90 protein-coding genes, 1 other RNA gene, 1 pseudogene and 1 riboswitch (2 of these 93 cut by a window edge) are annotated in these 115343 nt (G+C 65.6%); of the genes and pseudogenes, 61 read left to right on the forward strand and 31 right to left on the reverse strand.

Annotated features, from left to right (window positions below; genetic code table 11):
• From J5837_RS08480 to J5837_RS08525, 10 genes are all read left to right on the forward strand, one after another.
• Nucleotides 1-700: the 3' portion of a type II secretion system minor pseudopilin gene (locus J5837_RS08480; RefSeq protein ID WP_210536988.1), read on the forward strand. 122 nt of this gene lie to the left of the window's left edge; 700 of the gene's 822 nt are visible here — the last part of the coding sequence; its start codon lies beyond the left edge, outside the window; it ends in the stop codon at nucleotides 698-700.
• Nucleotides 697-1836, forward strand: coding sequence for a PilN domain-containing protein (locus tag J5837_RS08485; protein WP_210536342.1), 1140 nt, complete (start codon nucleotides 697-699; stop codon nucleotides 1834-1836). Before J5837_RS08480 ends, J5837_RS08485 begins: the two co-directional genes overlap by 4 nt.
• Entirely contained in the window at nucleotides 1817-2446 is a 630-nt protein-coding gene (gene gspM / locus J5837_RS08490) for a type II secretion system protein GspM (protein ID WP_210536343.1), read from the forward strand. The genes J5837_RS08485 and gspM overlap by 20 nt, the downstream gene beginning before the upstream one ends.
• Nucleotides 2436-3206: a general secretion pathway protein GspN gene (locus J5837_RS08495; RefSeq protein ID WP_210536344.1), complete on the forward strand. Its 771-nt coding sequence runs from the start codon at nucleotides 2436-2438 to the stop codon at nucleotides 3204-3206. The genes gspM and J5837_RS08495 overlap by 11 nt, the downstream gene beginning before the upstream one ends.
• 14 nt (nucleotides 3207-3220) lie before the next feature.
• Nucleotides 3221-5425, forward strand: coding sequence for a type II secretion system secretin GspD (gspD, locus tag J5837_RS08500; protein ID WP_425504833.1), 2205 nt, complete (start codon nucleotides 3221-3223; stop codon nucleotides 5423-5425).
• A gap of 11 nt (nucleotides 5426-5436) precedes the next feature.
• Nucleotides 5437-6339: a glycosyltransferase family 2 protein gene (locus J5837_RS08505; protein ID WP_244755889.1), complete on the forward strand. Its 903-nt coding sequence runs from the start codon at nucleotides 5437-5439 to the stop codon at nucleotides 6337-6339.
• Between the two features lie 139 nt (nucleotides 6340-6478).
• The gene (locus tag J5837_RS08510) at nucleotides 6479-8197 is read left to right on the forward strand and encodes a DUF1800 domain-containing protein (protein WP_210536346.1); all 1719 of its coding nucleotides are present in this window, start codon (nucleotides 6479-6481) and stop codon (nucleotides 8195-8197) included.
• A 10-nt stretch (nucleotides 8198-8207) separates the two neighbouring features.
• Nucleotides 8208-9650: a DUF1501 domain-containing protein gene (locus tag J5837_RS08515; protein ID WP_210536347.1), complete on the forward strand. Its 1443-nt coding sequence runs from the start codon at nucleotides 8208-8210 to the stop codon at nucleotides 9648-9650.
• Between the two features lie 34 nt (nucleotides 9651-9684).
• Complete coding sequence (locus J5837_RS08520) at nucleotides 9685-10530, forward strand: glycosyltransferase family 2 protein (RefSeq protein WP_210536348.1); 846 nt, start codon at nucleotides 9685-9687, stop codon at nucleotides 10528-10530.
• 10 nt (nucleotides 10531-10540) lie between these two features.
• Entirely contained in the window at nucleotides 10541-11716 is a 1176-nt protein-coding gene (locus J5837_RS08525; RefSeq protein ID WP_210536349.1) for an erythromycin esterase family protein, read from the forward strand.
• Between the two features lie 34 nt (nucleotides 11717-11750).
• Here the strand turns inward: J5837_RS08525 and ettA are convergent, their stop codons facing one another.
• A complete protein-coding gene (ettA, locus tag J5837_RS08530; RefSeq protein ID WP_210536350.1) occupies nucleotides 11751-13412 on the reverse strand; it encodes an energy-dependent translational throttle protein EttA in 1662 nt (553 codons plus the stop codon).
• Nucleotides 13413-13522: 110 nt separating this feature from the next.
• Nucleotides 13523-14557 (reverse strand): YeiH family protein, encoded by a 1035-nt coding sequence (locus J5837_RS08535; protein WP_210536351.1) that lies wholly within the window; start codon nucleotides 14555-14557, stop codon nucleotides 13523-13525.
• A 72-nt stretch (nucleotides 14558-14629) separates the two neighbouring features.
• Between J5837_RS08535 and J5837_RS08540 the strand changes: the two genes are divergently transcribed.
• The 10 genes from J5837_RS08540 (at nucleotide 14630) to thiL (ending at nucleotide 23851) form a co-directional block, all read left to right on the forward strand.
• Nucleotides 14630-15505, forward strand: a complete 876-nt coding sequence (locus J5837_RS08540; protein ID WP_210536352.1) for a LysR substrate-binding domain-containing protein — start codon at nucleotides 14630-14632, stop codon at nucleotides 15503-15505.
• Between the two features lie 96 nt (nucleotides 15506-15601).
• Entirely contained in the window at nucleotides 15602-16870 is a 1269-nt protein-coding gene (gene glyA, locus J5837_RS08545) for a serine hydroxymethyltransferase (protein WP_210536353.1), read from the forward strand.
• A gap of 9 nt (nucleotides 16871-16879) precedes the next feature.
• Nucleotides 16880-17404, forward strand: a complete 525-nt coding sequence (gene nrdR / locus J5837_RS08550) for a transcriptional regulator NrdR (RefSeq protein ID WP_210536354.1) — start codon at nucleotides 16880-16882, stop codon at nucleotides 17402-17404.
• Nucleotides 17405-17590: 186 nt separating this feature from the next.
• Entirely contained in the window at nucleotides 17591-18691 is a 1101-nt protein-coding gene (ribD, locus tag J5837_RS08555) for a bifunctional diaminohydroxyphosphoribosylaminopyrimidine deaminase/5-amino-6-(5-phosphoribosylamino)uracil reductase RibD (protein ID WP_342345523.1), read from the forward strand.
• A 4-nt stretch (nucleotides 18692-18695) separates the two neighbouring features.
• The gene (locus J5837_RS08560; protein ID WP_210536355.1) at nucleotides 18696-19490 is read left to right on the forward strand and encodes a class I SAM-dependent methyltransferase; all 795 of its coding nucleotides are present in this window, start codon (nucleotides 18696-18698) and stop codon (nucleotides 19488-19490) included.
• Nucleotides 19491-19543: 53 nt separating this feature from the next.
• Nucleotides 19544-19699, forward strand: a riboswitch (FMN riboswitch).
• Between the two features lie 259 nt (nucleotides 19700-19958).
• On the forward strand, nucleotides 19959-20561 hold the full coding sequence (locus tag J5837_RS08565; protein ID WP_210536356.1) for a riboflavin synthase: 603 nt from the start codon (nucleotides 19959-19961) through the stop codon (nucleotides 20559-20561).
• A complete protein-coding gene (gene ribB / locus J5837_RS08570; protein WP_210536357.1) occupies nucleotides 20558-21667 on the forward strand; it encodes a 3,4-dihydroxy-2-butanone-4-phosphate synthase in 1110 nt (369 codons plus the stop codon). The genes J5837_RS08565 and ribB overlap by 4 nt, the downstream gene beginning before the upstream one ends.
• Nucleotides 21668-21835: 168 nt before the next feature.
• Complete coding sequence (ribH, locus tag J5837_RS08575; RefSeq protein WP_210536358.1) at nucleotides 21836-22303, forward strand: 6,7-dimethyl-8-ribityllumazine synthase; 468 nt, start codon at nucleotides 21836-21838, stop codon at nucleotides 22301-22303.
• On the forward strand, nucleotides 22300-22764 hold the full coding sequence (gene nusB, locus J5837_RS08580; protein ID WP_210536359.1) for a transcription antitermination factor NusB: 465 nt from the start codon (nucleotides 22300-22302) through the stop codon (nucleotides 22762-22764). Before ribH ends, nusB begins: the two co-directional genes overlap by 4 nt.
• 148 nt (nucleotides 22765-22912) lie before the next feature.
• Complete coding sequence (gene thiL, locus J5837_RS08585) at nucleotides 22913-23851, forward strand: thiamine-phosphate kinase (protein ID WP_210536990.1); 939 nt, start codon at nucleotides 22913-22915, stop codon at nucleotides 23849-23851.
• Between the two features lie 168 nt (nucleotides 23852-24019).
• Here thiL and J5837_RS08590 read toward each other — a convergent pair whose 3' ends face one another.
• The 4 genes and pseudogenes from J5837_RS08590 to J5837_RS08605 all read right to left on the reverse strand — a co-directional run.
• On the reverse strand, nucleotides 24020-24559 hold the full coding sequence (locus J5837_RS08590) for a metal-dependent hydrolase (RefSeq protein WP_210536360.1): 540 nt from the start codon (nucleotides 24557-24559) through the stop codon (nucleotides 24020-24022).
• Between the two features lie 3 nt (nucleotides 24560-24562).
• Nucleotides 24563-25384: a hypothetical protein gene (locus J5837_RS08595; protein WP_210536361.1), complete on the reverse strand. Its 822-nt coding sequence runs from the start codon at nucleotides 25382-25384 to the stop codon at nucleotides 24563-24565.
• A gap of 68 nt (nucleotides 25385-25452) precedes the next feature.
• A complete protein-coding gene (locus tag J5837_RS08600) occupies nucleotides 25453-25824 on the reverse strand; it encodes a YraN family protein (protein WP_342345524.1) in 372 nt (123 codons plus the stop codon).
• Nucleotides 25817-27070 (reverse strand): annotated as a pseudogene (locus J5837_RS08605) (penicillin-binding protein activator); the annotation flags it as partial. The pseudogene J5837_RS08605 and the gene J5837_RS08600, both read right to left, overlap by 8 nt.
• Before the next feature lie 184 nt (nucleotides 27071-27254).
• On the opposite strand from J5837_RS08605, the gene rsmI reads away from it, so the two are divergent.
• The 3 genes from rsmI to rnpB all read left to right on the forward strand — a co-directional run bounded on the left by rsmI (nucleotide 27255) and on the right by rnpB (nucleotide 29845).
• Entirely contained in the window at nucleotides 27255-28097 is an 843-nt protein-coding gene (rsmI, locus tag J5837_RS08610; RefSeq protein ID WP_210536364.1) for a 16S rRNA (cytidine(1402)-2'-O)-methyltransferase, read from the forward strand.
• 147 nt (nucleotides 28098-28244) lie between these two features.
• Nucleotides 28245-29456 carry a chromate efflux transporter gene (gene chrA / locus J5837_RS08615; RefSeq protein ID WP_210536365.1) on the forward strand — a complete coding sequence of 404 codons (1212 nt, stop codon included), beginning with the start codon at nucleotides 28245-28247 and terminating at the stop codon, nucleotides 29454-29456.
• A 40-nt stretch (nucleotides 29457-29496) separates the two neighbouring features.
• An RNA gene (rnpB, locus tag J5837_RS08620) (RNase P RNA component class A) lies at nucleotides 29497-29845 on the forward strand.
• Between the two features lie 200 nt (nucleotides 29846-30045).
• Here rnpB and J5837_RS08625 read toward each other — a convergent pair.
• Complete coding sequence (locus J5837_RS08625) at nucleotides 30046-30831, reverse strand: NRDE family protein (RefSeq protein ID WP_210536366.1); 786 nt, start codon at nucleotides 30829-30831, stop codon at nucleotides 30046-30048.
• A 328-nt stretch (nucleotides 30832-31159) separates the two neighbouring features.
• On the opposite strand from J5837_RS08625, the gene mraZ reads away from it, so the two are divergent.
• The 15 genes from mraZ to lpxC all read left to right on the forward strand — a co-directional run bounded on the left by mraZ (nucleotide 31160) and on the right by lpxC (nucleotide 47856).
• Complete coding sequence (mraZ, locus tag J5837_RS08630) at nucleotides 31160-31606, forward strand: division/cell wall cluster transcriptional repressor MraZ (RefSeq protein WP_210536367.1); 447 nt, start codon at nucleotides 31160-31162, stop codon at nucleotides 31604-31606.
• 14 nt (nucleotides 31607-31620) lie between these two features.
• The gene (gene rsmH / locus J5837_RS08635; protein ID WP_210536368.1) at nucleotides 31621-32574 is read left to right on the forward strand and encodes a 16S rRNA (cytosine(1402)-N(4))-methyltransferase RsmH; all 954 of its coding nucleotides are present in this window, start codon (nucleotides 31621-31623) and stop codon (nucleotides 32572-32574) included.
• Entirely contained in the window at nucleotides 32571-32834 is a 264-nt protein-coding gene (gene ftsL / locus J5837_RS08640; RefSeq protein WP_210536369.1) for a cell division protein FtsL, read from the forward strand. Before rsmH ends, ftsL begins: the two co-directional genes overlap by 4 nt.
• Nucleotides 32831-34687 carry a peptidoglycan D,D-transpeptidase FtsI family protein gene (locus tag J5837_RS08645; protein ID WP_210536370.1) on the forward strand — a complete coding sequence of 619 codons (1857 nt, stop codon included), beginning with the start codon at nucleotides 32831-32833 and terminating at the stop codon, nucleotides 34685-34687. The genes ftsL and J5837_RS08645 overlap by 4 nt, the downstream gene beginning before the upstream one ends.
• Entirely contained in the window at nucleotides 34684-36156 is a 1473-nt protein-coding gene (locus J5837_RS08650) for a UDP-N-acetylmuramoyl-L-alanyl-D-glutamate--2,6-diaminopimelate ligase (protein ID WP_210536371.1), read from the forward strand. Before J5837_RS08645 ends, J5837_RS08650 begins: the two co-directional genes overlap by 4 nt.
• Entirely contained in the window at nucleotides 36153-37523 is a 1371-nt protein-coding gene (locus J5837_RS08655) for a UDP-N-acetylmuramoyl-tripeptide--D-alanyl-D-alanine ligase (RefSeq protein WP_210536372.1), read from the forward strand. The genes J5837_RS08650 and J5837_RS08655 overlap by 4 nt, the downstream gene beginning before the upstream one ends.
• Nucleotides 37513-38598, forward strand: a complete 1086-nt coding sequence (mraY, locus tag J5837_RS08660) for a phospho-N-acetylmuramoyl-pentapeptide-transferase (protein ID WP_210536373.1) — start codon at nucleotides 37513-37515, stop codon at nucleotides 38596-38598. Before J5837_RS08655 ends, mraY begins: the two co-directional genes overlap by 11 nt.
• Complete coding sequence (ftsW, locus tag J5837_RS08665) at nucleotides 38598-39866, forward strand: putative lipid II flippase FtsW (RefSeq protein WP_210536374.1); 1269 nt, start codon at nucleotides 38598-38600, stop codon at nucleotides 39864-39866. The genes mraY and ftsW overlap by 1 nt, the downstream gene beginning before the upstream one ends.
• Nucleotides 39863-40945, forward strand: a complete 1083-nt coding sequence (gene murG, locus J5837_RS08670; RefSeq protein ID WP_244755849.1) for an undecaprenyldiphospho-muramoylpentapeptide beta-N-acetylglucosaminyltransferase — start codon at nucleotides 39863-39865, stop codon at nucleotides 40943-40945. Before ftsW ends, murG begins: the two co-directional genes overlap by 4 nt.
• Nucleotides 40942-42387 (forward strand): UDP-N-acetylmuramate--L-alanine ligase, encoded by a 1446-nt coding sequence (murC, locus tag J5837_RS08675; RefSeq protein WP_210536375.1) that lies wholly within the window; start codon nucleotides 40942-40944, stop codon nucleotides 42385-42387. Before murG ends, murC begins: the two co-directional genes overlap by 4 nt.
• A gap of 3 nt (nucleotides 42388-42390) precedes the next feature.
• Entirely contained in the window at nucleotides 42391-43362 is a 972-nt protein-coding gene (locus J5837_RS08680) for a D-alanine--D-alanine ligase (RefSeq protein ID WP_210536376.1), read from the forward strand.
• Nucleotides 43359-44093 carry a cell division protein FtsQ/DivIB gene (locus J5837_RS08685; RefSeq protein ID WP_210536377.1) on the forward strand — a complete coding sequence of 245 codons (735 nt, stop codon included), beginning with the start codon at nucleotides 43359-43361 and terminating at the stop codon, nucleotides 44091-44093. Before J5837_RS08680 ends, J5837_RS08685 begins: the two co-directional genes overlap by 4 nt.
• Entirely contained in the window at nucleotides 44090-45325 is a 1236-nt protein-coding gene (ftsA, locus tag J5837_RS08690; protein ID WP_210536378.1) for a cell division protein FtsA, read from the forward strand. The genes J5837_RS08685 and ftsA overlap by 4 nt, the downstream gene beginning before the upstream one ends.
• Before the next feature lie 115 nt (nucleotides 45326-45440).
• Nucleotides 45441-46667, forward strand: a complete 1227-nt coding sequence (gene ftsZ, locus J5837_RS08695) for a cell division protein FtsZ (protein ID WP_210536379.1) — start codon at nucleotides 45441-45443, stop codon at nucleotides 46665-46667.
• A gap of 271 nt (nucleotides 46668-46938) precedes the next feature.
• A complete protein-coding gene (lpxC, locus tag J5837_RS08700) occupies nucleotides 46939-47856 on the forward strand; it encodes a UDP-3-O-acyl-N-acetylglucosamine deacetylase (protein WP_210536380.1) in 918 nt (305 codons plus the stop codon).
• Between the two features lie 139 nt (nucleotides 47857-47995).
• Here the strand turns inward: lpxC and J5837_RS08705 are convergent, their stop codons facing one another.
• Nucleotides 47996-48478 (reverse strand): DciA family protein, encoded by a 483-nt coding sequence (locus J5837_RS08705; RefSeq protein WP_210536381.1) that lies wholly within the window; start codon nucleotides 48476-48478, stop codon nucleotides 47996-47998.
• An 8-nt stretch (nucleotides 48479-48486) separates the two neighbouring features.
• Here J5837_RS08705 and J5837_RS08710 point away from each other — a divergent pair, with 8 nt between their 5' ends.
• From J5837_RS08710 to J5837_RS08720, 3 genes are all read left to right on the forward strand, one after another.
• Nucleotides 48487-49437 carry a M23 family metallopeptidase gene (locus tag J5837_RS08710; RefSeq protein ID WP_210536382.1) on the forward strand — a complete coding sequence of 317 codons (951 nt, stop codon included), beginning with the start codon at nucleotides 48487-48489 and terminating at the stop codon, nucleotides 49435-49437.
• A gap of 138 nt (nucleotides 49438-49575) precedes the next feature.
• Nucleotides 49576-52296 (forward strand): preprotein translocase subunit SecA, encoded by a 2721-nt coding sequence (gene secA, locus J5837_RS08715; RefSeq protein ID WP_210536383.1) that lies wholly within the window; start codon nucleotides 49576-49578, stop codon nucleotides 52294-52296.
• Nucleotides 52297-52454: 158 nt separating this feature from the next.
• Nucleotides 52455-53411: a Nudix family hydrolase gene (locus J5837_RS08720; protein WP_210536384.1), complete on the forward strand. Its 957-nt coding sequence runs from the start codon at nucleotides 52455-52457 to the stop codon at nucleotides 53409-53411.
• 75 nt (nucleotides 53412-53486) lie between these two features.
• Here J5837_RS08720 and coaE read toward each other — a convergent pair whose 3' ends face one another.
• The 4 genes from coaE to pilB form a co-directional block, all read right to left on the reverse strand.
• Nucleotides 53487-54125, reverse strand: coding sequence for a dephospho-CoA kinase (gene coaE / locus J5837_RS08725; RefSeq protein WP_210536385.1), 639 nt, complete (start codon nucleotides 54123-54125; stop codon nucleotides 53487-53489).
• 135 nt (nucleotides 54126-54260) lie between these two features.
• The gene (locus J5837_RS08730; RefSeq protein WP_210536386.1) at nucleotides 54261-55124 is read right to left on the reverse strand and encodes a prepilin peptidase; all 864 of its coding nucleotides are present in this window, start codon (nucleotides 55122-55124) and stop codon (nucleotides 54261-54263) included.
• Nucleotides 55125-55287: 163 nt separating this feature from the next.
• A complete protein-coding gene (locus J5837_RS08735; RefSeq protein WP_210536387.1) occupies nucleotides 55288-56532 on the reverse strand; it encodes a type II secretion system F family protein in 1245 nt (414 codons plus the stop codon).
• A gap of 129 nt (nucleotides 56533-56661) precedes the next feature.
• Nucleotides 56662-58395, reverse strand: coding sequence for a type IV-A pilus assembly ATPase PilB (pilB, locus tag J5837_RS08740; RefSeq protein WP_210536388.1), 1734 nt, complete (start codon nucleotides 58393-58395; stop codon nucleotides 56662-56664).
• Between the two features lie 170 nt (nucleotides 58396-58565).
• Here pilB and J5837_RS08745 point away from each other — a divergent pair, with 170 nt between their 5' ends.
• Both J5837_RS08745 and J5837_RS08750 read left to right on the forward strand, forming a co-directional pair.
• A complete protein-coding gene (locus J5837_RS08745) occupies nucleotides 58566-59420 on the forward strand; it encodes a glycosyltransferase family 2 protein (RefSeq protein ID WP_244755850.1) in 855 nt (284 codons plus the stop codon).
• Nucleotides 59421-59479: 59 nt separating this feature from the next.
• A complete protein-coding gene (locus J5837_RS08750; protein ID WP_210536390.1) occupies nucleotides 59480-60571 on the forward strand; it encodes a glycosyltransferase family 4 protein in 1092 nt (363 codons plus the stop codon).
• A gap of 73 nt (nucleotides 60572-60644) precedes the next feature.
• Here the strand turns inward: J5837_RS08750 and J5837_RS08755 are convergent, their stop codons facing one another.
• Complete coding sequence (locus J5837_RS08755; protein ID WP_244755851.1) at nucleotides 60645-61721, reverse strand: glycosyltransferase family 4 protein; 1077 nt, start codon at nucleotides 61719-61721, stop codon at nucleotides 60645-60647.
• Nucleotides 61718-62938, reverse strand: coding sequence for a glycosyltransferase (locus J5837_RS08760; RefSeq protein ID WP_210536391.1), 1221 nt, complete (start codon nucleotides 62936-62938; stop codon nucleotides 61718-61720). Before J5837_RS08760 ends, J5837_RS08755 begins: the two co-directional genes overlap by 4 nt.
• Nucleotides 62939-63009: 71 nt before the next feature.
• Here J5837_RS08760 and J5837_RS08765 point away from each other — a divergent pair, with 71 nt between their 5' ends.
• Complete coding sequence (locus tag J5837_RS08765; protein ID WP_210536392.1) at nucleotides 63010-64089, forward strand: WbqC family protein; 1080 nt, start codon at nucleotides 63010-63012, stop codon at nucleotides 64087-64089.
• A gap of 14 nt (nucleotides 64090-64103) precedes the next feature.
• On the opposite strand, the gene J5837_RS08770 is transcribed toward J5837_RS08765, so the two are convergent.
• From J5837_RS08770 to J5837_RS08810, 9 genes are all read right to left on the reverse strand, one after another.
• Nucleotides 64104-65198: a DegT/DnrJ/EryC1/StrS family aminotransferase gene (locus J5837_RS08770; RefSeq protein ID WP_210536393.1), complete on the reverse strand. Its 1095-nt coding sequence runs from the start codon at nucleotides 65196-65198 to the stop codon at nucleotides 64104-64106.
• Between the two features lie 18 nt (nucleotides 65199-65216).
• Complete coding sequence (locus tag J5837_RS08775) at nucleotides 65217-66506, reverse strand: lipopolysaccharide biosynthesis protein (RefSeq protein ID WP_210536394.1); 1290 nt, start codon at nucleotides 66504-66506, stop codon at nucleotides 65217-65219.
• Between the two features lie 60 nt (nucleotides 66507-66566).
• The gene (locus J5837_RS08780) at nucleotides 66567-67496 is read right to left on the reverse strand and encodes a GDP-L-fucose synthase family protein (RefSeq protein ID WP_210536395.1); all 930 of its coding nucleotides are present in this window, start codon (nucleotides 67494-67496) and stop codon (nucleotides 66567-66569) included.
• 5 nt (nucleotides 67497-67501) lie between these two features.
• Nucleotides 67502-68614, reverse strand: a complete 1113-nt coding sequence (gene gmd, locus J5837_RS08785) for a GDP-mannose 4,6-dehydratase (RefSeq protein ID WP_210536396.1) — start codon at nucleotides 68612-68614, stop codon at nucleotides 67502-67504.
• Between the two features lie 13 nt (nucleotides 68615-68627).
• The gene (locus J5837_RS08790; RefSeq protein ID WP_210536397.1) at nucleotides 68628-70565 is read right to left on the reverse strand and encodes a hypothetical protein; all 1938 of its coding nucleotides are present in this window, start codon (nucleotides 70563-70565) and stop codon (nucleotides 68628-68630) included.
• Nucleotides 70562-72568, reverse strand: coding sequence for a tetratricopeptide repeat protein (locus J5837_RS08795; RefSeq protein ID WP_210536398.1), 2007 nt, complete (start codon nucleotides 72566-72568; stop codon nucleotides 70562-70564). Before J5837_RS08795 ends, J5837_RS08790 begins: the two co-directional genes overlap by 4 nt.
• Before the next feature lie 128 nt (nucleotides 72569-72696).
• A complete protein-coding gene (locus J5837_RS08800; RefSeq protein WP_210536399.1) occupies nucleotides 72697-73125 on the reverse strand; it encodes a pilin in 429 nt (142 codons plus the stop codon).
• Nucleotides 73126-73467: 342 nt separating this feature from the next.
• Complete coding sequence (locus tag J5837_RS08805) at nucleotides 73468-74889, reverse strand: sigma-54-dependent transcriptional regulator (protein WP_210536400.1); 1422 nt, start codon at nucleotides 74887-74889, stop codon at nucleotides 73468-73470.
• 135 nt (nucleotides 74890-75024) lie between these two features.
• Entirely contained in the window at nucleotides 75025-76626 is a 1602-nt protein-coding gene (locus J5837_RS08810) for a sensor histidine kinase (RefSeq protein ID WP_210536401.1), read from the reverse strand.
• Nucleotides 76627-76787: 161 nt separating this feature from the next.
• On the opposite strand from J5837_RS08810, the gene sucC reads away from it, so the two are divergent.
• The 5 genes from sucC to J5837_RS08835 all read left to right on the forward strand — a co-directional run bounded on the left by sucC (nucleotide 76788) and on the right by J5837_RS08835 (nucleotide 81215).
• Nucleotides 76788-77957, forward strand: a complete 1170-nt coding sequence (gene sucC / locus J5837_RS08815) for an ADP-forming succinate--CoA ligase subunit beta (RefSeq protein WP_210536402.1) — start codon at nucleotides 76788-76790, stop codon at nucleotides 77955-77957.
• Between the two features lie 22 nt (nucleotides 77958-77979).
• Nucleotides 77980-78852: a succinate--CoA ligase subunit alpha gene (sucD, locus tag J5837_RS08820; RefSeq protein ID WP_210536403.1), complete on the forward strand. Its 873-nt coding sequence runs from the start codon at nucleotides 77980-77982 to the stop codon at nucleotides 78850-78852.
• 143 nt (nucleotides 78853-78995) lie between these two features.
• Nucleotides 78996-79265, forward strand: coding sequence for a type II toxin-antitoxin system CcdA family antitoxin (locus tag J5837_RS08825; RefSeq protein WP_210536404.1), 270 nt, complete (start codon nucleotides 78996-78998; stop codon nucleotides 79263-79265).
• Nucleotides 79262-79576, forward strand: coding sequence for a CcdB family protein (locus tag J5837_RS08830; RefSeq protein WP_210536405.1), 315 nt, complete (start codon nucleotides 79262-79264; stop codon nucleotides 79574-79576). Before J5837_RS08825 ends, J5837_RS08830 begins: the two co-directional genes overlap by 4 nt.
• Before the next feature lies 1 nt (nucleotide 79577).
• Nucleotides 79578-81215: an NAD+ synthase gene (locus tag J5837_RS08835; protein ID WP_210536406.1), complete on the forward strand. Its 1638-nt coding sequence runs from the start codon at nucleotides 79578-79580 to the stop codon at nucleotides 81213-81215.
• 136 nt (nucleotides 81216-81351) lie between these two features.
• Here the strand turns inward: J5837_RS08835 and J5837_RS08840 are convergent, their stop codons facing one another.
• Nucleotides 81352-82233 (reverse strand): outer membrane protein assembly factor BamD, encoded by an 882-nt coding sequence (locus tag J5837_RS08840; protein ID WP_210536407.1) that lies wholly within the window; start codon nucleotides 82231-82233, stop codon nucleotides 81352-81354.
• Between the two features lie 91 nt (nucleotides 82234-82324).
• Between J5837_RS08840 and rluD the strand changes: the two genes are divergently transcribed.
• From rluD to J5837_RS08860, 4 genes are read left to right on the forward strand one after another with little or no spacing between them, the layout of a single operon-like run.
• A complete protein-coding gene (rluD, locus tag J5837_RS08845) occupies nucleotides 82325-83338 on the forward strand; it encodes a 23S rRNA pseudouridine(1911/1915/1917) synthase RluD (protein WP_210536408.1) in 1014 nt (337 codons plus the stop codon).
• Nucleotides 83335-84099 (forward strand): peptidoglycan editing factor PgeF, encoded by a 765-nt coding sequence (gene pgeF, locus J5837_RS08850; protein WP_210536409.1) that lies wholly within the window; start codon nucleotides 83335-83337, stop codon nucleotides 84097-84099. Before rluD ends, pgeF begins: the two co-directional genes overlap by 4 nt.
• Entirely contained in the window at nucleotides 84096-84623 is a 528-nt protein-coding gene (locus J5837_RS08855; protein ID WP_210536410.1) for a DUF4166 domain-containing protein, read from the forward strand. The genes pgeF and J5837_RS08855 overlap by 4 nt, the downstream gene beginning before the upstream one ends.
• Entirely contained in the window at nucleotides 84613-85032 is a 420-nt protein-coding gene (locus J5837_RS08860) for a thiol-disulfide oxidoreductase DCC family protein (RefSeq protein ID WP_210536411.1), read from the forward strand. Before J5837_RS08855 ends, J5837_RS08860 begins: the two co-directional genes overlap by 11 nt.
• Nucleotides 85033-85077: 45 nt before the next feature.
• Here J5837_RS08860 and J5837_RS08865 read toward each other — a convergent pair whose 3' ends face one another.
• Entirely contained in the window at nucleotides 85078-87498 is a 2421-nt protein-coding gene (locus J5837_RS08865; protein WP_210536412.1) for a TonB-dependent receptor plug domain-containing protein, read from the reverse strand.
• A gap of 217 nt (nucleotides 87499-87715) precedes the next feature.
• Here J5837_RS08865 and J5837_RS08870 point away from each other — a divergent pair, with 217 nt between their 5' ends.
• From J5837_RS08870 to J5837_RS08880, 3 genes are read left to right on the forward strand one after another with little or no spacing between them, the layout of a single operon-like run.
• Complete coding sequence (locus tag J5837_RS08870) at nucleotides 87716-88186, forward strand: DUF3574 domain-containing protein (RefSeq protein ID WP_210536413.1); 471 nt, start codon at nucleotides 87716-87718, stop codon at nucleotides 88184-88186.
• A 38-nt stretch (nucleotides 88187-88224) separates the two neighbouring features.
• Nucleotides 88225-88686: a GNAT family N-acetyltransferase gene (locus J5837_RS08875; protein ID WP_244755852.1), complete on the forward strand. Its 462-nt coding sequence runs from the start codon at nucleotides 88225-88227 to the stop codon at nucleotides 88684-88686.
• Between the two features lie 16 nt (nucleotides 88687-88702).
• A complete protein-coding gene (locus tag J5837_RS08880) occupies nucleotides 88703-90307 on the forward strand; it encodes a SulP family inorganic anion transporter (protein ID WP_210536415.1) in 1605 nt (534 codons plus the stop codon).
• 53 nt (nucleotides 90308-90360) lie between these two features.
• Here J5837_RS08880 and J5837_RS08885 read toward each other — a convergent pair whose 3' ends face one another.
• From J5837_RS08885 to otsB, 4 genes are all read right to left on the reverse strand, one after another.
• Complete coding sequence (locus tag J5837_RS08885) at nucleotides 90361-91107, reverse strand: YidB family protein (RefSeq protein WP_210536416.1); 747 nt, start codon at nucleotides 91105-91107, stop codon at nucleotides 90361-90363.
• 180 nt (nucleotides 91108-91287) lie between these two features.
• Nucleotides 91288-92679, reverse strand: coding sequence for an alpha,alpha-trehalose-phosphate synthase (UDP-forming) (gene otsA / locus J5837_RS08890; protein WP_210536417.1), 1392 nt, complete (start codon nucleotides 92677-92679; stop codon nucleotides 91288-91290).
• Nucleotides 92676-94472, reverse strand: coding sequence for a glycoside hydrolase family 15 protein (locus J5837_RS08895; protein ID WP_210536993.1), 1797 nt, complete (start codon nucleotides 94470-94472; stop codon nucleotides 92676-92678). The genes otsA and J5837_RS08895 overlap by 4 nt, the downstream gene beginning before the upstream one ends.
• Before the next feature lie 2 nt (nucleotides 94473-94474).
• Complete coding sequence (gene otsB / locus J5837_RS08900) at nucleotides 94475-95245, reverse strand: trehalose-phosphatase (protein WP_210536418.1); 771 nt, start codon at nucleotides 95243-95245, stop codon at nucleotides 94475-94477.
• A gap of 143 nt (nucleotides 95246-95388) precedes the next feature.
• On the opposite strand from otsB, the gene clpB reads away from it, so the two are divergent.
• Nucleotides 95389-97974: an ATP-dependent chaperone ClpB gene (clpB, locus tag J5837_RS08905; protein WP_210536419.1), complete on the forward strand. Its 2586-nt coding sequence runs from the start codon at nucleotides 95389-95391 to the stop codon at nucleotides 97972-97974.
• Between the two features lie 64 nt (nucleotides 97975-98038).
• Here the strand turns inward: clpB and J5837_RS08910 are convergent, their stop codons facing one another.
• Both J5837_RS08910 and ybaL read right to left on the reverse strand, forming a co-directional pair.
• Nucleotides 98039-98641, reverse strand: coding sequence for a hypothetical protein (locus tag J5837_RS08910; RefSeq protein WP_210536420.1), 603 nt, complete (start codon nucleotides 98639-98641; stop codon nucleotides 98039-98041).
• Between the two features lie 104 nt (nucleotides 98642-98745).
• Nucleotides 98746-100449 carry a YbaL family putative K(+) efflux transporter gene (gene ybaL / locus J5837_RS08915; protein ID WP_210536421.1) on the reverse strand — a complete coding sequence of 568 codons (1704 nt, stop codon included), beginning with the start codon at nucleotides 100447-100449 and terminating at the stop codon, nucleotides 98746-98748.
• 503 nt (nucleotides 100450-100952) lie between these two features.
• On the opposite strand from ybaL, the gene J5837_RS08920 reads away from it, so the two are divergent.
• The 4 genes from J5837_RS08920 to J5837_RS16515 form a co-directional block, all read left to right on the forward strand.
• Nucleotides 100953-103043: a type I secretion system permease/ATPase gene (locus J5837_RS08920; RefSeq protein ID WP_244755895.1), complete on the forward strand. Its 2091-nt coding sequence runs from the start codon at nucleotides 100953-100955 to the stop codon at nucleotides 103041-103043.
• 11 nt (nucleotides 103044-103054) lie between these two features.
• A complete protein-coding gene (locus J5837_RS08925; RefSeq protein ID WP_210536423.1) occupies nucleotides 103055-104452 on the forward strand; it encodes an HlyD family type I secretion periplasmic adaptor subunit in 1398 nt (465 codons plus the stop codon).
• A gap of 290 nt (nucleotides 104453-104742) precedes the next feature.
• Nucleotides 104743-105624, forward strand: coding sequence for a hypothetical protein (locus J5837_RS08930; protein ID WP_210536424.1), 882 nt, complete (start codon nucleotides 104743-104745; stop codon nucleotides 105622-105624).
• A 2-nt stretch (nucleotides 105625-105626) separates the two neighbouring features.
• Nucleotides 105627-115343: the 5' portion of a cadherin domain-containing protein gene (locus J5837_RS16515; RefSeq protein ID WP_280518221.1), read on the forward strand. It continues 3279 nt past the right edge of the window; 9717 of the gene's 12996 nt are visible here — the first part of the coding sequence; the start codon lies at nucleotides 105627-105629; its stop codon lies off the right edge, out of view.

The raw sequence follows: 115343 nt of genomic DNA on the forward strand, positions 1-115343 counted from the left end.
GCGCGCCGGATTGGAATACGCGCTGGGCCGCATCGACGAGCCCGACCTGCGCCTGCGCTGGCGGCCGGATGGCCGCACTTACCGCTGGCGCTTCGCCAATGCCGACGTGCAGGTGCGCATCGTCGACGAATCCGGCAAGGTCGACCTGAACCAGGCCGACGTCAACCTGCTGGGCGAGTTGCTGAAAGGCGCCGGCGCGACGCCGGACCAGGCTGCGGCGGTGGCCGGGGCGATCCTCGACTGGCGCGATCCCGACCAGTTGTCCCAGCCTAGCGGTGGCGCCGAGGACCCGGATTACGCGGCGGCCGGGCTGGCCTACGGCGCCAAGGACGCTCCGTTCGAAACCGTGGCCGAAGTGGAACAGGTGCTGGGCATGACCCCGGCGCTATACGCCCGGCTCGCCCCCAGCCTGACCGTGGTCGGCAACGCGGCGGTGCCGCGGCGCGAATTCGCCCCGCCCGAAGTGCTCGCGGCGATGGGACTGGACCCGCAGCAGGTGCGCGCGCAGCGCGAGGCCGCGGCTGCCGGCGGCCTGATCGGGGGAAGCGGCACGTATAGTATTGAGAGCCGCGCCACGCTCGGCAGCGGTCGAAGCGCGAACCTGCGTGCTGTCGTCCGCTCCGGCGGGCAGGGCGTCACGGGATCGACGGCATCGGCCTATACGGCCTTGCAGTGGCAGGAGGGATGGGCGGCACCATGAGCAACTGGCGCGACAGACTCGGCCGCATCGGCGGCGGGCGCGGCACGGGCGTCCGCGGCTTCCTGCGCTGGTGGAGCGGGGCCCTGGCGACTTGGCTGCCGGCGCGCTGGCGCACGCTGTTCGGGCTGGCCCACGACCGGCTGCTGTTGTCGGTGCAGAACGACGACGTGCGCCTGCTGCGCCAGACGCAGGACCAGGTGGCCGAACTGGCGACACTGCCGTTGCCGCTCGAGGCGGATGCTCTCGACCGGATCCTGCCCACCTCATTGGCCTCGCTGCCGCGCTGGCTGTTGCTGCCGGCCAGCCAGGTGCTGCGGCGTTCGCTGGTCTTTCCGGTCGCCGCGGGCGATCGCCTGCGCGAAGTGGTCGGCTTCGAAATCGACCGGCAAACCCCGTTCACCGCCGCGCAGGTGCATTACGACGTCCGCGCGCTGGGCCGTCGCGGCGACCAGCTGGACACCGAACTGGTCGCGATGCCGCGCACCGCACTGGATCGCGCGCTGGCGCAGCTCGGCGGCGCGGCCGGCGCGCTGGCCGGCGCCGATGTCGTCGACGCGCAGGGACAGGCCACCGGCGTCAACCTGTTGCCGGCCGCCTCGCGCAGCCGGCGCGAAGATCCGCTGCGCCGCTGGAACCTGGTGCTGGTCGCCGTCGCCGTGCTGGCTCTGGCCGCGGCCGGGTGGCAGTTGCTGCACAACCGCCGCGCCGCCGCCGATGCCTTCGCGCAGAAGATCGAGGCGCAGGCCGGCAACGCGCGGCGCGTCGCCGCGCAACGCCGGCAACTGGCCAGCTTGGTCGACGGCCAGGCCTTCCTCGACCGCAAGCGCGCCGAATTGCCGCCCGCCATCGCGGTGTTCGACGAAGTGACCCGTCGCTTGCCCGACGACAGCTACCTGGAAAAGCTGTCCATCGAAGGCAACCAGCTGGTGCTGATCGGACTCAGCGGCAACGCGCCTTCGCTGGTCGGACGCCTGGAAGGCGCTTCGATCTGGCGCAAGCCGGCCCTGAGCGGCGCCTTGCAGACCGACCCGACCACGCGTCGCGACCGCTTCAGCCTGACCGCCGAACTCGCCAGCGGCGCGCCCGCCTCTTCCAATCCCACCGCGAAGCCCGTCGATGACGCCCGCCTACCCTGAGCGCGAACGCTGGCTGGCGCTGGGCCTGCTGTTGCTGGCCCTGGCGGTGGCCTATGCCCTGCTGGTGCATCCGTGGTGGACCGTGCCGATGAGCGAGGCCAACCAGCGCGTCGAAGAATTGCGCGAACGCGAGCTGCGCATTCGCACCCAGTTGCAGCAGGCGCCGGAAGTACAGCGCCGCCTGGCCCTGGCGCAGGCCCAGGCCGCGCGCCAGCCGGGCTTCCTCGCCGAACGCAGCGCGGAACTGGCCACGGCCGGGCTGGTGCAACGGCTCGAGGCCGTGGTGGCCCAGGCCAGCCCGGGCAACCGCAGCTGCGCGATCCAGAACCGTTCGCCGCTGCCGCCAGCGGGGGGCCGCGAACCGTTCCAGCGCGTGACGGTGCAGGTGCGCCTGCGTTGCGGCACGCCGGAAACGGCCGCGGTGTTGCACGCGCTGGAAAGCGGCAGTCCGCGCCTGTTCGTCGACAACGTCAACCTGCTGGCGCAACGCTATTCGTTCCTCGGCGCGAACCGCGACAACAGCGGACTCGATGTCAGCTTCGACCTGTACGGCTACCTGCGCCCGAACGAAGGCGCGGTAGCGCCGAACGGAGGCGATGGTGCGCACTGACGCGATCGCGCCTCGTACCTGGGTGCTGGCCACGGTGGCCGGCTGGGCCGTGCTGGTGTGGCTGCTGGCGCTGTTCGGCCTGGGCGGGCGCATCGCGCCACGTGCGGCCGACCCGTCGCTGGCCGCGAACCTGCCGCAACCGCGCATGGCCGCGGCTTCGCGGGTCGGCCCGCTCGGCCAGTACGCGCAGATCGCCGCACGTCCTGCTTTCAATGCCGATCGGCGTCCGCGTCCGTTCTTCATCGAAGGGCAGGGCCAGGGCAATGCGGCGCAGGCCTTCGATTACGTATTGAGCGGCGTGCTGATCACCCCGCAGTTGCAGATGGCGATCCTGCAGCCGGGCAACGGCGAAGGACTGTCGTTGCGGGTGAAGCTCGGTGAATCGCCCGAAGGCAATGCCGGCTGGCGGTTGGCCGAACTGCATCCGCGCAGCGCGGTATTCGACAGTCCGGACGGTCGGCGCACGCTGGAATTGCAGACTTACACCGGCGGTGGCGAAGCGCCGACCGCGCAGGCCGGCGCGACGCCGCCGGTCGCCGTGCAAGACGATGCGGCCAACACGGCCAATGCCGCTGCGGCGGCGAACCAGGCGGCGCAAGCCGCCAGGCCGCCACCTGCCGGTCCGGCCACACAGCAGGTGCTGACGCCGGAACAGCAGATGCAACAGATTCGCGAGCGCATCGAAGCGCGACGCGCGCAGCTGCGCCAGCAGGCGCAACGGCAGAACGCGGCGAAACCTCCTTCTCCGCAAGAACGATGACGATGAGCGCGGCCATGAAATCACCCTTGCTTCCCTTGTTCGCACTGATCGGCTTGCTGGCCGGCTGCGCCAGCGTGCCCACGCCGGACGTGCACCGCGGTGCCGCCGGAACGCAGGGCGACACCGCATCCACGGGCGCGCAAACGTCGGCGCTGCAATCACCGGAGGAACCGCTGACCGGACCGAAGGCGCAGATCCGCCGCGGCAACGGCCAGATGATCAACCGCGCCGCCGCCAGCGCGCCGCCGCCGTCGTTCGCCGGCGCCAGCAGCGGCAGTGCCAGCTTCAATTTCGAAGGCACGCCGGTGCAGGCGGTGGTCAAGGGCATCCTCGGCGACCTGCTGGGACAGAACTACGTCATCGACCCGAAAGTCACCGGCACGATCACCCTGGGCACGCCCAAGCCGGTTTCGCCGGCGCAGGCGTTCACCCTGCTCGACCAGGCGCTGGCCCAGGTCAACGCGCGCATGGTCTACGCCGACGGCCGCTACAGCATCGTGCCCGCCGATGCGGCGCTCGCCGGCAACGTCGCCCCGCGCAGCGGTCCGGCCGGCAATGCGCGCGGCTACGAAGTGCGGGTGGTGCCGCTGCGCTTCATCTCCGCCAGCGAGATGGAAAAGATACTCAAGCCCTACGCGCGGCCCAACGCCATCGTCGGCATCGATTCGTCGCGCAACCTGATCACCGTCGCCGGCACCCGTGGCGAACTGGAGAATTACCTGCGCACGGTGGAAATCTTCGACGTCGACTGGCTGTCCGGCATGTCGGTCGGCGTGTTTCCCCTGCAGAACGGCCGCGCCAGCAAGGTCGTGCAGGACCTGGAGAAGGTGTTCGGCGAACAGAGCAAGACGCCCAGCGCCGGCATGTTCCGTTTCATGCCGCTGGAAGGCGCCAACGCGGTGCTGGTGATCACCCCGCAGGCCGCGTACCTGGACGACATCCAGGATTGGCTGGAGCGCATCGACAGCGCCGGCGATGGCGGGCGGCTGTATTCGTACGAACTGAAATACATCCAGGCCAAGGAACTGGCCGAGCGCCTGGCCGAAGTATTCGGCGGGGGAAGCGCGGGTGGCGCGGATTCGCCTGCGAATGGACAGACGTCGCTGATGCCCGGCACCGAGCCGGTGCAGATCAACGATGGCGGCATGGATGGCAACGCCAGTGTCGACTTCGGCAATTCCAACGGCACGACGGGCGGCGGCAACGGCAGCCTGGGCAACGGCGGCTTGCAGTTGGACCAGCGCAAGGGCGGCAACGCCTCCGTGACCCTGGACGTGGGTGGAGACAAGGTCGGCGTGGCGGCGGTCGAGGAAAACAATTCGATCCTGGTGCGCGCCAGTCCTTCCACCTGGAAGTCGATCAGGGAAGTGATCGACAAGCTCGACGTGATGCCGCTGCAAGTGCACATCGAAGCGCAGATCGCGCAGGTCTCGCTGGATGGCGAATTGAGTTATGGCGTGGAGTGGTATTTCGGCGCTGGCGCCCTGCAGCGTGGATTCCCGGTCGACGAGGCGGGCTTGCCGAGCCGCTTCCACTCATTGGGCGCCGTGGTTGGTGCGCCGGCTACTTCGACGCTTCCCGCGGTCCCGGGGGCTTCGTGGGCGCTGATCAAGAGCGGCGCGGCAGCGGTGATCAACGCGCTGGACAGCGTGACCAACGTGCGCATGCTGGCCACCCCGTCGATCTACGTGCGCAATAACGCCGTGGGCAACCTGCTGGTCGGCGAGCGCATCCCGGTCAATTCGGTGACCTTCAACCCCAATGGCAACAACAACACCGGCTACAGCCAGGTGCAGTACCTTGAAACCGGCAACATCCTCAAGGTACGCCCGCGGGTGGCCAAGGACGGCACGGTGTTCATGGAAATCGTGCAGGAAATCAGTGCTCCCCGGGGAGAGGCCGACATCAACGGCAACGTCGCCATCAGCACGCAGAAGGTCAAGACCGAGGCGGCGATACCGGAAGGCCAAACCATCATGCTGGCCGGTCTGATCAACGACAGCGTGACCAACCGGACTTCCGGGCTGCCGGGACTGAGCCGCATCCCCATCATCGGTGGCCTGTTCGGCAAGAAGGGCCAGTCCAGCAACCGCACCGAGACCATCATCCTGATCACCCCCACGATCGTGCGCAATCCGCAGGAAGCGCGCGACCTGACCGACGAGTACAGCCGCAAGTTCCGCGCGATGGAACCGCTGTACGCGCCGAAGAAGAAGTGAGCCAGGCCGCGATGCTGCCGGTCGTCCTGTTGCCGGTCGGCGCGGACGACGATGCCCTCGATGCCTGCCTCGGCGCGTTGGATGCCGGCACGCCCGCCGGCGTCCGCGTATGGCTGGCCGACGACGCGCAGGCCGGTCCGCGCGGCGGCGCGATCATCGAACGCTGGCTGCAACGCACGCGGCTGCAGGCCGACTACACACGGCGCCAGCAACCGATCGGCGAAGTCGCGCACGTCGACGAAATGCTGAAGGCTTGCGCAGGCCTCGACGTCGTCGTGCTGGCGCCCGATGCACAACCGCTGCCCGGCTGGCTGCAGCAACTGGCCGCCTGCTTCTCGCGCGATGCGGCCATCGCCACCGCCACGCCGTGGTGCAACGCCGGCGAAGCCGCGGCCTGGCCGCGCCTGGGGGAGATCAATGCGTTGCCCGCGGATTTTGAACACACCGCGCAAGCGTGCGCCGCCATGCCGCCCGTGCATGCGGAACTGCCGGCCGCGGTGGCGCATGCCGTGGCGATCCGCGGCAACGCGCGCCAGCGTGTCGGCGGACTCGACGCCAGCAGCTATGTGTCCTGGTATGCGGCGTTGATCGACCTGTCGCTGCGCCTCAGCGGCCTCGGCTGGCGCAACGTCCTGTGCGAGACCGCGTTCGTCGCGCGCGGCGGCGAAGGTGGTCCGGCCGATGGCGACATGGATGCGATCTACGCGCGCTGGCCGGCGTGGAATGCGCGACTGGCCGAATTCCTGATGCACGACCCGCTGCACGGCATGCGCGAACGCCTGGAAAGGCTGCATGCCGAAGTTGGTCCGCCCCGGCCGCAGCGCGATTTGTTCGATGCAGCGGCGATACCCGTGCAGGACACCTCGGAAGACACGGTCGCCGGACCGGAAGACCCGGCGCTGGACAGGCCCTGATCGCGGACAGCGCAGGGAATCGGCGCAATCGTGACGGGAATCGCATTCGGCGCGTTCCGATGCCGATATTCGTCGACCCGAGTTTCACATCCCCTTGCTAGCATCGAAAGTGCGGGGGGCGCTGAAGCACGGAGTGGTCATGGGGAGATCGATCGGTTTCGCCGGCGTGGCGTTGCTCACGCTGGTTCTGGCTGCCTGCGGAGGCGGAGGAGGTGGCGGTGGCTCGTCGTCGGGTTCGCCGGCTCCGCCACCGCCCGCGCCCGCGAATGACAAGCCTGCCACCGATGCCGAGGCCGCGCGCTTCCTGGCGCAGGCCACCTTCGGGCCGACCAGGGCGGACATCGCCCGCGTGCGTCAGATCGGTTATGGCGCATGGATCGACGAGCAACTGGATGCCGCGCGGACGCCGGCCACGCTGATCGAGCCGCACATCCTGTCGATTCCGGTTGCGACGCTCGACTATTCCGAACGCCGCAACTACTGGTTGTGGCAGGCCGTCAGCGCCAGGGACCAGTTGCGTCTGCGCATGGGCTTCGCGCTCAGCGAGATCTTCGTGGTGTCGGACCGCGATTACAACAGCGCGAATTTCGGCCGCATCAGCAATTACCAGGACATGCTGGACACCTTGGCGTTCGACAGCTATCGCACGGTCGTCGAGAAGGTCACCCTGCATCCGGCCATGGGGCTGTACCTGAGCCATCTGGCCAACCGCAAGGCGGTCAGCTACAGGAACGCGCAGGGCATCACCATCAACGTGGTGCCGGACGAAAACTACGCCCGCGAGCTGATGCAGCTGTTCTCGATCGGCCTGGTGCAACGCAACCCCGATTTCAGTCCCAAGCTCGACGCCGCTGGCAAGACCATCCCGACCTACGACCAGGCGGTGGTCGCCGGCATGGCCCGCGTGCTCACCGGCTGGACCTGGCATGGCAACACCAAGGACACCTTCTGGAAGTGGGGCGCCGACAACGAAGCGCGGCCGATGAGTTGCGTGCCCGAGATGCACGACGAACAGCCCAAGACCATCTTCAACGGAATCGTGATCAACGAAGGCAGCAATTGCGCGGCCAGTTTGGCGAAGATGCTCGATGCGCTGGCAACGCACCCCAACACCGCGCCCTTCATCAGCCGGCAGCTGATCCAGCGCTTCGTCACCAGCAACCCGAGCCCGGCCTATGTGTCCCGGGTGGTCTCCACATGGAACCAGAGCGGCGGCAACCTGGGCCGGGTGATCCGCGCCATCCTGCTGGACACGGAGGCGCGCACCGCGCCCGCTGCCGGCGACGCCGCTTACGGCAAGGCACGCGAGCCGCTGATCCAGTTGACCACGCTGTGGCGGGCGTTCGATGCGCAATACCTGCCGCGCAGCGACGGCCAATACCATTTCGCCTTCAATGCCTCGTGGGATTTCAGCACCACCCTGGGCCAGGACTCCCTGCATTCGCCATCGGTGTTCAATTTCTTCGAACCCGACGCCCAGCTGCTGGCCGCCGGCGGCGGGCAGGGCATCTATGCGCCGGAGCTGCAGTTGTACAACGACGCCACCTTCGTCAGCATCTTCAACCAGCTGTGCGATGCCGGTTGCGCGAACTTCAAGGCCGATGCGCCGACCGCCAACACCAATGCGCCGGTGCTGGACGTCAAGCCTCTGCTGGCGCTGGCCGACGCAGGTAACCATGCCGGCATGGTCGACGCGATCTCGCCGCTGCTGTTCGGCGGCGGCATGTCGGCCGAGACGCGCACGGTGTTGATCACGATGCTCGACAAGCTGAAGGCGGCCAACCGGTCCAGCCAGGAACGCGTGCAGTCGCTGGTGCAACTGGCGTTGGCCTCCCCCGAATTCGCGATCCAACGCTAGGAGCACGCGCATGTCCAAGATCCCTCGCCAGGACCGCCGCGATTTCCTGCGCAACCTGCAATATGTGCTGGCCGGCGGAGCGATTGCCGCCGTGGCCCCGCAGTTCGAGTTGGTGGGCCGAGCCCTGGCCCAAACCGCGCCCGTCGCCGATTACCGCGCATTGGTGTGCATCTTCCTGCTGGGTGGCAACGATTCGTTCAACCTGCTGGTGCCGCACGCGCAGGCCGAATACGACGTGTACGCGAAGAGTCGGGGCGGCGTGTACGACGCCGCAGGCAACAACCAGGGACTGGCCATCGCTCGCGACAGTTTGCTGCAGATCGGCGACACTGCTGGCAAGACCTGGGGCCTGAACCCCGCATGCCCCGCACTGAAGACCCTGTTCGACCAGGGCGAACTGGCGTTCATGGCCAATGTCGGCACGCTGGTGCAGCCGATCACCAAGACCGAATACGCGGCCAAGTCCAGGCGCGTGCCCGAGAACCTGTTCTCGCACAACGACCAGCAACGGCTGTGGATGCGCGGCGAATCCGAGAAGGCCAGTTCGAACGTAGGCTGGGGCGGCACGATGGGCGAGCGCCTGGCGGGCGCCAACAGCGCGGGTTTCGCCGCGCTGCCCCCGACCCTCTCGCTGGCCGGCAACAACCTGTTCCAGACCGGGACTTCCAGCGTTCCGTATTGCATGGCACCCAGCGGGCCGGTCGGGTTCCGCAATTTCGAGAACAGCTCCACGGCCGGCGGCATCCGCCGCGAAGCGCTGGCTGCGCTGCTCGCACGCAAATACATACCACTGATGCAGGACCAGCACGCTGTGATCGGCGAAAGCGCGATGTTGCTGGGCAGCAAGATGCGCGAAGTACTGGATCCAGCCAACGGTGGCGACATCGCCACCGTCTTCCCCGCCGGCAACGGTCTGGCTTCGCAGTTGCGGATGATCGCCCGCACCATCAAGGCCAGCCGCGGCAGCGCGATCAACCACCACCGACAGGTCTACTTCGCCAGCATGGGCGGCTTCGACACCCACGACAACCAGATGGCCGACCAGCCGCAACTGCTGGCCCGCCTGGGCGAGGCGCTAGGCGCGTTCCGTGCCGCGCTGGCCGAAATCGGTGCGTTGAACAACGTGGTGACCTTCACCATGAGCGATTTTGGCCGGACCCTCAACAGCAACGGCAACGGCACCGATCACGCATGGGGCGGGGTCCAGTTGATGATGGGCGGGTCGACGGCAGGCGGCGGGCCGCTGAAGGGACGTCAGGTATTCGGCGCCTATCCGCTGCTGGAACTGGACGGCGAACAGGCGGTGGATCGCGGGCGCATCATTCCGACGACTTCGACCAACCAGTTCGGCGCGACTTTCGCCCGATGGATGGGCGTGGCATCGGGCGATCTGCCGACGATCTTCCCCGGCCTGGGCAATTTCGCGACGCCCACGCTGGACTTCCTCGCTTGAGCATTGTGGCGGCGGTTCCGCGATAATCGCGACGATGCCCGTCGCCGAAGAAGCCCACATCGCCGCCATCGTGGTCAGCCACCAGAGTGCGGCGACCATCGACGATTGCCTCTCGCGCCTGCGTCGCGCGCACGGCGTGGCCGAGATCCGCGTGGTCGACAACGATTCGCAGGACGGCACGCTCGATATCATCCAGCGCCACGCCGCCGGCGACCCGCGCGTGCGCTTCATCGGGAATCCCGACAACCCGGGCTTCGCCGTGGGCTGCAACCAGGGCGCAGCCGCATCGACCGCGCCGTGGCTGGCCTTCGTCAATCCGGACCTGCTGATCGAAACCGATGCCCTGCCGCGATTGCTTGAACATGCGGTCGGTTTCGAAGCCGCCTTGCTCGGCGCCGACCTGGTCGACGAGTCCGGCGTGCGCGACGAAGCCGCGCGCCGCCGAGATCCGGATTTCGCGAGCATGCTCGGTTCGCCGCGCGCGGCCAGGCTGGGCGTGCCGATGGATTCCGCGCAGGCACTGCAACGCGTGGATGCGGTGTCCGGCGCGTTGATGCTGATGCCGCGCGCGTTGTTCGAGCGCATCGGCGGATTCGACGAAGGCTACCGCCTGCACGCGGAAGACCTGGACCTGTGCCGCCGCGCGCGCGAGGCGGGCGCCGTCGTGGCGGTCGCCAACGACGTGCGCGTGGTGCATATCCGCGGCGTATCCAGCCGCTCCCGGCCACTGTTCGTCGAATGGCACAAGCACCGCGGCCTTTGGCGTTATTTCCGCAAGTTCGAAGCGCGGCGGCGTAGTTGGGTTATCCGGTTTGCGGTCTTTGTGGCGATTTGGGCAAGGTTTCCGATTGCGGCTCTGGGCGCCGTGTTTCGCCGTTGAAGGAGACATCGTGCGTCGATACCTCGTGCTGGTCGCGGTCCTCGCGCTAACCATCGGCCATGTCGGGCCGGCCTATCCGAATTCGATGGTCCTCGCTGCTGGCAGCCCAGCCGAATTCGACCGGCTCGTCCACGATGTGTGCGATCGGGATGTCGTGCTGTTGGGTGAGGACAGTTACCACGGGAGTGGCCGCACTGTTGAGCTCAAGAGCTTGCTTGTGCAGCGCCTTGTGAATGAATGCGGGTTCAGCCAAGTGCTGTTCGAGAGCCAGTTCTACGAATTCCCCGTGCTGGAAAAAGCACTGGCCAACGGCCGGGTTGCACAGTCGCGGCTTGGCGATGCGATCGGGGGAATATGGTCGCGAACGGCACAGATGCAACCACTGCTGACATGGCTGGCCGCCGCCGCCGCCAACGGGAAAGTTCGGATAGGCGGCATAGACCCCCAGTTCGCCAGCGCCACGGGGCATTTCGCCCAGCGCGAACTGGGTGGCTTGCTCGCGGCAAGGTTGCCTCGCGAGTTTCGTGGAGAGTGCAGGCGGACATTTGATCGCCATCATGCGTGGTCATACGACGACGATCATCCGTACGATGATGCGGAGAAGGAGCGGCTCGGGGTTTGCATGCGACGGCTAGAGGGGTCGGTCGGACGAAGCGTGGGACGCAGCCAGGACGAAAAAATGGTCCGGGCCTATGCGCTTTACGCGCCCACGACTTTGAGGGAGGACGTCGTCGCGAGCAAGAATGCGCGTGACCTCGGAATGGCCGAATTGCTTGACTGGTATCGGGAGCGCGACCATCGCAAGACGATCGTATGGACGGCAACGGTGCACGCGGCAAAGCAGCTCGAAGGCGACAGGGTGCCGATGGGGCATTACCTGCATCAGGAGCTTGGTGATCGCATGGCGACCATCGGGTTCACTGCCGTCTCGGGCAGCATCGGTGGCGCGGTGCAGAAGCAGGCGAAACCGTTGGCGGAACCGCAACCGGGTACGCTTGAGGCGCGGTTCCGGTCATTGCAGCCCCGAGGCCTGGTTTACCTGAGTCGCGCGGAGTTGGCGGACTTGGGGGCCGTGCCGGCGCGTGCCTTGAACTACGCCCAGGCGCAGGTTGCGAACTGGTCGGAACTGCTGGATGGAATGATCGTCATGGGCGAAGAGCAGCCGGCGATTCAACTGCCAAATTGAAAACGCCGGGTTTCCCCGGCGTTTGTTTTTCGGCTTACTTCAATGCCTTGAACCGCAACCGGTGCGGGCCGGCGTCGTCGCCCATGCGGCGCTTCTTGTCGGCTTCGTACTCGCGGTAGTTGCCCTGGAAGAACTCCACGTGCGAGTCGCCTTCGAAGGCGAGGATGTGCGTGGCGATGCGGTCGAGGAACCAGCGGTCGTGCGAGATGACGAAGGTGTTTCCGGGGAATTCCAGCAACGCATCTTCCAGCGCGCGCAGGGTTTCGATGTCCAGGTCGTTCGACGGTTCGTCGAGCAGCAGCACGTTGCCGCCCTGCAGCAGGGTCTTGGCCATGTGCAGGCGGCCGCGTTCGCCGCCGGACAGCGAGCCGACCAGCTTCTGCTGGTCCTGGCCCTTGAAGTTGAAGCGGCCGATGTAGGCGCGCGACTGGATCTCGACGCCATTGATGTTGAGGATGTCGAGACCGCCGGACACTTCCTGGAACACGTTGTGGTTTCCGGCCAGCGCATCGCGGCTCTGGTCGACGTAGGACAGCTTCACCGTCGGGCCGATGATGATTTCGCCGGAATCCGGCTTCTCCTGCCCGGTGATCATCTTGAACAGCGTCGACTTGCCAGCGCCGTTCGGGCCGATGATGCCGACGATGGCGCCGGCCGGCACGATCATCGACAGGTCGTCGATCAGCAGGCGGTCGCCGAACTTCTTGCTGACGTTGCGGAACTCGATGACGTTGTTGCCTAGGCGTTCGCCCGGCGGGATGAAGATCTCGTTGGTCTCGTTGCGTTTCTGGTAGTCGACCGACTGCAGCTCGTCCAGGCGGGCCAGGCGCGCCTTGCCCTTGGAACGGCCGCCCTTGGCGTTCTGCCGCGCCCATTCCAGTTCTTTCTGGATGGCCTTCTGGCGCGCCTTTTCCTGGTTCTCTTCCTGCTTCAGGCGCTCGTCCTTCTGCACCAGCCACTCGGTGTAGTTGCCCTTCCACGGGATGCCGCGGCCGCGGTCGAGTTCGAGGATCCACTCGGCCGCGTTGTCGAGGAAGTAGCGGTCGTGGGTGACCGCGACCACGGTGCCGGTGTAGCGGGCGAGGAACTGTTCCAGCCATTCGACGGATTCGGCGTCGAGGTGGTTGGTCGGTTCGTCGAGCAGCAGCATGTCCGGCTTCTGCAGCAGCAGGCGGCACAGCGCGACGCGGCGCTTCTCGCCGCCGGAGAGATTACCGATCTTCGCGTCCCACGGCGGCAGGCGCAGCGCGTCGGCGGCGACTTCCAGCTGGTTCTCCAGCGTGTGCGCGTCGCCGGCGGCGAGGATCGCCTCGAGGCGTTCCTGTTCCTTGGCCAGCGCATCGAAGTCGGCGCCTTCCTCGGCATAGGCGTCGTAGATCTTGTCCAGCGCGGCCTGCGCCTGCAGCACTTCGCCGACGCCTTCCTCGACCGCTTCGCGCACGGTCTTTTCCGGATCCAGCTGCGGTTCCTGCGGCAGGTAGCCGACCTTGATGCCCGGCTGCGGACGCGCTTCGCCTTCGAAATCCTGGTCCACGCCGGCCATGATCTTCAGCACGGTGGACTTGCCCGCGCCGTTCAGGCCGAGCAGGCCGATCTTCGCGCCGGGGAAGAACGACAGCGAAATGTCCTTGATGATCTGGCGCTTCGGCGGCACGGTCTTGCTGACGCCGTTCATGGTGTAGATGTATTGCGACATGGGGTTTCCTGCAGGAAGCCGCGGCGCCTGCGCAAGGCAGGTCCGCGGACGGAATTCGGGAAACCGCAATTATAGCCGCTGGGATAGCGCGGCCCATTACCCGACGCGGTTCAGATCTGGCCGGTACCCAACTGCACCAGCAGGCTGGCCGCCGCCACCGCCGCCCAAACGCCCAGGCCGAGCAGGATCGGACGCGGGCCGGTCGCGGCCATGCGCCGCAGGTTCGCCGACAGACCGATTGCGGTCATCGCCGCGACGATCATGAATTCCGCCAGCCCGTGCAGCGCCGGCAACGCCGCTGCCGGCACCGCGCCTGCGCTGCGCAGCCCCGAGGCGACCAGGAACCACAGAATGAACCACGGGAACGCCTGCACCAGGCGGAAACCGCCGCCGCCTTCGCGCTGGTGGCGCCAGGCCTGCCAGCCGACCAGCGCCAGGCAGATCGGCACGATCAGCGTGGCGCGGGTCAGCTTGACGATGGTCGCGTAGTCGCCGGCCTCGCGGCTGTACTGGTAGCCGGCGGCGACCACCGACGAGGTGTCGTTGATCGCGGTGCCTGCCCACAAGCCGAAGCCGGCATCGGACAGACCCAGCAGGTGGCCCAGCGGCGGGAACAGCAGCACCGCGACCACGTTGAACAGGAAGATGGTCGAAATCGCGTAGGCGGTTTCGTGTTCGTCCGGCTTCACGATCGGCGTCACCGCTGCGATCGCCGAACCGCCGCAGATCGCCGTGCCCACGCCGACCAGCAGGGCCAACTTGCCCGGCACCTTCAGCCAGCGGCCCAGCGCCCAGGCGCCGAGGAAGGCGACCGCCAGGGTGACCAGGGTCACTGCCAGCGAATGCAGGCCGGTGTGCACCACCTGCCTCAGGTTGAGGCCGAAGCCGAGCAGGATGATCGAGGCCTGCAATACCTGCTTGCCGGCGAAGCCGATGCCCGGCGCGAAACGCGGTGCAGGCGGGAACAGGCTGCCCACCGCCATGCCCAGCACGATGCCCATCACCGCACCGCCAACCAGCGGCAGCGCATGGCCCAGCGCCAGGGCGACCAGGGCCAGCGCGCCGGTCAGCAACAGGCCCGGCCATCGGCCGGCGGGCTGCGGGGGCGAGGAGTGGGCGATCCGGGGGGCGGCGACGGCATGCATCGGCGCGCAGTGTTGCAGTTGCAACAAATCAATAAAACTTTGACTTTCTTATATTCGTATTAAGATTCACTGATGATCAACGTCAGCCCGCGCCAGTTGCAGGTGTTCGTGCAGGTCGTGGCCAGCGGCAGCCTGCGCGGCGCGGCCGAGGCGCTGCACCTGACCCAGCCGGCCGCCAGCATGGCTTTGTCCGACATGGAGCGCCTGCTCGGGGTGCCGCTGTTCGACCGCGAACGCGGCCGCCTGCGCCTGAACGCGCACGGCCGCGAGCTGCTGCCGCTGGCGCAGGAGCTGCTGGAGCGCTACGCCGAGCTGGGCCGGGTCGCGGCCAGCGCCGGCGACGCGCTGGGCGGCGAGCTGCGCATCGGCACCAGCAATACCGTCGGCAATTACCGTGTCGGCGAGTTGCTGGGCGATTTCGTCCGCGAATTCCCCCAGGTGTCGCTGCGCCTGCGCGTCGGCAACACCGGCGACATCGCCCAGGCGATGCTCGAGCACAGCCTCGACGTCGGCTGCGTCGAAGGCCCGGTGCTGCACGCCGAACTGGAAACGCGTCCATGGCGCGACGACGCCCTGGTCGTCTGCGTCGCGCCGGAGCACCGGTTGGCCGGGCGAAAGACCGTGCGCGCACGCGATTTCGCCGATGAACGCTGGATCCTGCGCGAACCCGGTTCGGCCACCCGCACCCTCAGCGAGCAGGCGCTGGCCAAGCTGCCCCCGCCGCACAGCGTGCTGGAGCTCAGCCAGACCGAGGCGATCAAGCAGGCCGTCGTCGCCGGGCTGGGCATCGCCTGCCTGCCCGAAGTGGCGATCCGCGACGCCGTCGCCACCGGTCGCCTGGTGGCGCTGGACACGCCCTTCCTCGACCTGCGCCGTAAGCTGTCGCTGCTGGTGCATCGCCGCCGCTACCGCGGCGCGGTGCTGGACGCCTTCCTGCGCACGGTCTGAACGCACGGCCCAAGGCGGCTGCAGGGGCTACAATCGACGGGTCGAAGGCCGGTTTTCCGGCCGTTCCCATCTTTACCCCCATCCTCTGGAGAACCGATGTTCCCGCGCGACGCCCGCATTGAAGGTTACGACCCCGAACTGGCCCAGGCCATCGCCGACGAAGCCAAGCGCCAGGAAGACCACGTCGAGCTGATCGCCAGCGAGAACTACGCCAGCCCGCGCGTGCTGGAAGCGCAGGGCAGCGCGCTGACCAACAAGTACGCCGAAGGCTATCCGGGCAAGCGCTATTACGGCGGCTGCGAATACGTCGACATCGCCGAGCAACTGGCCATCGACCGGGTGAAGCAGCTGTTTGGCGCCGACTACGGCAACGTGCAGCCGCACAGCGGTTCGCAGGCCAACCAGGCGGTCTACTTCGCCCTGCTGCAACCCGGCGACACCATCCTCGGCATGTCGCTGGCCCATGGCGGCCACCTGACCCACGGCGCCAAGGTCAATGCCTCCGGCAAGCTGTTCAACGCCGTGCAGTACGGCGTCAACGACGACGGTTTGATCGACTACGACGAAGTCGAGAAGCTCGCGCTGGAACACAAGCCGAAGATGGTCGTGGCCGGCTTCAGCGCGTATTCGCAGCAGATCGACTGGGCGCGCTTCCGCGCCATCGCCGACAAGATCGGCGCGTACCTGTTCGTCGACATGGCCCACGTCGCCGGCCTGGTCGCCGCCGGCGCCTATCCGAACCCGCTGCCGCACGCGCATGTGGTCACCAGCACCACGCACAAGACCCTGCGTGGCCCGCGCGGCGGCATCATCGTCTCGAGCAAGCAGGGTGCGGGCGAGCAGTTCGACGACATCACCAAGAAGCTGCAGAGCATCGTGTTCCCCGGCATCCAGGGCGGTCCGCTGATGCACGTGATCGCGGCGAAGGCGGTGGCGTTCAAGGAAGCGCTGGAGCCGGAGTTCAAGGAATACCAGCAGCAGGTGGTGAAGAACGCCCAGGCGATGGCCAAGACGCTGATCGCGCGCGGCTACAAGATCGTTTCCGGCGGCACCCAGAACCACCTGATGCTGATCGACCTGATCGGCAAGTCGGTGACCGGCAAGGAGGCGGAAGCGGCGCTGGGCAAGGCCCACATCACCGTCAACAAGAACGCGGTGCCGAACGATCCGCAGAAGCCCTTCGTCACCTCGGGCCTGCGCATCGGCACGCCGGCGGTGACCACGCGCGGCTACAGGGAGCCCGATTGCGTCGCACTGGCAGAGTGGATCGCCGACGTGCTCGACAACCCGAACGACGAGAACGTCATCGCCGGGGTGCGCGAGAACGTGACCAAGCAGTGCCGGCAGTTCCCGGTCTACGGATAAGCCGGTTCGATGCACTGCCCGTTTTGCCAGCACACTGACACCAAGGTCATCGACTCGCGCGCGTCGGAAGACGGCGCGACGATCCGTCGCCGTCGCGAGTGCGAGGCTTGCGGCGAGCGCTTCAGCACGCTGGAGACCATCGAAATCAAGTTGCCGGCGATCATCAAGAGCGATGGCCGCCGCGACACCTTCGACGCGCGCAAGCTGCGCGCGGGTTTCGACAAGGCGCTGCAGAAGCGCCCGGTATCGGAAGAGCAGATCGAGGCGGCAGTGCGCGCGGTGGTGCACCAGATGCGCATGAGCGGCGAACGCGAGCTGCCGTCGCGGCGCATCGGAGAGTTCGTGATGGGCGAGCTGCGCAAGCTCGACCATGTCGGTTACGTGCGTTTCGCCTCGGTGTACCGCAGCTTCGAGGACGTGGCCGATTTCCGCGAGGAAATCGAGAAGCTGGAACGCGACCTGCCCACGGCGAACGGCCAGCTGCCGCTGCTGGGTGCCGACGTGGTGCCGATCGATCGCAACAAGAAGCGCTGACGCGCGCTTTTCCTTCTCCCACCGGGAGAAGAGCCTGCCCCCGCCAAGGCGGGGGTGCCCGCAGGGCGGATGAGGGCGGAAGCCATCGTGCGCCAGAACCTTGCGTAAGCGCTTGAGAGTTTCTTCCCTCATCCGGCGCGACGCGCCACCTTCTCCCGGTGGGAGAAGGGAAACCGGAGTTGCTTCGTGTCGAATCCCGTATTCACCGCCACCGACCACCTGCTGATGGCGCGCGCGTTGCGCCTGGCCGAACGCGGCGCTTATACGACACGGCCGAACCCGATGGTCGGCTGCGTCATCGCCAGGGAAGGGCAGGTCGTCGGCGAGGGCTGGCACCAGCGCAAGGGCGGGCCGCACGCGGAAGTGTTCGCACTGCAGGCCGCGGGCGAACAGGCGCGCGGCGCCACTGCCTACGTCACCCTGGAGCCCTGCGCGCACACCGGCAGCACCGGGCCGTGCGCGGATGCGCTGATCGCGGCCGGCGTGACGAAGGTGGTGGCTGCGATGCGCGACCCGTTTCCGCAGGTCGACGGCGCCGGCTTCGACAAGCTGCGTGCCGCGGGTGTCGAAGTACAGTCCGGCCTGATGGAGGCGCAGGCACGGCAGCTCAACCGCGGTTTCCTGTCGCGGATCGAGCGCGGGCGGCCGTGGCTACGCGTCAAGCTGGGCACCAGCCTCGACGGGCGCACCGCGATGGCCAACGGCGAATCGAAATGGATCACCGGCGAGGCCTCGCGCCGCGACGTGCAGCGCTGGCGCGCGCGCAGCGGCGCGATCCTGACCGGCGCGAACACGGTGCTGGCCGACGATCCTTCGCTGACCGTGCGCCTGGAGGACGCCAGCGAATTCGTCCCGCCGCTGCGCGTGGTGCTGGACCCCGGCCTCGCCACCATCGCGCGCGGCCGCGTACGCGAAGGCGATGCGCCAACGCTTTACCTGCACGCGCCCGACGCCAAGCCGCCCCGCGAGCTCGCCGCCCAGCGCGCCGCAGTGGACGTGCGCGAAGGCCGCTTCGACCTGCTCGCGGTGCTGGCCCTGCTGGCCCGGCGGGAAATCAACGAGGTGCAGGTGGAAGCAGGCGCCACGCTGGCGGGCGCCTTCCTCGCCGCCGGCCTGGTCGACGAGCTGCTGCTGTACGTTGCGCCGACGCTGCTGGGCGATGGCGCGCGTCCGCTGTTCTCCGGACTGGGCATCGAGGCGATGGCGCAGCGCACGCGGTTGCAGGTCGTCGAATCGCGTAGCGTCGGCGAAGACCAGCGCTTGTTGCTGCGTCCCGTTGCGGGGTGACGGCATGGCGAGCTTCAAGGACCATTTCTCCCAAGTCGCCGGCGCCTATGCGCAATGGCGTCCGACCTATCCGGACGCATTGTTCGACGCGCTGGCGGCCGTGATACCGGCGAACGCACTGGTGTGGGAACCCGGCTGCGGCAGCGGGCAGGCGACGCGCGGACTCGCATCGCGGTTCGCGACGGTTTACGCCACCGATCCCAGCGCCGCACAGATCGAGCAGCACTGGGCGACGCAAGCACAGAGGGACAATGTGCGCGTGGCCGTCGAAGCTGGCGAGGCGACCGCGTTGCCGGATGCCAGCATCGACCTCGTCGCCGTCGCTCAGGCGTTGCACTGGTTCGACCGCACGCGTTTCTTCGCCGAGTGCGAACGTGTGCTCCGCCCCGGCGGCGTGCTGGCCGCCTGGACCTACCAGGACATCGTGTTCGGCGACGACCTGTACGAGGCCGCGGAGGCATTCCGCGCCGACATCGACCCGTACTGGCCACCCGAGCGCACCGACGTGGACCTGGGCTACGGCGACTACGCGTGGCCGTTCGACGCGCTGCCGACGCCGCGCCTGTGGCTGACCGCGCAATGGACCTTGCCGCAATTGCTGGGCTACCTCGGCAGCCTGTCGGCCACCGCGTCCCGCCGCAACGCCACCGGCCAGGACCCGGTTGCCGCGCACGCGGAGGCGTTCGCCGCGGCCTGGGGCGACCCCGGGCAGACCCGCGCCTTGCGCTGGCCGCTGGTCCTGCACCTGCGCCGCAAGCCCCTGAATGCCGCTGGCGGAACGATCCATCCGGCCGGCTGATCGGGCCGCGGGTGCTAGAATTCAGCCGCCGGTTTGCCGGCAAACCACCACAGCAGCGTCTTCAGGGCGGGGTGAGATTCCCCACCGGCGGTAGGCTCTTCGGAGCGAGCCCGCGAGCGCTTCCGATCGCATCGATGCATCGGGAGGTCAGCAGATCCGGTCGAATGCCGGAGCCGACGGTTGGGAGTTGCTGGTTGGGTTGGACGGTTTGCGACGACGAGGTCGCAAAGGCTGCGAGGCCAGGAAGAGCGAAGGAGCGTATGTCGATACGCGACTGAGCGATGACGCCGGATCGCAGCCTTTGTGGCCTTGGCCCGCAGGGTTGCGAAGCAACGCGAACCGTCCAACCCAACCAGCAAGTCCCTAAAGTCCGGATGAAAGAAGACAGCCTCGCGCGGCCCTCGGCCGTGCGCGCGCTTTCGTCCTGTCCGTTGCGTCAGCCATGCGTACACGCGAAGAGACAGGACCATGTTCACCGGAATCATCGAAGGCGTCGGCAAGCTGGCCGCGCGGGAAGACCGCGGCGGCGATGCGCGCTTCACGTTCGAAGTCGGCAGCCTGCCGTTCGACAACGTCCAGCTCGGCGAAAGTATCGCGGTCAACGGCGTGTGCCTGACCGTGGTCGAATTCGATGCGGCCGGTTTCCAGGCCGACGCGTCGAACGAGACCCTGTCGCTGACCACGCTCGGCGCATTGCCGATCGGCGCTGCGCTGAACCTGGAACGGGCGATGCGGCCGAGCGACCGTCTCGGCGGCCACCTGGTCAGCGGCCATGTCGACGGCATCGGTCGCGTGCTTTCGATACACGACGACGCGCGTGCGCAGCGCTGGCGCTTCGCCGCGCCGGCCGCGTTGCTGAAGTACATCGCGAAGAAGGGTTCGATCTGCGTCGATGGGGTCAGCCTGACCGTCAACGAGGTCGACGGCGAGGGCTTCGAAGTCGCGTTGATCCCGCACACGGTCGCGCACACGCGCTTCGCCGAAACGAACGTGAGCGACGCGGTGAACCTCGAGATCGACCTGGTCGCGCGCTATGTCGAGCGCCTGCTCGGCGAAAGGAGCGGCGCATGAGCTTCGCGACCATTCCCGAGCTGCTGGAAGAAATCCGCAACGGCCGCATGGTCGTCGTCGTCGACGACGAGGACCGCGAGAACGAAGGCGACCTGATCATGGCCGCCGAACTGGTCAAGCCGACCGACATCAATTTCATGGTCACCCACGCGCGCGGGCTGGTGTGCCTGGCGATCAATCGCGAGCGCGCCGGCCAGCTTGGGCTGGCACCGATGGTGCGCAACAACACCGCGCAGTTCCAGACCAACTTCACCGTCAGCATCGAAGCGGCCGAGGGTGTGACCACCGGCATTTCCGCCTACGATCGCGCGCACACCATCCGCACCGCGGTGAAGCCCGACGCGAAGCCATCGGACCTGTCGCAACCCGGCCACATCTTCCCGCTGATCGCCCAGCCGGGCGGCGTGCTGACCCGCGCCGGCCATACCGAAGCCGCGGCCGACCTGGCGATGCTCGCCGGTTTCGAACCCGCCGGCGTGCTGGTCGAAGTGCTGAACGCCGACGGCAGCATGGCGCGGCGGCCGCAATTGGAAGTGTTCGCGCGCGAGCACGGGCTGAAGATGGGTTCCATCGCCGACCTGATCGCCTACCGACTCGCCACCGAGCACACCGTCGAGCGCATCGACGAGCGTGCCATCGACACCGAATTCGGTCCGTTCCGGCTGATCACCTACCGCGACCGCATCGCCCACGACCTGCACTTCGCCCTCGTCCGCGGTACGCCAGACGCGACAACTCCGACCCTGGTGCGCGTGCAGGTCGAGAACCCGCTGGCCGACCTGCTGCACTGGCGCCGCGACGATTTCGGCGTGGCCGCGACCGACGCTCTGCGCGCCATTGCTGCCGAAGGCCAGGGCGTGTTCGTCGTCCTGTCCGAGCCGCGCGACAGCGAGTCGTTGCTGGCCCGGTTGCGCGCGGAGCCGGTCAAGGCTGCCAACGCCAAGGACGTCGGCCAGTGGCGGCGCAACGGCGCCGGCGCGCAGATCCTCGCCGACCTCGGCCTCGGCAAGCTGCGCGTGCTGGGTACGCCGCGCCGGCAGGTCGGCCTGGGCGGGTTCGGGCTGGACGTGGTCGAATACCTCGATCCGAAACACCTCTCCCTTTGACCAAGCGCCTCCCCCTTTGAAAAAGGGGGACTGAGGGGGATTTGCTTTTCGACCGCCGCCGCGCAAATCCCCCGTCGCCCGCACAGCGGGCGTCCGCCCCCTTTGCAAAGGGGGCAATGCCCGTCCCCGGCGGGTTAAACTCCCATCCCCTCAAGGATCCTGCCTGCCATGTCCCATTACGAAGGCGGCCTCAACGCCGCCGAAGGCGCGCGTTTCGCCATCATCGCCAGCCGCTGGAACGCCCGCATCGCCGACACGCTGGTCGCCGGCGCGCGTGCCAGCCTGGCCGGCAACGGCGTGGCCGACGACGCGGTGGACGTGGTACGCGTGCCCGGGGCATGGGAAATCCCGGTCGCCGCCGCCAAGCTGGCCGCGAGCGGTCGTTACGCGGCGATCGTCGCCCTGGGTTGCGTGATCCGCGGCGACACCCGCCATTACGAACACGTCGCCGACGGCTGTGCAGAAGGCCTGATGCGCGTGGCCCTGGATTTCGGCGTGCCCGTGCTCAACGGCGTGCTCGCGGTCGAAGACGTCGAGGACGCGGAGAAGCGCGCCGGCGGCAGCCACGGCAACAAGGGCGAGGAAGCCGCGCTCGCCGCCATCGAAATGGCCAGCCTGTTGGAGCAGTTGCCATGAACAAGCCGCACCGCAACCGCGACGGTATCGACCCGGTGCTGCGCGCCCGCGCGCGTCGCCGCGCCCTGCAGGCGGTGTACGCGTGGCAGGTGTCCGGCGGCAACGCGCAGCAGGTCATCGCCCAGTTCGCCCACGAGCAGGCGCACGAAGTCGCGGACCTCGAGTATTTCGAAGACCTGGTGCGCGGCGTGATGCAGCATCGCGCGCAGCTGGACGAGGCGTTGCAGCCGTACCTCGACCGCACGGTGGAGGAAATCGACCAGATCGAACGCGCCGTGCTGCGCATCGCCGCCTACGAGCTGCTGCACCGTATCGACGTGCCGTATCGCGTGGTGCTGAACGAGGCCATCGAGACTTCGAAGCGTTTCGGCGCCGAACACGGCCACACCTACGTCAACGGCGTGCTGGATCGCGCGGCGTTGGAGTGGCGTGCGGCGGAGACGGGCGCGGGCAAGCGCTGAATTTTCATCGTCATTCCCGCGAAGGCGGGAATCGCTCTCTGGTCGGATTGCGAGCGACCGTCCGAAGAGCGAAAAGCAGGAGCGATGACCCGACATTCGTCGGTTGAAGGCCCCCGCCTTCGCGGGAATGACGAGTAAACAGATGTCCATCGGCGAATTCGACCTGATCGACCGCATCCGCGCCCGCGCGACCACGCGCGACGACGTGGTGCTCGGCATCGGCGACGATGCGGCGATCCTGGAACCGCCGCCCGGCAAGCAACTGGTCGTCACCGCCGACACGCTCAATGCTGGCGTGCATTTCCCCGAGGCTACCCGTGCCGAAGACATCGGCTGGAAAACGCTGGCGGTCAACCTGTCCGATCTTGCTGCGATGGGCGCGCAACCGGCGTGGTGCACGCTGTCGCTGTCGCTGCCCGGATCCGACCCGAAGTGGCTGGATGGCTTTCTCGACGGCTTCCTCGAACTCGCCTCACGGCACGGTATCGCCATAGTCGGCGGCGACACCACGCGCGGCCCGCTATCGCTAGGCGTGACCGCGATGGGTTTCGTCGAACCCGGCCGTGCGCTACGCCGCGACGGCGCGCGGGTTGGCGACGATATCTGGGTCACCGGCGCGCTGGGCGATGCGGCGGCGGCATTGCAATCGCTGTTCGCTGGTGCCGCGCTGGATCGTACGTTGCGTGCGCGACTGGACCGGCCGACGCCACGCGTCGAAGCCGGCCGGCGCCTCGTTGGCCTGGCGAACGCCTGCATCGACGTGTCCGATGGATTGCTCGCGGATCTTGGCCACATCTGCGCGCGCAGCAATGTAGGCGCGGAGATCGGACTGGATGCCTTGCCCGCATCTCCTGCGCTGCAACGCTTCTCGCCGGCGATGCGCCAAGCCTGGCAAGCGGCGGGAGGCGACGATTACGAACTATGCTTCACCGCCCGGCAGGAATTGCGGGATGAAATCGCAGCGGCAATGGGCGGAGTCGCTGTGACACGCATCGGAAGCATCGTCACCGGGCAAGGCGTGCGGGCCCTGGATGCCGATGGCAACGAATGGCGTCCCCCCCGCACCGGATACACGCATTTCGAGTAAAACCCGGCGTGGGAGCGACGTCAGTCGCGAAAACCCGAAGCGAGACCGTTCAGGTATCCAAAAGCACCGGCAAAGGATGTCGTCGGAGAATGCTTCTTCGGAGGACTTCCAGTTGCACGAAGTTTCAAGGCTTCGAATTCGCGACTGACGTCGCTCCCACGTCGGGCATCAACGCGGAGGCGGATGTCCCGGCTTCCGGTTGATCAACTTCCACATCCCGGCGCCAACGAACAGCGGCAGCCACACCCAGCGCAATTCCGAAAGCAACGTCTCCATGCCGCGTGCGCTGAGGAAACCCACGCCGATCGGCGAAACCCGGATCGGGCGCCATGGCGCGAACCAGCGCGCATCGTTCCATGGCCAAGCCAGCGCAACGCCAAGCCCGCCGGATGTCATCGCGTCCAGCAGCGGATGCGAAGCCGTGCATACGAACAGCCACGTCATGGCTTGCAAGGGGCTGCTTCGCAGCGGCTTCGCGACGCCGGCACCCAAGCCCGCGATCAGCAGCGCGAACAGCAACGAATGGCTTGCGCCACGATGGCCGAAGGCATCGGCATAAGGAATGTGCATCGCGAACGCGACGACGTCTGCGTCCGGCAGCATCGCTGCGACAACGCCAGCTGCGAGCAACCGCGACGAGACGCGCCCGCTTTCGCTGGCCACATACATCGCCAGCGGAACTGCGGCGTGCGTCAGGATGGTCGGCATGGATCAGTTAGGGGCTCCAGGGTGCCCGGATGCTGCTTCCAGCAAGGGCGCCATGGTCGCGGCAGGCAGCACCTTGCGCTCGCCGGCAAAAGCGGGATCCGGCTCCATCGGCGAGGTTCCCTGCAACTGGCTGGCATCGGGCTTCAACGGAAAATCCAGGACTAGGTCGCGCGCGTGCGCGGGCTGTCCGGCGAGTTCGCGGTACAGGACAGCAGCCACGATCAACGATGCGGGCAATGTGGGATGCAGGGCGGCGTCGGTGAATAATGGCTGCCCGGGATGGGAGGACGCATAAGCCCGCAACGCGGTACCGGCGAATACGGGCTTGGCCTGCGTGCTCCTGGCCGCGATGCGTAGGCCGCGATCGAGATTGCCCTGCCAGGTCGCATCCGGACCCCAGGTCCCGAGCAGCAATACGCGAACGCCTTTCTTTCCCGCGAGTTCCGCGAACTGGCGGTGAGCACGCGAGCTTGCGAGGCATTCCGGTTCGCCACGATGCTGGCTGTCCGCAAGGCACGCGAGGATGCCACCGCGCTCTTGCAGCACCAGCATGTCCCAATGCCCTTGGTCGATGGCTTTCGCCACCGTTCCGTTCCGCCAATGCCATACCAGGTCCGCTCCCGGCAGCACATAAGTCGTGGTGGAAATGGCCGGGCCGTTTTCCTGTGCGCTGGCCAATGCGCGCAACAAGCCCGGCAGGTTGTTCGTGTAGGTCAGGCTGTTACCCACGACCAATACCCGGAGGACAGGGCGTTCCGCCGCACCGGCAGCCGAGGCGGTGCCGCTCGAGGCAACGGCGAACAGCCACAGGCCGAACGCCAGCAAGGCTCGTCGCGACGCAGGGAGGAGCAGCTTCATGCCGACAGTGTAGGTCCGCGAGAAGCGGCTTGCGATCAGACCTCGTCGGCGCGGAAAGCGTCCTTCAACCAGCGAAGGTCCGGCGCATCCGGATCCCCGCTGGCTTCGACCACATCGAAGCGACAAGCGGCCTGCGAATACGCCCGGTGCTCGGCGAGGAACATCTGCGCGGCCAGTACCAGTTTGCGACGTTTGCCGGAGTCGACCGAGGCGATGCCGCCGCCGAACGCGGACGAGCCGCGGTAACGCACTTCGACGAAGACGATGCAATCGCCGTCGCGCATGACCAGATCGAGCTCGCCGCCGCGGTAGTTCGCGTTGGCGGCGATTTCGCGCAGGCCCGCCCGCGTCAGATAAGCCCGGGCGACGCCTTCGGCGTGCTTGCCGCGCGCCCGGCGGTCAGCCACCGCCACGGATCGGGGTGGCGCGGCCGCCGTTGAAGGTGGACCACGCCGGCTTGCGCAGGACGTTGCCGAAGCCGTCGAGCTTCAACGTGCCGGTGGCGCCGTCGAGTTCGGTGTTGGGCCGTTCGATCAGCCGTTCCAGGTATGCGGTGAGCCGCCATGCGTCGTAGCCGAACGCGAACAGGCGTGCGGCCGGTCCGCGGGCGGAAGGCAGGTCGGTGTTCGCTGCGGCCGGCAGGCCCGACACGCCGCGCGAAGTCCACACGTCGGTCGGGAACACGATGCCGTCCAGCGCGCTGTCCTGTTCGACCTTGCCGGTTCCGGAAGCCAATTGCGAAGTGCCGACGCGCGACTTGCCGCCGAAGCCGGCCAGTGCCAGCTGCGGCGCCAATAGACGCGCCGTGCCGCCCTTGACCGCGAGGAATACCGAGTCGGCGCCGGCCGCCGCAGCTGCGCTCAGTTTCGCCGACAGGTCGCCCGGCGCATCGGTCACGCTCAGCGTGTCGACGACCTTGCCGCCGCGCGACTGGAACTGTTCGCGGAACGCGCGCGAAGCCCGCATGCCGTTGTCGTCGCTGCCGCCGATCACCAGCGCGGCCTTGCGTTCGTGCCCCAGCAGGTATTCGGCGGCGATCAGGCCGTCGTCCTCGGGCGCCAGCGAAAAACCGGCGTTGCCCGGCGGCGGCGCGGCATTGCCGCGGTTCAACGCCAGCACCGGCACCTGCAGTTCGCCGCGGGCGAACACCGCGCTGACTTCGTCGCGGCCCAGCGGGCCGATCACGAAATCGGCACCCGCGGCGACCGCGCGGCCATACGCATCGACCGCGCCGGCCGCGGTGCCGGCGGTGTCGTAGAAATCGATCTGCGGGCGACGCCGGCTTTCGCCGAAGTATCCGGCCAGCAGGCCGTCGCGCACCGGCGCGGCGGCGGTGGCGAGGTTGCCGGACAGCGGCAGCAGCACGGCCAGCTTCACCGGCGGACGATAGCCGTCGCCTTCGGCCGGCGGACGATTGTCGAAATTCCAGCGTGCGGCGCTGTCGAACGGGCGCGGCAGCGGCAGCCCGCGGTTGAGCAGGGCCTTGCCGGCGAATGCGTACAGCGGATCGCCGGCCGGCAGCTTGGCGCTTTCGCGCGACAGCGTGGCGTCGTCGACGCTGGCCAGCAGGCGTTCGATCTGCTTGATGTTCTCGGCCTTGGCCTGGCCGGACAAGCCGGCCTGGGCGCGGGCCAGTTCGGCGGCCTGGGCGAAGGCAGCGCGGTCCTGCGGCGTCGAGGCCGGGCCGCTGACCTGGGTGGTCGCGCAGCCGGCGAACAGCAGTGCCAGCAGGACCGGGGCCAGCAGGCGCAGGTGCTTCCTTCCGAATCTCATGTCCATTGCTACTCAGCAGGCGGGGCGGGCTACGATTCTACCCTTGCCGAAGGAAGCTCACTGAATGACCGCAGACGGTCCCGGAACCCCAGGAACCCTGTTCATCGTCGCCACGCCGATCGGCAACCTGGCCGACCTCTCGCCGCGCGCGCTCGAAACCCTGCGCACGGTCGATGCCATCTGCGCCGAGGACACCCGCCATACCCGGCAGCTGCTCGCGCATTTCGGTTTCGAGCGCCCGTTGCTGGCCCTGCACGAACACAACGAGGGCGAGATCGCCGAGCGCATCGTTGCGCGTTTGCTGAACGGCGACAGCCTCGCCCTGGTGTCCGACGCCGGCACGCCGCTGGTCAGCGATCCGGGTTTCCGCCTGGTCCGCGCCGCCCGCGCGGCCGGGGTGAAGGTCTCGCCGGTGCCCGGGCCGAGCGCGTTGATCGCCGCGTTGAGTGCGGTGGGCCTGCCCAGCGACCGCTTCGCCTTCGAAGGCTTCCTGCCGGCGAAGGCCTCGGCACGGCGCGAGCAACTGCAGCGATTGGCCGGCGAGCCGCGCACCCTGGTGTTCTACGAGTCCTCGCACCGCATCGGCGAAGCGTTGGCCGACATGCGCGCGGCCTTCGGCGACGAGCGTCCGGCGGCGATCGCGCGCGAGCTGACCAAGCTGTTCGAAACCGTGCTCGACGGCACGCTGGCGCAACTGCAGGCGAGGGTCGAAGCCGACGAGAACCAGCGCAAGGGCGAGTTCGTCGTCGTCGTGCAAGGCGCGGGCGAAGACGATGGCGCGAAGATCGCCGAAGGCCGGCGCGTGTATGCGTTGCTCAACGAGCACTTGCCGCCGTCTACGGCGGCGAAACTGGCAGCGGAGATTTCCGGTGCGCCGCGTAAAGCCTTGTACGGGCAGGGTGGGTGAAGTGTTTACGCGCCGGTCTTTTGTCTCGTCATTCCGGCGAAAGCCGGAATCCATTTTGCTGTTGCTCCTGTTTCCTGAAAAGCAACGGCAAAAACCAATGGATTCCAGCTTTCGCTGGAATGACGATGTGAAAGACTTCAGCTGACGATGGCGTCTCCATCCGCCGACACCGAGGCACGACAGGGCAAAGCTGGACACGTCTTCCTGGTATTCCTGCGCCTTGGCCTGACCTCGTTCGGCGGCCCCATCGCGCACCTCGGCTACTTCCGGAACGAGTTCGTCGCGCGTCGGCGCTGGCTGTCCGAAAGCGAATACGCTGGCCTGGTCGCCCTGTGCCAGTTCCTGCCGGGACCGGCGAGCAGCCAGGTCGGCATGGCCATTGGCCTGTCGCGCGCGGGACTGCGTGGCGCATTGGCGGCGTGGTGCGGATTCACGTTGCCGTCGGCGCTGGCGATGATCGCGTTCGCGTACGTCCTGTCGCATCGGGGTGCAGGGTTGCCGCCGGATGCGCTGCACGGCATGAAGCTGGTCGCAGTGGCGGTGGTCGCGCAGGCGGTGTGGGGCATGGCGCGGACGTTCTGCCGCGATGCCGGGCATGCCCTGATCGCGCTCGTCGCGACTGTTTGCGTGTTGTCATGGCCATCCGCGTGGATGCAGGTCGGCGTCATCGCGCTTGCCGGCATCATCGGACTCGCGTGGCGGAACGGCACCGATGTTGCCGTGTCGTCCGGATTGAAGGTGCCGGTATCGCGACGCTTGGCGGTGGCCTCGCTGGTTTCCTTTCTTTCCCTGCTGATCGGCTTGCCATTGCTGGCTGCCGCAACGGCGTCGACCGACCTGCGCATTGCCGATGCGTTCTATCGCACCGGCGCGTTGGTGTTCGGCGGCGGCCATGTCGTGTTGCCGTTGTTGCGCGCCGAGACCGTCTTACCCGGCTGGATAAGCGCAGGCGATTTCCTCGCCGGTTATGGCGCGGCGCAGGCCTTGCCGGGACCGTTGTTCACCTTCGCCGCTTTCCTCGGCACGGCGATGAAGATCGGGCCTGGCGGCTGGGGTGGCGGATTGTTGTGCCTGTTAGCGATCTTCCTGCCATCGCTGTTGCTGGTATTGGGCGTGCTGCCGTTCTGGGAAAACCTGCGCCAGCGACCGAAGATGCGCGCCGCGCTGGCTGGGGTGAACGCTGCGGTCGTCGGCCTGCTGCTGGCCGCGCTGTACGACCCGCTGTGGACCAGCGCAGTCGGCGATTGGCGCGACATCCTGCTCGTCATTGCCGGCGTCGCAGCGTTGATGTGGGCGAAATGGCCGCCGTGGGTCGTGGTCCTGGCGCTGGGAGCGGCGGGATTCTTCGTCGCGGCGTGAACGGACGGCACCACGGCATTCATGCGAAAATGCGCATGGCGGAGCCGGCCAGACAGTCGCGTCATCACTCGTGATGCCGAGGAAAGTCCGGGCTCCACAGGGCACGGTGCCAGGTAACGCCTGGGCGGCGCGAGCCGACGGAAAGTGCAACAGAAAGATACCGCCGATGGCTCTTCGGAGATCAGGCAAGGGTGAAATGGTGCGGTAAGAGCGCACCGCGAGTCCGGCAACGGACCGGCACGGCAAACCCCACCGGGAGCAAGACCAAATAGGGAGGCAATGCCGCGGCCCGCGGTGCCTCCGGGTAGGTTGCTTGAGCGTATCGGCGACGATGCGCCTAGAGGAATGACTGTCCACGACAGAACCCGGCTTATCGGCCGGCTCCGCCCCTTTCTGCTGTTCCGGCAACGGATCGCAATCGCCTCCCCATGTGGGAGCGACGTAAGTCGCGAACGTCGAAGCGGCATGTCTTGCGGTTGCGTAACGACTGGAGAAGCTGTCGAGCCAAGCAGTCCGACGAGTGCAAGAAGGGCTTTCTTCCCGGCGGCAACAAAGGCGCGATCGAATCCCTCGCTTCGACGTTCGCGGCTTACGTCGCTCCCACGTCGGGCATCGGCGCATCGTCGTTGCGCAGCCGCGTTTCTCCCAGGAAAACGCCCTCCGGGCCGAAGCGGCGTTCGTGGATCCAGCCTTTTCCTTCGTGGTCGACGGCAATGATCGTGCTCGCCCGCGTTCCGTAGGTCGGGCCGCGGATGAAGGCGGCGGAAAGCATGCGTTCCTTTTCCAGGCCGATGCCGGTGTCGGGCAGTTCCGCATCCGGTGCGATGCGCCCGTCGGCCAATGCGTTCCATAACGGATCGAAATCGCCGTGTCCGCTTTCGATCCACTTCTCCATGACCGAGCACAGCATTCGCGTCTTCGGCCACGCCACGTCGAAGCCGCCATTGGACATGCCGTGTACGCCGGGCGCGATCGCGCGCCGCTCCACGCGTGGATGATTGCCTAGGTAGACGCAGGCCCCGGCGTCGGCGACCAGCAGGTTGAACGGGGCGAACGCATTCGCTTCGGCGGCCAGCGCTTCGACATGGGCCGGTGCGCCGGCTGCGGTTTCCAGGAATCCGGTCGGCAAACCGCCGCGCGACGGACCGATGGTGGTGGCGAAAGGGTCGCGGACGTTGGTGACCACCGCGGCGCGGCCCCGGCCGTCCAGTCCCATCCAGGTGCCGCCGGATTGCAGGTCGCGGCCCGCGCGGATCCCCGAATCGGTCCAGCACGCCAGCGCGGCGGTCGGGCGGGCATGCCATTCATCGCGGTTGCCGGCCATCAGCAGGCGCCAGCGGGGATGGGTTTTCCAGGCGATGGCGACCAGGCACATGGAGGGATTGTGCGGCGGATTGCGCAGTTCAGGCGGGCGGACGAATTCTCACGAGCTGAAGAGACGATCCGTCTTCACCCCGCATGGACACGACTGAATTTTGGCGAAATCTCGAAATTTGAGACTAAACAATTACTTGTGGATAAAGTTTGAACAATTCTCTGAAGTTCGCCGCAAGCTATTGAAAGTCATCATGATTTTTTCACCTTTCAGTTGTTGACAAGCGATGGCGGACTGCTAAGGTGGGCATCAGAGGGAAATCCGGGGTTTTAGTGGGTTTCCGTGGTTCAATAGCCGCCCGAGAGCGGAAACCAAAGGTGCCGGGGACGTGTTCCAGGGTGAGACTGCCATCACAGTTGACGACAAGGGCCGGATGGCGGTGCCCACCGCCTACCGTGAACTGGTCGCGCGTGAGTGCGGCAACCGCCTGGTGCTGACCTACAACCCGTTCGAAGCCGGCAGCCTGTACCTGTATCCCGAAGCCGAGTGGCAGCGCGTGCGCGATGCCGTCAACGCCTTGCCCAGCACGCAGCGCGCGCATCGCAGCCTGCAGCTGAAGCTGGTGGGCGCGGCGACGCCGGTGGAGCTGGATGGCAACGGCCGCATCAGCATCCCGGCCAGCCATCGCAGCGCGGTGGGCATCGAGAAGAAAGCCGTGCTGCTCGGCATGGGCAGCAAGTTCGAATTGTGGAGCGAGCAGGCGCATCACGCGCAGATCCGTCAGACCTTGTCCGACGACGATCTGAGCGCGCACATGCTCGAACTGAAGCTGTGACGGGGGGTGCCCGGATGCGCCCCGATGCGCAGCCCGGACACCCCGCGGTGCTGCATCTGCCGGTGATGTTCGCGCAGGTCATGGAAGGACTGCGAGTGCTGGAAAACGGAACCTATCTGGATGGCACGTTCGGTCGCGGCGGCCATGCGCGCGGCGTGTTGCGAAACCTCGGCCCCGGAGGCCGGTTGTTGCTGATGGACAAGGACCCCGAAGCGATTGCCCACGCCGAACGCGAGTTCGCCGGCGATGCGCGCGTGGCGATCCGTCGCGGCAGCTTCGCCGAACTGGCGCAATGGGACGCGACCGGGGCGGGGCTCGACGGCGTGCTGTTCGACCTCGGCGTGTCGTCGCCGCAGCTCGACGTGGCCGAACGCGGTTTCAGTTTCGGCAAGGACGGCCCGCTGGACATGCGCATGGATCCGGATTCGGGCGAAAGCGCGTCGCAGTGGTTGGCGCGCGCCGGCGAGGCCGAGATCGCGGACGTGCTTTGGACCTACGGCGAAGAGCGCATGAGCCGGCGCATCGCCCGCGCGATCGTCGCGCGCCGGGCGCAGCAGCCGTTCCTGCGCACCGCCGACCTCGCCGAAACCATCGCCTCGGTGATGCCCCGCGACAAGTCGGGGATCCATCCGGCCACGCGCAGCTTCCAGGCGATCCGCATCCACGTGAACCGCGAACTGGCCGACCTCGAAGCGGGCCTCGATGGCGCGCTGGCGCGGCTCAACGCCGGCGGCCGGTTGGCGGTGATCAGCTTCCATTCGCTGGAAGACCGCATCGTCAAGCGTTTCATCGCCCGGCACGCGAAGGCGCCGCCGGCGAACCGACGCCTGCCGGAAACCACCGGCTTCGTCGCCTCGCTGAAGGAGATCGGCGGCGCGCAGCGTGCCGGTGCCGACGAACTGGCGACGAATCCACGCGCGCGCAGCGCCGTATTGCGCGTGGCCGAGAAGCTGGAAGGCGCGGCATGACCCGCTTCCTGCTCGCCGTGCTGGTGCTGGCCAACGTCGCCACCGCGATCGGCGTGGTCTACGCGCGGCATCGCCACCGCACCCTGTTCGTCGAACTGTCCAAGCTGGAGCGGCAGCGCGACGAACTGAATATCGAATTCGGCCGTCTGCAGCTGGAACAGGCGACGGTGGCGGAGAGCACCCGCATCGAGCAGGTCGCCACCACCCGGCTGGGCATGAAGTTCCCCGAAGCGGGCGACGTGGTGGTGGTGCGGCCATGAAGCTTCCGGACCTCAAGGCGCTGTTCAACCGGGAAAGCCGCGAGCGCAACGCGCCGCCGCGCAACCGCAACCGTGCTCGCTTCAATCTGCGCGGCCGCCTCGCCCTGGTCGGCGGCACGCTGGCGCTGTGCTCGATCAGCCTGATCGGTCGCGCCGCCTACGTGCAGCTGGTCAACGAGGACTTCTACCAGAAGGAAGGCGACGCGCGCTTCGTGCGCGAGCTGGAGATCCCGGTATCGCGCGGCATGATCACCGACCGCAACGGCGAGCCGGTGGCGGTGTCGTCGCCGGTCGAGTCGGTGTGGTGCGACCCGAAGGAGCTGATGGAGAAGGCGCCCGACCGCCTGCCGGAACTGGCGCGCGCGCTGTCCGTACCCGCCGAGGCGCTGACCCGCAAGGTCAGCCAGAAGGCCGACAAGGAATTCATGTACCTCAAGCGCCGGATCAATCCGGACGAGGCGCGGCGCATCGTCGCCCTGGGCATTCCCGGCGTGTATTCCAAACGCGAGTTCCGCCGCTTCTACCCGCAGGGCGAGGCGATGGCCCACGTGCTGGGCTTCACCAACATCGACGACCAGGGCCAGGAAGGGCTGGAACTGGCCTTCAACGACTGGCTGCGCGGGACGCCGGGCCTGAAGAAGGTGATCCGCGACCGTCACGGCCGCATCGTCGAGAACATCGACCTGCTCAAGCCGGCGCAACCGGGCAAGGACCTGACCCTCAGCATCGACCGCCGCATCCAGTACCTGACCTACAAGGAACTGAAGCAGCGCCTGTGGGAAACCGGCGCGAGCAGCGGCTCGGCGGTGGTGCTCGACATCGCCACCGGCGAAGTGCTGGCGATGGCCAACCTGCCGACCTTCAACCCCAACGCGCAGTCGCTGGGCAAGAACGACGCGCACCGCAACCGCGCGATCACCGACGTGTTCGAACCCGGTTCGACGATGAAGCCGATCACCGTCGCGGCCGGCCTGACCGCGGGCGTGATCACGCCGGCCACCAAGTTCGACCTGTCGCCGGGCCGGATGGCGCTGGACCGCCGCTACACGATCAGCGATACGCACAACTACGGCGTGCAGGACGTCACCGGCATCATCCGCAAGAGTTCGAACATCGGCGCGGCCAAGATCGCGGCGCGGATCCCGAACCAGACCTTCTACGACTTCGTGCACAGCTTCGGCTACGGCAAGAAGCCGGGCAGCGGCTTCCCCGGCGAATCGGCCGGCGCCGTGTTGCCGCCGCCGCGCTGGTACGGCACGACCAAGGCGACGATGGCCTACGGCTACGGCCTCAACGCCACCCCGCTGCAGATCGCCCGCGCCTACGCGGCGCTGGCCAACGGCGGGCGCCTGATCACCCCGACCTTCGTCAAGGGCCGCAGCAACGAAACCGAGCCGGCCGAGGCCGAACAGGTGCTCGATCCGGCTATCGCCCACGAAGTGATGAAGATGATGCAGACGGTGACCGAGACCGGTGGCACCGCGACGCAGGCGGCGATCCTCGGCTACCACGTCGCCGGCAAGACCGGCACCGCGCGCAAGGCCGGCGGCGGCGGCTACACGAGCAAGTACCTTTCGTTCTTCGCCGGCGTGGTGCCGGTCGACCATCCGCGTTTCTCTATGGTCGTGGTGATCAACGAACCCGACCCGAGCAAGGGTCATGGCTATTACGGCGGCCTCGTGGCCGCGCCGGTTTTCCACAATGTGATGGATGGCGCGCTGCGCCTGATGGACGTGCCGCCGGACGACATTGAGACCTGGCTGGCCGCGCAGGCGAAGACCGAAGCCAAGGGACGTGGCGCGGTAACGGCACAGGCGCCGGCCGAGCCGCTGGAACCGGAGGTCGTGCAATGAAGCGCACGATGCCGCTGTCCGAACTGTTGCCCGACGTGGCCTTGCCCCGCGATGTCGTGATCGGCGGGCTGGTGATGGACTCGCGCCGGATCGAGTCGGGCGACGCCTTCGTCGCTATCGCCGGTTTCGGTACGCATGGACTGGCGTTCGTCGAACAGGCGAAGGAAAAGCAGGCATCGGCGATCCTGTTCGACGCCTCCGCGCCGTCCGCGGAATACCCGGCGCCCGCCGATGCCATCGGCGTGCCGAACCTGCGCGCGCGCATGGGCGGCATGGCCGACCATTTCCATGGCGAACCGTCGGCGGCGATGACCACCATCGGGGTCACCGGCACCAGCGGCAAGACCTCGACCGTGCAACTGCTGGCACAGGCGCTGGAACTGCGCGGCGTGCGCAGCGGCACCATCGGCACGCTGGGCGCGGGACTGTACGGCGACGTGCAGCCGACCGGCTTCACCACCCCGCTGGTGCTGCAGACCCACGAATTGCTGGGCGAATTGCGCGACGCCGGTGCGCGGGCGGTGGCGATGGAAGTCAGCTCGCACGCGCTGGACCAGGGCCGGGTCGATGCGGTGCATTTCGCCATCGGCGTGTTCACCAATCTCACCCGCGACCATCTCGACTACCACGGCGACATGGAAACCTACGGCGCGGCGAAGGCGAAGCTGTTCGCCTGGCCGGGGCTGCGCGCCGCGGTGGTCAACCTCGACGACGACTACGGCCGCCGCCTGTACGCCTCGCTCTCGCCGGTGTTGCAACGCATCGGCGTCAGTGCGCGCGGCGCGGCCGAGGCCGGCATTCGCGCTTCCGACGTCGTCCTCGACGTGTCCGGCATGGCTTTCGACCTGCACATCGGCAACGATGTCCGCCGCGTGCGTTCGCCCTTGCTGGGCCGGTTCAACGTCGACAACCTGCTGGTCGTCGCCGGCGTGCTGCAGGCGATGGGCGAGGGCGTCGATGCCATCGTCGACGTACTGCAGAAGCTGCAGCCGATCCCCGGTCGCATGAACCGCCTCGGCGGCCACGACGGCCTGCCGCTGGTGGTGGTCGATTATTCGCACAAGCCCGATCCGCTGGAACAGGCGCTGCAGTCGCTGCGCGGGCATCTGCGCGGCCGCCTGACCTGCGTATTCGGTTGTGGCGGCGAACGCGACGCCGGCAAGCGCCCGCAGATGGCGGCGATCGCCGAACGCCTGGCCGACAAGGTGGTCGTCACCGACGACAATCCGCGCGGCGAGGACGGCGATGCCATCGTCGCCGACATCCTGCGCGGTTTCGAAAAGCCCGAAGCAGTGGTCGTCCAGCGCGATCGCGCCGCGGCCATCGCCCGCGCGGTGGGCGAGGCCGGTCCCGACGATATCGTGCTGATCGCCGGCAAGGGCCACGAAACCTACCAGGAAGTCGCCGGGGTCAAGCATCCGTTCGACGACAGCGTGCAGGCGCGCCAGGCCCTGGAGGCGCACGCATGAAGCGCACGCCCCTCTCGCTGCTGGCGCACTGGGCTTCCGGCGAACTGCACGGCGACGACGTCGCCATCGATGCGGTGTCGAACGACACGCGCACCCTGCAGCCGGGCAGCCTGTACGTCGCGCTGCGCGGCGAGCGTTTCGACGGACACGATTTCGTCGCCGATGCGTTGGCGCGCGGCGCCAGCGCCCTGCTGGTGGAACGCCCACTGCCGGGCGAGACGCCGCAGGTCGTGGTCGCCGACACGCAATTGGCCCTGGCCAGGATCGCCGCCGGCCTGCAGCAGGACCGCGGCGGCAAGGTCGTCGCGATCACCGGCAGCAACGGCAAGACCAGCGTGAAGACCCTGGTCGTGGCGATCCTGCAGCGTGCCGGCAATACTTATTTCAATCCCGGCAACCGCAACAACGAAATCGGCCTGCCGCTGTCGGTGATCGACGCACCGGACGATGCCGACTTCGCCGTGTACGAAATGGGCGCAGGCCAGCCCGGCGACATCGCCTACCTCACCGACATCGCGCGTCCGGACGTGGCGCTGGTCAACAACGTCGCCCCCGCGCACCTCGAGCGCATGGGCACGCTGCTCGGCGTGGCCGAAACCAAGGGTGCGATCTACGCCGCGCTGCCGATCGAAGGCGTCGCGGTGATCAATGCCGACGACGCCTTCGCCGAATACTTCGCCGCGCGGGCGCCGGGCCGCAAGGCGATCCGTTTCGGGCTCGACGCAAGCGCCGACGTGACCGCGCGCGACATCCGCCTCGGCGACGCCGGTTCGCAGTTCCGCCTGGTCATGCCTTCCGGCGAAGCCGAAGCGCGTATCGCGCTGCCCGGCCGCCACAACGTGTCGAACGCATTGGCGGCGGCTTCGCTGGCGCTGGGTTGCGGCGTGGCGCTGGCCACCATCGTCGAAGGCCTGGCCGCGGCGCAGCCGGTTGCCGGCCGCCAGATTGCCCACACGCTCCCCAACGGCGCGGTGCTGGTCGACGACAGCTACAACGCCAACCCGGGTTCGCTCGGCGCGGCCATCGACACGCTCGCCGCCGCGAGTGGCGAAGCGTGGCTGGTACTCGGCGACATGCGCGAACTCGGTCCGGAAGGCGAAGCGCTGCATGCCGACGCCGGCCGCCGCGCCAAGAGCGCGGGCATCCGCCGCCTGTACGCACTGGGGGCGCTCAGCGCCGCGGCGGCACGGGCATTCGGCGAAGGTGCGCGGGTATTCGCCACGCACGCCGAACTGGCGGATGCGTTGCGCACCGACCTGGCGAAGACGCCGGCGCGCGTGCTGGTCAAGGGCTCGCGCGGCAGCGCGATGGACAAGGTCGTGAACGCGCTGCTCGGGCGCGAAGGGGATGTTCCACATGCTGCTTGAACTCGCCCGCTGGCTGCAGCAACTCGAAGACCTGTTCCGGCTGTTCGGCTACCTGTCGTTCCGCGGCATCCTCGCGGCGCTGACCGCGCTGGCCCTGTCGCTGTGGCTGGGCCCGGCGGCGATCCGCCGGCTCGCCCAGCTGAAGGGCGGCCAGCCGATCCGCAAGGACGGCCCGCAGTCGCATTTCTCCAAGGCCGGCACGCCGACGATGGGCGGCGGCCTGATCCTGACCACGGTCACCCTGTCGGTGCTGCTGTGGGGCGACCTGCGCAACAAGTACGTGTGGGTGGTGTTGCTGGTGATGCTGTGCTTCGGCGCCATCGGCTGGTACGACGACTGGATCAAGATCGTCAAGCGCGACCCGAACGGACTGAAGTCGCGCTGGAAATACCTGCTGCAGTCGATCTTCGGCCTGGCCGCCGGCCTGTATCTGTACCTGTACGCCGACGTGCCGGCGGCGACCACGCTGTACATCCCGTTGTTCAAGTCGGTGGCGCTGCCGCTGGCCGGCATCGGCTTCGTCGCCATCGCCTATTTCTGGATCGTCGGTTTCTCCAACGCGGTCAACCTGACCGACGGCCTCGACGGCCTGGCGATCATGCCGACGGTGCTGGTCGCCTGCGCGCTGGGCGTGTTCGCCTACGCCGCCGGCAACGTCAAGTTCTCCGAATACCTGCAGATCGCCACAATCCCCGGCGCAGGCGAACTGGTGATCATCTGCGCGGCCATCGCCGGCGCGGGCCTGGGCTTCCTCTGGTTCAACACCTATCCGGCGATGGTGTTCATGGGCGACATCGGCGCGTTGGCGCTGGGCGCGGTGCTCGGCACCATCGCGGTGATCGTGCGCCAGGAACTGGTGCTGGTGGTGATGGGCGGCGTGTTCGTGGTGGAAACGCTGTCGGTGATGATCCAGGTCGCCAGCTTCAAGCTGACCGGCAAGCGCGTGTTCCGCATGGCGCCGATCCACCACCATTTCGAACTGAAGGGCTGGCCGGAGCCGCGCGTCATCGTGCGCTTCTGGATCATCTCGGTAGTGCTGGTCCTGATCGGCCTGGCCACGTTGAAGGTGCGCTGATGAACGACGCGACCTCCCGCCAGGCGACGCGACTGGAAGCGATCAGCGGCCGCTACGACGGCTGGTTGCTCGGCGCCGCGGTCGCGCTGGCCGCGCTCGGCGTGGTGATGGTCGCGTCCAGTTCCATCGCCCAGGCGTCGAGTCCGTTCTACTACCTGGTCCGCCACCTGCTGTTCCTGGGCCTGGGCCTCGGCCTGGCCCTCGTCGCGATGCGCACCGAGCTGAAGACGGTGGAGAAGTACAACCAGGTGTTGCTGCTGGCCTGCATCGTGCTGCTGTTGCTGGTATGGGTGCCCGGCCTGGGCGTTACCGTGAAAGGCGCGCGGCGCTGGATCAACCTGGGCATCTCGCGCTTCCAGGTGGTCGAGGCGGTGAAGGTGCTGTACATCGTCTGGCTGTCCAGCTACCTGGTGCGTTTCCGCGACGAAGTCAACGCGACCTGGCCGGCGATGCTGAAGCCGCTGGGCGTGGTGGCGCTGCTGATCGTGCTGATCCTGCTGCAGCGCGACTTCGGTTCTTCGACGCTGCTGCTGGCGATCACCGCCGGCATGCTGATGCTCGGCGGGGTGAACCTGCCCCGGATGTCGGCGCCGATCCTGGTCGCATTGCCCGCATTGGTCGCGCTGGTGGTGTTCGAACCGTACCGCATGCGCCGCGTCACCTCGTTCCTCGACCCGTGGAAGGACCAGCAGGGCGATGGCTACCAGTTGAGCAACGCGCTGATGGCGATCGGCCGCGGCGAGTGGGATGGCATCGGTCTCGGCGGTTCGGTGCTGAAACTGAACTACCTGCCCGAAGTGCATACCGACTTCATCTTCTCGGTGATCGCCGAGGAACTGGGCTTCGTGGGCGTATGCCTGGTCGTGGCCCTGTACATGCTGCTGGTCGGCCGCGCCTTCTGGATCGGCTATCGCTGCGTCGAGATGCGCCGCCACTTCGCTGGCTACATCGCCTTCGGCGTGGCGCTGTGGATCGGCATGCAGGCCTTCATTTCGATGGGCGTCAACCTCGGCATCCTGCCGACCAAGGGCCTGACCCTGCCGCTGATTTCCTCCGGCGGTTCCAGCGTGATGATGACCTGCGTGGCGATGGGTTTGCTGCTGCGCGTGTCCTACGAACTGAGCCGCGCCGAGAAGCAGGTCGCGCTGTTGCGCGGGGATGCGCCAGCGAAGGGCGCCGACGCCGAACCGGCGCCGCAACCGGCGCCCGTGCGCGGCACCAGTCGCCTGAATCCGCGCGTGGAGCCCACGTTCGAGAGGATCGCATGAGCGGAACGAGCGCCAATGCTCCGGTCATGATCCTCGCCGGCGGAACCGGCGGACACATCTTCCCCGGCCTCGCGGTCGCGCGCGTGCTGCGTGCACGCGGCGTGCCGGTGGTGTGGCTGGGTGCCGACGGCGCGATGGAAACGCGACTGGTGCCGCAGCACGGCATCGAGATCGACACCATCGCCATCAGCGGCCTGCGCGGCAAGGGCAAGGCGGCGCTGCTCGGTGCACCGTGGCGCGTGTTGAAAGCGGTGCGCGGCGCGGGTGCGGTGCTGCGCCGGCGTTCGCCGCGCGCGGTGGTCAGCTTCGGCGGCTTTGCCGCGGGCCCGGGTGGCCTGGCCGCGCGCCTGCAAGGCCGGCCGTTGCTGGTGCACGAATCCAATCGCGCGCCCGGCTTCACCAATCGCGTGCTGGCGAAATTCGCGCGCCGCGTGCTGGTCGGTTTCCCCGATAGCGGCTTGCCGCGCGAAGAAGTGGTCGGCAATCCGGTGCGCGACGAAATCGCCGCAATCGCCCCGCCGAGGCAGCGCCTGGGCGAGCGCAACGGGCCGATGCGCCTGCTGGTGCTGGGCGGCAGCCAGGGCGCGCGTGCGCTGAACCTGGCCGTGCCGCAGGCGCTGTCGAAACTCGGCGATGCCGGCTTCGAAGTGCGCCACCAGTGCGGCGAGAAGATGCTGGCCGAAGCGCAGCAGGCCTATGCGCAGGCCGGCGTCGCCGCCAGCGTCGAAAGCTTCATCGCCGACATGGCCGGCGCCTACGCCTGGGCCGACCTGGTCGTGTGCCGTGCGGGCGCGTCGACGCTGGCCGAGCTGTGCGCCGCCGGCGTCGGCAGCGTGCTGGTGCCGTTCGCCGCCGCGGTCGACGATCACCAGACCCGCAACGCCGAATACCTCGCCGAACGCGGCGCTGCGCTGCTGCTGAAGCAGGACGGCGCGCTGGCGGCGAACCTGCAGGCCGCGCTGCGCACGCTCGCCGCCGATCCCGCGCGCCGGCTGGCGATGGCCGAGTCCGCGCGTTCGCTGGCCAAACCCGATGCGGCCGAACGCATCGCCGACATCATCCTGGAGAACGCTGCATGATGGCCGCCGCGCGCGAGCGCCGACTGCAACACACCGGCAACCTGGCCGAGGAATTCCGCCGCGTGCATTTCGTCGGCATCGGCGGTTCCGGCATGAGCGGCATCGCCGAAGTGCTGTGCACGCTGGGCTACGAGGTGTCCGGTTCCGACAACGCCGACAACGCAGCGACGCGCCGGCTCGCCTCGCTCGGCGCGCGGGTCATGCGCGGGCACAACGCCGCCAACGTGCTCGGCACCGACTGCGTGGTCGTGTCCAGTGCGATCAAGGCCGACAACCCGGAACTGATGGAAGCGCGCAGCCAGCGCATTCCGATCGTGCCGCGTGCGGCGATGCTGGCGGAGCTGATGCGCTTCCGCCGCGGCATCGCCGTGGCCGGTACGCACGGCAAGACCACGACCACCAGCCTGACCGCCGCGGTGCTGAGCGAAGGCGGCCTCGATCCGACCTTCGTGATCGGCGGACAGCTGCTCGCCGCAGGCGCCAACGCCAAGCTCGGCGGCGGCCAATGGCTGGTCGCCGAAGCCGACGAAAGCGATGGCAGCTTCCTGCGCCTGAACCCGCTGATGGCGGTGATCACCAACATCGACGCGGACCACCTGGAGAACTACGGCAACGATTTCGCCCGGGTCAAGGCCGCGTTCGCCGAATTCCTGCAACGCCTGCCGTTCTACGGCCTGGCGGTGCTGTGCATCGACGACCCGGAAGTCGCCGCGCTGGCCGCGGAAACGCCGCGCCACGTGATGAGCTACGGCTTCGCCGACAACGCCGACGTGCGCGCCGAAGACGTGGTCCAGGACGGTTCGCGCATGCGCTTCACCCTGCGCCTGCCCGAGGACGTCAGCGTGCCTGTGACCCTGGCCCTGCCGGGCCGGCACAACGTGCTCAATGCGCTGGCCGCCGCCGCGATCGGCTGGCAGCTGGGCGTGTCGCCGCAGAACATCGCCGCCGCGCTGGAGAAGTTCGCCGGCGTCGGCCGCCGCTTCAACGACCTGGGCGAAGTGTCCACGCCGAGCGGTGCGAAAGTCCGCATCGTCGACGACTACGGCCACCACCCGAAGGAACTGGCCGCGGTGTTCGCCGCTGCGCGCGGCGGCTGGCCGGAGAGGCGCCTGGTCGTCGCGTTCCAGCCGCATCGCTACAGCCGCACCCGCGACCAGTTCGACGCGTTCGCCGCAGTGCTGGCCGACGTCGATGCGCTGGTCCTGTGCGAGGTCTACCCGGCCGGCGAAGCGCCGATCGCCGGTGCCGACGCCAAATCGCTGGCCCGCGCGATCCGCGCGCGCGGCCGCAACGAACCGGTCGTGGTCGGCAAGGTCGCCGACCTGCCGGCGGTATTGCCCGACGTGCTGCGCGACGGCGACCTGCTGTTGCTGATGGGCGCCGGCGACATCGGCCACATCGCGCCGCTGATCGCCGCGCAAGGTTTTGAAGGAAAGAACTGAAACATGAGCGAAACGGTTTTCCCGCCGCAGAAAGTCACCGATCCGGCCCGCTTCGGCCGGGTCGCCGTGTTGATGGGCGGCACTTCGAGCGAGCGCGAGGTGTCGCTGGATTCCGGCCGCAACGTGCTGGCCGCGTTGCGCGCGCGCGGCGTCGACGCGCAGGCGGTCGACGGCGTGACGACCCTGGTGCACGAACTGCAAGCCAGGCATTTCGACCGCGTGTTCAACATCCTGCACGGCGGCGAAGGCGAGAACGGCGTGCTGCAGGGTTTGCTGGAAGGCCTGGGCGTGCCGTACACCGGCTCCGGCGTGCTCGGTTCGGCGCTGGCGATGGACAAGATCCGCACCAAGCAGGTGTGGCTGTCGCTGGGCCTGCCGACGCCGCGCTACGCGCGCCTGCCCAAGGGCGCGGACGTGCACGCGGCGGCGCGCGAGATCGGCCTGCCGTTGATCGTGAAGCCGTCCTGCGAAGGTTCCAGCGTCGGCGTGTCGCGCGTGTTCGACGAGGCCGGCCTGGATTCGGCCATCGAACTGGCCGCCCGCTATCCGGGCGAGCTGCTGATGGAGCAGATGGTCGTCGGCGACGAGCTGACCGTCGGTATCCTCGGCGATGGCACGACGCACCATGCACTGCCGTCGATCCGCATCGTGCCGAAGGGCGAGTGGTACGACTACAACGCGAAATACATCGCCGAGGATACCCAGTACCTGTGCCCCGGCCTGGACGGCGAGGCCGAAGCGGAAATCCGGCGCATCGCGCTGGCCGCGTTCCTCGCCGCCGGCTGCAGCGGATGGGGCCGCGTCGATGTGATGCGCGACCGCGCCAGCGGCGCGTTCTACCTGCTCGAGGCGAACACCGCGCCGGGCATGACCGGCCATTCGCTGGTGCCGAAGGCCGCCGCGCAGCTCGGCATCGGTTTCGAGGAGCTGTGCTGGCGCATCCTGGAACAGACGCTGGAGGTGGCGGCGCGATGAACGCGGCCTTGCGCATCGTTGCCTGGTTGCTCGCGCTGGCGCTGGTCGCGCTGCCGGTGGTGGCCGTGGTCAACGGCTGGATCGGCGCCGAACGCTGGCCGCTGACCAAGCTGCGCGTGCAGGGCGACATGCAGCGCATCGATCCGGCGCAACTGCGCAAGACCGTGCTGCCGTACGCGAAGCGCGGCTTCTTCGCCGTGCGCCTGCAGGATGCGCAGGACGCGGTGGAGAAACTGCCGTGGGTCGAGCGCGCCGAAGTGCGCAAGCGCTGGCCCGACGTGATGGAAATCAGCATCGTCGAACACCGTCCGTTCGCGCGCTGGGGCAGCGACCGCCTGCTGTCCGAGCACGGCCGCCTGTTCCCGGTGCCGCCGGGCCTGGCGGTGGAGAAGCTGCCGCAGCTCGATGGTCCCGATTCGCAGGCGCAGGAAGTGGTCGCGCTGTACAACGAGTCGCGCCAGCTGTTCGCGCCGATGGGCCTCGACGTGCAGCGCCTCGCCATGGATCGCCGCGGCAGCTGGTCGCTGACCCTCGGCAGCGGCACCGAGGTGGTAGTCGGCCGCGCCGACGCGCGTCCGCGGCTGGGCCGCTTCGCCCGGCTGCTGCCGCAACTGCTCGCGCGCAACGTGCTGCCGCTGCAGCGCGCCGACCTTCGATACACCAACGGCTTCGCGCTCAGCTGGGGCGCCCCCGCGTCCGCCGCGCAGCCGCAACCACAGGCAAGTACATGAACCGCAAAGGCGAAAAATCGCTGATCGTCGGCCTCGACATCGGCACTTCCAAGGTCACCGCGCTGGTCGGCGAATACTCGCCGGGCAACCCGATCGAGGTGATCGGCATCGGCACGCACGAATCGCGCGGGCTCAAGCGCGGCGTGGTCGTGGACATCGAATCGACCGTGCAATCGATCCAGCGCGCGGTGGAGGAAGCCGAGCTGATGGCCGGTTGCGAGATCCGCAGCGTCTACGCGTCGATCTCCGGCAACCACGTGCAGTGCAAGAACTCGCCCGGCATCGTGCCGATCCGCGACGGCGAAGTGACCTGGGGCGACCTGGACCGCGTGCTGGAAGCGGCCAAGGCCGTGGCCATCCCTGCCGACCAGCGCATCCTGCACGCGATCCCGCGCGAATACGTGCTCGACGATTCGCAGGAAGGCATCCGCAACCCGGTCGGCATGACCGGCGTGCGCCTCGAAGTGCATGCGCACCTCGTGGTCTGCGCGCAATCGGCCGCGGCCAACATCAGCAAGTGCGTGCAGCGCTGCGGCCTGCAGATCGACGACCTGATCCTGTCGTCGCTGGCCTCCAGCGTCGCCGTGCTGACTTCGGACGAACGCGAACTGGGCGTGGTCCTGGTCGACATGGGCGCCGGCACCACCGACCTGGCCGTGTTCGTGCAGGGCGCGATCTGCCACACCGCCTCGCTGCCGATCGCCGGCGACCACGTCACCAACGACATCGCGCACATGCTGCGCACGCCGACGCCCGAAGCCGAGCAGATCAAGGTCCGCTACGCCTGCGCGCTGGCGCAACTGGCGACGGCCGAGGAAAGCATCCAGGTACCCAGCGTCGGCGACCGTCCGCCGCGGCGCCTGCCGCGCCATTCGCTGGCCCAGGCGGTGCAGGGCCGCTACGAGGAAATCTTCGAGATGGTGCAGGCGGAACTGCGCCGTTCGGGCTTCGAGGAACTGGTCCGCGCCGGCATGGTGTTGACCGGCGGCGCTTCGAAGATGGAAGGCGTGATCGAACTGGCCGAGGAAATGCTGCAGATGCCGGTGCGCGTGGGCATTCCGCAGCACGTGACCGGGCTGGGCGAAGTGGTCGGCAATCCGGTGCACGCCACCGGCGTCGGCCTGCTGCTGATGGGCAGCCAGATCGAGCATCCGCGCAGGCCGTCCCTGCCGGTCGGCAAGGCCGGCAGCTTGTTCAACAAATTGAAGAACTGGTACCGCGGCGAGTTCTGACGCGGCGCGGGTTCAACGTCGTCGCGAGGGCGCGGCGGCGTGCAGGCGGAGGAGGAAGGGTTTGAGCAACACCCGAGGCGACACACACATAACTAAATAGATGAGGACTACGGACATGGCACATTTCGAACTGGTTGAAAAAATGGCTCCCAACGCGGTGATCAAGGTCGTCGGCGTGGGCGGCGGCGGCGGCAACGCCGTGGCGCACATGGTCAACAGCAGCGTCGACGGCGTGGAGTTCATCACCGCCAATACCGACTCGCAGGCGATCAAGAACTGCGGCTCGAAGCTGCAGCTGCAGCTGGGCGGCAACGTGACCAAGGGCCTGGGCGCGGGTGCGAATCCGGAAGTCGGCCGCCAGGCCGCGCTGGAAGACCGCGAGCGCATCATCGAGGCGCTGGACGGCGCCGACATGGTGTTCATCACCGCCGGCATGGGCGGCGGCACCGGCACCGGCGCCGCGCCGGTCGTGGCGCAGCTGGCCAAGGAAATGGGCATCCTGACCGTGGCCGTGGTGACCAAGCCGTTCCCGTTCGAAGGCCGTCGCCGCATGCAGGTCGCGCTGAAGGGCATCGAGGAACTGAGCCACCACTGCGACTCGCTGATCACTATCCCGAACGAAAAGCTGATCACCGTGCTGGGCCGCAACGCGACGATGATCCAGGCGTTCCGCGCCGCCAACGACGTGCTGCTCGGCGCGGTGCAGGGCATCGCCGACCTGATCGTGCGCCCGGGCCTGATCAACGTCGACTTCGCCGACGTGCGCACCGTCATGTCCGAAATGGGCCTGGCGATGATGGGCACCGGCCACGCCCGCGGCGACGACCGCGCGCAGGCCGCGGCGGAATCGGCGATCCAGAACCCGCTGCTCGACGACGTCAACCTGTCCGGCGCCAACGGCATCCTGGTCAACATCACCGCCGGCCCGGACTTCACCATGGCCGAGTTCGACGAAGTGGGCCGCACCATCGAAGGCTTCGCTTCGGAAGACGCGACCGTGGTGGTCGGCACCGTGCTCGACCCGGACATGCAGGACGAAGTGCGCGTGACCGTGGTCGCCACCGGCCTGAACCGCAGCGTGGCCCGCCAGCCGGTGCGCGGCACCGATCGCGCCGACCTGGGCGGCTTCCGCGCCGAGCCGGTGCGTGCGCCGATCAAGCTGGTGCGCGACGCGACCACCGGCCTGCCGGTCAACGACTTCGTCCAGGCGGACCCGGTCGCCACCGCCGTCGGCGGCCTCGGCCTCCGTCGCGGCAGCGCCGACCCGGCGCCGGCGACGGCCGATCTGCCGGCGGCGGATTACCTGGACATCCCGGCGTTCCTGCGTCGCCAGGCCGACTGATCGCCAGAGGTAGTAGTCGAGTCAAACCTTCCTCCGTTCGCGGAGGAGGGCGCAAGCCGAAGTCCATGTCCCTTTGCTGCCGGGCCGCCACGGCCCGGCAGGTTTTCGGGTCGCGGGCCTTCGCGTTTCCGGATCCGTGATAGCGAGCCTGAATCCGGCCCCTGCGGACGTTGTTCCAGCACCGGAACGGAGTGATTATTCCGTTAAGATTCATGCGGCTGCGTGCTATTCTCGCTGCCCGTTTCGACCCCCGATTCCCCCTTCGAACCCGATGACCCAGCAGCGCACGCTCAAGTCCGTGATCCGCGCCACCGGCGTGGGGCTGCATAGCGGGGACAAGGTTTACATGACGCTGCGCCCGGCGCCGGTCGATACCGGCATCGTGTTCCGCCGCGTCGATCTCGACCCGGTCGTCGAAGTTCCCGCGCGTGCCGCGCTGGTCACCGAAACCACGTTGTGCACCGGCCTGAGCGAGCAGGGCGCCAAGGTGCTGACCGTCGAGCACCTGATGTCGGCCCTGGCCGGCCTCGGCGTCGATAACGCCTATGTCGAACTGTCCTCGGCCGAGCTGCCGATCATGGACGGTTCCGCCGGTCCGTTCGTGTTCCTGCTGCAGTCGGCGGGCATCGTCGAACAGGCCGCGCCGAAGCGTTTCATCCGCATCAAGCGCGCGGTGGAAGTGCGCGACGGCGACAAGATCGCGCGTTTCGAGCCGCACGATGGCTTCCGCCTGGGCTTCACCGTGGTGTTCGACCACCCGGCCATCCCGGCTTCGCAGTCGCGCGCCGAAGTGGAATTCTCCACCGAGAACTACATCCGCGAAGTCAGCCGCGCGCGCACCTTCGGCTTCATGCGCGACCTGGAGTACATGCGCGAGCGCAACCTCGGCCTCGGCGGCTCGATGGACAACGCGATCGTGCTGGACGAATTCCGCGTGCTGAACGACGACGGCCTGCGTTACGCCGACGAATTCGTCCGCCACAAGATCCTCGACGCGATCGGCGACCTGTACCTGGCCGGCCGCCCGATCCTCGGCGCCTACGAGGGCTACAAGTCGGGCCACGCCTTGAACAACAAGCTGGTCCGGGCCCTGCTGGCCGAAACCTCGGCCTGGGAAGAGGTCAGCTTCGAGGATGCCGCCGGCGCCACGCCGGCCATCGCCTACGGCTCGCCCGCGCTGGCTGGCTGACTGCCGGCTGGCTGAAAACGGTTACGCACGGAAACTGTGACCTGCGTCAGTTTCTGTCGCAACAGTTAACCGGTTTTTAACATTCGTCTAACGCTCTGGCTGGCTTGCCTAAGTACCATGCCGGCTTCCGCGTGCGCAGCTAAGGTTTGGTCCGCCCGCGGGAACCCCGTCCGGAAGCAGTAGGCGTCCCCGCGGAGCCGGGGGGATCCAATGAGGCCAGGGCGGCCTGCAGCGCTTCGCGCGAGGCCGTCGACATCGGCAGCGGCTTGCGCGGCGAATCGGATACGGCGGGGCTGGCAAGTTGTGCAACCACCTTGGCGGTGACTTCGGTGATCGCCAGCCCGACGGATTGGGCCCGTTCGACCAGCTCGGGAGCGGCCAGGCGCAGCTTGGCTCGCCATACCGGCGAATCGACGACAAAAACGAGCCGGCCGTCGGCGACGTTGGCCAGCCTGCAATGGCTGGCGAGCGCGGGCGGCAGGAGGGGGCGGAACTGCTGTTCCAGGGTGTCGAGCCACAGGGCCCGGCGCACCGGGTTGGCGGTGGCATCCGACAGGGCGGCCTGCAGGGCAGGCAGCGGGGATGCGACGGCGCGGCGCGGCTGGGACTTCGAATTCGACATTGGGCACCATGACTTTCAAGACCATCGTAAACAATTCGCGCGCCTGGCTGGCCCACAAATCCGCCGCCGCTTCGTGGAAAACCCGCAATTTCCTGTATTCCCGTCCGCTGGCCAGCGCCGGCGTGCTGCTGGCCGTGGGCCTAGTGGCCGGCATCGGCGCGCGCAGCGCGATGGGCATGGGCCAGGTGGCGTGGATGCAGTCCAAGACCGAGCGCCAGCAGGCCGAACTGGACAAGGTGCGCCGCGGCGCGCAGCAGGAAATCAACGCCATGGCCGCGCGCCTGGGCGAGCTGCAGGCGCAGGCGAACCGGTTGAATGCGCTCGGCGAACGCCTGACCCGCATGGGCCAGCTCGAAGACGGCGAGTTCGACTTCGACAAGCCGGTCGGCGTCGGTGGCGGCGACGACGTGTCCTACGACATGCGCCCGGCCGAGCTGAACCAGGGCCTGAACCAGCTGCAGCAACAGTTCGACGCCTCCGGCCGCCAGTTGTCGGTGCTGGAGTCGCTGCTGTTCAACCGCCAGCTGGACAAGAACGCGGTGCCGTCCGGCGCGCCGATCAACAGCTACATCACCTCGGGCTTCGGCGGCCGCGCCGACCCGATCAACGGCGGCGGCCAGTTCCACAAGGGCATCGACTTCGAAGCCAACGTCGGCGACCCGGTGCGGGTCGTGGCCGACGGCGTGGTCAGCTTCGCCGGGGTCAAGAGCGGCTACGGCAACGTGGTCGACGTCGATCACGGCAACGGCTACGTGACCCGCTATGCGCACAACTCGCGCCTGGTGGTGAAGGTCGGCGACCTGGTCCGCGTGGGCCAGGAAATCGCCAAGGCCGGCTCGACCGGCCGTTCGACCGGCGCACACGTGCATTTCGAAGTCTGGGAAGGCGGCCGCGTGGTCAATCCGCGCAAGTTCCTCGGCAAGGGCCCGACCCCCGTGGGCGTGGTCAAGCGCGGCTGAGCCTGGGCGGCGAGGGGTTGATATCCCGACCCGCGTCACCAGCTACAATGAGCAGTTGCCAGACAGGGCGCCATGCGCCCTGTCTTCGTTTGGGGCCGCCGTCGCGCCGCCCGTTCCCGTAACCTGAATCGGCCTCACATGATCAACAGCCTGCTTACCCGTGTCTTCGGCAGCCGCAACGAACGCCTGCTGAAACAGCTCCAGCGCATCGTCGCCAAGATCAACGCATTGGAGCCGGAGCTGGAGAAGCTGTCCGACGACGAGCTGAAGGCCAAGACCCCCGAATTCCAGAAGCGCATCGCCGACGGCGAGACGCTGGACAAGATCCTGCCGGAAGCCTTCGCGGTGTGCCGCGAGGCCGGCAAGCGCGTGCTGGGCATGCGCCATTACGACGTGCAGTTGATCGGCGGCATGGTGCTGCACCTGGGCAAGATCGCCGAGATGCGCACCGGCGAAGGCAAGACCCTGGTCGCGACCCTGCCGGTGTACCTCAACGCGCTGGAAGGCAAGGGCGTGCACGTGGTCACCGTCAACGACTACCTGGCCCGCCGCGACTCCGCGTGGATGGGCCGGCTGTACAACTGGCTGGGCCTGTCGGTGGGCGTGGTCTACCCCGGCATGCCGCATTCGGACAAGCACGCGGCCTACGCCGCCGACATCACCTACGGCACCAACAACGAATTCGGCTTCGACTACCTGCGCGACAACATGGCGATGTCGAAGGAAGACCGCTACCAGCGCAGCCTGCACTACGCCATCGTCGACGAAGTCGACTCGATCCTGATCGACGAAGCGCGCACGCCCCTGATCATCTCGGGCCCGGCCGACGAGTCGCCGGAGCTGTACGTGCGGGTCAACCGCATCGTGCCGCAGCTGACCAAGCAGGCGACCGAGGAAGGCGAGGGCGATTACTGGGTCGACGAGAAGGGCAAGCAGGTGCACCTGTCCGAGGCCGGCCAGGAACACGCCGAGGACCTGCTGCGCCAGGCCGGCATCCTGCAAGACGAAGACAGCCTTTACGCGCCGCAGAACCTCAGCGTGGTCCACCACCTCAACGCCGCGCTGCGTGCGCACGCGATCTATCAGCGCGACGTCGACTACCTGGTCCGCGACGGCGAGGTGGTGATCGTCGACGAGTTCACCGGCCGCACCCTGCCGGGCCGGCGCTGGTCCGACGGCCTGCACCAGGCCGTGGAAGCGAAGGAAGGCGTGCCGGTGCAGCGCGAGAACCAGACGCTGGCCAGCATCACCTTCCAGAACCTGTTCCGCATGTACAAGAAGCTGTCCGGCATGACCGGTACGGCCGATACCGAAGCCTACGAATTCCAGAGCATCTACGGCCTGGAAGTGGTGGTGATCCCGCCGAACCGGCCGACCATCCGCAAGGATTCGCCGGACCAGGTGTTCCTCAACCGCAAGGGCAAGTTCAACGCGGTGCTGGCCGACATCCAGGACTGCTACAAGCGCGGCCAGCCGGCGCTGGTCGGCACCACCTCGGTGGAAACCTCCGAGATGCTGTCCGACTTCCTGCGCAACGCCGGGGTTCCGCACGAAGTGCTCAACGCCAAGCAGCACGAGCGCGAAGCGCACATCGTCGCCAACGCCGGCCGTCCCGGCGCGGTGACCATCGCCACCAACATGGCCGGCCGCGGTACCGACATCGTGCTGGGCGGCTCGCTGGAAGCCGAACTGGCCGAGCTGGGCGAGGACGCCAGCGAAGCCGACAAGGCCCGGGTCCGGGCCGAGTGGCAGCAGCGCCACGACCAGGTCAAGGCCGCCGGCGGCCTGCACATCGTCGGCACCGAGCGCCATGAAAGCCGCCGCATCGACAACCAGCTGCGCGGCCGTTCCGGCCGCCAGGGCGACCCGGGTTCCAGCCGCTTCTACCTGTCGCTGGAAGACAACCTGATGCGCATCTTCGCCAGCGACTGGGTGCAGAAGGCGATGAAGCTGATCGGCATGAAGGAAGACGACGTCATCGAGGACCGCCTGGTCAGCCGCCAGATCGAGAAGGCGCAGCGCAAGGTAGAGGCGCACAACTTCGACATCCGCAAGAACCTGCTGGACTTCGACGACGTCAACAACGACCAGCGCAAGGTCATCTACGCGCAGCGCGACGAGCTGCTGGAATCGGAGTCGATCAAGGACTCGATCGATGGCATACGCGCCGACGTGGTCGCCGAGATGGTGCAGCGTTTCGTCCCGGCCAACTCGGTCGACGACCAGTGGGACCTGCCGGGCCTGCGCGCCGAGCTGGCCTCGGAAACCGGCCTCGACCTGCCGGTGACCGAATGGGTCAAGGAAGGCGGCGAGCTCGACGCCGACGGCATCGAGCAACGCGTGCAGGAAGCGATGCGCAGCCATTTCGACGCCAAGGAGGCGCAGGTCGGCCCCGAGACCATGCGCATGCTGGAAAAGCACGTGATGCTGACCGTGCTGGACAAGAGCTGGAAGGAGCACCTGGCGCGCATGGATTACCTGCGCCAGGGCATCCACCTGCGCGGCTATGCGCAGAAGCAGCCGAAGCAGGAATACAAAAAGGAAGCCTTCGAGCTGTTCTCGGAGATGCTGGAAAACGTCAAGCGCGAGGTGGTGACCATCCTCGCCCGCGTGCGCATCCGCAGCGAGGAAGAGGTGGCCGCGGCCGAAGCCGAGGAACGCGCGCGCGCCGAGGCGATGGCGCGGCAGATGCAGTTCCAGCACGCCGACGCGGGCGGCTACAGCGCCGACGAGGAAGCCGAACAGGCGCAAGCCACCGCCGGCACGGTGACCCGCGATGGCCCCAAGGTCGGCCGCAACGATCCGTGCCCTTGCGGCAGCGGCAAGAAGTTCAAGCACTGCCACGGGCAGTTGAGCTGATCCGATTCGTCGTTCCCGCACGCGTCGGCCCGTGAACTGGCCTGTGGGAGCGACGTAAGTCGCGATGCTTTTCCGCGACCCGTTCGCGACTTACGTCGCTCCCACGCCCTACGACGGGGCGATTGCGCGGTGGCAGGACTTCCCGGCAAGCTAGCCGCATGCCATCCCCCCAGCGCTCGATCCACGTCATGGCCGCGGTCATCACCGACGCGCGCGGGCGCGTGTTGCTGGCGCGGCGCGACGGAACCAGCGACCTGGCCGGCCTGTGGGAATTCCCCGGCGGCAAGCTGGAGCCCGGCGAGACGCCCGAGCAGGCGCTGGTGCGCGAGTTGCAGGAAGAGCTCGACATCACCGTCGAGGTCGGGCCGCCGCTGATGCAGGTGCCGCAGCAATACCCTGACAAGCGCCTGCGCCTGGACGTGCGCCGGGTGACGGCTTGGCAAGGCAAGCCGCGCGGCCACGAGGGGCAGGCGCTGACCTGGGTCGCGCCAGAGAAGCTGGCGCGCTATTCGATGCCCCCGGCAGACCTGCCGGTGGTCGCCGCCCTGCAGCAGCCCGACCGCTACCTGGTCACGCCGGAACCAAGCGGGGACGACGACGCCTGGCTGGAGACACTGGAGCAGGCGGCCGCAACGGGCATCCGCCGCGTGCACCTGCGTGCTCCCGGCTTGGCCGAAACGGATCCCGAACGCTGGCGCCGATTGGTGCGCCGCGCCGTCGAACGGTTGCGCGGCGCCGAAACGGAGGTGCTGGTCGGGGCCGACATCGCGCTGGCGCGCGAACTCGGCGTCGGCGTGCATCTGCGCGCGATGCAGCTCGCCGGTCTGGCGACCCGACCGTTGCCGGAGGGCTCGCCGGTGGCCGCCTCATGCCATACGGCCGACGAGCTCCGTGCAGCGCAGGCGCTGGGCTGCGACTTCGCCGTGGTCGGCGCGATCCGCGCCACCGCGACGCATCCCGAGGCGCGGCCGCTGGGCTGGGCCGGGTTCGAAGCCTTGCGCGAAATCGCGGCGCTGCCGCTGTATGCGATAGGCGGCCTAGCGCCGGCCGACATCGACGAGGCGCGCACGCACGGTGCGCAGGGGATTGCCGCGATCCGCGCGCTGTGGATGTAGGAGCGCCCTTCCGGGGCGCGACCGAGTGTGCGGAGAAGGTCTTTCCGCCCCGCGGGGCAGAAAAAGCATCGCGACTTACGTCGCTCCCACAGTCGAGTGAGTGGTTGCACGGGATAGCGCGCGGTACTGCGTGTCCAGGTGCGCGGCGGCGGCCTGCAGGTGTTCCAGGTGGCCATCGTTGACCACGATGTCGTCGGCGATGGCCAACCGCTGCCCCCGCGTCGCCTGAGCCGCGATCATCTTCTCCGCCAGCGCCGCGTCGATGCCGTCGCGCTGCACCAGCCGCGCCGCCTGCATTTCCACCGGCGTATCGACGACCAGGATGCGGTCCAGCCACGGATAGTTCGCGCGTCCGCCGCCTTCGGCCAGCAACGGGATGGTGGCGATGGCGTATGGGCCCGGGGCCGCACGGCAACGCTCGTGCAATTCGCGGCGAATGCGCGGGTGCAGGATCCTTTCCAGGGCGGCCTTGTCGGCGGGGTGGTCGAAGATGCGCCGGCGCAGCGCGGCGCGGTCGAGGCGGCCATCCGCGCCCAGCACGGCTTCGCCGAAACGTGCGACCACTTCGGCCAGCGCCGGTTGCCCCGGTTCGACGATTTCGCGCGCGATCCGGTCCGCATCGGCGATGCCCACGCCCAGCTGGGCGAACGCGTATTCCAGCGCGCTCTTGCCCGAAGCCACGCCGCCGGTCAGGCCGATGATGTAATCGCTCATGCGGTGATTATGCCGGGATGGATTGTGGGAGCGGCTTCGTGGGAGCGGCCTTGGTCGCGAATGCTGTTGCTCTTTCGGTGAATAAAAGCATTCGCGGCCAAGGCCGCTCCCACAAGGGCCCCACAAGGGCCTGGGTCAGCGCAGTCCGGAGACGCGCATATAGGCGTCCAGCAGCTTGTCGCCCCAGAAGAACACGATCCATCCGGCGATGGCCAGGTAAGGGCCGAACGGGATCGGCGTGGCGCGGTCGCGACCTTTGGCGGCCAGCCAGATCGAGCCGATTACCGCGCCGACCAGCGAGGACAGCAGGATCGTCGGTAGTATTCCGTTGAGTCCCGCCCAGGCGCCGATCGCAGCCAGCAGCTTGAAGTCGCCGTGGCCCATGCCCTCCTTGCCGGTCAGCTGCTTGAACAGCCACCACACCGACCACAGCGACACGTAACCGGCGATGGCGCCCAGCACGGCCGGCTTCGGCGCGATGTACAGCTTCTCCATGCTGGCGATCAGGCCCAGCCACAGCAGCGGCAGGGTCAGCTGGTCGGGCAACAGCTGGGTGCGCAGGTCGATGCCCGACAGCGCGATCAGGAAACAGGTCAGCAGGATCGCGCCGAAACCCTGCCAGCCGAAGCCGAAACGCCACACGCAGACCACGGTCAGCAGGCAGGTCAGCAGTTCCACCAGCGGGTACTGGACCGAAATCGGCGCATGGCAGTGCCGGCACTTGCCGCGCAGCGCCAGCCAGCTGAACACCGGGATGTTCTCGTACCAGGACAGCCGCGCCTTGCAGTGCGGGCAATGCGAGGGCTCTACCACGATGCCCGGCGGGGGCGGCTCGTAGACGTCGGGCAGTTCCAGCACCTCGCGCGCGTCGCGGCGCCAGCGCCACTCCATCTTGCGCGGCAGGCGCAGGATGACCACGTTGAGGAAGCTGCCCAGCAGCAGCCCGAGTCCGGCCGCGGCGGGGAAGCCGATTGCCGGGTTTTGGTCCAGGAACGCCATTCAATCTCCCAGCGAGGTCATCGGCCTACGTCCACAACCGGCCGCAAGCGCGGGCTGTTGGCGCGCTGCGGGGCGCTTCGATAGCGCCGCCTGGCCAATGCTTTCGCGGCGCGATCGAGACAGGACATCCGCGCAGTCTAGCGGTTCGGGTCGCCGCCGCGGATCAAATCGCTGCGGCCAGCTTGAAGATCGGCAGGTACATGCCGATGACCATCGCGCCGACCACGATGCCGAGGAAGATCATGATCAGCGGCTCGATCAGGCTGGCCAGCGCGTCGACCGCGTTGTTGACCTCCTGCTCGTAATACTCGGCCACCTTAAACAGCATGGTATCCAGTGCACCGGCTTCCTCGCCGATCGCGGTCATCTGGATGACCATGTGCGGGAACAAGTTGACCTGTTTCATCGACATGTTCAGCGGATAGCCCACCGCCACGTCCTCGCGGATGCGATGCACCGCCTTTTCGTAGACCGTGTTGCCGGTCGCGCCGGCCACGGTCTCCAGCGATTCGACCAGCGGCACGCCGGAACGGAAGGTCGTCGCCAGGGTGCGGGTGAAACGGGCAATGGCCGCGTTGTGCATCACCTCGCCGATGATCGGCATCTTCAGGATCATCCGGTCGAGGAAATGCTGGAAGCCGGGCGAACGCTTCTTGAAGAAGATGAAGGAGACAATGCCACCGATCAGGACCGCCGCCGCCAGCCACCACCAGCTGACCATGAAGCGCGAGGCCGCGACGATCATCTTGGTGAACGCCGGCAGGTCTGCGCCGAAGCTCTTGAACACCGCCTCGAACTGCGGCACCACGAAGATCAGCAGGATCGCGCTGACCAGGATCGCCACCACGACCACCATGGCCGGGTAGAACAGCGCCTTCTTGATCTTGCCCTTCAGGGCCTCGGTGTTTTCCTTGTAGGTGGCGATAGTGTCCAGCACCGTCTCCAGCACGCCCGAACTTTCGCCGGCCCGCACCAGGTTGCGGTACAGCTCGTCGAACTGCACCGGGTGCTTGCTGATCGACTCGTACAGCGAATTGCCGCCTTCGATGTCGGCGCGGATTTCGCCGATCATCTTCTTCATCTTCTCGTTCTTCTGGCCGCCGCCGATTATTTCGAGAGCGGTCACGATAGGCACGCCGGATTTCATCATCGTCGCCATCTGGCGGCTGAAGAAGGCGATGTCCTTGGGTTTGATGGTCGCGCCGAAGCCGCCCAGAAATGGCTTGGGCTTGGTTTTGATCACGCCCGGGGTGATGCCCTGGCGGCGCAACTCGGCGCGCAGCAGGTTCGGGTTCTTGGCCTGCTGTTCGCCCTTCATCTTGACGCCGCGCTTGTCGACGCCTTCCCAGACGTACAGTTCGAGCGGGTTGATGGCGGCCTGTTTCGCGGCCGTGCGGGTGACGCCCATGGTCTGTCTCCTTCACCGGCTCCCCGGCCGGTTCGGCTGAGGCCGATGTTAGCCGGAAAATGGAATGGGAGAAGGTTTTCCGGTCACGGACGGTGTGAATCCGCCGGTTGCGTCACGAACCCACAGGGCCTATTCCTTGGTGACGCGGTTGATCTCGGCCAGGCTGGTGATGCCTTCGCGGACCTTCCGCAGGGCCGACTGGCGCAGGTCGGCGACCCCGGCGGCTTGTGCCGCCTCTTCCAGCTGCTGCACGCTGCCGCCTTCCAGCACGATGGACTGGATCCGCTCGGTCATCGGCATCACCTGGTAGATGCCGGTGCGGCCCTTGTAGCCCTCGGTGCATTCGTCGCAGCCGACCGGCTCGAACAGGGTCAGGCCGGCATCGACCTCGGCTTGGGTAAAGCCTTCGGCCAGCAGGGCGTGCGCGGGCAGGTCCATCGGCCGCTTGCAGCGGTTGCACAGGCAGCGGGCCAGGCGCTGGGCGATGACCAGGGTCACCGAACTGATGATGTTGTACGGGGCCACGCCCATGTTCATCAAACGGGCGATGGTCTGCGGCGCGTCGTTGGTGTGCAGGGTGGACAGCACCATGTGGCCGGTCTGCGCGGCCTTGATCGCGATTTCGGCGGTTTCCAGGTCGCGGATTTCGCCGACCATGATCACGTCCGGGTCCTGGCGCAGGAAGCTGCGCAGGGCGGCGGCGAAGGTCATGCCGCGCTTCACGTTCATCTGCACCTGGTTGATGCCCGGCATGCGGATTTCGACCGGGTCCTCGACCGTGGAGATGTTGCGGTGCTCGTCGTTGAGGATGCCCAGCGCGGTGTACAGCGACACGGTCTTGCCCGAGCCGGTCGGGCCGGTGACCAGGACCATGCCGTAGGGCTTCTCGATCGCCTTCAGGAACAGCGCCTTCTGCTCGTGCTCGTAGCCCAGCTTGTCGATGCCCAGGCGCGCCGCGCTGCCGTCGAGGATGCGGAGCACCACCTTTTCGCCGAACAGGGTCGGCAGGGTGCTGACGCGGAAGTCGATCTGCCGGGTCTTGGACAGGTTCAGCTTGATGCGGCCGTCCTGCGGGACGCGCTTCTCGGCGATGTCCAACTGGGCCATGACCTTCAGGCGCGCGGCGATGCGCGGGCTGAGCTTGTTCGGCACCTTGGCCACGGTCTTGAGCAGGCCGTCGATGCGCTGGCGCACCCGGTAGTCGGTTTCGTAGGGCTCGAAATGGATATCCGAAGCGCCGCGCTTGATCGCGTCCACCAGCACCTTGTTGACGAACTTGACCACCGGGGTGTCGTCGCCCTTGGCGTCGATGCCGGTATCGCCGGCCGCATTCAGGTCGTCGTCGCCGCCGCTTATGTCGAGCCCTTCGACGCCATCCTCGCCCAGCCCGCCCGATAGCATGTCGGAGTTGTGCTGCCATTGATCCAGGCTGCGCTGCAGCAATTCGGCATCGACCAGGATCGGTTCCACTGCCAGGTTGGTGTGGAACTGGATGTCGTCTAGCGCCTGGGTGTCGGTCGGGTCGGCCAGGCCGACGAAGACGCGGTTGCCGCGGCGGAACAACGGCAGGGCACGGTGCTTCTGCAGCAGCTCCTCGCTGACCAGCTTGATCGCCGACTGGGCCGGGTCGAAGGCGCTGATGTCGAACAGTGGGATGCCGAATTCGATGGAGTTGGCCGTAGCCAGCTGCAGCGACGTCACCCGCTTGTTCTGGGCCAGCCAAGTGCCCAGCGGCGTGCGCGCCTGGGTCGCGGCGGCCATCGCCTCGCGCGCGGCGGCTTCGTCCAGCGCGCCGTCCAGCACCAGGCGCCGGGCAATGCCGGTAATGCCGACCAGATTGGCGTTGGAGACGACTGCACTCATATGGATGTCCCGTGGATTTCCCCGAAACAGTCTTACGCAAGAATCGGGCCTGCGAGGACTTTAGCGCATGGCCGCCGCCGCGGAAACGGGCCGCAGGTCACGGACGGAGGCACGAAATGCGGCTTCCCGCTGATGTCGGCGTGGGCGATACTTCCGGTCAAGGGGGCGTCATGCGCATCAGTGTGGTCATTCCAGCCAAGAACGAAGCCGACGGCTTGCGTCAGACCTTGCCGCGGCTGCGCGCGGCGCAGCCCGGTGCCGAGTTGATCGTCGTCGACGACGGTTCCACCGACGACACCGCGACGGTCGCCGCCTCGCACGGCGCCACGGTGCTGTCCAGCCCCTACTCGATGGGCAACGGTGCGGCGATCAAGCGCGGCGCACGTGCCGCCGGGGGCGAAGTGCTGGTGTTCATGGACGCGGATGGCCAGCACGACCCGGCCGAAATCGCGCCACTGGTGGAACGGCTGAGACAGGGCTATGACATGGTGGTGGGCGCTCGCGACGGCGACGGCCAGGCTAGTGCGGGCCGCAGCCTCGCCAACCGCTTCTACAATCGCCTGGCCAGCTGGATGACCGGTCACCGCGTCGCGGACCTGACCTCAGGGTTCCGTGTCGCGCGCGCGGATCGCTTCCGCGAGTTCCTGCACCTGCTGCCCAATGGATTCAGCTATCCGACGACCAGCACCATGGCGTTCTTCCGCAGCGCATATCCCGTGGATTACGTGCCGATCCGGGTGGCGCGGCGGGTGGGCAACAACAGCCATATCCGCCCGATCAAGGACGGTGTGCGCTTCCTGCTGATCATCTTCAAGATTGCCACGCTGTACTCGCCCCTGAAGTTGTTTGCGCCCGCGGCGATGGTCTTCCTACTGCTGGGGATCGGCTGGTACGGATGGACGTTGGCTACCGAAGGCCGTTTCACCAACATGAGCGCCTTGTTGCTTAGCGCGGGCGTCATCGTGTTTCTTATTGGCCTGATCTCGGAGCAGATCACGGCACTGACGTATCGCCGGGACCCTTAGATCGGACACGCATGCGTACGTTGCACATCACGCGGAACTTCCCGCCATTGCGCGGCGGCATGGAACGATTGAACGCGAAGATGTTCGAAGCCTTGCTGACCCATGACGAGATGTCCGCGTTGATTGGGCCGGCTGGCAGCTCAGGCTTCGTGAAGCCTGGAACGAACGTCAAAGAACTTCCGAGCGGGGCAACGACGGCAACCATCCTGGCGAGCATCACCAAGGGAATAGCCATGGCGAGGCATGTACGCCCCGACGTGGTGTTGGCAGGCAGCGGATTGGCCGCACCAGCGGCGGTGTCGGCGGCGCGCGTCTGCGGAGCGATTCCTGCCGTCTATCTGCACGGGCTGGACATCATTGCGCCCAGTCGCTTGTATCGTGCCATATGGCTACCATGCATCCGTCGCTGCCAGCGTGTCCTCGTCAATAGTGCAAACACGCGACGACTCGCGATCGAGGCTGGGGTCCATGCGTCGCGAATCAACATCGTGCATCCGGGGGCCGACTTGCCGGACTCGGATCCCGAAGCACGCGGGCGTTTTCGGGCCCGATACGGCATCGATGAAGCCACGCCAGTCTTGCTTTCCGTGGGTCGAATGACCACGCGCAAGGGCTTGGCCGAATTCGTGGCCCGTGCATTTCCGGCAATCGTAGATGAGCGCCCAGAAACGCAACTCATCATCATTGGCGATGAGGCGATCGATGCCCTGCATCGAGGGACTGGTGCGGGATTTGGGCGGGTCAGGGCAGCTGCGTTAGAGGCTGGGATCTTGGATTCGGTGCGTTGGCTAGGCCCGTGTAGCGATCGGGAACTGTCGGATGCCTACCGGGGCGCAGATGTACATGTGTTTCCGATACGCGATATCCCAGGTGATGTCGAAGGCTTCGGCATGGTCGCGATCGAAGCAGCGGCACACGGACTTGCCACCGTTGCGTTCAATGTTGGTGGCGTATCTGACGCCATCATGGGAGGAGAAAGTGGACACCTTATTTCTGCGGGCGACTATTCGGCATTTGCGAATGCCGTGATTGAAGTGCTTTCGGAAGGCACGACAAAAATGGCCGCTGAGGCACGAGCCTTCGCCGCAGGTTTTTCGTGGGATCGCTTCGGGGGGGAAGTTGTCGCGGCGTTAGGGCGGCCGGGTGACTAGCCCGCTGCTTGGATGCCAAGAATGCGAGGGCCGCTCTGCCATCGAGCAATCGAAAGCAACTAAGATAGCGCAGCTATAGGCTGCTTGCGGATAGCAGCGCATCCAACTGCCGGGCGACGCCAGTCCAAGACGGTAATGCACCATAATCAATGCGCTCGGCAGGCAAATGCTCGAGGATGCGTCTTGACAAGTCCGTCGCGCTGCCGATTTTCGCGAGGAATTTTGGGTCGTCGTGCAGCATCCAACGCACCGGGGCCGTCGCCGTCGCGACCACTGGTATGCCGCATGCCATTGCTTCGCAGAGTTTTGCGGGGTAACTGTAGCGACCGAATGCGGTATCGGCCGTGATCGTGCAGGAGACGTCCAGCGCATTGAGTAGCACCGGCAGCAATGCGTCATCGAGGTAACCTAGCGCAATCACTCCGGGCGCGGCGCGGGCTTCCGCGGGCGGGTGTCCGCTCAGGACCAGGAGCGCATCGGGGCGGCTCTGCCGCACTTGAGCAAAGCATTCCAGCAAAATATGGGTACCGCGGCTCTCCGTCCAGCTTCCAGAGTAGCCGAGTAGCGGCGCGTCTTGTGGTAGACCGAGGCGCTCACGGCAGACGGTCCGCTCCATCGGCACGAAACCAGGATCAGCCGCCATTGGCAAGATTTCTACCGCATGGCCGCTGTGGCGATGCGATTGCAGACGTTGCGCGAGTTGAGGGCCCGCCGCCGTCACGAGATCCGCGGCACGGACCGATTGTCGCCACTTCCAGTGCAATGGCAGGTTCCAGCGCATGTAGGCTTCGTAGTTGTCGTAGGCGTCGATCGCGAGCCGCCCGCCGGCATGTTGCGCAAGTCGTTGCGCCAGCCATCCATACCAAGCGTCCGAGCAGCCAACTGTCCAGTCGGGACGGAACGCCTGCGCTTCCTGCGTCAACGTCGCCACCAACCGACGTGGCCCTAGCGCAAGTACGTCGTGGCTGGACCAGATCACGCCGTCGCGCTCAAGGGTAGTAGCTTGTATGCGACGATGGCTGCAAAGCAGTACGCGCACCTCGTGCCCTAGCGTGGCTAGCGCCACCGGGAGGTGGTGGAAACGGCCATATGGCCGTTCGATCAGATCGCGCTGCTGGGGATGACGCTTGGTGATGAAGAGGATTTTCAAGACATGCTCGGAATATGGGCGAGATAATCGCAGATGGCGCTACCCAATCGCGCAAGATTGCGATCGCCGTTGGCGAGCAATGCGTCGCGCGCCGGCTGGGGCTGTTGTGAAGAGAGTACTTTTGCGACCTTTCCCGCAAGGTCGGCGGCATCGCCCGTACGGAAAAAGACCACATCGCCCTGATCGATCTCGAGGTTGACTGGAATGTCGGAAACAACGCATGGGACGCCCAATCCGATCGCTTCGTACACGGAACCCCCGCCGGGGCCGCCTTCGAATCGGGTAGGTTGGATGAGTGCCAAACACCCACGGAGCAAGGCTAGCTGATCGCGTTTGGGAATTAGCCCGAGAAAGTGCGAATATCGCGCGATACCAAGCGATTCGGAGAGGGTTATGAGCTCGCCATAGTGGCGCGGATCGCGGTGATCGATGGGGTCTCCGGTAAGTAAGAGCTGCAAATCCAGGTCGGGGCGCAGCTTCCGCAGCATCGCGAATGCTCGTAGCGCCGTTGCGTGATCCTTGTGCTTCCAGAAGTGGTTGCATACCGCCAGATAATGCGGGCCAATCCCGTGGCGTCTGCGCGCGTCGAGGGGGTCGGATTCGAACCACCATTCCCGTGCATATGGCGTGTAAGGTATCGTCAGAATTCGGTTGTCCGGGATACCAAGAAAGATTGAAGCATCGTTGGCGGCGGCCCTTGAATTGACGATTACCGCATTCGAATCTTTGGCTATCCTCTCGAATCGGAGATCACGGTTCCTGCGGATTCGCGCTGAAAATAGATCCGGCATGTGTCGATGCTGAAAGTCGAACAGATAACCGACTCGCGGGATGGGCGACTGGCCGAGAGGAAGCATGGTCGGAAACACTATGTCGGCGCCGACTTTGGATGCGGTCTCGACAATGCCGCGCCCATTGGCGGTACATGCGATCACTCGGTGACCACTTGCGATATCGAGTGCGGCTCGTCGCAAAGCGGCTGGACTGCCTGCATCCGTGGCCCCGCGACCACCAGCTTGCCTAAGCCGCCACTGACGCAATCCCGCGTGGATAGTCCGCCGGACAAGCGAGGGTTGCGGGCACGCAAAGCAGACGTCGAAATTCCGGACTACGCTAGGGTGCAGGATCGCCGTTGCCAGCACCCGAGCAAGGTCGACGCCGCCGTTCCAGTCGACAAACCCGTGTAGCGGGAAAAGAAGTGACTTGATCTTGCTCAATGCCTGGATTCGCTCGATCCTGTGTGACCTTCTATGCTATAGCAATTGGGCCGTCATTCCGGGGGACGGGCATGCTGACCGAAGACGAGATTGCCTCCACGCTGGCGCCTCTCAATGGGGGCCACTTCCGAATCGACGACGTACGTGCTTATGCCCGTAAGCTGCTTGCCCGCGGGAAGGTGGTTTGCGCGCGTGATGGAGACGAGCTGGTTTCGTATGTGCTTTTCTATGACGATGGCCCAGAGGCGTTCATATCCATGGTGTGGACGAATCCACGGATGCTCCGTCAGGGATTCGCGACGGCAATTCTTGAAGGGCTGATCCGCAAAATAGCGAAGCCAATTGCACTGGAGGTCGACGCCGAGAACGCCGTTGCGCATCGTCTTTACAAGAAGCTCGGGTTCCAGCGTGAATCACGAAACGGTACGCGTGAGCGTTGGCTGCTCAAGCGCCGTGTCGCGATAATGCAGCCATATTTCTATCCCTATGTGGGATATCTGCAGTTGGTTGACGCGGCCGATTTCTTCGTGTTCTATGATGATGTCCATTTCATTAAGCGTGGACGCATCCATAGGAACAACATTCTCGTCAACGGTCAGGAACACGGGTTCACCGTGCCGATCGCAGGTGCGAGCCAGAATAAGCTGATTCTGGAGACTAACCTCCACGACATGGATCGCTGGCGCACTCAATTCCTTAGGCAGCTGACGCATGCCTACAGCAAAGCTCCATTCTTTGGAGATGCTATGGGTGTAATCGAAGCTGCGCTCCAATCATCGCCTCGTAGCATTGCTGATCTGGCGATTGCTTCTGTGGTAGGGATACACACATACCTGGAGAAGCCGCTTAATTGGGTGCGTTCGTCGGAATTTTCACCTGAAACGCATGGAATGGAAAAATCTCAGCGCTTGATCGAAATTACGAAAAAATCGAATGGCTCGCGGTATGTCAATACGCCGGGAGGCAAGAAACTGTACGACAGGCTGCATTTTCTCGAGCATGGAGTAGCGCTGTCTTTCTTGCGGCCCGAAATAATGGAGTACCGCCAGTATGGGGATTTGTTCGTCCCTGGTTTGTCCGTCATCGACCTGATGATGTTCAATACGCCGGAGCGCATTCGCGACATGATCGCCAACTACAATATTGAGTAGATCTTCTCTCTCGTCTACGTGGAAGCCTTCACTATTGTGGCGATTTCTTCAACGGCTTCGTCACCCAGAGCGTGCCAACTAGGGAGATTCATGCCTCGTCGTGAGATATCTTCCGCGATAGGAAGCTGTAGAGAGATATCCTGGTACATTGGCATATGATGCACAAGTGGAAACGTGGGGCGCGTTTCGATGCCCGCATTTGCGAGTCGTTCACGTATCAAATCACGACTACTGGCATTTGGCGCCAGCATCGTAATCATCCAGTGCGAAGATGATTCGCCCGGACTCGCATGTTGAAAAACCATAGGGGTACCCGTCATCGCGCGGCGGTAGGACGTGGCCAGCCGAGTCTTCCGCTTGAGAATTGTGTCGATCCGTTCGAGCTGGGCGAATCCGATTGCAGCGCAGATGTTGGTCATGCGGTAGTTGTAGCCGATGATGTCGTGCCAGTACTCGCGGTTCGCGGCCAGTCCCTGGCCACGCAGGCGGCGCAGCATCGAATCCAGTGCAGAGTCATTGCATACGACCATGCCGCCCTCGCCTGTGGTGATGGTCTTGTTGCCGAAGAAACTAAAAGTCGCAACATCGCCAAAAGTCCCTACATGACGGCCATTCAAGCGGGTTCCGATCGCTTCGGCACAGTCTTCCACCAGCTTAAGTCCATATCTCGCGCACAATGCTGCGAGCCGCGACATTTCGCAGGCACCGCCATAGAGGTGCACCGCCATGATCGCGCGAGTGCGCGGCGTAATGCGTTGTTCGACGTCGGCTGGATCCATTTGCCATGTGTTGGGTAGCGAATCGCAGAAGACAGGAGTCGCGCCCACGTAGCGTATCGCGTTGACCGACGCGATATAGGTCAGCGAGGGAACGATGACCTCATCGCCGGGTCCGATACCCAGTGCGAGGAGAGCCAGATGCAATGCCACAGTACCGTTACAAACGCTTATCGCGTGCGGCATACCCGTGAAGCGCGCGAAACCCGCCTCGAACTCCTGGATGAAATGTCCCTTGGAGGATATCCAGCTGCTATCTAGGCACTCTAGTACGTACTCGCGTTCATTGCCTGAAAGGTCTGGCTGGTAAATTGGGATGCGGATTCGGGGCATGTGGGCTCCGTGCTGGGGCTAGTAGTCCTTGGCGAGTGCGATTGCGACCAAACGAGGGCCAAGTATGATGGTGGGAAGAAGGCTCGTAACAACGTAAGTGGCAATAGTGACCCACGGCACTGCCGTCACGCCGAATCGGTAAATGGCCCAGGTTTTTAGGGCCAAGCAGGTCAATGCAAAAAAACTGGCTACGATCACTTGGTAACGCATGATGCTGGCGGCATTGAAGAAGGTGGCAAGTGCAGTGCCGATCGCATCGATCACAGACCAGACGGCGAACCCGGCGAGAAGAGTGCCGCCGACGATCAGCGGGCGGTGCACCCAAAGCGAGACGATGCGATCGAAACCGAAACCGAACACCAGCGCCGCGCAAACAGAGACAATTGCTGCAAGCAGCAATGACTTGCGCAGCGTTCGTATTACCCAGTCGTGGTTACCAGAAGCCAACGCTTGGCGGTAAATTGGCCATAGCGGCGCCCAGATCAATCCGAGGCTCAGTGGTACGATTGAAAACAAGCGCTGCACGATCGCATATGTGCCGGCGTCAGTCGGGCCGCATAGAGTGGAGATCAGCGGGAGGTCTGCCGAGAATGCCAGAGCGGCTGAAAGCTGTAGTACGAAGAACAGTAGTCCTTCGTGACGGATTCGGCGGGCGAGGTCGGGGCGGTGCCCGGAAGGCGAATACGCAAGCGTCCGGTCGCGCGTAAGCGAAAGGGTGTTCGCGACGGAGGCAAATAGTGGTGTGGCCACCGCTGCAGCGGTGAGGACTACGAATGAGGCTTTTGCCCACGCCAACCCGATCACCAGCGCAAGCGTCGTTAGTTGGCCCAGCGCTTGCCAACGGAAAGCACGGTCACCGCGGCCTAGACCAAGCTGGATCCGAGTGGCAAGGTTGAGCGGAACCGCGAGAACGACGGTGAACAGGACTACTGCGACTGCTGCGCGACAAGTTCCGGCCGCGTCGACCGGCAGGCCCAACAGGCGATGCCAAGGTATTAGCGGCAACGCCACAACCATGGCTGCCGCCAATGCCACCGCGATCATTACCAATGTCCGGCGCCCTTCTCGAATTACCGCCGCTACTTCAATGGTGGCGCCGCGGCCATGCGCGGCAGCGACGAGATTCATCGTACCGTTGCCGAAGCCGAAATCAAGGAACCCGGCGAAGACCACCAGTGATACCAACGTAGCCCATGCGCCGAATTGTGCTGGTCCCAACGCGTGGAGGACGAAAGGTACACTGAGAAACAGATTTGCGGCTGCAGCCAGCTTGGCCGCCAGCGACCAGCTTCCGGTCTGCACGATCATTCGGCCGCGCGGCCCGAGCCAGTCACGCAGCGACGAGGGGGGCGAGGATCGAGGCATCACTTATGGCCGATGCGCGGCATACGCCTCGTAGGTTTCGCGCAATCCCATTTCCAAGGTGGTCTGAGATCGCCAACCAAGCGCTTCCAATCGCGAAGTATCGAGCCGTTTACGGGGCGTTCCATCTGGTTTGGACGGGTCGAATCGCAGTGTGCCTCGATAGCCCACGATTTCCGCAATCAGGCTTGCCAGGTCGGCAATGCTAATTTCCTGCCCTGACCCGATATTGATCATGGCTGGATCGCTATAGTGATGCATCAGTAGCCGTAATGCATCAGCAAGATCATCAACGTGCATGAGCTCCCGCAACGGGCGGCCGGTCCCCCAGATCACCACCTCGGGAGCGCCAGCGAGCTTGGCTTCGTGAAAACGCCGGATCAGTGCCGGTACCACGTGCGAGTTCTCTGGATGGTAGCTGTCTCCAGGGCCGTAGAGATTGGTGGGCATCGCCACGATGGCATCGAAACCGTATTGGCGACGATAGGCCTGGCACATCTTTAGTCCTGCGATTTTCGCAATCGCATACGCTTCATTGGTTTGTTCCAGTGGTCCGGTCAACAATGCGTCTTCGCGGAGAGGTTGCGGCGCGAGTTTCGGATAGATGCACGAAGAACCAAGAAACAACAGTTTCTTCGTGCCATGTTTCCACGCCGAATGGATGACATTGGTCTGAATCGCGAGGTTATCCCGGATGAACTCACCGGGATAGGCGTCGTTGGCATGGATACCCCCCACGTGTGCGGCACACAAGAAAACGTAATCGGGGTGCTGCGATGAGAAGAATGCATCGACTGCAGCCTGATTGGTGAGGTCGAGTTCGTCGTGGCCGCGAAAGAGAAGGTTGTCGGCGCCATCGGCGGCAAGCCCACGAACGAGGGCACTTCCCACTAATCCTCGGTGGCCCGCGACGTAGATCCTGTCATGCAGATCCATGGTTGTCACTCTTGAGGAGAATTCGCCCGATAACCTGCGCCGACAACAAGTGCGTCTCTTTTGGCGAGTTCAAGGTCCGACTGGATCATCTCTCGTACTAATTCGGAGAACTGAGTTCGGGGGGTCCAGCCCAGACGCTCGCGCGCCTTGGAGGCATCGCCAAGGAGCGTTTCGACTTCCGCCGGTCGATGGTATCGGGGATCAATGGCCACGATGCACTGCCCAGGCTTCGCGCCAGCCCCCGGCAGGGCGGACGCCACGATGCCGCGCTCTTCGGCACCGCTTCCATGCCATGTGATTCGTATGCCAAGGCAATCCGCAGCCTGCTCTACGAATTCACGGACGGAATGCTGTTCACCGGTGGCTATAACGTAATCTTCCGGTTGTACCTGTTGCAGCATCAGCCATTGCATTTCCACATAATCGCGAGCATGGCCCCAGTCGCGCCGGGCATCCAGGTTGCCGAGGTACAGGCAGTCCTGCAGACCCAGATGGATGCGGGCCAAAGCACGGGTGATCTTGCGGGTAACGAAAGTCTCGCCTCGGATCGGCGATTCGTGGTTGAACAGGATACCGTTGCAAGCATACAAGCCGTAAGCCTCACGATAGTTGACCGTGATCCAGTACGCGTAGAGCTTGGCCACACCATAAGGCGAACGCGGATAGAACGGAGTGCTTTCTCGCTGCGGAGTTTCCTGGACCTTGCCGTAAAGTTCCGAAGTCGAAGCCTGGTAGAAACGAGTCTTCTGTTCCAGCCCGAGGATGCGGATCGCTTCAAGCAGGCGCAGGGTACCGAGGCCGTCGGCGTTGGCGGTGTATTCCGGAGTTTCGAACGATACCTGCACGTGGCTCTGCGCGCCGAGGTTGTAGACCTCGTCCGGCTGCACCTGCTGCAGGATGCGGATCAGATTGGTCGCGTCTGTCAGGTCGCCATAATGCAGAACCAGCCGCCGTCCCGGCTGGTGCGGATCCTCGTACAGATGATCGATGCGCTCGGTATTGAACGACGACGCCCGGCGCTTGATGCCGTGCACCTCGTAACCCTTGCCAAGCAGGAACTCGGCCAGGTAGGCGCCGTCCTGGCCGGTGATGCCGGTGATCAATGCACGTTTGCCCATGGGTACAGTCTAGCTAGCGTCGATCGAATTGTGGATGGGTGGCAGACTTCTGTTCGACGAGGCGTTCGAGCGCCCGTGCCGCCTCTTCATTTTGCCCCAGCCTGCCCAGGTGCCGCAGATGCTCAATGTGGGCCCGGGCCCGTTCGGGCTGTCCGCTGGCCGCGTAGAGCTTGGCCAAGGTGATCTGGTACTCGGCGACCCTTGGGGCCAAGCGCGCGGCTTCCTCCCACAATTGAGCCGCAAGCGTGGGATTGCCCAGGCCATTCAATGCGTAATTGCCCTGGATATTGAGTATTTCAGGGTCGCGGCCATGGCTCAGTGCAGCGGTGAAAACTGCATCCATTTCCTGGGTGGGCAAGGAGCAATGGCGTTGCAGGCCGCAATCGACTAGCGACCCCAGTGCGCCTCGTGGTTGGGGTCCCGGCGGATTGGTGTGCAGGCGTTCCCGCAAGTTGTTCCACCAGCGTACATCCACTGGTGAGCCGCTGCGATTGGCCAGGATGATAGCGGTCGTCGCAGGCAAAGGCGTGGCGCCATCGACCTGCATGGCCCGTTCGAGTGCCGCAAGCGCAGGCGCCAGATAAGGCGAATCGATTTGGTACCCGCTTAATACGGCTAAGTCTCTCGCAAGGCCGAAAGTCGCCCGCGGAGAGGTTGGATGCTTGGTGGCCTCGGCCATCGAAAAACGTAGCGGGTTGCTCCATTCGCGCGCACGCAACGCGGTGAAAGCGCCGTACAAGATCAATAGCAGGAGGGCCATCAGCCAGACTGCCCTACGCATACTGTCCTTGCCTGCGACGTGTCGCAGCACATCGCCAAGTACCAGGCACAGGCCGAACGAAGCGAAGTAATTGCGGTGTTCGTAGACCAGTTCCAGCGGAATCACCGTGGCGGTGAGCAGTTGTGCGCAGAAGAACCAGAGCATGCCCAGGGCTGCGAGCGGCCAACGACGGCGCGATCGCCAGGCGGCCAGAAGCAAGACCGTAATGGCTATCAACGAAACCGCGGTGGAAGGGGGCGACAACAATCCGCGCGATACCGGATAGTCGTCGTGGTATAGGCTGAGCTGGCCCATGTCCGGTAGCAAGGTCCAGTGAAGGTAGTCCATCACCACGCGGCTTTCGGTCATCAACCGCTCGACAAGGCCGAAGTCGCGTCCCGGGTAGTGCCCGCCGCGCAGCAGGCCCGGCAGCAGCCAGGCCATGCCGAGCAGGCCGGGAAGCACCAGCCCCGGCAAGTACATGATCCAGAGGCGCCAGTCGCGTCGACTGTCGAAGCCACGGAAACCAAACAGGATCCATTCGACGCACAGTGCATAAAGTGGCAGCAGTGCCGCCGATTCCTTGACTGTCAGACCCATAGCGGTGCAGCCGACCAGTCCCGTCAGCAGCCTGGTCCAGCCTTTGCCTTGCGCGATCAGGTGCTGGCGACCATCCATGTACAGGCACAGGCCTAGGAATACGAATGTGTGGCTCAGGCTTTCCATGCGCTGAACCACGAACAGGATTGCCATTAGATTGATCGGGTTCAGCGCCCAGATCGCGGCGACCCATAGTGCGATACGGTTGCACCGGACGGTATCTATGGCATAGATGACGGCGAACAAGCGGCGCGCAAGTGCATAGGCCAAGCAGGTATTGAGCAAATGGACAGCTACATTGGTCAACTTCATCCACCATGGATCAAGCCCAAATGTGGCGTGGTTGAAGGCAAAGCTGAGCATCGCCAGCGGCCGAACCAATTCCTGTGATGGAGACGAAAAGGCTGCTGCCAGCCACGCATGCCAGTCGCTATTCCAACCTACGTGCAGCGCTGCGTTATCTACGATGTTCGGGTAATCGTCGAACACGAAGCCACCAGCCAAGCCTCCTGCATATACGGCAGCGATGCACACCAGTAATCCCAGCAGGGCACACAATGTAATGCGATCCGGCGATGGGGGATGGCTCATGCTGGTTCCGCCAGCTGGGACGCACTCGCATCCGCTTCGAGCTTCTGGCGAAGTTGGATTAGTTCGTTTTCATAATAGCCATAGTGCTGCAACAGCCAGCGATGCAGGCTGGCCATGTCGCGGATGCGTGATGCAGATTGCTGTCGTTCAAGTCGGCGGAATTCGTTCAGATGCACGATTCCTAGCCGGGGCGATCCCGCGTTGCCAAGCGCTGCAGCTTGCACAAGTGCATAGTCGGCATCTGGTTCAAGTGCCAGAACTGCATTGAACCAGCGCAATGCCTGGTTCGGATCGTTGTGGGCCAGCGCGATCAGGCCGCGAACATGCCAGAAGCCACGCTTGCGCAAGGATGCCGCGCTTTGCGGGTTCGACTCCGCTGCCGCAACCAACTGTTCCAGTCCGGTAAGGCCCATGCCAATACAGTCGACCGCGGTTGGGTTGCGGCTGGCATCCTGGAACCACTGGTACAAGCCGTAATTCCATCGTCGTGCGCTGCTCAGCGTGCGTAACGCCCGTCGCATAGTGTCCGCGCCCAATCGGCCTGTCGTCTGACATTCCAGACCGACGGCACTGATCGCCACGTCAATATCTTCTGGCGCTGTAAGCTGGGCTTGGTGCAGTCGTCCCAAGCCGGCCCGGATCTGCCCTGTTCGAATTTCCTCGGCAGCAGCGCTAACTTGGGCACGTGCGGAATCTTGCTCGTAGTCGGCAGATACCATGCCTAGTAGTGCCGGGTTTCCCCAAGTAATGGCTCGAGCATGAGTCAGCAGGAGCAATGTGGCCAACAATAGGCTTGCGGCAGCGCCGCGATAGCGTGGATAAGGACCGGGGCGGAGCAGGAAATGTGCCACCGGCCAGCCGAATAATGCCATCGGCAAGTAATTGCGATGCTCGAAATAGAGCTCCAGCGGAATTGTCGTGCTTTCAAGCATGTGCGCGACGAGGAAGAACAGGACGGCTGAGCACAAGGCCGGGAAACGTCGCCGAAATACGATGGCCCAAATGGTGCAGGCCAGCAAGCCGAGCATTGCGGGTAGCGTGGTCCATGGCGCCAGCCAGCCTCGCGAAGGCGAGAAGCCTTCGACGTAGACACCGCCACCACCGGCGCGCGGCAGTAACCATTGGCCCAGATAGGACCACAGGGCGCGCGGCTCGCTGAGCAGGCGTTGCGGCAATGTCCAATCGCGACCGTACAGCTCCGAGAGCGGCCACAGCAGCCAAGCTGTGTATGCCAGATAGCTCAGGATCGCCAGGGTCGGCAGACCCAGGCACAGCCATGCTGCGAGGTCGGTCTGCCGTCGATCGCCTGTCGAATCCTGCGTTGGCCTGAGGCATAGCAGATAGACCAATCCTGCCAAGGTTGGTGCAAGGAAGCCGTTGGCCTTGGACAGTCCGGCCAGCAGGGTAGCAGTGCCCACGCCCATTATCACCCAGCACCAACCGTGAGTGGTGCGAGAGGCGTCGAACGCCAACACTGCGCGATCCCAGGCCAGCAGCGCTAGCAGGGCGAAGGTCATCGGCAGCATCGCTTCGCGCTGGACTACATAAAGCGTGGTGGAGACGAAGAACGGATGCGCGGCCCACAATGCGGCGGCTAGCAACGGGGTCCAGCGCGAGACTACAAATGTGGGGTCGCGGCGACACAGGCCGACCTGCAAGCGGGCGATCACCCAAGCCAGCAGGCCGCCGTTGAGGAGATGCAAGAGCAGGTTAGTGCGCTTGAATGCCCAGGCATTGGCTGGCCAGTCACGTGCGTCTAACAAGAAGCTGAGCAACGCGACAGGGCGACCGGTAGGGTCGGCATTGCCAGAAGTGAGGTAGTACAGGAAGGTCGGCCAGTCTCGTATGCGACCGTAGGCACCTAATACATCAAGGTTGCCGAAATCGTCGAACAGGAACGGTCCTGTCAGGCCCGGCCAGTAGGCCCAAGCAACCAGCAAGACCAGCGCAAGACCGGCAAATGGCAAACGCCAGCTCTGGGAGTGAGCGAACACGCCGCTCATGAAAGCGGACCGGTAATGGGCCGGGAATGGCTGTCCACTAGGGAATAGGCCGAGAGCATTACGTCAGCATAAAAAAGAAGGGCTGCTCACGCAGCCCTTCACCTTGCGCCAGCGCAATCAAGTCGAACTTAGTTACGGCACTCGGACGGCAGGTACTTGTCAGTGATGTTGGCGCCCTTCTTGCACTTCCACTTGACGGAACCAGCGGCCGTGGAAGCCGAAAGAAGCAGAGTGGCGTTGTTGGGAAGCTTCGGTTCAGCGCCACTATAGGTAATCGTGACAACACCATCGACGGTGGAGACGCTGGTCACGTACTTGCCGTTGATCGATGCAGCGGTCGGCAGACCGGCACTTGCGTTGCTCGGCGGATAGTGGCCGGTAGACGAATACGTCTCGGCCGTGGCCAGCTTAGCCGCGGCCGCCAAGTTGATACCTTCCGAAGCCTTGGTGCGGACCGCGTAGTCCTGGTAGGCCGGGATGGCGATGGCCATCAGGATGGCGATGATCGCAATGACGATCATCAATTCGATCAGGGTAAAGCCCTGCTGCTTCTTCATGGTGTATCCCCTAGGAGTGGATGGATGACGACGTACCCGGTTGCCGGCTGACCCGGTCCTTCGGCGCCGTGCAACTGGCACGTGCGGCTGTATCACGCAGGATGCATGCCAAAAGTCAGGGCGGTGAGGGGCGGGTTAGCTTTGTGACGGGCTTCAATGGAGCGTGGGGAAAACCGCCATCATTTGGCGGGTAAAGGCTTTTCGCCTCATTGGTAGCGGATCGGTCTGTGGCCAAAAGTGACGCGTAGAGTCAGTTCGGGGGGGGCTATTCGCGTTGATGGGCGTCGGCAGCGACGCGAAGAGGGCTCCGGCGTGAGGTCTCGGTCGCGGGCAGGCCCGCTCCTACTCGATGCCGAGCTTCTTCAGTTTGTAGCGCAGCGCGCGGAAAGTGATGCCCAACTGGACCGCGGCCTTGGTGCGGTTCCAGCGGTTTTCTTCCAGTGCCTTCATGATGGCCGCTCGCTCCAGCTCCTCGATGTAGCCGGGCAAGGCCGGCGACGCGTCGCCTCCGGATTCCTCCGTTTCGAGCGGAGCGGGCGCGGGCGCCGCCGCCGCCGGAGGCGGAGACGCAGGACGACCCGTAGCGGCTGGCGGCACGGGCAGGTTCAGGTCTTCGGCGCCAAGCGTTTGCGCGTCGGTGTCGGCCAAGGCCAGCGCGCGTTCCAGCAGGTTTTCCAGTTCGCGCACGTTGCCCGGGAACGGGTGCGCGGCCAGGGCGGCCAGCGCGTCGGCGCCCAGTTGCGGAGCGGGGCGCTTCTGCTCGCTGGCCAGCCGCGCCAGGATGGCCGCGGCCAGCGCTGGCAGATCTTCGGTGCGCTCGCGCAGGGGCGGCACGCGCAGTTCGATCACGTTGAGGCGGTAATACAGGTCATGGCGGAAGCGACCGTCGGCGACCTGCGTGGACAGGTCCTTGTGCGTGGCCGAGAGGATGCGCACGTCGACCGCGACCTCATTGGCGGCACCGACCGGACGCACGGTCTTCTCCTGGATCGCACGCAGCAGCTTTACCTGCATCGGCAGCGGCAGCTCCGCGATTTCGTCGAGGAACAGGGTGCCGCCGTGCGCGGCCTGGAACAAGCCCGGCTTGTCGGCATGGGCGCCAGTGAAACTGCCCTTCTTGTGGCCGAAGAATTCGCTTTCCATCAGCTCGGCCGGGATCGCACCGCAGTTGACCGGCACGAACGGCCCCGCCGCGCGCGCGCCCTGCTCGTGGATGGTCCGGGCGACCAGCTCCTTGCCCACCCCCGATTCGCCCAGGATGTACACCGGCGCCTGGCTGCGCGCGACCTTGGCGATGGTCGCGCGGAGGGCAACCAGGGCGGGCGAATCGCCGAGCAGGCGGCCGCTGCCCGGCGCGGGCGGCAACGTGGCCGCGGCGGCGGGCGTCGCCGGCGCCTCCAGCCGCAGCGCGTGGGTCACCAGGCCGCGCAGCACCGACAGCTCCACCGGCTTGCTGACGAAGTCGAAAGCGCCGGCCTTCAACGCTTCCACCGCGGCCTCGACGTTGCCGTGGGCGGTGATCATCGCCACCGGCGTGTGCGGGAAGCGGCGCACGATTTCGCCGATCAGTTCCAGTCCGGAACCGTCGGGCAGGCGCATGTCGGTCAGGCACAGGTCGTAGCGTTGCCGCGCGAGTTGTTCGCGCGCCTGGTCCAGGCTGGCCGCGGTGTCCACGCGCAGGCCCATGCGGCCCAGGGTCAGGGTCAGCAGTTCGCGGATGTCGCGTTCGTCGTCGACTACCAGTGCGTTGCGCGCGTCGCTCATGGCTACCTGCTGTCAGTTCGCGGCAGTTTACGCGGCGGGGGAGGGTTATGGGAGCGACCTCGGTCGCGAATGCCCTGCGGAGGGAACTGCCCGAAAGCATTCGCGACCGAGGTCGCTCCCACAAGAAAGCGCTCCTCAGCCCGGTAGCAGCGTATGGGTGCCCGGCAAGCGGATGCGGAAACAGCTGCCGCCGCCGGGTACCGCCACGTATTCGAGCGTGGCCTGGTTGGCCAGGCACAGCTCGCGGGACAGGTACAGGCCCAGGCCGGTGCCGTGCTCCGAGGTGGTGAAGAACGGGCGGAACAGCTGCGTAGCGGTAGCCTCGGGGATGCCGGGGCCGCGATCGATCACATCCAGGGTCGGCTGCCCGTCGAAGTGGGCGACCAGCGATACGCGCGCCGGTTCGCCGGGCAGGCGACCGTGGTTCAGCGCGTTCTGCACCAGCGTGGACAGCACCTGGTGCAGGTGCCGCGGGTCGACGACCGCGGTGACTGCGTCCTTGCCGGTCACGGCCTCGATCCGGTCCGTTTCCAGCGGCAGGCTGGCCGTGTATTCGCGGACGAAACGCTCGACGAACCGGCGCAGGTCCAGTTGCTCGGGCACGGCGCGTTCGCGCCGCGCCAGGCCCATCACCGTCTCGATGATGGTGTTGGTGCGCCGGCATTGCTGCACGATGATCTGCACCAGGCGCTGGTCGCCGGGGGGCAGCTTCGTCTCCTCGAGCAACTGCGCGGCATAGCTGATCGAGGCCAGCGGGTTGCGTACTTCGTGGGCCAGGCTAGCGGCGAAGCGGCCCAGGGTCGACAGGGTCAGGGTTTCGGCGCGGCGCGAAACCAGGCTGGCGTCGTCGAGGAACACCAGGGTCTGGCCGCTTTCCGGATGCGGTCGGACGAAGCGCGGCAGCACGTCCGGCTGGTTGGGGTCGATCTGCAGCGGGCTGTCGTTGCGTTCGCCGCTGCGCCGCCACTCGGCCAGGCGCACGCTCAAGGGGTGCGCGGCCTCGCGCAGGAGCAGGCCCTGCAGCGACGTGGCGCCGGCGCCGAGCGCGGCGAGCGCGGCTTCATTGGCCAGGCGGATGCGGCCATCCTCGTCGACCAGGAGCACGCCGGTGCGCATGCGCCGGATGATCAGCTCGTTGAGTTCGACCTGGCGGCTCAGCGCCGAGCCGCGGTGTTCGGCCAGGGCCATGCTGGCGCGCGCGCGCTGGCCCATCTGGTTCGCCAGCCATGCCACCGCCACATAGCTCGCGGTGAATGCCAGCGGCTGGCTGAGCGCCTCGGTGCCGGCGCGGCCGTGCAGCACCTCCCAGACCTCCACGCCGATCAGGGCCAGGCCGGCCAGCAGCGCCAGCGCCAGGCCCAGGGCCCGCGGCAGCAATAGCGCCGCGGTGGCCACGTTGAAGGTCAGCAGCAGGGCCGCGATGGTCGCTGCCGCCGGCAGCGCGTGGCAGACCAGGGCGACCACGGCGATGTCCACCATCACGCCCAGCACCGTCACGCCGGTGCGCCAGCCGTCCACCCGGCCCAGCAGCAACAGGAAGGTGGCCGCGACCAGATAGCCGACCGAAGCCAGCGCGGCCAGCTTGGGCGGGGCGGATCCGCCGATCAGCTCGCGCAGCGGGCTGAACAGCAGGGCGGCAAGCAGCGCCGCTTCCAGCAGCCGGTACAGGGCGAAGAAATACAGGTCCCGCTCGGGCGCCTGGCTGAGGTATCCGAAGGAGAGCGCGCGCTGGGACAAGCGGAAACCCCGGGGGATGAGCCAAAAGTATAGGACGGCCGCATTTTGCGCTGCAGCACCCGCTGCGCGACAATAGCGGACCCATCTGCCACGCCCCCGGCCGGGCCGCTGCCCGGCCGCCCGGCGCGCGATGCGATCGGATCCCCTGACTACGGTGACGCATGAATTTCCACGAATACCAGGCCAAACAACTGTTCGGCGACTACGGCATTGCCGTTCCCAAGGGCCAGGTGGCCCATTCCCCCGATGAGGCGGTGACCGCGGCCAAGGCTATCGGTGGCGACTTCTGGGTGGTGAAGGCGCAGATCCACGCCGGCGGCCGCGGCAAGGCCGGTGGCGTCAAGCTGGCCAAGACCCTGGATGAGGTGAAGCAGTACGCCAAGGCCATGCTGGGCACCCGGATGGCGACCTACCAGACCGCCGGCGTCGAGCTGCCGGTCGACAGCGTGCTGATCACCCAGGCGACCAACATCGCCAAGGAACTGTACCTGTCGGTGCTGGTCGACCGCGGCACCCAGACCGTCACCTTCATCGCTTCGGCCGAAGGCGGCATGGACATCGAGCAGGTCGCCCACGAGAAGCCCGAGGCGATCAAGACCCTCAACGTGAGCTTCGTCGAAGGCCTGCAGCCGTACCAGTGCCGCGACCTGGCCTTCGCCCTGGGCCTGAACGCCAAGCAGGCCGGCCAGCTGACCAAGATCATGCTGGGCCTGTTCAAGCTGTTCAACGACAAGGACCTGGCCCTGGTCGAGCTGAACCCGCTGGCGATCCTCGACACCGGCGACCTGGCCGTGCTCGACGGCAAGATCAACTCCGACGACAACGCCAGCTTCCGCCATCCGGAACTCGTCGCCATGCGCGACGTGCGCCAGGAAGACGAAACCGAAGTGCTGGCCAGCAAGTACGACCTGAACTACGTGACCATGGACGGCAACATCGGCTGCATGGTCAACGGCGCCGGCCTGGCCATGGCCACGATGGACGTGATCTCGCTCAACGGCGGCGCGCCGGCCAACTTCCTCGACGTCGGCGGCGGCGCCAACAAGGAGAAGGTGACCGAGGCGTTCAAGCTGATCCTGCGCTCGCCGTCGGTCAAGGCGATCTTCGTCAACATTTTCGGCGGCATCGTCCGCTGCGACATGATCGCCGAGGGCATCATCGCCGCGGTCAAGGAAGTGGGCGTCAAGGTGCCGGTGATCGTGCGCCTGGAAGGCACCAACGTGGATGCCGGCAAGGAGCTGCTGAAGAACTCCGGCCTGGCGATCATCCCGGCCGACGACATCAACGATGGCGCGAAGAAGGCGGTGGAAGCCGTCAAGCACGCCGCCTGATCCCACCTTCAAGGAAAGCGAAATGTCCGTTTTGATCAACAAGAACACGAAGGTGCTGGTGCAGGGCTTCACCGGCTCGCAGGGCACCTTCCATGCGCAACAGATGCTCGACTACGGCACCCAGGTCGTCGGCGGCGTGACCCCGGGCAAGGGCGGCACCCAGCACCTCGGCCTGCCGGTGTTCGACACCGTGCAGGAAGCCGTCGCCAAGACCGGCGCCGACGCCTCGGTCATCTACGTGCCGCCGCCGTTCGCGGCCGACGCGATCATGGAAGCCGCGGCCGCCGGCATCAAGGTGATCGTGTGCATCACCGAAGGCATCCCGGTGCTCGACATGCTGCGGGTCAAGAACGTGCTGAAGGGCTACCCCGGCGCGCGCCTGATCGGCCCGAACTGCCCCGGCGTGATCACGCCCGGCGAATGCAAGATCGGCATCATGCCCGGCCACATCCACATGCCGGGCAAGGTCGGCATCGTGTCGCGCTCCGGCACGCTGACCTATGAAGCGGTCAAGCAGACCACCGATGCCGGCCTCGGCCAGTCGACCTGCATCGGCATCGGCGGCGACCCGATCAACGGCACCAACTTCATCGACGCGCTGAAGCTGTTCCAGGAAGACCCGCAGACCGAAGGCGTCATCATGGTCGGCGAGATCGGCGGCAGCGCCGAGGAAGAAGCGGCCGAATACATCGCCAAGCACGTGACCAAGCCGGTGGTCGGCTTCATCGCCGGCGCCTCGGCCCCGAAGGGCAAGCGCATGGGCCATGCCGGCGCGATCGCGTCCGGCGGCTCGGGCACGGCCGAGGGCAAGTTCGCCGCGATGGAAAAGGCCGGCGTCACCACGGTGAAGTCGCCGGGCGACCTGGGCGCGGCGATCGCGGCGCGGCTGAAGTAAGCGACCTGCGTGGCAGGCGGCGCGCCGTGGCATGCTCGCGGTGCCTTCCATGGGAAAAGCCGCCTCAGGGCGGCTTTTTTCATGGCTTGACAGCTCCCAATCATGCGCATAGGTTATGCGCATGATTGGTGCGGAGCATGCCCATGCGCATCCGTGAAGAGAACGCCGGTTATGCCGCCAAGCGCGCGGCCAACCTCAGCGTCAACGCCGAGTTGCTGGACCAGGCCAAGGCGCTGGAAATCAATCTCTCCGCAACGCTGGAAAAGGCGCTGGAAGCGGAAGTGCGCGCGCGCCTGCGCGAACGGTGGCTGGAGGAAAACCGCGAAGCGATCGCCGCGTACAATGAGCGCATCAAGCGCGACGGGCTCGCCGGCGACCACGTGCGTGCCTTCAAGGCGTCGCTCAAGGAATGAGCCAGTTTTCCGTCTACGCCAATGCCGACGCGGCGTCGCGGCGGTCCATCCCGTGCTGGTTGAACGTGCAAAGCGATCTGATCGACAGCGCCGAGTCGCGCGTGGTCGTGCCCTTGATCGCGCCCGAACATGCGCGGATGTCGGTCAGCCGCCTGATGCCGTCGTTGATGGTTGCAGGTAAGCGGATGGTGATGGACACGGCGCAGATCACCAATGTGCCGATGCAGATGCTCGGCAGGCAGGTGGCGGATCTGTCCGCGGAACGCCTGTCCATCATCGACGCGCTGGACTTCCTGACTCATGGGATCTGAAATGCAAGGCAAGTTGCGCATCGCCCTGGCCCAGTTCGATTTCCCGGTCGGCAACATCGCCGGCAACGAAGCGCGCATCGCGCGGATGATCGCCGAGGCGCGCGACGTGCACGGCGCGGACGTGGTGCTGTTTCCGGAACTGGCGGTCAGCGGTTATCCGCCGGAAGACCTGCTACTGCGGCCGTCGTTCCTGGCCGATTGCGAGGCCGCGCTGCAGCGCATCGCCACGGCCGCGCACGGCATCGTCGCCGTGGTCGGCTGGCCGCAGAGCGCGGGTGCGATCGTCTACAACGCAGCCAGCGTGCTGCGCGATGGCGAGGTTGCCGCGACCTACCGAAAGCGCGAACTGCCCAACTACGCGGTGTTCGATGAACGGCGCTATTTCGACATCGATCCGGACGGTGGCGCCTGCGTGTTCGAAGTCAACGGTGTGCTGGTCGGCCTGGTGATCTGCGAGGACCTGTGGTTCGCCGAACCGCTGGCCGACGCCGCGCGTGCCGGCGCGCAACTGGTGCTGGTGCCCAACGCTTCGCCGTTCGACCTGGGCAAGCACGCGCAGCGCGATGCGCTGCTGGCGATGCGCGTAGCCGAGACCGGCGTGGCGCTGGCCTATGTCAACGTGGTCGGCGGGCAGGACGCACTGGTGTTCGATGGCGCATCGGTGCTGGCCGATGGCGACGGCTGCATCCATCCCGCTGCGCGCGCTTTCGAGGACCACTGGTGCGTCGCCGATTACGACGCGGCCACGCGCAAGTTCATTCCGGTGGCCTGGCCGGCCGATGGCGATGAAAGCCGGGATGCGCTCGCTTGGCGCGCCATCGTCCGCGGCACGCGCGACTATTGCGCGAAGAACGGGTTCTCGAAGGTCTGGCTGGGCCTGTCCGGCGGCATCGATTCCTCGCTGGTGCTGGCCGTCGCGGTGGACGCGCTGGGCGCGGAGAACGTCACTGCGGTGCGCCTGCCTTCGCGTTATACCGCGGGCCTGTCCAACGACCTGGCTGCCGAGCAATGCGCCGCGCTGGGGGTGAAGCTGGAGGCGATTTCGATCGAGGCGCCGTTCAAGGGCTTCCTCGAGGCGCTGGCGCCCTGGTTCGAAGGCCGGCCGGTCGACACGACCGAAGAAAACCTGCAATCGCGCAGCCGCGGCGTGCTGCTGATGGCGATGTCGAACAAGTTCGGCGGCCTGCTGCTGACCACCGGCAACAAGAGCGAATACGCGGTCGGTTACGCGACGATCTACGGCGACATGTGCGGCGGCTATGCGCCGATCAAGGACCTGTACAAGACCGAGGTATTCGCGCTCGCGCGCTGGCGCAATACCGTCGCTGGCGCGCCGGTGATTCCGCCGGCGGTGATCGACCGCCCGCCGACCGCGGAATTGCGCGAGAACCAGAAGGACCAGGATTCGCTGCCGCCGTACGACGTGCTCGACGGCATCCTGCTGCGCTACGTCGACCAGGAACAGTCGCGCGACGAGATCGTCGCGGCCGGTTTCGACCCGGCGACGGTGGACAAGGTGCTGCGGCTGGTGCGGATCAGCGAGTGGAAACGCCACCAGGCTGCGCCGGGGCCGAAAGTCTCGCGGCGCGCGTTCGGCCGCGAACGGCGCTACCCGATCACCAACAAATATTCCGGTTAATCAAGCCTTGATGTGGGGGCGGCTATAGCCGCGATAGGTACTCCCACGAGAAGCGATCACGGCTATAGCCGCTCCCACGGGTCGGTCATGCAAAAGCAAAGGGGCCTTGCGGCCCCTTCGTCATGACGTTGCGCGATTACTGCTTCCTGCGCTTGTCGTCGTTGTCCAGCGGCGACTTCTCGCCGGCGAACGGATTGAGGCGGCGGAACGCGGACGGATAGTCCGGCCAATCGCCGTGCAGCCACGGGTGCTGCGGGTCGTTCAATTCCAGCACGCGCTTGGCATCGGCGGCCAGGGTCTGGTTGCCGAGCTGGGTATAGGCCTCGGCCAACGTGGCGACCGCGTCGTTCTGGTAGGTGCTCTGCGGGTAGGTTTCCAGCAGGTACTTGGCGCGCGCGGCGGCCGACACCCAGGCCTTGCGGTGCAGGTAGTACAGCGCCGTATCCAGCTCGTGGCGGGCGAAGATGTTGCGCAGCGCGACCATGCGCTGGCGCGCGTCGGCGGCGTAGCGGCTGTTCGGGTAGCGCTCGGCTACCACGGAGAAATCGCTGTAGGCCTGGTTCGGCGAAGCCAGATCGCGGCGGCTGCTGTCCTGGCGCCACACGCGCTGCAGGAACACCGTGTCGCTGTTGGCGTTGGCCAGGCCGCGCAGGTAGTACATGTACGGGATGTTGCGGTGGTTCGGGTAGGTGCGGATGAACTTGTCGATGGTCGACACCGCGTCGTCGCGCTTGCCGGCCTTGTACTGGGCGTAGGCGGTCTCGACCAGGGCCTGCTCGGTGTACGGGCCGTAGGGGTACTGCGCGGTCAGCGCACGGAAGTCGATCTCGGCGCGGTCCCAGTTGTTCTTGCGCATCGACTGGTGCGCCTTCTGGTACATCTCCTCGACCGGCGCGCTGACATCCGCCTTCTTGTCCTTCTTGAACCACTTGCCGCAGCCGGTGCCGGTGACGGCGACGACCAGGATCAGGGCGACGATGCGCAATGCGTGGAGGCGGTGGGAGGCGCGCTGGGTCATGGGCTGGCGGAAGGGCCGCGGCAGGGAAACAAGGCAGCGATGATAGCCTAGGCGGCCTCCCGGCCATGAACGCCCGGCCAACAGTCCCCCGATGACCCCGCCTCCCGCCAGCCATTCCCCCGACCCCTCCGCTCCCGAATCGCCGGACGAGGACGCCCCGCGCAGCGCCGTGGTGCCTGACGCTGCGACCGGCCGCCGCTTCGACGCGGTGCTGGCCGAGCTGTTCCCCGAATTCTCCCGTTCGCGCCTGGCCGAATGGATCAAGTCCGGCGACGCCCGCCTCGACGGCGAAATCGCCCGCCCCCGCGACCCGGTGCGCGGCGGGCAGGTGGCCAGCCTCGACGCCGTGCTCGAAACCCAGACCCACGCGCTGCCCGAGGACATCCCGCTGGACGTGCTGTACGAGGACGACCAGGTCTTCGTGCTGGACAAGCCCGCCGGGCTGGTCGTGCACCCGGGCGCCGGCAACCCGAACGGCACCCTGGTCAATGCGTTGCTGTTCCGCGACCCGTCGCTGGCCGCGCTGCCGCGTGCCGGCATCGTGCATCGCCTCGACAAGGACACCAGCGGAGTGATGGTGGTCGCGCGCACGTTGCAGGCGCACGCAGCGTTGGTCGAACAACTGTCCGCGCGCGACGTGCATCGCCAATACCTGGCCATCGTGGTCGGTGCGATGGTCGCCGGCGGCACTGCCAATGCGGCGATCGACCGCCATCCGCGCGACCGGCTGAAGATGGCGGTGCGCGAGGACGGCCGCGATGCGGTGACCCATTACCGCCTGCGCGAACGCTTCCGCAACCACACTGCGCTGGAGTGCCGGCTGGAAACCGGCCGCACCCACCAGATCCGCGTGCACATGGCGCACATCAAATACCCGATCGTTGGCGATCCGCTGTACGGCGGTCCGCTGAAACTGCCCAAGGGCGCGTCGGAAGAACTGATCGCGGCGCTGCGCGGCTTCAAGCGACAGGCCCTGCACGCGGAAACGCTGGAGTTCTCCCATCCCTCGACCGGCGAACCGCTACGCGTGTCCGCGCCGGTGCCGGCCGACATGCAGGAACTGATGCGCCTGCTGCGCGAGGACGTGGCGGCGCACAAACCGTGAGCGCCATCCTGCCCGCCGATTGGCCTGCACCGCCTGGTGTCGTCGCCTTCACCACGCTGCGCTTCGGCGCGGGCGCGTCGGAGATCCCGTTCAACCGTTTCAATCTCGGCCTGCGCAGCGGCGACGACGTGCGCACCGTATCGGCCAACCGCAACGAACTGATCCAGCGCTGCGGCCTGCCGGATGCACCGCACTGGCTGCAGCAGGTGCATGGCGTGGCCGTGCAGCGTTTCGGCGCCGGCGACGTGGTGCCGCCCGATGGTGCGCCGGAGCCGATCGCCGACGCATCGGTCACTTCCGATGCGGGCGTCGTGCTGGCCATCCTTACCGCCGATTGCCTGCCGGTGGTGTTCGCGGCGAAGGACGGCGGTGAAGTCGGCGCGGCGCATGCAGGCTGGCGCGGACTGGTTGCCGGCGTGCTGGAGAACACCGTCGCCGCGATGCACGCGGCCCCCCGGGACCTGGTCGCCTGGCTGGGCCCCGCTGCCGGCCCGCAGGCCTACGAAATCGGCGAAGAAGTGTTCGACGGCTTCGTCTCGCGCGACGCGCGTGCCGAAACGGCATTCGCGCCGACCCGGCCCAGCCACTGGAAGGTCGACCTGTACGCACTGGCGCGACAGCGACTGGTCGATGCCGGCATGTCGCCTGCCGACATCCACGGCGGCGGCCTGTGCACGATCAGCGACGAGAAACGCTTCTTCTCGCATCGTCGCGACCAACGCACCGGGCGCATGGCTACGCTGGTGTGGAAACAGGCGTGAGCGCCGCGCTGTACGCCGGCCTGCTTGGCGGCGACTTCGCCGCGTTGCCGCCGAAAGTACGAGGCATCCACTCGAACCCGGGCCTGCACCGCTATCGCGGTGAAGTCGAAGTCGTGCGCGGGGCCGGCGTGCTGTCGAGGCTGTGCGCGTGGGCCACGCGGTTGCCGTCGCCGGGCAGCGGCCCGATCGAGGTCGAGATCGAAGCGGTGCCGACGCACGAACGCTGGACCCGCCACGTCGCCGGCCATGCGATGCGTTCGCGGCTGTGGGCGCGCGATGGCCTGTTGTGCGAGCGGCTCGGGTGGGTGCGTTTCGGTTTCCGGCTCGGCGTCGACGCGGGCGCGATCGTCTGGCGGGTTGCCAGCGTCCGCGCCTTCGGCTTGCTGCCCCTGCCGACGGGCTGGTTCGACGACGTGCGGGCGCACGAGTTCGAGCGCGACGGCCGCTACCACTTCGATGTCGCCGCCGCCTTGCCGCTGGCGGGCCTGCTGGTGCGCTACCGGGGATGGCTGCATGTCGAGTGAAAGGACGACTGGCGGCGACGGCCCGCTCATCGTCTTCGATGGCATCTGCGTGCTGTGCAACGGCTGGGTCCGCTTCCTGCTGCGCCACGACCGGCGCGCGCGCTATCGTTTCGCCGCGATGCAGACCGCGGCGGGCCGCCGCCTGCTCGCCGGGCACGGCTTGGACGCGGATGATCCCGCATCGTTCCTGCTGGTCGAGGACGGCCGCGCGTACATCGACACCGACGCCATCGTCCGCGTATTGGCGGGACTCGGCGGGCCATGGCGCATCGCCGGCATCATCCGCGGGATTCCGCGCGGCCTGCGCGACCCGGCGTATCGCTGGCTGGCGCGCAATCGCTATCGCTGGTTCGGCACGACGACCTGCCACGTGCCGACCACCGGGCAGCGCGCCCGGTTCGTCGAATAGTCCCGGCGAAAGCGCCGGGACCCGGGTTCGTCCGATCGGTGCGTATCAGAACGCGTAACGGACCCGCGTGTAGTAGTAGGCGCCGTTGCTGCCGACCGGCGACAGTACGTCGTAGGGCAGGTTGCCGAAATAGGCGATGTCCTCGCTGGAACGGTCGGCGTATTCGTCGGTCAGGTTCTGCCCGCCCAGCGCCACGCTCCACTTCGGCGTGATGCGGTACTCGACTTCCGCATCCAGCTGGTATTTCGCCGAATAGGTCTGGGTCGGCACGAAGCCGCCGCCGAAGTCGAACACGCGCGTCGCGCTGCCGTGGCGTTGCACCCGGGCCTGCAGCGCCCACTTGTCGTTGTTCCAGTTCGCCGCGAACTGCGCGCGGGTGCGCGGCGCTGCATCGGTCAGCGTGTTGCTTTCCTCGACCCCGAACAGCACGTAGTCCGGATCCAGCGCCAGCGATTGCGACGGCGTGGCGACGATGTGCTCCAGTTCGGTCTTGGCGTAGCTCCAGGTGCCGGTCAGCAGCAGTTCGCCGCCGCCCAACGCCTGGCGCCAGTTGGCGACCAGTTCCGCGCCGCGGGTGCGGGTATCGGCGGCGTTGACGAAGAAGCTGGCGCTCTGCACGCCGCGCACGCCGAAGTTCTGTTCGACGAAATCGGTCAGCGGCTGGCCGGTGATGTCCTCGGACAGGGCCACGCGGTCGTCGATGTTGATCTGGAAGAAATCCAGCGACAGGTCGAAGTGCTCGCCGATCCGGCTGGTGAAACCGAGGCTGAGGTTGACCGATTTCTCCGGCTGCAGCTCGGTCGCGCCCAGCGCGCGGGCGATGGGATTCTCGACCGACAGCAGGCGGCCCTGCAGCAACTGGCCGGAGGCGTCGTAACCGGTGGAGGTGGCTTCGTAGCCGATCTGGCTCAGCGACGGCGCGCGGAAGTTGTTCGACACCGCACCGCGCAGCGCGAATGCCGGCGCGAACTCGTAGCGCGCGGCGAGCTTGCCGGTGAACTGGCCGCCGAAGCCTTCGTAGTGTTCGTAGCGCGCCGCGATGTCGGTGCTCAGCTTGTCGCCGAACTGGCTGGACACGCTCGCGTAGACGCTGGACACGTCGCGCGACAGGTCGGCCACGTCCTGCGGGGTCAGGCCGCCACCGGCCTGCGAGCCGGTCGGGCGATCGGTGTACGGACCGGCCGCGTAGCTGGCCGGGTCGCCGGCCCCGGTTTCGTAGTCTTCGCGGCGGAATTCGACGCCGCCGGCGAACACGTGCGCACCGAACGCGCGGCTCAAATCGAAATTGAACAGCGTCTGCGCGAAGCTGTAGTCACCGGTCTTGAAGCGGGTCGGGCTGGTCGGGCCCAGCGACGCGTTCAACGAATTTTCCAGGCGATAGGTGAAGTCGTTGCGGCCGTGGTTGAGGCTGGCGTCGTAGTCCCATGCGCCCCATTGCCCGCGCAGGCCGGCGACCAGCGAGGCGTCGAAGTTCTCGCCCAGCGACACCGGTCGGTAGCCGTTCGGGTAGATCTCCTTCCAGTTGGCGGCGCCGTCGGGATAGCGGAAATAGTTCGCGCCGCGCGTGTCGCTCTGGTGCCAGGTGCCGAACGCGTAGAACGCGCCGGCTTCGCCGACCGGCACTTCCGCGTTGAACCAGCCGTTGATGTCCTTCGACTCGCCGTCGCCCAGCCAGTAGTTGCGCTTGCCGGCCAGGGCGAGGTTGTCCGCCGTCTGTTCTTCCCAGAACGGGATCTGGTCGAAACCGGCGCGGTTGGTGCCGTTGCGGTGCTTGTATTCCAGGCCCAGGCGCAGGAAGCCGCCATCGCCCAGGCCGGTGCCGACCTTGGCGCCGAAATAGCCGGTCTGGCCGTCGGTCACGGTGCGGTCGATCGGTTCCACGTCGGTGTGGTGCAGGCCGTAGCTGGCTTCGAGCGCGCCGCCTTCGGGTGCATCCTCGAGGATCACGTTGATCACCCCGGCCACCGCGTCGGAGCCGTATTGCGCGCCGGCGCCGTCGCGCAGCACTTCGATGCGCTTGATCGCGTTGAGCGGGATCGCGTTGAAATCGACCGGCGTGGTGCCCTTGCCGATCTTGCTGTCGGTGTTGACCAGCGCGCTGACGTGGCGGCGCTTGCCGTTGACCAGCACCAGCACCTGGTCGGGCGACAGGCCGCGCAACTGCGCGGCGCGCACGTGGTCGGCGCCGCCGGAGTTGGACTGGCGCGGGAAGTTGAACGACGGCAGCAAGGCCTGCAGCGCGCTGCCCAGCTCGCCGTTGAGCGCGCCGGCCTTGCGGATGTCCTCGGCGGTCAGCACGTCGATGGGCGCGGTCGATTCCAGCGCCGTGCGATCGCTGGCGCGGGTACCGGTGACGATGACCGTGTCCAGCTCGGTGGCGTTGCCGGAAGCCTGCTGGGCGAAGGCGGGGAAGGCGAGGGCAAGGGCGATGGCGGCGCCCAGCGGGGCCACGACGGGATGGGACATGGGAAGTTCCTTGGGGAAGGGGAGCGTGCGGCGATACAGGTTGCCCGATCGCCGGTGGAATATTCTACTTATTCATCCGGATAAAGAGATATATTATCTGCCGGAGCGGCGGGCACAATGTCCCCGCTCATGACGGTGGCCGACCTGCTCATGCCGATGCGTCATTTCGCAACGGCCGAGCGAACGCCGAGCGTGTCCTTTTTCCTGGAGTGTCCCGATGCGTCTGCGCCAAGCGTGGTGGTTGTCCCTGGTCCTGGTCCTCGCCGCGTGCAGCACGACCGGGGCCGTCGTGCCGGCCACCACCGCCTCCCTGCAGGGCGACGCCGCGCGGCCGGCGCAGGCGCAGGGATGGGTGCGTAGCGAGCTGTATTTCGGCGTGGGCGAGGAGAGTGGCCCGGCCGATCGCCCGCAGACGGAAAAGATCGGCGAAGCGCAGTGGCGCGCCTTCCTCGACAAGGAAGTGACGCCGCGTTTTCCCGATGGCCTGACCGTGTTCGACGCCTACGGCCAGTGGCTGTTCCGCGGCGCGAAGGAGCCGAACCGGCTCGGCACCAAGGTGCTGGTCATCCTGCACGAGGACACGCCGCAGCGGCGCGCCGACATCGAAGCGATCCGGCTGGCGTGGAAGCAGGCGACCGGCCACCAATCGGTGCTGTGGGCGCAACAGCGGGTGGAAGTGTCGTTCTGACCGCATACTCGGCGAATCCGCACCCGTCGATGCTCGCGATGGCCTTCGAAATTCGTCCCGACGATCTGTCCGGCGCGGCCACGCGCGAACTGCTGGCCCTGCACCTGCGGCAGATGCATGCCAACTCGCCGCCCGGCAGCGTGTTCGCGCTGGACTTGTCCGGCCTGCAAGGCGCGGACGTGGACGTATGGAGCGCGTGGCGCGACGGCCGCATCGCCGGCATCGGCGCCTTGCGTGCGCTGGCCGACGGCAATGGCGAGCTGAAATCGATGCGCACGCATCCGGATTTCCTGCGCCAGGGCGTGGCCGTGGCGATCCTCCGCCATATCCTCGGCGTCGCCCGCGCGCGCGGCATGTCGCGGCTGAGCCTGGAGACGGGCAGCGGCGCGGCCTTCGAACCGGCCCTGGCCCTGTACCGGGCGCACGGGTTCGAGCCGGGCCCCGCGTTCGGCGACTATGTCGCCAGCGATTTCAACCAGTTCCTGCACCTGGCGCTATGAGCGCCCCAGAGCATCCATGAGCGCATCCGGACCTTCCCCCTCGATCCACCGCCCGCGCTGGTTCGTTCCTGCCGACCTCAACGGTTTCTTCGGCCTGGTGGTCGACAACCTGTCGATCCTCGGTTTCATCGCCGCGGCGCTGGTCGGCATCTTCCAGTTCCCGGCGGAGGTGGTGTTCGCGCGGATGTTCCCCGGCACCGCGCTCGGCGTGTTGCTCGGCAACCTGGCCTACACGTGGATGGCCCGGCGCCTGGCGGCGAAGACCGGACGCGACGACGTCACCGCGATGCCGCTGGGCCTGGATGCGCCGACCAGCATCGGCATGGCGCTGCTGGTGCTGGGTCCGGCGTTCATCGGCTTCAAGCAGCAAGGGCTGGATCCGAATGCCGCGGCCATCGCCACCTGGCAGCTCGGCATGGCGTCGCTGGTGGTGATGGGCGCGTTCAAGCTGGCGTTGTCGTTCGCCGGCGACTGGATCACCCGCGTGCTGCCGCGCGCCGCGCTGCTGGGTTCGATCGGCGGTGCGGCGCTGACCCTGCTCGGCTTCTTGCCGCTGATCGAAACCCTGCGCAATCCGGTGGTCGGCGTGGTCACCTTCGGCCTGCTGCTGTACGTGCTGGTGGCGAAAGGCCGGCTGCCGGTGAAACTGCCCGGCGTGCTGGTCGCCTTCCTGATCGGTACCGCGTTGTATTACGGGCTTGGCCTGTCGGGCCTGGGCGCACCTGGCTTCCAGCTGCCCGATCCGTTGCCGCTGTCGGTGCAGCTGCCGTGGCCGAGCCTGGGCTTCGTCGAAGGCCTGCCGCACACCGTGCCATACCTGCCGCTGCTGTTGCCCTTCGGCCTGCTGATGGTGGTCGGCGGCATCAACGTCAGCGAAAGCGCGCGTGCCTCCGGCGACGATTACCGCACCCGCGACGTGCTGCTGGTCGAAGCGCTGGCCACGCTGGTCGCCGGCCTGTGCGGCGGCGTCGCGCAGACCACGCCGTACATCGGCCAGCCGGCGTACAAGCACATGGGCGCGCGCAGCGGCTACACCCTGCTGACCGGCTTGTTCGTCGGCATCGGCGGCATGCTCGGCATCGTCGCCGGGCTGGTGCAGTGGCTGCCGGTGGCGGTGCTGGCGCCAATCATCGTCTACGTCGGCCTGGACATCACCACCCAGGCCTTCCACGAAAGCCCGCGCCGCCATGCGCCGGCGGTGGCGCTGGCGTTCCTGCCTTCGATCGCCTATCTGTTGAACATCAAGCTGGGCAATCCCGGCTGGATCGCGCCGGACCACTTCGCCAGCCTGTTCTCCACCAGCGATCCGCACGGCTTCTCCGACCTGGCCGCGATCACCACGCTGGGCAACGGCTTCATCATCACCGCGATGCTGTGGGCCGCCGCGCTGGTCGCGCTGATCGAAACGCGCACGCGTGCCGCGGCGGGCATCCTGTTGCTGGCCGCGGCGCTGACCCTGTTCGGGGTGATTCATTCGGTCGATCCGCGCGGTGGTATCTACCTGCCGTGGAATCTCGAAGGCCTGCGCCAAGCCATCGCCTTCCAGTTCGCCGCGGCCTATGCCGCGCTGGCGGTGTTGCTCGGCCTGCTGTCGCTGCAAAAGCCCGGAACCTCCGCTTGATCCATCCTGTCGGCCCGACCTGTCTGCGATAGCGGGTGACATCACGCCGTTCGCTATTGCAGGCCTAACTGCCTCAGATAGGGATCGAGCAAACCCAGCGACCACGCGTACCAAACGCCGCCGGCGATCAGGGCGACGACCAGCAGCCACAGCAGCCAGCCCCAACCGCCGCGCCTGCGCAGCGGCTGCCTGCGGAAATGCGGATTGAAGGCCGGACCACGCGTGGAATCGGCCAGTGTGGAGCCCGCCGGCGCGGCGAAGGCCGCAGCCATGGCGTCCGCGCGGTTCGGCATCGCCATCCTTGTCGTGGCGGGCGGTGCCCCAAGCGGCGCCGGAGGCTCTTGCGGTGTTGCGAAGACAGGCTCGAGGCGATGCAATTCGGCGGCAGGCTTGGTCCATGGGTCGTTCGCCGGTAGTCGTTTGCCAGGGACGACCGTTCCGGCGCCCGCCGGCAGGCGTCCGCCCGGCGTGAGTTCGGCCACTAGGCGCGGCAGGACGCCGGCGATGGCGGCGGCGAGGGTGGCCCGACTGGTGCCCAGGCGGATGCTCCAGTCGTTGAGCAGACCCTGGCCGAAGACGGTGCCGACATCGCCTGCGTTCAAGGGCAAGGTGCTGGCAGGGTTGCCGAACCACGCCGCGACCAGGTCGCCGTGGCCCTGTTCGCGAAACCCTTCCACGAAGCCGCCGAAACCGCCGCGCCGGTCGTTGAAGATGTACCCGATCAGCAGGCCGAACAACTCCCGACTTCGATCGCCCAGTCCGTAGCGTTCCGACAACTCGCTCACCACCGCATCGAACATCGATCACTCCGGATTTTTTTGGCGCACCTGCGCCGCATGGTTTGGCCTATCCATCCGATGGTAGCGACCATGGTCGCAGTGGCCCTATACGCGGAGGCGACGATGCTGAATCCGGATATGACGCGGCTCCGTCGTGTGCTCGCGCACGCTTTCGTTGGAGAATCCATCGCGCGCAGGCGTCTAAGCCGCCGCATCCATGCCATCGACGCCTTCGCGCAAGGCGTCGAGGAAGCTGCGCCGCCATGCGGTGATGTCGTGGGTGCGCAGGTGCCGCATCATCGTTTCCCAGCGGTCTTGCCGTTCCTCCAGCGGCATCGCCATCGCCGCGGCGATGGCGTCGGCCACGCCGTCGAGGTCGTAAGGGTTGACCATCAGTGCGCCGTCCAGTTCGCGCGCGGCGCCGGCGAAGATCGACAGCACCAGCACGCCCGGATCGGCGGGGTCCTGCGCGGCGACGTATTCCTTCGCGACCAGGTTCATGCCGTCGCGCAGGGGCGTCACCAGGCCGACCCGCGCCATCCGGTAGAAACCGGTCAGGGTCGCGTGCGGGTGGTTGCGGTTGACGTAGCGCACCGGGGTCCAGTCGGGTTCGGCCTGGTCGCCGTTGATGTGGCCGGCCAGTTGTTCCAGCTCGTTGCGCAGGTGCTGGTACTCGAGCACCTCGCCGCGCGATACCGGCGCGATCTGCAGGTAGGTCAGCTTGTTGCGCAGGTCCGGATGGCGCTGGAGGAAGCGTTCGAAAGCGCGGAAGCGTTCGGGCAAACCTTTCGAATAATCCAGGCGGTCGACGCCGATGGCCAGCGCGCGTCCCGACAGGCTCGCCTGCAAGCGCCTGACCCCGGGTTTGGCCACCGCAGCGCGCGCCTGTTCGGCGATATGCGCGGTGTCGATGCTGATCGGGAACGCGCCCGCGCGCAGCCTGCGGCCGCTGGCGGTCTGCAGCACGCCGTGGGAGACGACGCGGCCGCGGCCGAACAGGCGGGTGTAGTCCTGGAAGCGCTCGAGGTCGCGTTCGGTCTGGAAGCCGATCAGGTCGTAGGACGACAGGCCTTCGAACAGCTTCACGTGCTGCGGCAGCGCCGCCAGCAGGTCGGACGAAGGCATCGGCACGTGCAGGAAGAAACCGATCCGCGCGTCCACGCCGCGTTCGCGCAACAGCTCGGCCATCGGGATCAGGTGGTAGTCGTGCACCCAGATCGTGTCGTCCTCGCGCAGCAGCGGCGCGACTTCGTCGGCGAACAGCGTGTTGACCCGGCGATAGCCGGCCCAGGTCTCGCGGCTGTAGTCGACCAGGTCGACGCGGAAGTGCAGCAGCGGCCACAGCGTGCGGTTGGCGAAGCCGTTGTAGTAATCGTCGTGGTCGCGCCGCGACAGGTCGACGGTGACGTAGTGGATGCGGCCTTCGCGTTCTTCGCGGATGCGTCCGGATTCGTTCGGGTCGATGCGCCCGCTCCAGCCGAACCACAGGCCGCCGGTTTCCTCCAATGCCGCCTGCAGCGCCACCGCCAGTCCGCCGGCGCTGGCGGTGCCGGGGCGGGCGACGCGGTTGGAAATGACCACCAGGCGGCTCATGCCGCGTCCTGCCATGGCCGCGACAGGCGCATCGCCGCGTTGATCAGGCCGACGTGGGAATAGGTCTGCGGGAAATTGCCCCAGGCTTCGCCCTGGTCGAACTCCAGGTCTTCCGACAGCAGTCCCAGCGGGTTGCGCCGCGCGAGGATGCGTTCGAACAATGCGCGCGCCTCGTCCTTGCGCCCGAGCATCGCCAGTGCGTCGATGTACCAGAACGTGCATACGGTGAAGCTGGTTTCCGGCGCGCCGAAATCGTCCGGCGCGACATAGCGGAACAGCGCGTCGCCGCGGCGCAGGCGCTCGCCGATGGCGTCCACCGTGCGGGCGAAGCGAGGGTCGTCGCCGGCGACGAAGCCCAGTTCGGCCAGCAGCAGCAACGAGGCATCCAGCCGATGCCCGTCCAGCGCCTCGACGAAATAGCCGAGCTCGGCGTTGTAGGCGTGGTCGGTGATGCGCGTATGCATCGCGTCGGCGCGCCCGCGCCAGAACGCGGCGCGTTCGCCCAGGCCCAGGTGCGCGGCGATCTTGGCCAGCCGGTCGCATGCGGCCCAGCACATCACGCTGGAATAGGTATGCACCTCGGTGCGGCCGCGGAATTCCCACAATCCCGCGTCGGGCTGGTCGTACAGGGCGTAGGCGCGTTCGCCCAGCGGCTCCAGGCGCTGGAACGTGGCCTCGTCGCCCATGCGGATCAGGCGCTGGTCGAAGAACAGCTGGGTCGCGGCCAGCACCACGCTGCCGTACACGTCGTGCTGCTTCTGCAGCCAGGCCAGGTTGCCGCGCCGCACCGGGCCCATGCCGCGGTACCCGGCCAGCGCGGCGACTTCGTCCTCGGCCAGCCGGCTTTCGAAGCCGATGCCGTACAGGGGCTGCAGCAGGCCCTCGTTGGCGGCCAGGTTGCCGACGTAGCGCAGGTATTCCTCCATGCTGCGGGTCGCGCCGAGGCGGTTCAGCGCGCGCACCACGAAGGCGGCGTCGCGCAGCCAGCAGTAACGGTAGTCCCAGTTGCGCGCGGTGTGTGGCGCTTCCGGGATCGAGGTGGTGATCGCGGCGACGATCGCGCCGGTTTCCTCGTACTGGCACAGCTTCAGGGTGATCGCGCTGCGGATCACCGCCTGCTGCCATTCCAGCGGGATCGACAGGTAGCGCACCCATTCGCGCCAGTAGGCGGTGGTCTTTTCTTCGGCGTGGCGGACGAAGTCCGCGACCGGCTGGGTCAGGGTCTCGTCGGGACCCAGCACCAGGTGCAGGTCGTGGTCGAGGACGAACGGCAATTCGTCGCGCAGCATGCGCACCGGCGCGTCGCTGGTCAGGCGCAGGGTGAAGCCGGGCAGCAGGTAGCGGATGTGGTTGCTGCCCCAGGTGGTTTCCGGCAGCGTCGCGCCGTAATCGGCCAGCGGGCGCACGCGCACCCGGATGCGCGGCAGCCCGGCCAGCGGACGGACCTTGCGCATCAGCATCACCGGGCGGTAGAAGCGTTCGTTCTGGTGCCAGCGCGGCGCGAAATCGGTGATCTCCACCGCGCCGCCGTCGGCGTCGCGCAACACCGTGCGCAGGATCGCGGTGTTGGGGACATAGGCCTGTTCCGCGGAAACCTGGTTCTCCAGTTCCACGGCGTAATCGCCGCCCGGATGCAGGCGCGGCGACAGCAAGGCGCAGAAGGTGGGATCACCATCGAAGGCCGGGATGCAACCCCAGACCACGCGGCCATGCGCGTCGATCAGCAGCGCGATGCTGCCGTTGCCGACGATGCCCAGGTCGAGGCTGGCCGGTCGCGCGACGGTGGCCTCCATGCTCATGGCGCCCCCGCCATGGGTTCGTCCACCGACTGCATCAGCCAGCGCAGCGTGTCCGCCGGGCCCTGCAGCGCGTAGGTCGCCGCGGTGGGGCGGCGCTCGCCGACCACCACCGCATGGCCGCCCAGCGCGATCGCGCTGAGGAAGCCGTCTTCGTCGGTCACGTCGTCGCCGACGAATACCGGCTGGCGTCCGCGGAACGGCTCGCTGGCCATCAGCGCTTCCAGCGCCGAACCCTTGTGCGCGCCATCCGGACGCAGTTCCACCACGTCCTTGCCCAGCTGCAACCGATAGCCGGGCAGTTGCAGCACGGCCATGTCGGCGAACTGGCGGAACGCGTCCTCCGCGCCAGCCCCGGCATCGGCCGTGCGCCAGTGCAAGGCCAGCGCCGAGCCCTTGTCCTCGACCAGCGCACCCGGGAAGCGCGCCGCCTGGATGCGCGCGCCGGCCAGCACTTCCGGCAGCAGCGGCGGCAGGTGTTCGAACAGCACGCCATCGCGGCCGCGTACCTGCAAACCGTGCAACCCGGCCGTCGGCAGCCGCAGCGGTGCGAACAATGCGTCCAGCTGCGCCAGCGTGCGCCCGCTGACCAGGGCCAGCGCGCCGCCCAGCCGGGCGTGCAGCGCTTCCAGCACCCGGAGCAATTCGGCGGGTACCCGCACCGCCTCCGGACGATCGGCGAACTCGAGCAGGGTGCCATCGACGTCCAGGAACAACGCGGTGGAAGCGTGTGCCAGCGGCGGCGGCGGGGCGTGGGGGCTCCGGCTCATGCATGCATTGTGAACAGAGCCATGTCAGCATCATGTCGACGCGGATTCCTTCCGTTCAGGCGCTTGAATCCACGCCGGCGCAACCGCATCTCAGCGTCATTGCCGGCCGCTGGCCGGCCACAATCTCTGGAGGGGAAATCCCGATGCGGATGGACAAGCTCACCTCGCGCTTCCAGCATGCGATCGCCGACGCGCAATCGCTGGCGGTCGGCCGCGACCACAATTTCATCGAGCCGGTGCACCTGCTGGCGGCGCTGCTCGACCAGTCCGGCGGCAGCACACGCCCGCTGCTGGCGCAGGCCGGCGTCAACGTGCCGCTGTTGCGCGAACGCCTCGGCGAAGCGCTGGACAAGCTGCCCAAGGTCACCGGCCAGGCCGGCAACGTGCAGGTCGGCAACGACCTGGCGCGCCTGCTCAACGTCACCGACAAGCTGGCCCAGCAGCGCGGCGATGCGTTCATCGCCAGCGAACTGTTCGTGCTGGCCGCGCTGGACGACGGCGGCGATGTCGGCCGCGCATTGAAGGCCGCTGGTGCGAACAGGCAGAAACTCGAAGCGGCCATCGACAAGGTCCGCGGAGGGGAAAGCGTGCAGTCCGAAAACGCCGAAGACCAGCGCCAGGCGCTGGAGAAGTACACCATCGACCTGACCGAGCGCGCCGAGAAGGGCAAGATGGACCCGGTGGTCGGCCGCGACGAGGAAATCCGCCGCTGCATCCAGGTGCTGCAGCGCCGGACCAAGAACAACCCGGTGCTGATCGGCGAGCCCGGCGTCGGCAAGACCGCGATCGTCGAAGGCCTGGCCCAGCGCATCGTCAACAACGAAGTGCCCGAAGGCCTGCGCGGCAAGCGCCTGCTTTCGCTGGATATGGGCGCGCTGATCGCCGGCGCCAAGTTCCGTGGCGAATTCGAGGAGCGGCTGAAGGGCGTGCTCAACGACCTGGCCAAGAACGAAGGCCAGATCATCCTGTTCATCGACGAACTGCACACCATGGTCGGCGCGGGCAAGGCCGAAGGCGCGATGGATGCGGGCAACATGCTGAAGCCGGCGCTGGCCCGCGGCGAGTTGCATTGCATCGGTGCGACCACGTTGGACGAATACCGCAAGTACATCGAGAAGGACGCCGCGCTGGAGCGCCGCTTCCAGAAGGTGTTCGTCGGCGAGCCGACGGTGGAGGACACCATCGCGATCCTGCGCGGGTTGAAGGAAAAATACGCCGTGCACCATGGCGTGGAAATCACCGACCCGGCCATCGTCGCCGCGGCCACGTTGTCCAACCGCTACATCGCCGACCGCCAGTTGCCCGACAAAGCGATCGACCTGATGGACGAAGCGGCTTCGCGCATCCGCATGGAGATCGATTCCAAGCCGGAGGAGCTCGACCGCAAGGAGCGCCGCCTGATCCAGCTGAAGATCCAGCGCGAGGCGCTGAAGAAGGAAAAGGACGCCGAATCGAAGCAGCGCCTGGCCGACCTGGAAGAAGAGATCGGCAAGCTCGAGCGCGAGTACAACGACCTCGAGGAAGTATGGAAGGCCGAGAAGGCCACGCTGCAGGGCGCGACCCGGATCAAGGAGCAGATCGAAACGGCCAGGCTCGAGCTGGAGGCCGCGCAGCGCAAGCAGGACTTCGCCAAGATGAGCGAGATCCAGTACGGCACGCTGCCGGAGCTGGAGAAGCAGCTCAAGGCCGCGCAGGAAGCCGAGCAGACCGGCTTCAAGCTGCTGCAGGACAAGGTGACCGCCGAGGAAATCGCCGAGGTGGTATCGCGCTGGACCGGCATCCCGGTCAGCAAGATGCTCGAGGGCGAGCGCGAGAAGCTGTTGCAGATGGAAACCTACATGCACACGCGCGTGGTCGGCCAGGAGGAAGCGATCAAGGTCGTGTCCGACGCCGTGCGCCGCTCGCGCGCCGGCCTGTCGGATCCGAACCGCCCGAGCGGCTCATTCCTGTTCCTCGGCCCCACCGGCGTGGGCAAGACCGAGTTGTGCAAGACCCTGGCCGAATTCCTGTTCGATTCGCCCGACGCGATGGTGCGCATCGACATGAGCGAATTCATGGAGAAACACGCGGTCAGCCGCCTGATAGGCGCGCCCCCGGGCTACGTCGGCTACGAGGAAGGCGGTTACCTGACCGAAGCGGTGCGCCGGCGTCCGTACAGCGTGATCCTGCTCGACGAAGTCGAGAAGGCGCATCCGGACGTGTTCAACATCCTGCTGCAGGTGCTGGACGACGGCCGCCTGACCGACGGCCAGGGCCGCACGGTGGATTTCCGCAACGCGGTGATCGTGATGACCTCGAACCTCGGCTCGCACCAGATCCAGGAGATGGGCGGCGACGATTCGCCCGAAGCCTACGTGCAGATGAAGGCCGCGGTGATGGGCGTGGTGCAGGCGCACTTCCGCCCGGAGTTCATCAACCGCCTCGACGACATCGTGGTGTTCCACCCGCTCGACAAGGCCCAGATCAAGCAGATCGCGCGCATCCAGTTGCGCGGGCTGGAGAAGCGCCTGGCCGAGCGCGGCATCCGCCTCGAGCTCGACGACAAGGCGTTCGACCTGCTCGGCAACGTCGGCTTCGATCCGGTGTACGGCGCGCGTCCGCTGAAGCGGGCGATCCAGCAGCAGCTGGAGAACCCGCTGGCGTCGAGGATACTCGCCGGCGAGTTCGGCAACGGCGACACGGTGAAGGTCGGTACCGAAGGCGGGCAGCTGACGTTCGCCAAGGGCTGATCGTCGTGTCCGAACGCAGGATATGGAAAGCAGAAGGGCCGCCCTCGGGCGGCCCTTCTGCCGATTACTTGGCGACGAACTTCAAGGGTCCGTTGTACTGGGGCCAGGCGATCGAGCTCGTGCCGCGCCGGTTCAGGGCCGTTTCGGGCGTCGCCTCGGTCGCGCCTTCCGTCTTCGCGCTGGCCATCAAGGTGGGCATCCAGAAATTGACCGCGAAGGTCGCATCCTTGTAGATCACCGGCTTGATGCTCAGCGTCGTGGTCTTGCCCGCTTCGATGGTGAAGCTCATCGCGTCTTCGTTCACGAACGCGCCGCGATCGAGGATTTTCTGCACGCTGAAGGCCGTGGTCATTTCCAAGCCGATGCCGGTGACCCGGTATTCGCCGGCCGGCAATGCCAGCGATTCGGACTGGCCGTAGCGGGTCAGATGGTTGACCGGGAAATCGATGAACTGCTTGGCGACCATGGTGAAGACCACCTGGCCATCCTTGACGCCCCATTCCAGGCCGCCGTTGCGCAATTGCTTGTCGACCTTCTTGGGCAGCTCCTTTTCGCTGGTGAAAGCCTGCACATCGACGACGAGCGTGCCCGGGGCCTCCTGCGCGATGGCGGCGTGACAGAACGCCAGCGCGACCACGGCGATCGCGCCTTGCAGCATATTCCTCATGTTTTTCCCCTGGATTCGTGATCGGAACGCGCGCGCCGACCGTTCCCCCGGCCGTCGTGCGGCGCGTTACGTTACCACCGCACCATGGCGAAACGAGAAGGCCGTCAGGCCGAAGCCGGCGGCAGGTGCCGCGAACCGCGATAGGGCGGGGTGGCGAGGATCATTTCGGCCAGCGAGTGCGCCAGTTCGCGCTCGGCCAGCACCGCGGCGTCGGCGCCATGTTCCAGCAGGTGCTTCACCTCGGCGTCGCTGTGCGCGCGCGCCAGCAGGGTCAGTGCGGGGTTGATCGCGCGCAGCTTGGCCAGCGCTTCGCCGGCTTCCAGCGGTTGCGGGATCGCCAGCACCGCGATCTTCGCGCGCTCGGGATGCGCTTCCGCCAGCACCTTGTCCGAAGCGGCGCTACCGCGGATGCCGGGAATGCCGGCGGCATGCGCGCGCGCGACGTGGTCGCGGTTGTCGTCGATCACCAGCACCGGCACGCCGCGGTCGTGCAGCACGTGGGCCAGGGCGCTGCCGACGCGGCCGTAGCCGATCACGATGGCGTGGCCGTCCAGGTCGAGCGAAGGACCGGGCGGCAGTTCCGGTTCGACCGGTTGCGGCGCTTCGACTGCCTGCTTCGCCTGCCAGCGGTCGAGCAGGGCGAACAGGAACGGATTGGCGATGATCGACAGCAACGCGCCAGCCAGGATCAGGTCGTGGCCGGCTTGCGGCAGGATCTTCAGTGACAGGCCGAGTCCGGCCAGGATGAAGGAGAACTCGCCGATCTGCGCCAGGCTCGCGGAGATGGTCAGCGCGGTGCCGGTCGGGTGCTTGAACAGGCGCACGATGAAGAACGCCGCCAGCGATTTGCCCAGCACGATGATCAGGAACGTGGCCAGCACCTGCCACGGGTGTTCGACGATGATCGACGGGTTGAACAGCATGCCGACCGAAACGAAGAACAGCACGGCGAACGCATCGCGCAGCGGCAGCGAATCGTTGGCGGCCTTGTGGCTGAGCTCCGATTCGTTGAGCAGCATGCCGGCGAAGAACGCGCCCAGCGCGAACGACACGCCGAACAGCGTCGCCGAACCGAACGCCACGCCCAGCGCGATGGCCAGCACCGACAGGGTGAACAGCTCGCGCGAGCCGGTCGCGGCGATCTTCTCCAGCGTCCACGGGATCACCCGCTTGCCGACCACCAGCATCACCGCGACGAACAGCGCAACCTGCACCAGCGTGCGCAGCAGCGCGAAGGCGATGGTCGCGACGGTGCCGCCTGCGCTTTCTCCGCCATTGCCGCCCAGCGCGTCGGCCAGCGCCGGCAGCAGCACCAGCGCCAGCACCATCGCCAGGTCCTCGACGATCAGCCAGCCCACCGCGATCTTGCCGCGCCGCGTTTCCAGCAGGCGGCGCTCCTCCATCGCGCGCAGCAGCACCACGGTGCTGGCCACCGACAGGGCGAGGCCGAACACGAAACCGTTCAACGGCGACCAGCCCATGCCCCAGGCCAGCAGCCAGCCCAGCGCGGTCGCCACCGCGATCTGGGCGACGGCGCCGGGAATGGCGATCGCCTTCACTTCCAGCAGGTCGTCCAGCGAGAAGTGCAGGCCCACGCCGAACATCAGCAACATCACGCCCAGTTCCGACAACTGGTTGGCAAGGTCCTGGTCGCCGACGAAGCCGGGACTGAAAGGACCGACGCAGATGCCCGCGACCAGATAACCGACCAGCGGCGACAGGCGCAGCTTGTTGGCGAGCGCGCCGAGCACGAAGGCGACGGCCAGGCCCACCGCGACGAGGTTGATCAGGTCGGTGTCATGATGCATCAGGAAATCCGTGGGGGTCGCATCGGCAGTTTCGCCGATGCGCCGGGACGCGGCAAATGCCTAGCTCACAACCAACGAACGGGCCAAGCCCATTTCGCAGTGAGTCTGTCGTTGAGGTTCTGGCGCGGCATGTTGCCATGCATTCGTGTATCTAATGAAGTATTCGTCTTCGCATTCGGTCAATTTCATCGAAGTCAGAAGTGACGCCATTAAAAGAGCCATGTCGCTCGTGACGTCTTGGCCTGATCGAGTCTGGCTAACGTGAGGGGTTGGCCCATGGGTCCACGTCAAGGTGAAGTGACGTGGGGCTCCGCGGATGTCGCCTATTCAGCTATCTAAATACGTCTCATCTCCAAGCGTCATGAAATTTCTCTGTCCGCCATTGACAAGTGGCCGGATGAACGTCAGATTCTGCTTGGAATAAGGGGAATCTAGGGATGGATTCAAGCACGGGAAAAGGTCTTCCAGAGCGCGCGGATCAGGCACTCGGGTGCTTTGTCGCGCTGCTTGGCTTCCTTGGGCGGCCCGCCGATCCCGAGCAATTGCGCCACCAGCTGGGACACGGAAGCGCGGCGACCTGTTTCCCAGACTTGCTGAGGCTGGCGCGCAAGCTGGATGTCAAGGCGCGGACTGTCAGGGCTTCCACCACGCGCTTGCGCGAATACCCCTTGCCGGCGATCGCTAGCTTGGCCGACGGCCGGTACACGCTGCTGCTGCAGGCGACCGATGATCGCGTCCTCGTCTTCGATCCCGATGGCGAACGGCCAACCGCCCAGCCACTGGCCGAATTCGCCCAGGCCTTCTCCGGCGAATTGTTGCTGGTCACGACTCGCGAGAAGATCGCCGGCGCGACGCGCGCCTTCGATGTCACCTGGTTCATTCCCGCGTTGGTCAAGTACCGGCACATGCTGCGGGACGTGCTGGTCACCTCGTTCTTCCTGCAGATCCTCGCATTGATCACGCCGCTGTTCTTCCAGGTGGTGATCGACAAGGTGCTGGTGCACAAGGGTCTGACCACACTGGAAGTGCTGGCTATCGGCCTGGGCGTGGTGTCGCTGTTCGAAGTGGCGATGGGCGGACTGCGCACCTACCTGTTCTCGCATACCACCAGCCGGGTCGATGCGGAGCTTGGATCGAAACTGTTTTCGCACCTGACCCATCTGCCGTTGGCCTATTTCCAGGCCAGGCGAGTGGGAGACACCGTTGCGCGCGTGCGCGAGCTCGAGACCATTCGCGACTTCCTGACTTCGTCGGCGCAGACGGTCGTTCTCGACCTGTTCTTTGCCGTCGTGTTTCTGGCGGTGATGTGGCTGTACAGCCCCGCGTTGCTGCTGGTGGTGTTGATCAGCCTGCCGCTGTATGCGCTGGTGGTGGCCATGGTCGGTCCAGCTTTGCGTCGACGGCTGGACGAGAAGTTCATGCGTGGCGCGGAGAACCAATCGTTCCTGGTCGAAGCGGTGACCGGCGTGGAAACGCTCAAGGCCATGGCGGTTGAACCGCAGATGCAGAATCGCTGGGATCGCCAACTGGCTGGCTATATACAGTCCAGTTTCAAGGCCCGCATGCTGGCCAACTGGGGCTCTCAGGGAATCCAGCTGATCAACAAGCTGGCCACGGTCGCGCTGTTGTTCTTCGGCGCCAAACTCGTGATCAACGGCAAACTGACCGTCGGCGAACTGGTGGCCTTCAACATGCTGGCGGGGCAAGTGGCGGGTCCGATCCTGCGCCTGGCGCAGCTGGCCCAGGACTTCCAGCAGGCGCGGATTGCGGTCGATCGTCTCGGCGACATCCTCAATGCACCGACCGAACCGGCTTCCTCGCCTTCACGCGCCAGTCTGCCGCAGATCGATGGCCGCATTTCCCTTGAGAACGTCAGCTTCCGCTACCGGCCGGATCGGGCGGAAGTCCTGCGCGATGTAACGCTGAACGTAGTGCCGGGCGAGATCCTCGGCATCGTCGGGCCTTCGGGGTCTGGCAAGTCCACGTTGACCAAACTGATCCAGCGCCTGCATACGCCAGAACGCGGCCGCGTGCTGGTCGATGGCGTCGACCTGTCGATGGTCGATCCGGCCTGGCTGCGTCGCCAAGTCGGCGTGGTGTTGCAAGAGAACCTGCTGTTCAACCGCAGCGTGCGGGAAAACATCGCCTTGGCTGATCCGGCAATGCCGATGGATGCCGTGGTCGAAGCCGCCAAGCTGGCCGGGGCGCACGAATTCATCCTGGAGTTGCCCGAAGCCTACGACACGCGCATCGACGAGCGCGGTGGCAACCTGTCCGGCGGCCAGCGGCAGCGAATCGCGATCGCCCGTGCACTGGCCACCGATCCGAAAGTGCTGATCCTCGACGAAGCCACTTCGGCGCTGGATGCCGAGAGCGAAGAGATCATCCAGCGCAACCTGAAGGCGATGACGGCCGGCCGCACGGTGCTGATCATCGCGCATCGCCTGTCCGCCGTGCGCCAGGCGAACCGGATCATCACGTTGGAGCGTGGCCAGGTCACCGAAATGGGCACGCACGAAGAGTTGCTGGGCGGAGGCGGGCGTTATGCCAGCCTGTATCGGGCCCAGATGGGATTGGCGGCGGTGGCCGTTTAGGAAGAGGGATCATGTTCGAACGCCTGCGCCAGCACTGGGGAGTCCTGAAGGAAAGCCTGCAACTGGATCGCGAGCGGCGACGCGATTACCAGCCGAGTGCCGAACCAGAGTTTCTGCCGGCGGCGTTGGAAATCCTCGAGCGTCCGCCCAGTCCCGTCGGGCGGGCGGTGCTGTGGTCGCTGCTGGCGTTCCTGGTGCTGGCGATCCTCTGGGCGGTGCTGGGCAAGATCGACATCGTCGCCGTCGCCTCAGGCAAGATCGTGCCCCGCGGCCAGGTGAAGATCATCCAGTCCTCGGACAACGGTGTGGTGCGTGCCATCCATGTCGTCGAGGGACAGGCAGTGGCCAAGGGCGCGCCGCTGATCGAACTGGATCCGACGGTCAGCGCGGCAGAAGTCGAGCAGGCGCGCCGTGCTCTGCTCACGGCCGAAATCGATGTCGCCCGCGCGCGCGCGCTGGTGAACTACATCACGGGTAAGCCGTTCGAGTTCCAGGCGCCGGCCACCGCACCGGCCGATCTGGTCGATATCCAAAAGGCCCTTGTCCAGGCCAAGGTGCATGAATACGAAACCGCGACCGCGGCGTTGCGGCAGGAGCGGCGTCAGCGTGCGGGCGACCTGGGCATGGTCGGTGCGGAGGTGGCGAAGCTGGAGGAGCAGTTGCCGCTGGCGACGGAGCAGTTGGACAAGATGGAGTTGCTCAGTCGCGACAACTATGTACCCAAGTTGCGGGTGTCCGAGGTCAAGGAACGTGTAGTCGGCATGCGCCAGGATCTGGCCATTCGGCGTGAGGAACAGCGCAAGGCAGTCGCGGGCGAGGCGGCGGTCGTGCAGCAATTGGCCAAGCAGCGTAGCGAGTTCACGCGAGAGGCCTTGGATGCGCTGACCGAGGCCGAGGCGGCTCGTGGACTGCGTGCGGAAGAGTTGAAGAAAGCTGCCGACAAGGCGCAGCGTACCGTGCTGGTGGCGCCGGAGGCGGGCACGGTGCAGCAGCTGCAGGTGCATACGCTGGGCGGAGTGGTCAAGCCGGCGGATCCGCTGTTGATCATCGTGCCCAAGGGCGAAGAGTTGATCGTCGAGGCGATGGTGCTGAACCGCGATGCCGGCTTCGTGCATGAGGGGCAACCGGTCGAGATCAAGCTGGAGGCCTATCCCTTCACCCGATACGGGGTGGTGGCGGGAAGGGTCGAGCAGATCGGTCGGGATGCGGTAGAAAAGGAGAAGCAAGGGTTGATTTATCCGACTCGGATCAAGTTGTCGCATCCGTGGATCGAGATTGGCGGTGCGAAAATCTATCTGGCGCCTGGACTGGCGACCGACGTGGAGATCAAGACGGGCGAGCGGCGGATTATCGAGTATCTGCTTTCGCCGTTGGCGCGCCGGGTGCAAGAGGCGGGGCGGGAGAGATGAACGATCAAAACGACAACATACAACCACCTGACTGCAGCATAGCGCCGGCGGGTCACGGCGAAATGAGGAAGAGAAGAGTCCGCTTATGGATCACAACATTGAAACATATTACGCGGACATTGGTGCTTGCATTGGCAATTGGCGTATCGACGCTAGCAAGTTGTCAGGACATTGCGGGTAACGAGGGGAGGGCCGCAATAGGGCCAAGACGACCGCCTAATGACGCAGGGTGTACTGTGCCATATGGGGACAGTCTGATAACTGGCAATGATTCGGCCGTCTACTTGCAGATGTGTTCGCAGGAAGTGCTCGGGTATCCGACCACATTAAATATAGTGGACTTTTCTAAAAAACGTCCAATTCAGCTCAGCTATCAACTGCGCACCCAAAGGCCGCGGTTGATGCTCATGGAGGATGGCCACATACGCTGGTTGGAGGTCGGACCGGAAGCTGCGCAAGCGTTGGGAGATCGGCTGAAACTCATCGAGTTTGACGTTGTGACGGGGCAGACTCGTTTGCTTGATGAAATCCATCTCCCGTTTCGGGCCTCACTTAATGTCCTCAAGCGTGGCAGCGGTTGCTGGCTTGCACAAGCAACGAAAGGTCCACCATCAGAACGCAAGATGGTGTACGTATCAACAAATGCAAGTTCCTTCATTCGCATGGTCGCCTCAACGGACGAGAGGCCTTTGTTTTGGGATCCCATAGGATCTGGTTTCGTAAGCTTCGGGCCGTCCGGGCTACGTACGATCGACTGCGAGCTAAGGACGGTGCCTACCAGTTCGCTGGTCAAATCAACATTATCGGTCCGTCCCTACGTTGATCGCTATTACAGCCTGCCCGATATGTCGACGGTTGCCGTCGACTACTCGCGGGCTAAAGAGGGAGGCAAAGCGCTCCTGCAGACCACAAGACGTCAAGGTGAATTTGGTGATGATCGAATCGTAATGAAATTCGATTCAATTCATGGATTGGCGGAGCGAGGGGAAGACAAGCTCATGGCGATAGTGACCGATAAAGATGTGCAGATTTTTCGAGAGGGAGTCAAAGTTCGATCTGTTGACATATCGACTGTGTCCGGTTGTAACACGCAGATCGAATTTCTAAAAGGACGTCCAGCGCTAGTTTTACTGGATGACGCGAACGTTTCAATTACTGAAGTGGGGGACTAGCCATGGCTACTCGAGTTCTTCCGAAAATCCCGAAGCGAGATATCAATAAGTATCAGGCCTATTTCGCGGGCCTGTACGATATTCCGTCGATCAGTAGTCACTTCATTCAATTGAGGCTGGCTGCTTATAGTCAACTTATCGACCCAGGCAATTTTAAGGGAAATAGCATTGAGGAAGCGCAAAAAGCACTTCCCATTGGCTGGGAGGTTTTGAAATTTACCAACAATCGTGCAACGGGCTTCCAAGCGGTAGCGATTTATCACGCCGCCAGTAACTCTCTTGTCATAACGTGCACGCCTACCCAATTTGATTCCGATTTCTGGAATGACGCAATCAAGGCGGATGTACAAGGCGCTATCCCGAACATGTTGGCCCCTGCGCAGCTGGACGATGCGATTCAATTCGTAGACCAGCTATATGGCCAATTTGGATTTTCTGGTTATGACAACATTTACTTCCCAACATTCTCGCTTTCCAATGCCTTAGGAAATGTACAAATCTTGTACGCGCACTCCAAAGGTTGGCTTGATGGCGTCAATGTGTCTAGTGTGGGGATGGCGTCCGCTGCCTTTGGGACTGATCTTTCAGAGGCGTTAGCAAGGAATGGGGTTTCTGCAAACAATGCGGATTGGCAGTATTTGGGCGACCACAAAGTCAACTATAACGATGACAACGATATTGTTCCAAGCGCGACTTCGCAGATAAACGGGGCCGTAGGGTTAGTTGTCAAGGTGCCCCCTCTATATTTGCAGGATTCATTGGGCGGATACCATCTGGTTACTGATATCGCCGCCCACGCCGATGAGGCGTATGCGTATCGCGCCCTACAGAGAGAACTCGGCATCTCTGACTTTGAGGGATATGCAACCGTCGTCTACAACGATGTCGATGGAGTCACCAAATTTAAGCTCATTCCGGAGTCTGAAATTACTCTTGTAATTCCTCCGGGAGACGATGCTAGGTCTATCTCTGTACTTCCCCATGGTTATGTCCTTAATTCTTCAGAAATTGTTGACGGAAATACCCTGACGGTACGCGGCGTAAACAGATATGGTGAGTATGTCGACGTCGTCAGCATAGATTTAGATGGCGATGGCCTCTACGATCAAACTACCAAGACATACTCAAGTGTCTTGATGGGAAAGGCTGACAGAACATTTGTTTTTCGCAAAATATCGCTGAATAGCCAGCCTGGAGCGAATGATTTCGTCTATGTTGGAGAGTTAACAGTTGATGTAAATCACAATGGGGTGCCGGAACGTACGCAAACTGTTTACACGAGAGGTGGCTTGAGGGTTAGTCAGGAAAAGACCTTTAGCGAAGCTACTGGAGAGGAGACAACGGTAGACAACGTCGAATTCTTCGGCCTAAATCTATCTGCAGTTGGCTCCGCGTTTGGTAGTGCGCTGAGTACAACTTTGTTTGATGACCCGCTTGAGCGCACTCTCGGATCTGCAGTTCTGCAGGCAGCAGGCGGTAATTTTGCTGAAGCAATAGGGTTTCTGGCCGTGGGGAAATCCGGCATGGAGGCGATGAAAAGCGCCTTCGATGGATTTGCAACGGATATCGGGACGAATCTCGCCGGAGCAGTGTCCTCGTATCTTGTCGGCGAGATCATTCATGCGGCAGGATTAGATGGAACCGTAGTTGGAGATATCGGTCAATCGCTTGCATCGCAAACGCTGACGCAGATTGTTACGAATATTGCAACGGGTGCGCCTGCGATGAATGGCGTTAACCTGGTTGATCTAGCAAATATAGCAACGGTAGTTGCTACGTACCTTGGAACAAAGCTGGCCTCCAGGGTTATCCAGTTCGATACGGTCGAAGGTCAGATTGGTGCATCTCTCGGTGCCGCCGTGGGCTCAATGATCGGCATTGCCGCAGCATCTGAAGGGATGCTGATGGGCATGAAGCTTGGAGCCTTCGCTGGCCCAGTTGGAGCTCTGATTGGTGCCTTCGTGGGCTATATATTGGGTGGTCTGATAGGTTCGTTGTTCGCCAAAACGCCAGTATCTGGCGCGGAGGTTGTCTGGGACGATGGCCAGCAAAAGTTCTCTACTGGGCAAGTATGGGCAAAAAACCACGCGTCCAAGGACAGCGCCCGCGGATTTGCGGATTCTGTCGCCGCTAGCATCAATGGGGTCTTGGATTATGTCGGCGGTGCGTTAGTTGATCCACGCAAAGTCCAAGCTGGTAATTATGGAACCCGTGGTAAGGATTTCGTTTATCGTATCAATGGGAACATTACGTTTAGAACCCGTGACGTTAATCAGCTTATTGGCTACGGGACTTTTTTTGCGCTCAATAGTATGTTGCCCCAATTGGCAGGTGGGGATATCTATGCCAAGCGCGCGTTGGCTGCTAATACAAAGATTTTTTCCGACGATCCGAGTAGATTTTCATCGGAAACTCTTTTTAGTGATTTTGCGGTCGCTTCCGATTATGCGACATACCTTAGCGATCCCGTTGGAATAAACGCGCTAATCACTGCTGAGCCGGATTCCGCATTCGCTGCAGGCTGGCTTGTGACGTTTGCCAGGGTGTTGGAATTGGGGCTGAACAAACGAGCTAGCACTGACTGGGTCGGGGGTTACGGCGTGCTTCTAGATGAGCTTCCTGATGGGGCTGTAGACGGCATGGCGTTGTCCGCAGGCAACCTGATCATGGATCTTAAGGAGCGAAAAGAAAGGCAGTTTATCGTTCGCGATGGGAAAGGAGTCTGGGTCGGTTCCTTGGGCGACACTATCGAGACTGCATCAAAGGATATTATTTCTGGTTCCGATGGAGATGATGTAATCACTGTTGTTGGAGATCAATTGGGTACAACGACTGGTCTCACGATAAATGGAGGACTCGGTGAAAACTCAATCTTCAGAGTTGATGTCTCGGCAGTGATTGATGGGGGCGCTGGCGATGACAAAATTGTTGGTGGAGATCTCGGCAACGACCTGCTTGGTGGCTCAGGTAACGATTTACTCGTTGGTGGAAAGCTAGATGATTGGTTGCTGGGAGATGCAGGAGACGACGTAATCTTTGCGGGAAATGTGGCCAATAGTTCGTTCGCGGCCTCCGATATGGCTGCCGAGGCGGCAGCCGTTTCTGTGGACGCTGGCAACGGCAACTATCTCTATGGCGGTGACGGGAGCGACCGCTTGTATGGCGGAGCCGGATCCGACTGGCTCCAAGGTGGTGCCGGAAACGACCGCCTCGTCGGTGGATCGGGTGGTGATATTCTCCAAGCTGGAAGTGGGGATGATCGCGGCGTTAATGGCGAGGCGATGATTTTCGGTGGCTCAGGCTCGGACCAATACATCTTCGCCTTCGGCGATGGCAAAGACGTCGTCTTCGATGCGGGCAGCCCCGGTGATGTGCGAGGATCGGCCGACAGCATCGATGCGCGGTACGGCCAAATCCGCGCAGGCACGCTGGCGCGAAACTGGGCCGGTGACGGCGATTACGAAGTCGACGGCTCGGTCAAGGGAGGCGAAGACGCCATTGCATTCGGTGTCGGGATCTCGGCGGCCAACATCCAGCTACGTCGTTCCGGCAATGATCTGATCATCGCTTTGGCGGCTTTGGACGCCAATGGCGTCGGCGTACTGACCGGTGATGAGCTCACTATCCAGGATTGGTTCCTTAGCAGCCGGAAAATCGAATGGCTGCGCTTCGCCGACGGCGAAGAGTTCCGCATCGGCGACATGACCTCGTTCATGATCGGCAGCGGCGAATCCGATGTCATCCTGGGAAGCTATGCCGCCGACTTCATTTATGGAGGCGGTGGTGACGACGTCATCCGCGCACTGGCCGGCGACGACTTTGTTAATGGCGGCGGCGGCAACGACTTCGCCGCCGGCGATGGCGACAACGACTGGGTGCTGGGCGGGTCCGGCAACGACCAAGTCCTGGGCGGCAGCGGCCACGACACGCTGTTCGGCGACGATGGCAACGACTTCGTCTACGGTGGCCTTGGCGCCAACTCCGGTTCCGACTTGATCTCCGGTGGCCGCGGCGACGACACGGTCGTGGGCGGTGCCGGCGACGACGTGTTCCGTTACTCGCGCGGCGATGGCCGCGACGTGCTGATGGACGACTTCGTCAACAACTGGGACCTGGTCTGGCAGAACGGCGTCTACGCCAACGGTTATGTATTACAGGCCGACGGCACGGTCACCAAGAACGGTGTGGTCTATTTCGACGGCTCTAAGTGGCTGGGCCAATACGACTGGAACGACGAAACCAAGACGCTGAAGCGCCATGGCGGCGCGGTCAACGGCAATGTCGCGGCCAATGCAGGCACCGACACGCTCGAATTCGGCATCGGCATCGATATCCAGGACGTTCAGCTGCGCCGCAACGGCAACGATCTGGAGCTGGCCGTCGGAGAGGAGAACAGCGCCGCAGGCTTCGATGGGACGGCCGACCGGATCGCAATCAAGGACTGGTTCACCGTCGGCAAGTCGATCGAGAACTTCGTCTTCGCCGCCACCGGTCGTCACGCAGTCAGCACGATGAACCTTGATGGGGGCACCGATGCCGACGACACGCTGACCGGCACTACGGGGGTCGACTGGCTCACCGGCAATGGCGGCGACGACGCCATCGATTCCGGGTTGGGCAATGACATCCTCGCAGGCAATGCGGGTAACGACACGCTCAAAGGCAACGACGGCAACGACGTGTTGTACGGCGGCGCCGGCGACGACCTGCTGGACGGCGGGTCCGGAGTCGACCTCATGTTCGGTGGCGACGGTATGGATATCGCCTCTTACGCCGGCGCCACCCGCGTGGTCAACGCCTATCTCGACAACGCCTATTCGAACTTGTTTGCCGGCTCCGCGGCCGGAGACCAGTTCGACAGCATCGAAGGGCTGGAGGGTCGGACGGGTTACGTCCAGTATCTCGGCGGCGACAGCGCGGACAACTATTTCAAGGGTGCGGACGCCAACTTCCTGTTCGGCGGCGCTGGCGACGACACGTACGAGATCAACACGGGAAGCAGCGTTGTTTCCAGCGTAAAGATCAACGAAGGCACTTACGCCGCAAAAGAGATCGTGAACGCGGCCGGCGAGTTCAACAGTACGGACTATCTGGCCGCATGGGAGTACCTTGGGTTTGGTACGACTCCACAGGGCGATCGGCATAAGTATCGCCTGACCATTACCAATCGCGCGACGGGAACCGTCGTCTACCAGAGCGTAGACGGTACGGATTACACGTACACCACACAGGTTGCCATGCCCACAGCCTCCACGTGGGTCGCCAGGTGGACGGAATACGTCAACAAGGTCTCGGGCGGCAACCAGGTGATCGAGACGTTAACGACGGGTGGCGACAGCGGTACGGATACCGTCGTTCTGGCGGCGCCGCGCTTCAGTTTGTCGGACTTGACCATATACCGGTTCGGAAACGAATTGGGGATCGGCGAAGCCGCAACGGGACAACGGATCGTTTCGCTGCGCGACCAGTATGTCCAAGGACGTGCGGTCGAGATGCTGCAGTTTGCTGACGGATTGACGATTGATCTTACCGTCTACCGGGATGATAGAACCCCGACGAACCAAGACGATGTTCTCGTACGAACCAGCTCCGGCATCACCATCGATGGCCTGGATGGAAACGATGTCCTCGCCGGGGCGCTGAACGGTAGCCAGACGCTCATTGGCGGCAATGGCGACGATACGCTGGAAGGCGGTGCGGGGGCCGACACGCTGGACGGTGGGAGCGACAGCGTGAGTCTTGGCTTGGCGGCCGAGGCGGGTAAGCCTTACGGCGATACGATCCGCTACGTCACTTCGGATGCGGCGCTCATCGCCGATCTGGCAACGTCTACCGTGAGCGGGGGCCATGCGACGGGCGACGTACTGGTCAAGGATGCTGCCGGCGTCAGTACGATCGAGAACGTCACGGGTACCAACCTGTTCGGCGACCTGATCCAGGGTGATGCGCGAGCCAATCGCCTGATCGGCTTGGGTGGCAATGACACACTCGACGGCCGCGGCGGCGACGATGTATTGGTCGGTGGTGCAGGAGACGACGTCCTCTATGGCGGCGACGGCGCGGATGCATTGTCTGGCGACGAAGGCATCGACCGGCTGGAAGGCGGCACAGGCAATGACCTGCTCAGTGGCGGATCTGAAGACGATACGCTGCTCGGCGACGCCGGCGACGACCAACTGACTGGCGACGATGGCAACGACACGCTGTACGGCGGCGCAGGCAAGGACACGCTCGGTGGCTGGGACGGCAACGACATCCTGCGTGGTGAAGCAGATGACGATCGTCTGGCCGGCGGCTTCGGCGACGACACGCTCGAAGGCGGCGCGGGAAATGACATCCTGGCCGGCGAAGCGGGGTCCGACCAGTTGTTGGGCGGCAGCGGCGACGACGTCTATGTGTTCGATGCCAACAGCGGAGCCGATACGGTCATCGATGCTGACGGCCTGAAGAACGAACTGGTCATCACCGACGCAGATGCCTCGCGAATCTGGATTGCCCGATCTGGCAACGACTTGGTGATATCGGTCATCGGTGGCAGTACCGTGATCACGCTGGACAATTTCCTGCTGGCGGATGCCTCCGCCACTCGGATATACAAGATCACTACCAGCAGCGGCGCATTGTTCCTGGGTACGGCCACTCCCTTGATCGACGCCATGCAGCAGGCCTCGGCGACTGTGCCGACCAGCATGCCGCAAGCGGTGACCGACTTGCTCGACGACTATTGGCACGTCGGCGGCAAGGCCGCGCCAACGGTGGCGGACCAGGCCGTAGTTACCAATGAAGATACCGCCCTCAGCGGCCAGGTGCTCGCCAGCGACCACGACAACAACATCACCGGTTATAGCGTAGCGAACCTGCCGGCACTCGGTACCGTATCCCTCGATGCGGCCACGGGTGCGTGGACCTACACGCCGGGTTCCAACCTGAATGGTGCCGACCAGTTCGTCATCACGATCACCGATGCCGACGGCAATCATGTCCAGCAGACGGTCGACGTCGCAATTACGCCGGTCAACGATGCGCCTGCCGTGGTGCCGCCAGCCACGTTGGCCATCGACGAAGGGGCGGCGACGGGAGCTTCGATTGGTGCTTTCACGCACCAGGATCCGGATGGCCCGCAAGCGACGGCCACTTTCCAGCTGATGGACAACGCGGGGGGACGTTTCGCCATCAGTGCGGATGGACAGCTGACCGTGGCCAACGGTGGCGACGCACTGAACCACGAAGCGGCGGCGAGCCACAGCATCACGGTCCGCGTCACCGATGCGTACGGCGCATGGTCGGATCAGACCTTCGCGGTGACGGTGCGCAACGTCAACGAAACCCCGTACATCATCACTCCAACCGGCAACAATACCCCTGCGGTGGTATCGGAGAACGCGACTGGCGCCAGCGTGTCGCCGGCTTGGACCGTGGGCGACCCGGACAATACCGCGCCATCGTTGCAGATCACTGATAACCCCGGCGATTTGCTGGAGGTCAATGGCACGACGGTTCGGGTTAAATCTGGCGTCGTAGTTGACTTCGAGGCGCTGGCCGCAGGCAAGACGCTGGAAGATACCGATGGCGACGGGATCAAGGAAGTCCGCCTGACCGCCACGGTCGTAGCCAGCGACGGGCAACTGGCCTCTGCGCCGACCCAGTTCACTTTCCTGGTCGAAGACGCCAACGAGGCGCCGATCGCCATTGCTTTCACGCCGGCGGTTTCATCGATCGACGAACGCGACCATCCGATGCAGGGTGCTTCGCTGCCCGCCATCAAGCTGGGCACACTGGCCGGCACCGATCCCGACGCCGGTGCTGGTAGCTTCGATTTCGCGTCCTTGGCCTATAGCGTGGCCGACAGCCGCTTCGAAATCGTCAATGGCAACGAACTGTACCTGAAGGCCGGCGGAGCACTGGACTTCGAAGCCGGCACGACCGTGTCGGTAAATGTCACGGTCACCGACCGCGGTGGAAGCGTGGCGGGTTTGAGCTACACAAGGACTTTGACGTTTACCGTCAATAACCAGGATGATTATTGGTATGGAACTGCCGGAGACGACACGCTGACCGGTCAGGCAAATCGCGACATCATGGATGGTGGGACCGGGAACGATGTTCTGTCCGGGAGCAACGGCGACGACGATCTGTACGGTCGTGACGGGGTCGATAGTCTCAACGGACAGGATGGCAACGATCAGCTCTGGGGTGGCCTGAGCAACGATTCGCTGTATGGAGATAACGGAAACGACGTCCTTTACGGCGAAGATGGAGATGATCTACTTGACGGCGGCATCGGCAACGATCAGCTGTATGGCGGGGTAGGCAATGACGCCCTGTGGGGTGGAGAGGGTGACGACCTCCTGGATGGCGGAAGTGGTGCCGACGTGTTGCGTGCAGCTTTGGGTAATGATCTGTTGCTGGGCGGCGATGGCGATGACGTGCTTTATGGGGCGCAAGGTGCAGACAGGTTGGAAGGTGGCGCCGGCATGGATACGGCGACGTACGAGTGGGCGACCGAAGGAGTAGTTGCCAACCTGGGAATGGGCGGAACCGGTGGCCAGGCCGATGGCGATGTTTATGTCGACATTGAAAGGCTCGTGGGTTCTGTGTATGCCGACAGCCTCACCGGCAGTGCAGGGGCGGATGTCATCGATGGTGGCACCGGGAACGATACGATCTACGGAGGCGGTGGTAACGATGTACTGTATGGTGGTGACGGCGACGATTTGATCGACGCTCAGGCCGGCAACGACCAACTGATCGGCGGCAAGGGTAACGACACGCTGATTGGTGGCGACGACAGCGACATCTACATCGTGGATCTGGACTCGGGTGCCGACACCATCCAGAACTACGACCCCAATGGCACCGACATCGACGCGATCGGTTACCAGGGTATTACCCGCGACCGGCTGTGGTTCGCGCGCAACGGTAACGATCTGGTCATTTCCGTAGTCGGAACTACGGTCCAGACCACGGTCAAGGACTGGTACCTGACGGCCACTGCTTCCGATCGGGCCAATTACAAGATCGACTTCATTATCGCGGGCGAACACTACTCCGACACGATCAACGCGGAAGGTTTGGTCACGTTGATGGCAGGCTATACAAAGCCTTCTACCCAAGCCGCCTACAACACGTTGCATGCCGACTACGCATTTGAAAACCAATGGAAGCAGCACTGGGATGCCAATGGGGCTCCAGTCATCCAGGCGATCGGAACGCAGACAATCAACGAAGATGGCGCGCTGACTCTGCAATTCACCGTCGCGGACGACATCACGCCGGTCGATTTTCTGAATGTCACCGCAACTGCGGCGAATGGTCAGGTCAATGCGCCTACCGTCAGCGGTCCGGTCAATGGCGTCTATACACTGACCGTACAGGGCGCTTCCAATCGGAGCGGCAGCGTCGACATTACCTTGCGCGCCAAGGATCCGGGCGGACTGGAAAGCACCAGAACATTCACGCTCAACATTAACCCGCTTGCCGATGCGCCAAGTCTGACGGTGCCAACGTTCGGTGCCAATACGACTCTGGACTCGGGCTCTCTGGCGCTGAATATCCAGTCGGCATTGGTGGATGCGGATGGCTCGGAGACCTTGGAAATCCGTGTTTCCAATATCCCTACGGGGCTTTCGCTCAACCAGGGAACCAACCTGGGCAATGGCGTGTGGTCGCTGACACAGGCCCAGTTGACGGGACTGCTGCTCACCGGCCCTTCGACCTGG

Origin of the sequence: Pseudoxanthomonas helianthi (assembly GCF_017939625.1) — a bacterium.
Lineage (GTDB): Bacteria > Pseudomonadota > Gammaproteobacteria > Xanthomonadales > Xanthomonadaceae > Pseudoxanthomonas_A > Pseudoxanthomonas_A helianthi.

Coding starts and splice junctions, on each gene's coding strand:
- J5837_RS08485 (WP_210536342.1), top strand. CDS start 697: ATGAGCAACTGGCGCGACAGACTCGGCCGCATCGGCGGCGGGCGCGGC.
- gspM (WP_210536343.1), top strand. CDS start 1,817: ATGACGCCCGCCTACCCTGAGCGCGAACGCTGGCTGGCGCTGGGCCTG.
- gspD (WP_425504833.1), top strand. CDS start 3,221: ATGAAATCACCCTTGCTTCCCTTGTTCGCACTGATCGGCTTGCTGGCC.
- J5837_RS08505 (WP_244755889.1), top strand. CDS start 5,437: ATGCTGCCGGTCGTCCTGTTGCCGGTCGGCGCGGACGACGATGCCCTC.
- J5837_RS08510 (WP_210536346.1), top strand. CDS start 6,479: ATGGGGAGATCGATCGGTTTCGCCGGCGTGGCGTTGCTCACGCTGGTT.
- J5837_RS08515 (WP_210536347.1), top strand. CDS start 8,208: ATGTCCAAGATCCCTCGCCAGGACCGCCGCGATTTCCTGCGCAACCTG.
- J5837_RS08520 (WP_210536348.1), top strand. CDS start 9,685: ATGCCCGTCGCCGAAGAAGCCCACATCGCCGCCATCGTGGTCAGCCAC.
- ettA (WP_210536350.1), bottom strand. CDS start 13,412: ATGTCGCAATACATCTACACCATGAACGGCGTCAGCAAGACCGTGCCG.
- J5837_RS08535 (WP_210536351.1), bottom strand. CDS start 14,557: ATGCATGCCGTCGCCGCCCCCCGGATCGCCCACTCCTCGCCCCCGCAG.
- J5837_RS08540 (WP_210536352.1), top strand. CDS start 14,630: ATGATCAACGTCAGCCCGCGCCAGTTGCAGGTGTTCGTGCAGGTCGTG.
- glyA (WP_210536353.1), top strand. CDS start 15,602: ATGTTCCCGCGCGACGCCCGCATTGAAGGTTACGACCCCGAACTGGCC.
- nrdR (WP_210536354.1), top strand. CDS start 16,880: ATGCACTGCCCGTTTTGCCAGCACACTGACACCAAGGTCATCGACTCG.
- J5837_RS08560 (WP_210536355.1), top strand. CDS start 18,696: ATGGCGAGCTTCAAGGACCATTTCTCCCAAGTCGCCGGCGCCTATGCG.
- J5837_RS08565 (WP_210536356.1), top strand. CDS start 19,959: ATGTTCACCGGAATCATCGAAGGCGTCGGCAAGCTGGCCGCGCGGGAA.
- ribB (WP_210536357.1), top strand. CDS start 20,558: ATGAGCTTCGCGACCATTCCCGAGCTGCTGGAAGAAATCCGCAACGGC.
- ribH (WP_210536358.1), top strand. CDS start 21,836: ATGTCCCATTACGAAGGCGGCCTCAACGCCGCCGAAGGCGCGCGTTTC.
- nusB (WP_210536359.1), top strand. CDS start 22,300: ATGAACAAGCCGCACCGCAACCGCGACGGTATCGACCCGGTGCTGCGC.
- J5837_RS08590 (WP_210536360.1), bottom strand. CDS start 24,559: ATGCCGACCATCCTGACGCACGCCGCAGTTCCGCTGGCGATGTATGTG.
- rsmI (WP_210536364.1), top strand. CDS start 27,255: ATGACCGCAGACGGTCCCGGAACCCCAGGAACCCTGTTCATCGTCGCC.
- chrA (WP_210536365.1), top strand. CDS start 28,245: ATGGCGTCTCCATCCGCCGACACCGAGGCACGACAGGGCAAAGCTGGA.
- J5837_RS08625 (WP_210536366.1), bottom strand. CDS start 30,831: ATGTGCCTGGTCGCCATCGCCTGGAAAACCCATCCCCGCTGGCGCCTG.
- rsmH (WP_210536368.1), top strand. CDS start 31,621: ATGCGCCCCGATGCGCAGCCCGGACACCCCGCGGTGCTGCATCTGCCG.
- ftsL (WP_210536369.1), top strand. CDS start 32,571: ATGACCCGCTTCCTGCTCGCCGTGCTGGTGCTGGCCAACGTCGCCACC.
- J5837_RS08645 (WP_210536370.1), top strand. CDS start 32,831: ATGAAGCTTCCGGACCTCAAGGCGCTGTTCAACCGGGAAAGCCGCGAG.
- J5837_RS08650 (WP_210536371.1), top strand. CDS start 34,684: ATGAAGCGCACGATGCCGCTGTCCGAACTGTTGCCCGACGTGGCCTTG.
- J5837_RS08655 (WP_210536372.1), top strand. CDS start 36,153: ATGAAGCGCACGCCCCTCTCGCTGCTGGCGCACTGGGCTTCCGGCGAA.
- mraY (WP_210536373.1), top strand. CDS start 37,513: ATGCTGCTTGAACTCGCCCGCTGGCTGCAGCAACTCGAAGACCTGTTC.
- ftsW (WP_210536374.1), top strand. CDS start 38,598: ATGAACGACGCGACCTCCCGCCAGGCGACGCGACTGGAAGCGATCAGC.
- murG (WP_244755849.1), top strand. CDS start 39,863: ATGAGCGGAACGAGCGCCAATGCTCCGGTCATGATCCTCGCCGGCGGA.
- murC (WP_210536375.1), top strand. CDS start 40,942: ATGATGGCCGCCGCGCGCGAGCGCCGACTGCAACACACCGGCAACCTG.
- J5837_RS08680 (WP_210536376.1), top strand. CDS start 42,391: ATGAGCGAAACGGTTTTCCCGCCGCAGAAAGTCACCGATCCGGCCCGC.
- J5837_RS08685 (WP_210536377.1), top strand. CDS start 43,359: ATGAACGCGGCCTTGCGCATCGTTGCCTGGTTGCTCGCGCTGGCGCTG.
- ftsA (WP_210536378.1), top strand. CDS start 44,090: ATGAACCGCAAAGGCGAAAAATCGCTGATCGTCGGCCTCGACATCGGC.
- ftsZ (WP_210536379.1), top strand. CDS start 45,441: ATGGCACATTTCGAACTGGTTGAAAAAATGGCTCCCAACGCGGTGATC.
- lpxC (WP_210536380.1), top strand. CDS start 46,939: ATGACCCAGCAGCGCACGCTCAAGTCCGTGATCCGCGCCACCGGCGTG.
- J5837_RS08705 (WP_210536381.1), bottom strand. CDS start 48,478: ATGTCGAATTCGAAGTCCCAGCCGCGCCGCGCCGTCGCATCCCCGCTG.
- J5837_RS08710 (WP_210536382.1), top strand. CDS start 48,487: ATGACTTTCAAGACCATCGTAAACAATTCGCGCGCCTGGCTGGCCCAC.
- secA (WP_210536383.1), top strand. CDS start 49,576: ATGATCAACAGCCTGCTTACCCGTGTCTTCGGCAGCCGCAACGAACGC.
- J5837_RS08720 (WP_210536384.1), top strand. CDS start 52,455: ATGCCATCCCCCCAGCGCTCGATCCACGTCATGGCCGCGGTCATCACC.
- coaE (WP_210536385.1), bottom strand. CDS start 54,125: ATGAGCGATTACATCATCGGCCTGACCGGCGGCGTGGCTTCGGGCAAG.
- J5837_RS08730 (WP_210536386.1), bottom strand. CDS start 55,124: ATGGCGTTCCTGGACCAAAACCCGGCAATCGGCTTCCCCGCCGCGGCC.
- J5837_RS08735 (WP_210536387.1), bottom strand. CDS start 56,532: ATGGGCGTCACCCGCACGGCCGCGAAACAGGCCGCCATCAACCCGCTC.
- pilB (WP_210536388.1), bottom strand. CDS start 58,395: ATGAGTGCAGTCGTCTCCAACGCCAATCTGGTCGGCATTACCGGCATT.
- J5837_RS08745 (WP_244755850.1), top strand. CDS start 58,566: ATGCGCATCAGTGTGGTCATTCCAGCCAAGAACGAAGCCGACGGCTTG.
- J5837_RS08750 (WP_210536390.1), top strand. CDS start 59,480: ATGGAACGATTGAACGCGAAGATGTTCGAAGCCTTGCTGACCCATGAC.
- J5837_RS08765 (WP_210536392.1), top strand. CDS start 63,010: ATGCTGACCGAAGACGAGATTGCCTCCACGCTGGCGCCTCTCAATGGG.
- J5837_RS08770 (WP_210536393.1), bottom strand. CDS start 65,198: ATGCCCCGAATCCGCATCCCAATTTACCAGCCAGACCTTTCAGGCAAT.
- J5837_RS08775 (WP_210536394.1), bottom strand. CDS start 66,506: ATGATCGTGCAGACCGGAAGCTGGTCGCTGGCGGCCAAGCTGGCTGCA.
- J5837_RS08780 (WP_210536395.1), bottom strand. CDS start 67,496: ATGGATCTGCATGACAGGATCTACGTCGCGGGCCACCGAGGATTAGTG.
- gmd (WP_210536396.1), bottom strand. CDS start 68,614: ATGGGCAAACGTGCATTGATCACCGGCATCACCGGCCAGGACGGCGCC.
- J5837_RS08790 (WP_210536397.1), bottom strand. CDS start 70,565: ATGAGCCATCCCCCATCGCCGGATCGCATTACATTGTGTGCCCTGCTG.
- J5837_RS08795 (WP_210536398.1), bottom strand. CDS start 72,568: ATGAGCGGCGTGTTCGCTCACTCCCAGAGCTGGCGTTTGCCATTTGCC.
- J5837_RS08800 (WP_210536399.1), bottom strand. CDS start 73,125: ATGAAGAAGCAGCAGGGCTTTACCCTGATCGAATTGATGATCGTCATT.
- J5837_RS08805 (WP_210536400.1), bottom strand. CDS start 74,889: ATGAGCGACGCGCGCAACGCACTGGTAGTCGACGACGAACGCGACATC.
- sucC (WP_210536402.1), top strand. CDS start 76,788: ATGAATTTCCACGAATACCAGGCCAAACAACTGTTCGGCGACTACGGC.
- sucD (WP_210536403.1), top strand. CDS start 77,980: ATGTCCGTTTTGATCAACAAGAACACGAAGGTGCTGGTGCAGGGCTTC.
- J5837_RS08825 (WP_210536404.1), top strand. CDS start 78,996: ATGCGCATCCGTGAAGAGAACGCCGGTTATGCCGCCAAGCGCGCGGCC.
- J5837_RS08830 (WP_210536405.1), top strand. CDS start 79,262: ATGAGCCAGTTTTCCGTCTACGCCAATGCCGACGCGGCGTCGCGGCGG.
- J5837_RS08835 (WP_210536406.1), top strand. CDS start 79,578: ATGCAAGGCAAGTTGCGCATCGCCCTGGCCCAGTTCGATTTCCCGGTC.
- J5837_RS08840 (WP_210536407.1), bottom strand. CDS start 82,233: ATGACCCAGCGCGCCTCCCACCGCCTCCACGCATTGCGCATCGTCGCC.
- rluD (WP_210536408.1), top strand. CDS start 82,325: ATGACCCCGCCTCCCGCCAGCCATTCCCCCGACCCCTCCGCTCCCGAA.
- J5837_RS08860 (WP_210536411.1), top strand. CDS start 84,613: ATGTCGAGTGAAAGGACGACTGGCGGCGACGGCCCGCTCATCGTCTTC.
- J5837_RS08865 (WP_210536412.1), bottom strand. CDS start 87,498: ATGTCCCATCCCGTCGTGGCCCCGCTGGGCGCCGCCATCGCCCTTGCC.
- J5837_RS08870 (WP_210536413.1), top strand. CDS start 87,716: ATGCGTCTGCGCCAAGCGTGGTGGTTGTCCCTGGTCCTGGTCCTCGCC.
- J5837_RS08875 (WP_244755852.1), top strand. CDS start 88,225: ATGGCCTTCGAAATTCGTCCCGACGATCTGTCCGGCGCGGCCACGCGC.
- J5837_RS08880 (WP_210536415.1), top strand. CDS start 88,703: ATGAGCGCATCCGGACCTTCCCCCTCGATCCACCGCCCGCGCTGGTTC.
- J5837_RS08885 (WP_210536416.1), bottom strand. CDS start 91,107: ATGTTCGATGCGGTGGTGAGCGAGTTGTCGGAACGCTACGGACTGGGC.
- otsA (WP_210536417.1), bottom strand. CDS start 92,679: ATGAGCCGCCTGGTGGTCATTTCCAACCGCGTCGCCCGCCCCGGCACC.
- J5837_RS08895 (WP_210536993.1), bottom strand. CDS start 94,472: ATGGAGGCCACCGTCGCGCGACCGGCCAGCCTCGACCTGGGCATCGTC.
- otsB (WP_210536418.1), bottom strand. CDS start 95,245: ATGAGCCGGAGCCCCCACGCCCCGCCGCCGCCGCTGGCACACGCTTCC.
- clpB (WP_210536419.1), top strand. CDS start 95,389: ATGCGGATGGACAAGCTCACCTCGCGCTTCCAGCATGCGATCGCCGAC.
- J5837_RS08910 (WP_210536420.1), bottom strand. CDS start 98,641: ATGAGGAATATGCTGCAAGGCGCGATCGCCGTGGTCGCGCTGGCGTTC.
- ybaL (WP_210536421.1), bottom strand. CDS start 100,449: ATGCATCATGACACCGACCTGATCAACCTCGTCGCGGTGGGCCTGGCC.
- J5837_RS08925 (WP_210536423.1), top strand. CDS start 103,055: ATGTTCGAACGCCTGCGCCAGCACTGGGGAGTCCTGAAGGAAAGCCTG.
- J5837_RS08930 (WP_210536424.1), top strand. CDS start 104,743: ATGTGTTCGCAGGAAGTGCTCGGGTATCCGACCACATTAAATATAGTG.